The sequence below is a fragment of the Pradoshia sp. D12 genome (assembly GCF_008935075.1).
In the GTDB taxonomy this organism is placed as follows: domain Bacteria; phylum Bacillota; class Bacilli; order Bacillales; family Pradoshiaceae; genus Pradoshia.
On record NZ_CP044545.1, the window covers coordinates 856,543 to 971,885 of the forward strand.

The following is a 115,343-nucleotide window of genomic DNA, read 5'->3' on the forward strand; positions in this document are numbered from 1 at the left end:
GGTTATGGGGATTCCTACGGAGATAGGGCCGTTTATTACAACGGGGCTGTTTTCTCTATCAGGTAAAATGAGAGCAGCTATGGATTTTATCCTGCCGCGTTCTAAAGAGCCAGGCGATCAGCCATTAGGGAAATTTTTAAGGCGCCGTCTTGGGGATGAGATAGTGGAGAATCTGGTTGAGCCTCTTCTTTCAGGAATTTATGCAGGCGATCTCGACAAGTTAAGCACAATGTCCACGTTTCCTGATATGCTAAAATTGGAGAAGAAATACAGAAGCATTGTATTGGGTACAAAAAAGAACCGTCCTAAAAAACCAGTATCACAAGACAATAAATCAGCAGGAGATAGCAAAATTGGTATGTTCCGAACCTTTAATAAAGGGCTGCAATCATTGACGGATGCCATTGAAGCAAAGCTTCCAGCAAATCAAATCCTTAAAGGGACGAGAGTTGATGGGATTATTAAAACAGGTGAAGGATATATGCTGACATTAAATAATGGGGATCGGTTACCTGTCATTTCAGCTATATTGGCTACTCCCCATCAGGCTGTTCCGCAAATGCTGCCGGATTATGGGATGTTTGAGCCGTTTAAGGTAATACCTTCCACATCGGTTGCAACGGTATCAATGGCATTTGATGCAAGCGCGATTAAAGAGGATATTGATGGAACAGGATTCCTTGTATCAAGAAACAGTGATTATACGATTACGGCTTGTACATGGACTCATAAAAAATGGCCGCATACTACGCCTCATGGCAAGGTTTTACTGCGCTGTTATGTAGGAAGAGCCGGTGATGAGGTAGTCGTAGACTTATCAGACGGTGAAATTGAACAAATTGTATTGGATGATTTAAACAGAATCATGCAAATTACTGAAAAACCGGATTTCACCATCGTCACTCGTTGGAATGAAGGGATGCCTCAGTACGAAGTCGGTCATTTAGATCGTTTAAAAATGATTAAAGAAAGAATGGACAAGGAGCTTCCGGGAATTTATCTGGCCGGAGCATCCTATCATGGTATTGGAATGCCTGACTGTATTGATCAGGGGATTGCTGCCATGAATCAGGTCCTTACATTTATTAAAGAAAAAAATCTATAACTTTACAAAATAAACAAATCCGATTAATTCCTCTTATTATGGAGAAGAATTAATCGGATTTTTTATATCTTTTTATTGGGCTCTGTTCGTAGATATTGTTTGCCAATTAAACTTACTTCTTATTTAACTATCGGGGGAAGGATTAGCTGGATAGCTAGCTAATTGCAGGAATTTGCCTATAAGGAAACGAATTACCTATCTATTATAAATAATAAGTGAGGAATATTTATGCTGTTTCAAAATGGTAATCTAAAGGTTCGAAGATTAGAAAAAAAGGATAAATATCTATTGGTAAAATGGCTATCACACCCAACGGTTCTCGAATTTTATGAGGGTAGAGACAACCCATTTAATTTAGAAAAAGTTGAAAAAGCTTTTTATCCACCTGAAGATAGTGAAGTGAGATGTATTGTGGAAATCGAGATACCGAAATTGGATATATTCAATTTTACCAATTGGATGATGACACAAAAAATGACTATGGATTTTTTCAAGAAAATGTTTTTGGTACTGACCAATTTATTGGGGAAATAGATTATTGGAATAAAGGGATTGGAACATTACTTGTATCATCTATGGTTTATTTTTTAACTGAAGAAAAAGGAGCTGAAAGAGTAGTGATGGCCCCTCAATTAAGAAATACAAGGGCTATCAGATGCTATGAAAAATGTGGATTTAAAAAGGTTAAAATACTGACTAAGAATGAATTGCACGAAGGGGAATTTCAGGACTGTTGGTTAATGGAGTACCATAAATAATTTTCCCCTTCAACTATGTGGGGTATTAACCCAAGACGGATTAACGCCCTTTTTATAATACGAAGGACAGTTTAGTTCAAAGGGGATTTTATTAATATCAGTGAATACATTAGATAATTCTATAGTGGTTAATTAAAATAGAGATAACGCAGGCGATTGCAAATAAGGTGTCGCACCCTAGGAGTTAGTTTTACTCTAACTTTTCGGATATGGCACCAAAATAGTCTCTTTTTATTAAGCTATTAGTAATAACCTCTACGAACAGCATTTTGTTTTATAAAAAAGAATCAGCTGAAAAATATTTAATTCTCTTTCAATGCTGCATCCTCAAGATCATGTGAAGATTGTATTAATTTTGTTAAATAGATATTACCTGCCGTTTCACCGATTATTAATAGTATGATAAAAAATATAAAGGCCAGCATCCAGGTTATCATATTCAATCACTCCTTAGCTTCTGAAGTACTATATATGAGTCCTATTACAGCTTTATACCCACATTCAGAAGGAGGCAATCACCTTGAATAATAAAATTGGAGATATGACGATGATTCAATCCCTAGCGGCAACGGGGGAGAACAGATAGCTGTGTAAAAACATAGGCTATCTATTATTTAGAAGGGATTGCATTTTAGAACCTAGTTATTTCTTATCTAAATACAATGAAGACAGTCTAATAACGAAGAAACGCTCAAATGATGTGAACCACCGTTTGAGCGTTTCTTTATAAAGACTGTTTTCATAGAGATTGCTGTTATTGTTACTATTAATCTGAGATGTAAAGGAAGGGCTATACTTGTTATCAACAAACGCTACATCCATGATAGGAATAAAAGATATAGAATTATTTCATTAATGTTTCCCCTGTTAAAATTTTATATAGGTCTGTTGAATCTTGCTTTGATAATTTTATATATTTATCGCTATCGGTAACTATCTCTATATTTTCATTATTAGAGCTAATCCATAGTAGATAGGATGCTAATTTTTCGGAGCTATCTTTATTATTCTTGGAGCGTTTTTAGGACTTATTACAATAGCAAATGGAATTCTTATAGTGTTGATTGGAATTATAAGATGGATTATTGTCTTTTTTCAAAGGGGAGATTAACAATTCTTTCTTCTATAGAACCGAAATTCGAATTGATAAAGGGTTTAAAGTAGAAGCAGACCATTGTTTAGCTATATGTTGAAAAGTTAACATCAATAAAGGATTTCTTACTATAGGAACTCTTATCAAGTGAATTTATAAATGAATGATTTATTTATGTTTTCTTTAAAAATAACCTAAAAAATAACCAGCCATATATAATTGGCTGGTTTTTTGCAAATCGCAAAATAGAGGGAATTTAAAAAATCAGGGACTGTATGAATACAGTCGATATGAGCACCCCAGGATTAAAGGGGATTGCTGCTAACATTATTTAAAGACTATTCAGATACATGACGCAGGCATTTATCACAGACGATTCCGTAGCATTCGTGCTGTTCTTCAATGTTTTCACCGCATTCTGAACATTTCTTAGGGGGCAAATTTCTGAAGAATTCCATAACGTTTCGTACCATGTTTAAAACCTCCGTTTTTTTAATTGATTTATAACAGATAGTCCATTTTCGAATCTGTTATATAACTGCTTGATAATGTCATTGTATTATAACAGATATGGAAAGTCAACGCTGTTTTAAGACAATTTTGAAAAAGATGAAAAAATAGGCTAATTGTTATATATTGAGTGTGAAGCTATATTAGATTTTGCGAAGTCATAACCATGAAATTGGTTATAATTGCATGCAATTAATGGAAAAGGACAGATTATGAGAAAGAACGATAGGAATTTTATAGCTTATAGATTTCGTTACAGCCATTTGCCAACAAACAATATAAAGTTAGATTGATTTTTAATGGGGGGATAAAATGCGTTTAACAGTTATCGGGTTTTGGGGCGGCTATCCTGGGAAGAAAGAAGCCAGTTCGGGTTATCTGATTGAGCATGAAGGATTTAAATTGCTGCTTGATTGTGGAAGCGGAGTATTATCTCAGTTACAGGAATACATAAGACCAGGCGATTTGGACGCCGTTCTTTTATCACATTTTCATACAGATCATATTGCAGATATAGGGGTCCTGCAGCATGCATTATTAATCGATCAAATGGTAGGAATTGAAAAAGAGCCATTGCCTATATATGCTCATACGGAAGATAAAGCTACAGCTGTTACTCTGACATATAAAAGCCAGACTGTATGGGAACCTATTGTGGAAGGGAAATCTGTTCAAATTGGTCCTTTCCATGTTAAGGCACTTAAGACGAAGCATTCCGTTCCATGCTATGCTTATGTTATTGAAGCAGGGGGCAAAAGATTGGCTTATACGGCAGATACAGCCTATTTTCCTGAACTCGTGTCTTTTTTCAGGGATGCGAATGTTTTACTATGCGAGTGCAATTTTTATGAGGGCATGGATATGGCTGAAAGGGCCGGTCATTTAACCAGCATTCAAGCCGGAGAAATAGCCAGGGATGCAGCAGTTCAAACCTTAATCTTGACCCATTTGCCGCACTTCGGGAATCAGAATGATCTGGTAAAGCAAGCCGCAAAAGTCTATAAGGGTGAGATTGATTTAGCCAAGACTGGTTTACAAATTTATATTTAATTTTAGGGGGATTGAGTAATGCTATTTTTAGATAATAGAGGAATAACAGATCCACGTATTAATTTGGCAATTGAGGAGTATGCATTAAAACATTTGGATATTGATGAATCATATTTATTATTTTATATTAATCAGCCATCCATTATTATTGGAAAGAACCAAAATACAATTGAGGAAATCAACAGTGATTATGTAGAAGAGAACGATATTATTGTTGTCCGCAGACTTTCCGGCGGCGGTGCGGTTTACCATGATCTCGGTAATTTGAACTATAGCTTTATCACTAAAGATGATGGTGAAAGCTTCCATAATTATAAGAAGTTCACTGAACCTGTGGTGGAAGCATTGAAGGAACTAGGCGTAAATGCTGAATTAAGTGGTCGTAATGATTTAGTAGTTGGAGAACGCAAAATTTCAGGAAATGCTCAATTTGCCACTAAGGGAAGAATGTTCAGCCATGGAACATTAATGCTTTCCAGTGAAATTGAAAATGTGGTTTCGGCCTTAAAGGTGAAAGAAGATAAAATTAAATCAAAAGGAATAAAATCCATTCGCTCAAGAGTTGCCAATATTTCCGAGTTCCTGTCTGAACCATTGACTATGGAAGAATTCCGCCAAAAGCTACTTGAACATATTTTTGGTGGAATGGAGAATGTACAAGAATATCAATGGACTGATGAAGACTGGAAAAAAATTATGGAAATCTCTGAAGAACGTTATCAACAATGGGATTGGAATTATGGAAAATCACCTAAGTTTAATATTCAGCATTCTCATCGTTTCCCAGTTGGACAAATAGATGTTCGCTTAGAGGTAGCTAAAGGTAAAATTGAGGAATGCAAAATATTTGGTGACTTCTTTGGAGTGGGTGATGTAGAAGAAATCCAAAAACGATTAGTTGGTGTTAGATTTTCAAAATCTGAACTAGAAAATGCATTGAAAGATGTGAATATCAGTCATTATTTTGGAAATATCACAAAAGAGGATTTTGTTAATCTTTTATATTAAATAAAAAGTGAAAATACTTTCTATCAAAAAGCTTCTAATGGGTTAAATCCGTTTGAAGCTTTTTATTTATACAAATAACTATATCAATAAAAATACGATATTTTTGTGAAAACATAAAGGTTATAGGTAAATTATCCTGTTTATGAATATTGTGAATGTAGGGATTGCTTAATCTATGATTTCGATTAAATAGTTGCTTATACCTAGTTCTTTTTCTATAATAAAAATTGGGTGTATTTAGAATATTTTAACAAAACTTACACCTTTCTAACAGGGGAGGGAATAATATGAATTTATCAACCCAACTTCTAGAAACGGCAGAAAAGTTTAAAACAAAACCAGCTTATATTTTTATGGATCAGGAAACGAGTTATGCTGAATTGAATGCAGCTGTTACACGGTTTGCTGATGGTCTTCAGAGTTTAGGGGTAAACAAAGGAGATAATGTTGCTCTATTATTGGGTAATTCACCGCATTTCATAATTGGTTTATATGGATTAATGAGATTGGGTGCAACGGCTATCCCGATTAATCCAACGTATACACCAGATGAAATAGCCTACATATTGAAAAATGGTGATGTAAAAGCAGTAATCACATTGGATTTGCTGATTCCTATGTTTGATAAGATGAGAAAGATACTGCCAGATATTAATCATGTGATTGTTTGTCCGTCCGGTACAGGACCAGATGAATTGCCTCAGAACCTATCTATCAGCGACAAAATGAAACCGTTTACAGATATACTCAAAATTGCTACCGGACAATTTTCTGCCCCGAAAGTGGAGGAAGATGACACCGCCCTTATTTTGTACACCTCAGGGACGACCGGTAAACCAAAGGGTGCTATGCTTACGCATAAAAATCTCTATAGTAATGCCCGGGATGTAGCAGATTACTTACAGATCAATGAAGATGACCGTGTTATTACGGTGCTGCCAATGTTCCATGTATTTTGTTTAACGGTTTCTTTAAATGCGCCACTAATAAATGGAGGTACATTAATCATCCTGCCTAAATTCAGTCCACAAGAAGTGTTCAGAGTGGCCGAGAAATATGAAGTAACCCTTTTCGCAGGTGTGCCTACTATGTTCAATTATCTATTGCAATATCCCGAGGCTAATCAAGATAGCTTTAAAACTCTCAGGTTCTGTATTTCCGGAGGTTCAGCTATGCCGGTTGCGTTATTAACAAATTTCGAGAAGAAATTTAATGTTATTGTGTCAGAGGGATATGGTCTTTCAGAAGCATCTCCAGTTACCTGTTTTAACCCAATTGATCGCCCTAGAAAGCCTGGCTCTATTGGAAAATCCATCATTCATGTTGAGAATAAAGTCGTAAATGAATTGGGTGAAGAGGTTCCAGCGGGTGAAGTTGGGGAATTGATTGTTAAAGGTCCAAATGTCATGAAGGGCTATTATAAAATGCCAGAAGAAACTGCAGCTACCATTAAGGATGGTTGGTTATATACTGGTGACTTAGCTCGTGCAGATGATGAAGAATATTTTTATATTGTTGATCGGAAAAAAGACATGGTTATTGTCGGTGGCTTTAATGTTTATCCTAGGGAAGTTGAAGAAGTTTTATTTGCACACCCCGAAGTATCGGAGGTAGCTGTAATAGGGGCTCCGGATCCGAATCTTGGAGAAGTCATCCGATGTTTTGTAGTATCCAAAAGCCTAGATTTAACGGAAGAGCAATTAATCAACTATTGCCATGAGCATTTAGCAAAATATAAAGTACCTACATCGATTGAATTTATGGAGGAGCTTCCTAAAAATACGACAGGTAAGATTTTACGCAGAGCTTTAAGAAATACTGTGCTGCAGCAAACAAAATAGAAAAACGAACTTTGGACCCGCAGTGATGCGGGAATTTTTTTTGCTTAATCCGTATTTATCTATCATTTTTATGGGTCTTATCCTGCTAAAACTAATCAACCTACTCACCCAGCTAAAAAACAGCATATTATAGTTTAAGTTTCAATTTTTACAGATATGCCACTGCTTTGTTGTCTGAATATTCTATATTATTTATTGCAATTCTAAAATTTTCAGGCTATAATTTAACGAATAAAAGCATAAAAGCGATAAAGGGTGGGGGAGCATATCATGAAATGGAAAAGTTTATTGGCAAGTATAGCTGTAATATCAACCATTGCACTTGCAGGCTGTGGTTCGGATGAAAAATCGTCCGGCGAAGGTGAGAAAAATGGAGAAGGAAAACAGTATACAGTAGGGATTTCTCAATTTGTTGAACATCCATCGCTTGATGAGGCCACAAAGGGCTTTAAAAAGGCTCTTGAGGATTCTGGGTTGTCCATTAAATATGATGAACAGAATGCTCAGGGGGAGTTAAATAATAATCAAACGATTGCTACTAATTTAGTGAGTGAAAAAGTCGATTTAATCTTTGCTAATGCTACTCCAAGTGCTCAAACTGCAGCCAATGTTACAAAGGATATACCGATTGTATTTACATCTGTTACAGATCCAGTAGGGGCAAAATTGGTATCCAGCATGGAAGCACCGGATAAAAATGTGACGGGAACAACAGATACTCACCCTGAAGCGATCCCTAATACAGTGAAGTTGATAAAAGAAATGGGCTATACGAAAATAGGAACGATTTATAATGCCGGTGAGCAAAATTCGGAGGTTCAGGTCAAAACTGTTGAAGATGAAGCAAAGAAAAATGGAGTGTCTGTTGAAAAGGTTTCTGTTGCAAACACTTCTGAAGTAAAGCAAGCTGCAGATTCTTTGGTGGGTAGAGTAGATGCTATTTATATCATTACAGATAATACAGTTGTATCCGCACTCGAGTCTGTGATCCAGGTTGCAGAAAAAGAAAGTATTCCTTTATTTGTTGGAGAATTGGATTCAGTCAAAAGAGGTGGCTTTGCAGCATATGGCTTCAATTATTATGATATCGGCTATCAGGCGGGGGAACAAGCTGTGCAATTACTGAAGGGTGAAAAAGAGGTGAAGGACTTGCCTGTTGAAGCACCGAATGATTTGAAATTAGTTATTAATAAATCAGCCGCTGAAAAAATGAAGATAGATCTTACTAAAATTAAAGAGGAAGCTGAATTTCTGGAATAAGGTTCTTCAGCCGTAATTAATCCAAACAGAAAGGAAGGTTAATACGTGTTTGCATCTGTTTTTGGTTCGGTGGAAGCCGGCATTATTTATAGCATTATGGCCTTAGGTGTTTACTTATCATTTCGAATTCTTAACTTTCCTGATATGACAGTGGACGGAAGCTTTGTAACAGGGGCGGCCGTCGCTTCCATTTTAATTACAGGCGGAACAAGTCCTATCCTTGCTACATTTTCGGCGATATTTGTAGGGTTCTTTGTAGGAATAATTACGGGGTTACTGCACACAAAAGGGAAGATTAATCCACTGTTATCGGGAATTTTAATGATGATTGCCTTATATTCTATTAATCTAAGAATTCTAGGTAAGCCAAATGTATCCTTATTATCAGAGGATACAATTTTTACTCAGCTTGGTACATGGTGGGCGAGTCTTGGAATTGATAACTGGATTGCATCACTTTTCACAAACATTGGATTAGAAGGCTATATTCCGCATACATGGTCCATTGTATTGCCGATGATTTTATTTGTTATCGTAGGCAAGATGTTACTGGATGCATTTTTGAAAACAGAAATAGGCCTTGCCATTCGAGGAACTGGAGATAATGAGCAAATGGTGCGCAGCTTTTCGGTTCATACAGATATGACGAAAATGCTGGGACTTGGAATCGCCAATGCGCTGGTCGCTTTATCAGGAGCTTTTGTCGCACAGTATATTGGGTCTGCTGATGTCGGAATGGGGATTGGAATGATCGTCATTGGGCTTGCATCCGTTATTATCGGGGAAGCAGTCTTCGGTTCTAAATCCATTGCCAGAGCGACCTTAGCGGTTATTGGCGGAGCGATTTTATATCGATTGGTTGTAGCCTTTGCGCTTAAAGTGGAGTTTCTTGAAGCGGGAGATATGAAACTAATTACGGCTGTAATTGTTATTATTGCTTTGCTTATTCCAAAATGGATAGACAGTACGAAAAAATCCCGGAAAAGACGCAATCGAATGAAAGAATTGAATGCAGAAACGGTTAAACCTAGTATAAATGAGAATGGAGGAGAGCAGCTTGCTGCAACTAAGTCAGATATTAAAAGTGTTTAATGAAGGCTCTCCTGATGAAAAAATGGCATTAAATCAGATTAATCTTGAATTGAAGCAAGGGGATTTTGTGACGGTAATTGGAAGTAATGGAGCGGGTAAATCCACACTTATGAATTTAATTTCAGGGAAAATCCTGCCCGATTCAGGAAAAATCATCCTTAACGGAACCGATTTGACGTATGCGGGGGAACACCGCCGTGCCCGAAAAATAGGAAGGGTCTTTCAGGATCCGCTGGCAGGTACTGCTCCGACGATGACAATCGAAGAAAACCTGGCCATTGCCTATGCAAGAACAAAAAGAGCAGGGCTCAGTTTCGGAGTTACAAATAAGCGCAGACTGTTTTTTAAAGAAAAACTAGAGGAGCTTCATTTAGGTTTGGAGAACCGATTATCTGCGAAGGTCGGCTTGTTATCAGGAGGGGAAAGACAGGCGCTATCCTTATTAATGGCTACTTTTACAGAGCCGGATATACTCCTCCTTGATGAGCATACTGCAGCACTCGATCCATCACGGGCTCAGCTTATAACCGAGCTTACGAAAAAAATCGTAAAAGAACATAAATTGACAACCTTAATGGTAACCCACAATATGCAGCAGGCCCTTGATTTGGGCAATCGATTAATCATGATGGATAGCGGTGAAATTATTTATGAAGCAGATCAAAACTCTAAACAAACGTTAACCATTGATCAGTTATTGAATGAATTCCAAAAACTAAAACGGAATACGCAAATTTCTGATAGGAGCTTGTTGGGATAATAGATGTATAGGAGTAAACAAACAGAAACAGCAAGCATTATGCTTGCTGTTTCCATCTATTTTAGCCAACCTTTCTTGTTGGAACAAATGTTTCTTTGTATGTATCTTCCCACAAATCAATTCGGCTCTGGATATGGATTTCATCGCGCATGCTTTCATGATGCTTTTCGATTTTTTTGGTGATTCTCTCTCTCCAGAAGCTTTTGAAATTTGGTTGAATCGTCATAGAATGCTCTACACATACATGGTTATTGTTTTCGTGGAATACGACTAAAACCTGGCAATCTTTATAGGAATGGCCCATTTTAGAGAAAACTTCATCTAAGTGATTAACTGAAATTATTTTTTGTAAACGTTCTTGTTCGTCTGGATCAGGATGATGCAGAGTGTTTGGACAAATATGTGCTACTTTGCCAACTTCATCAATAACTACTCGTACATATCCTAATGTTTTTTCATTACCTTGCATAAGTATCCCTACTTTCATCTTCATCATAAATCCATTATATGAGGGATGAATGTAATTCTACAATATTCAAAAAATTCCAATACAAAAGATAAGTTCGATAAGACAGACTTTTGGTATAACCATTAAAAGAATAAGTAAAATACGTAAATCTCTTACAGAAGCTTGGTAGATAAGAGTAAAAACCCTTGAATTATTAGGAATAGCTTATTTTATCTTGACGTAAGAGACTAAGAAAGGAGTATGTCATGGAGGTGCAGGTTGCCGAGCGCAGTGTATCGGATTTTAAGGAGGGGATTCAGGCAGGAATCAGTATTGCGATAGGATATTTTCCAATCGCGCTAACATTTGGTCTGCTTGCCAAATCATCGGGACTAACATTTGGGGAAGCCTTAGCTATGAGTATATTGGTATATGCAGGTGCTTCTCAGTACACAGCATTAAATTTGCTGTCACTCGGTACAGGTGTAATTGGTATTATTGTCGCTACATTTATTTTAAATATACGGCATTTATTAATGGCGACATCCATTCAGTTAAAATCTGTGAATGATCCTTTATGGAAAAAGATTATTTATTCATTTGGTATTACAGATGAAACGTTTTCGGTCGCATCCTTTAAAAAGGGGAAAATAACAGCGGGCTATATGTTCGGCCTTGGAGGAATTGCTTATGTAAGCTGGGTTCTCTGTACGGGAGTTGGTTATTTGTTCGGAGCCAGTTTGCCCCATGCCTTACAGGAAAGTATGAGTATTGCCCTCTATGCGATGTTTATTGCTCTGTTAATGCCAGCATTGGCGAAAAGCCGTAAAATCCTCCTCCTTGCTGGTATGGGAGCAATCTTTAACACAATATTATCTGTAACGGGTCTTTTATCCACCGGCTGGTCAATTATTGTGGCAACGCTTTTATCAGCCTTTCTGGTTGAATGGATGTATACGTTGATTGGCAAAAGGAGGACAAGTGAATGACGGCATCTAGTTTTATACTTATATTAGGGATGGCCCTCGTTACATACATACCAAGAATGCTGCCTTTTGTTTTGTTTAAAGAAATGAAGCTCTCTCCATTTTGGGAAGGTTTTTTACAAAACATCCCCTATGCAACGCTGGGTGCATTGATTTTTCCTGGTGTGCTTTTTATACAGGAAAACATTTGGATAGGATTAATCGGTGGGATGTCAGCTATCATTCTTTCTTTGCTTGGAGCCAATGTCATGCTTGTAGTGGTGGGATCGATTAGTATTTTAACAGTCTTGTCTATCTTTTTATAATTTTATTCGCGTACCTAAAAGGGGGACTCTCTCTCCCCTTTTTTTCTTTATTTTCAATTATTAGTTTGTCAGATTAAGATTTATTCCAGTATATGTATGGTTGGGTTTTTATTGTTAAATTATGGGTTTTTAATTATGATTAATCACAATACCTAGTATAAATATCAAATTGCTTTAGGGAAGGGAAAATACATGACTTTTTTGCATGGGAAAATAGCTTTAGTAACAGGTGCGAGTGGTTCAAGGGATATTGGGACGGCCATTTGCAGAAAACTAGCTTCACAGGGAGCTGATATATTTTTTACATACTGGAAAGCAGAACAAGAATGGCCTGAAATCTTTTTTAATGAAATACAAACTAACGGAGTCCGTTGCAAAAGCATGGAAATTGACCTGTCAGATGCAAATGCAGCCTCCGAAACAATTAAGCGTATTTCAGAGGAATTAGGTGTACCTTCCATATTGATTAATAATGCAGCCCATTCAACAAGAGATGGGTATCTAAATCTGGACGCTAAAACTTTGGATGACCATTATGCCGTTAATATGAGGACTACTTTTCTGTTATGTACAGAATTTGCTCGATGTTTTAAGAATGCTGGATATAAATCAGGCAGAATTATTAATATGACATCAGGTCAGGACTTGGGTGCGATGCCTGACGAATTAGCTTATGCAGCCACAAAAGGAGCTATTTCAGCGTTCACTCGGTCATTGTCCGCTGAACTGGCATCATTAGGAATTACAGTCAATGCTGTAAACCCTGGTCCTACTGATTCAACATGGATGACAGATGAGATTCGGGAACATCTTTTACCTAAGTTTCCAATGGGACGTATAGGTGTACCTGAAGATGTAGCCCGTATGATTGGCTTCCTTGCTTCTCAAGAAGGAGAGTGGATAACCGGTCAGATTATACATTCAGAGGGAGGATTTATACGAGGTTGAAAAGAAATAGTAGATTCATATTGGAGATATAGATGAAAATAAATAAACAGGAATACCATTCAAATAGCTTAATCTTATTAAGTTTTAAAAAGAGAAAGGGGCTCAATTATACATATGTATAAGAATCATGAGTTAATTATTCGGCCAATCAGAGAAGAAGATTTATATTCTTTATGGGAATTAGTTTATAAAGAAGAATCTCCTGAATGGAAAAAGTGGGATGCCCCCTATTTTGAACATAAGTCTATATCCTATGATGATTACTTGAAGAAAAGGGATAAGATTATCAATCAAGATTACTACTGGGGAATAGAAGTAGATGGAAAAATAATTGGTACAGTCAGTTATTACTGGGAGCATGAGCCGTCAAAGTGGCTAGAAATGGGCATTGGTATATATAATCCTCAATATTGGAATGGGGGATATGGTACGAGAGCTTTAAAATTATGGATTGACCATTTATTTAAAACGATGCCTTTAGTTCGTGTAGGGTACACAACCTGGTCTGGTAATCAGCGAATGATCAAAGTTGGAGAAAAATTAGGTATGCAAATGGAAGCAAGGTTAAGAAAATGCCGTTTCTATGATAACGAATATTACGATTCAATTAGAATGGGCTTATTGCGAGAAGAATGGGAAACTATTAAATAAAATCAAGAGCTGTCAACCAGTTCTTTTTTGTTTTCGATAAAGCTTTGGTTTTTGGAAGGTATTTCATATCTCAATGTAGAATCAAATAATTGAGAAATTTGTCGAATCAGAGGTGAGTCAATGGGTGGATTTAATAAAATAAGTCCAATTGAAGCCGGGCAACGGTTTATTAAAATTTATTTTCCAAACTGTCAGGGTGCTCTATTGGCAGGGAGCGTTGTTCGGGGTGAAGCAACTGAAACATCTGACTTGGATATCGTTATTTTCGATAAAAATATCAGTTCATCCTATCGAGAGTCATTAGTTGAATTTGGATGGCCTATTGAAATGTTCGTATATAATTTAACCTCTTATAAACTGTTTGTTGAAAGTGACTGTGAAAGGGCAAGACCTTCACTGTCAAGAATGATTTCTGAAGGGATAATCTTAAAAGATTGCGGAATAATCGATTCGATTAAAAAAGAGGCTAAAGAAATACTGGCTAAAGGTCCAGAAGAATGGACAGCCGAAATAATCAATACGAAGCGTTATTTTATTACGGATGCACTCGATGATTTCAAAGGCTGTACGAATCGGGCAGAGGAACTCTTTATAGCCAATACACTTGCTGAATTGGTAAGTGAATTTATCTTAAGAGCAAACCGTCAATGGATTGGCACATCAAAATGGGTAGTTCGTTCTCTCAAGCAATATGATGAATTATTTGCAAACCAATTTGTAGAAGCATTTGATTGTTTTTATAAGACAGGAGAAAAGGATCAAGTAATCCATTTAGTTGAAAATATATTAGAACCTTTTGGAGGGGAGTTATTCCATGGCTTTTTACTGGGGGAAAAATAAAGGAAGTCGGAATTACTAAAGAATAGAGTAGAACAGGCAAATTGCAAGATAAAATGACTAAATATTCAGAAATAAGAGGTGGATTATGGATCCGTTCACGATTAAAGAAATTAAATCAGTAAATGAAATAGTTGAAGCATTCCCTGTGATGAAGCAGCTGCGTATTCATCTCGATGAAAACTCCTATCTTGAACTCGTCTTGGATGCACAAGAAAGCGATAGATACAAAATGTTTGCTTTGGTTGATGCGGGTGAAATAGTTGCGGTAATTGGTTTTAAAACGATGATCACTCTTTATTATGGACGATTTGTTTGGGTATGTGATTTGGTTACGGATATAAATAAACGTTCCAAAGGATATGGTGAACAATTACTTACATATGTTCATCAATGGGCTAAGGAAAACAATTATGAAACGATATCCTTATCATCAGGATTGCAGCGTAAAGATACCCATCGTTTTTATGAAGAGCGGATGAACTATGACAAAGTAAGTTATGTATTTAAGAAGTCTTTAAATTAGAGATGTTCTATATATCTAGACCAGTATTAAGGGGAGGTGGTAATCATGATAGAACTAAAGTATTTTGAACGCTCTGATTTTAAACAGCTTATCAATTGGATTGATTCGCCTGCATTTTTACTTCAATGGGGTGGCCCTGGGTTTAACTATCCCTTGAATGATACTCAATTAGAAAAGTACATGGAGAATGCCAATCATGCTAACTCAGAAGCTCTGATTTATAAAGTGGTTGATCAAGAAACAGGCAACGTTATTGGACATATCTCTTTGGGGAGAATTGATAGAAAAAACGAATCTGCAAGAGTTGGAAAAGTCCTAATCGGTGATAAAAACACAAGAGGTAAAGGGATCGGTCAGCAAATGATTAAAGAAATACTTAAAATCGCATTTGAAGAACTTCACTTACATAGGGTTAGTCTTGGAGTATTTGACTTTAATGACTCTGCCATTGATTGTTACGAAAAGGCAGGATTTGTAAAAGAGGGTTTACATAGAGATGCAAGTAAAAATGGCGATGAATACTGGAGTTTATGGGAAATGAGTATTTTAGAAAATGAATGGCTGGAGATTAAAAACGTATAGTAGAAGAGATAGTTTATACTTTAGATGAATACAAAATGGCAATTTGTGGTGTAATCGGTAATGAGATTGTAATTAAATCTATTAGAAAATGACCAACCAGCTGTTCATTCATAAGTTGAGGAATGAACAGTCAAAAAAGTCATACCTCGTCTTAGCTGAAGATGATTTTTAATAATCCTATTTTTGTAGACGGAGGTATTTTCAAAATGAAACAAAGTTTACTCGGAGCTGTTTGTTTATCCTTGGCCGCCAGTTTGTGGGGCGGTATGTACGTAGTGAGCAAATATGTTTTGGATTTTATTCCGCCATTGACGCTAGTATGGCTAAGGTATGTAGTTGCATTTGTTGTTTTGTACGCTATTTTAAAGACCATTCAAGTCAAAAGTAAAACTCGTGAAACGATACAGATGAAAGATTGGCTGCTGCTGGGGTGGATTGGGTTTATAGGTTACTTTGTATCAATTGCTTTTCAATTCATTGGTACTAAATTATCCGATGCCCATACGGGATCTTTAATAACATCAGCTACACCAGCTTTTATGGTTGTTTTTGCAACGCTTATTCTGAAGGAAAAGCTAACGGGCAGAAAAGTTATCTCGGTCATACTCGCATCAATCGGAGTCACCATTGTTATTGGATGGGATACAAAGGCTGGAGATTATTTTTTAGGTAGCATGATATTAGTGGGAGCTGCCATTACCTGGGCTTTATTATCCGTCTATGTAAAAATTGCCTCTGCGCGTTTTACGTCATTAACAATCACTACCTATGCGGTCATGTTTGCGCTTGTGTTTACAACACCTGTAATGATATGGGAACTTCAATCAAATGCTGCTGACTATGATAGTGCTTTAGTTATCATGGGGGTTATCTATCTGGGGGTAGTTTCAACTGCGGGAGCGTTTTTCCTTTGGAACAAAGGATTAGAAATGATGGATGCAGGAATCGGCTCATTATTTTTCTTTTTTCAGCCACTGGTTGGTTCTTTCTTAGGGTGGCTCATACTAAATGAAAAGTTGGGCATTAATTTCTTTGTAGGTGCCATTTTAATTATTGCTGGTGTTGTAATAGTTACTTTTCAAAAGGAAAAACAGGTGTAAATTCTTTCAAGAGGGCAAGTTATCTTGCTTTCTTTTTTACAGCTAAGGTGAATAAAAATAATGAGGAGTGAAAGATAGAATGTCATTTGAAATATATAGTATGGCACAAGAACAAGCAGAAACAATTGCTTTCACCTGGCATTATGATAGTGAATATTCTTTTTATGATTTGGAAGCGGATAAAGATGATTTAGAGGAATTTTTAGATGTTGATAAACGAGGTAACTCTATGTTCGCTGTATCAAAAGATGAAGAATTAATAGCTTTCTTGAGTATTCACAGAATTGACGATAACACGGTTGATATCGGTTTAGGGATGAGGCCTGATTTAACTGGAAAAGGGATGGGATTAGAATTTTTAAAGGAAGGTATGGAGTTTATTAAATTTGAAGCGAACCCTCAAAAAATCACCTTATCAGTTGCTACATTTAATCAAAGAGCAATTAATGTATATAGAAAAGTTGGATTTAAAGATGTTGAGATTTTTATGCAAGATACAAATGGCAGCACTTTCGAGTTTTTAAAGATGGAATACATATGTTAAATTTTGTTGTTTTATATTGAGAAACGAGTATCGTAAAGAGCGTTGTCTTTGAGCTTTCAGATAGAGTTAAGGTCGAGGGGGAGGAGATTTTTATTATAAAACGTATCATTGAACATTTTGGATTGCAGGTAATATCAATGAATGAAGTTGAAGACTCCTTTAGTTCAAATGTCTATAAATGTAAGTTGCTTAGGGGTGCAACGGTTTTTATTAAAATTCCGTATACAAAATTAAAGTTTCAGCGGGAATTGGAAGCTTATGAGCTTTTAAAAGGAAGAATTGCGATTCCTGATATGCTAAATTGTTGGTTTGGAGATGAGAAGTATCCCGGTGCTTTTTTGCTTTCCGAATTAAAAGGTCAAACGCTAACAGCTGAGGCTTCAGCGGGAGCTATGTATGAAGTTGGAGCTATTCATGCTTCGATACATTCTATTCAGCTATCTCCCAAGAAAGAGTTGACTGCCATACAAAATGAATTCCCGAATTGGTCCGACTTTCTTGAATCAAAATTCTATAGTTTTGCTGTGGATGTAAGAGATGTATTGGATGAACATTTATATGAACAGGCTATAGAAAAGTTTGAAATCATGAAACGGCAACTCCCTGCCCCAGACGGACCAAGCTTAGTACATATGGATTTTCGCCCCGCCAATATTATAGTGGACGACAATCAAGTCTCAGGAATCATCGATTTTGAATCCGTACGATTTGGTTCAACAGAAATCGATTTCACTAAAATTTATCGTGATATTTTAAGCTGCGATCATACCCTCTACCAGGCATATAAAGAGGGCTATAAAAGTATCCGACCTTTAATTGATTTAGATATTGTATTGCCCTTTTATCGATTTACAGATGCCTTCAATAGCATTGGGTGGTGTAAGAAGCGTGGAATGGAAAAAAACGCTGCATTTCTTGTAGAAAATTTAGCGATTTTGAAAAAACTTTTACCATCAAATAGAAGTGAAGGTAAGTAATAAAAAGCTGCCCTATGGACAGCTTTGCTTTTACCGAAGTACATCTCCCTCATTATTAAAAAACGTAGAGCCAGTAGAGGTATGTCCATTAATCCATTCCTGTGAGATTTTAGATACATTAGCCCAATTAGGGATTTTTGCATTATGCTCTGCGATCCAGCTTAAGCAATATTGGGGATCGATATTTTCTTCATAGCATTGGGTTAAAAAAGTCTGGATATTGGTTTCTGTACAATTTTCAAAGGAGCCGCAGGTATGAGATAAAATTTGCTCCATTTTTATTTGAATAGAATCCTTGCTAGAGTTAGTCATCCAATTGCTCCTTTCATTTGGCTGATATCATTAGATCACTCATCATTCGTCTTGATATTTGAACCGTGACGGCTATTTACAGTGGGTATATGTTTTAAGGGAGTATCACCGTTTTTTGATGTCGTTTCCTGATTTCGTACCCGGAATTTAGATTGATCTTGATTATTCTTCATTTACTCTCACCTCCATTGTCTAACATTTGAAGAAATACAGAAAAATATTCAATTTCAAGCGCAAAATGTTAAGATACCTCACCAGAAATGAGAATGCTACACCTAATTTGAAAATAAATATTAGATAGTAAAAACACAATTAGTAGATAAAGGGCTATAAAATAAGCGGATTAAAATAATAATGCGTTAGTAAAGGGACTGATTAAATGGATGTGAAATTAAAGGAACAATTAAAGGAATTAGAAGAAAGCCATATTGGATTTGAAGTTCGTAAAAGTCGGGACAAGCTGGATAACATACTGGCAGACGATTTCTTTGAGATTGGCAGTTCAGGGTTTATGTTTGATAAAAAAGCCTGTCTGGAAGATGGAGTGGTTTTAACTGAGATGTCACTCTATAACTATAATATTTATCCGTTAGCGCAAGATGTTGTTTTATCTACTTATTTCATTGTTGATAGCACTCGTAATCGTAATACCTATCGAAGTTCAATATGGAAATTGATTGGTGGCAGATGGCAATTATATTTTCATCAAGGAACTATCTCTCCTTTACAATTAAGTGAGGTTCTTAAAAACCCTAATCCGAATTAGGATAGTTGCTTCTCAATAGAATAACTTAGTTTTCTCTTTAAACCTAAAAGGATTTTTAAAAACTTGATTGGAGGTAAATTGTGAGGTACTGTAATAAGCCGTTTCATTAACACTGTATTCTATGCTTCTCTACAAGAGCTCCTCCTTATATAGGTAGTAGATAATCTAATCATTGAATATAAGGAGGATAACTAAATGGAGAATGGACAATTAATTGATATTAAAGGGAAAAAGATATATGTGGAAATCAGCCATAAAAAATGTGATAAAGCGATTTTATATTTACACGGAGGCCCCGGAGAAGGCTGCTTCGATTTCACCTATCACCAAAAGACTCGTTTAGGAGATAAATTCAAACTAATAGCATCTGATCAAAGAGGGGTATGCAGGTCTGAAGGCATAAGTATTGGAGAAACATTTTGTCTTGATGACTTGGTTGACGATTGTGAGGGGCTTCGGCAATTACTTAGAATAAAGAAATGGTCTATAATAGGGCATTCTTTTGGAGGTTACCTGGCAGTACTTTATGCATCACGGTATCCTAACTCCGTAGAAAAAGTAATTTTTGAAGGACCAACATTTGATTTTAGACTAACAGCTAAAGCACTTCTTAAAAAAACGGCTAGTTTATTTGAAAAATATAAGATGGTCGAGCATGAATTGAAGTGTATAAAACTTTATAATGACGCCACTCTTTCAGCACGAGAACTGGTAGAGGGGTATATGGAGATTGGTGAACTTCTAGAAGAAAATAGGATGGAAATATATACTCATAATTTTAATAATCCAACTGATACAGGCGTATATTCAGATGGTCAGTGGGATAACTTCTATAATAAATCAGCAATCCATTTCGACCGCTTAAGAGATGAAGGAAAGATATTTGAGTCAGTTTTTCCTTTGTTGAAAAAAATCAATATCCCCTGTCTCTTAATTTTAGGAGAGCATGATGCTGTGACCTGCCCGATTCAAGTTCAAACGTATATAACCGAGGTTAAACAAGGTGAAATATATACGGTGAAATATAGCGGGCATACACCTCATTATGAAGCTGCAGATGAATTCTGTGATGTGGTAACAGACTATCTAACAAAATAAGATGTAATGAAAAGGCTGCTAAATTGAAGGTGAACCCAAAAGTTGACTTTTGACTCTAACTTTTAGGGCGTACATCAATTGCAGTCTTTTTATCATGCGTTTTGTTGCATATACAACAAAATATACTATAATAAAAGTAATAGCATAATTTAAGTGCTTAAAGTAATGGAGATGTATTTATGAAGGAAATTCTACGGGAAATAGGCATGATTGCCAGGGTTTTAGATTCGATTAGTAATATAGAATTTAAGGAATATGACCTTACTAAAGGGCAATATTTGTACCTGGTCCGCATTTGTGAGAATCCTGGTATCATTCAAGAGAAGTTAGCTGAGATGATAAAAGTGGATCGAACCACGGCTGCACGAGCTATAAAAAAACTTGAACTGAATGGTTTTATTGAAAAGAAAGCTGATCATCAAAACAAAAAAATAAAAAAGCTCTTTCCAACGGAAAAAGGGGCAAAGGTTTACCCATTTATAAAACGAGAGAATGATTATTCTAATAAAGTAGCATTAGCTGGATTATCTGAAACAGAGATAGATATTATTTTTGATCTCCTTCAAAGAGTTAGAAAAAATATTGAAGTAGATTGGGAATTTGTGAAAAAAGGAAATAAGAGAACGTATTGATTACATAAAGGAGACATCCATAAAATGAATGTAAATATACAAAAGTGCAATCATGAAGATATACAGATCCTCCAAGAAATTAGTATTCAGACATTCACTGATACATTTAAGGATCAGAATTCGCCTGAAAATTTAAAGGCCTATTTAGAAAGGGCATTTAATCGCGAACAGTTAGAGACGGAATTATCCAATGCTTCCTCTGAATTTTATTTCATCTATTTCTGTGAAGAACTCGCAGGCTATTTAAAGGTCAATTTCAATGATGCTCAAACTGAAAGAATAGCTGATGAGGCACTAGAAATTGAGCGGATTTATATAAAGTCAAAATTTAAAAGAAGCGGATTGGGCAACTATCTGATGGATAAGGCAGAGGAAATAGCCATTGGACAAAAGAAGAAGCTTATGTGGCTGGGCGTTTGGGAAAAGAATGAGATTGCTCTTAATTTTTATAAAAAAAGAGGATTTGTTCAAATAGGAGCTCACTCCTTCTATATGGGTGATGAAGAACAAGTCGACTTTATCATGAGTAAATCATTGATATAACTATTTATAGATCCTTTCATGATTAAAAACGATGAAGTGGAGTGTTGTGTGATGGTGAAATTTATTGTCGATACTGAATTTTGGGATGTTTTCCCGGATGCTCAAATTAATATGTTAATTGTTAGAAATATTAATAATCGAGGTTCGGAAGAAAACCATGATGATTTCTCTGAACTACTTAACAGAGCGGCTAAGGAGGCTACTCAGTTTCTGACAGAAGATACATTTAGCCAAAATCAAGTTGTTGATGAATGGCGTAAAGCATTTGGTAAATTTAAAACGAAAAAGGGTACTCGTTCATCGATTGAAGCATTGCTAAAGAGAGCCAATCAAGGTAGAGAGTTTACACCAATTAATCCTTTGGTGGACATCTATAATAGTGTTTCTCTAAAATATGCTGTTCCCTGTGGCGGAGAAGATTTAAATTGTATCACTGGGGACTTACGTCTTGGGAAAGCAAAAGGAGGAGAACCATTCTTGCCACTTGGTGCTGATCAAGATTCCCCTGCTTTACCGGAGGAAATCATCTATTATGATCAGGACGGAGCTATTTGCAGATGCTTAAACTGGAGAGAAGCTCAAAGAACGATGCTAACTGATGACACAACGGATGCTGTCCTATTCATTGAATCCATTAACAAAGAACAAGCTGAACGTGCTAATCTAGCCATGAATGAATTGAAGCAATTGATTGATTCGTATTTCAACACTATAAGTACGGATATGATATTGACGGCAAAAGATTCAGCTTTTGAATTTTAATATTTTTACATATCTTGAATCATATCTTTTTAACTCTTCTTTGTTCTTTTCATAGACGAACTTAAGGAGGAATATCACGATGTTCATACCTGAGTGCTTTACTATCGATGACAAAGAAACCATTTATGATTTTATTGAAAAATACAGCTTCGCTACTCTTTTTTCACAGCATAACGGCGAACCATATGCTACGCATTTACCCCTAATATTAGATAAAGATCAATTTGCCTTATATGGCCATATGGCGCGTGCAAACAAACAGTGGGAAGAAGCAGGAAAACAGCAGGTCCTTGCTGTTTTCCATGGCCCTCATTGTTATATTTCTCCTATTTATTATGAAACTATTAAATCAGTACCTACTTGGGATTATGTTTCTATTCATGTATATGGCAGAATGGAGATTGTGAGTGAAAAGAATGTCATCCATCACACCTTAAATAGCCTGGTTAATAAGTATGAAAAGGCAGATAGCTCATACCATTATCTAGACTTAGATTCCAGTATAATCGAAGGTATGATAAGAGAGCTTGTCGCCTTTAAGATTATTATTACCAAAATAGAAGCACAGGCAAAGCTGAGTCAAAATCATCCTGTGGAGAGACAAGAGTTAATTATTAAACATTTGGAAAACAATCCGGATCAAAATGATAAACAAATCGCAGCTTTAATAAAGAGAAATTTAATTAACAATTGACTGAAGGTAATAGTGGGAAAATTTGATTTTCTTAGAGAGCATTTGTCCATATGGATTAATGCTTTTTATTTGGACAAAAGATTTCTCTTATTAATAATGGATTTGATAGGATCTTTAATTTTTGGTTCTAATATAAGCTACAATAATTGCTGATAGGAACAAGGAAATACTAGGAAATATGATGTTCCATTCTGAAAATGAAATATCAGGATATTGATAATAGTATTTAGAATGCCAAACTTCAAAGATCAGGTTGGCTATTAAAGTCACTAGCGGGCCAATAAAAATTTTATTGGTTATGGCTGAGACTAATACGCCTAATCCAATCACAATGGTTGGGACAATAACTAGCTGCAATAAAAAAGGATCCATAGTGTCAAGAAAACTCATATTTATATTCTCCTCAAGACAACGGTGTATATGAATCTCATAAACGCTAAGAATAGATTGTATTAGGTAAAGAGATACAAATATACAATAGAATTATAAATAAATGAAAATCGTTACAATAAGTGAGGTTAAAAAGTATGCAAGAGAGCCAAAGAAAACATAGGAAGGATTAAACTTACTTTGAGTTCCTTCTGGTCGTAGGCCAGTACTGCCTTGAATTTGAACATCAAGACTGCGACTTGTGTAGCCGCCAGTTGAAGTAAAAAAATAAATAATTATTGTAGAAAAGAAGCCAACAAACACACTGTAATCAAAGAAAGAAGCATCAAGCGATGAGGTTAATGCAAAGTTAATAATTCCAATGATTAAAAAGGTACCTATAAAAATAATATATTTTCTGATTATATTCACCTCCATAATTTAATTATATATTATTTGGGAAATTATGTTACTTCATACTTTCTACAGTATGTAAACAAATAGTAATAATATGAAGTTTAAGGCTGAATGATTCAATTTTGTTGCTTGAGGTTAATATAGGTTCAAATAGATGGCTAGAGACACTAATTCAACACTTAGGAGTGTGTTGAGTTAGTGTCTTTTTGTTTGTTTGCAGGAAGGATTTTTATGTGATTTATATATCTAATGGTCCAGGTTAATACAAGAAGGATATTGCGTGTAATTGAAGAATTATTTAATCATCACACATTTGAAGGATAATGATATGAAAGAAATTAATACCGAAAAAATCCATCCATTAATACGGAATCTTCTTTCCTATGCGACATCAGAATTTAGGATTGACGAGGAATACAATAAATATTTAAAATCTCCAAATCGAAAATTATTTGGTTTAGAATGCAATGGGAAATATGTTGGGTGCATAGGATTTGAAATGATTAGTCCAAAAGAATGTGTCATTTCACATATTGCTGTATTTCCGGAACAAAGAGAAAAAGGGATTGGCAGAAAAATGATAAATTTCCTGTCCAATCAATTCTGTCTTATCTCTGCTGAAACGGATAAGGATGGGGTGGATTTTTATCGTAAATATGGCTTCATGATAACAAGTTTAGGAGAAAAATATCCGGGTGTGGAACGATTTCAATGTGAATTTAGAAATGAAAGTATTTGTTAAACTTGCTTGGTATGAATCTAAGAGAGATTGATAATTTTTTTGAAATGAACGAAAAGGAACCGCAATGTTCCCATAAGTTACAATTGAAGAGGAGTTTATGATGGAAACACTATCAGACCGTTTATTGCTGAGACCATATAATAATCATGATTTAGATTTTCTTGAATCACTTTTAACGAATCCTAATATTGTGCGATATATAGGAAACGGACAAATAAGAGATCAAGAAGGAATTCAAAAATTTTTGAATTGGATTATTGATACATATGCCATTAATCCTAATTATGGATTGAAGCTCATTTTAGAAAAAGAAAGCAACAACAGAATAGGTCATGCAGGATTGGTACCCCAATTGATAGATGGAAAAAAAGAGATTGAAATTGGTTACTGGATTTCACAGGAATATTGGGGTAGGGGATTTGCAACTGAAGCAGCCAGAGGGGTAATGGAATATGGGAAGAATAAGCTGAAGCTTGAAAAAATGATTGCCCTTATTCAAAAAGACAACACTGCCTCTCAAAAAGTTGCTCAAAAGATTGGTATGCGAATAGAAAAAGAACTACTATTAAATGGAAAAGATGTTTTTGTGTACTATTGCTAATTTTCTTTTTTGGTCTGAAGCCGATGCAGATTTTATTGTGGATGATTTATCTGAAATTCCTGTGATTATTAAAAAGATGAACAATGTGTATTGTTGATTCAACATGAATTTAGTGCATAGGTTAATAAATGAAGATATATTAGTTTAACGATATGTAGTTAACTACTATCAGGTTCTGATTAAAGATAGAGAACAATGGTGAGACACGCTATATTGATACCAGACTAAATCAGGCGCTCACTGTGCTAAAACTTTATACATAAGCGAATAATGGAGGACTGCTTTTTGCGGAAGATAATTTTTATATTTATCATCTATGCCACTTATATTAGTTTAGGGTTACCCGATCCCCTTTTAGGGATAGCTTGGCCTGAGATGGTGGGAGAATTTAATGTAGCACATAGTGCGGCAGGCTTAATCTCAATGACTATTGCAATTTGTACTGTTATTTCTAGCTTGTCGACTATGCGAATTAATAAAAAAATCGGAACGGGAAGACTAGTTCTAGGTAGTGTATTGCTTACTGTGATTGGATTGATAGGGTTTGCGTTTACACAAAATTTCTTATTATTAATTGTCTGTGCATTACCTTTAGGTTTTGGAGCTGGCGCTATTGACACCTCTGTAAATGACTACGTGGCTGCTAACTTCAAAGCACATCATATGAATTGGTTACATGCTTTTTGGGGAGTAGGAGCAACTCTCGGCCCAGTTATTATGGGTGTCGTTTTAAATAATCAATTTTCCTGGAGAAACGGTTATTTTATTATTGGCGGTATTCAAATTGTATTAGCTATTATTCTCTTCCTATCTATTCCTCTCTGGAAGACAAATCAACAAAAGGGATCCGAAAAGTCTGAAGAGAGTCCCGTGTCCAATGGCTCGGTTTTGAAAGAAAAGGGAGTTGTTTTTGCGCTATTATCTTTTGTATTTTATGTTGGTTTAGAAGGTACAATATTTTTGTGGGGAAGTAGTTATTTAATAGAAATGAAGTCATTATCAGTAGCTACTGCTAGTTTCATAATATCAGTATTCTTTGCAAGTTTAACCATGGGAAGGTTTATTTCTGGTTTTATTACGTTTTGGCTATCTAATCAGAAATTGTTACTGTTTAGCGAAATTGCACTACTCATAGGAATTATTACGGTTGCTTTTGGAACAGGCAGCGTTTTGTACGGTGGATTCATATTAATTGGTCTTGGATGTGCGGCAATTTTTCCAACCATGATACATGAAACTCCAAGAAGGTTTGGGAAAAGGAGTGCAAGTGCAATTATTGGGCTTCAAGTAGCTTTTGGCTCTGTTGGGGTAACCATTTTACCTCCGTTAGTAGGAATCCTGTTTCAGAATTATACAATGAATCTATTTCCGGTCGTTTTAGTAATTTTTGCTCTTACGTTACTTGGGGCAACCATTATTATTGAAAAGAGGAAAAGAGCAACTGAGTTTGATACTTTATCTAAACAGTTGTAAAAAACTCTGGGGTGTATGAGTGCTTACTGATCTGAACATTAAGGAGAATCTTTACAACCTTGCGGGGTTATCATTTCTTTTGATTTACTTACAGAAAGTCCAAGCAACTTTTACCTTTTAAAGAATTATAAAGAAACAGGATTAATCATCATGACAAACACAGATATAGGTGTCCGCCAGCTGAAAGGAATTATTGGAGAAGTATTTCATTCATTCAATTTCAAGCTCTGAAGGAGATACCCAAAATAGGCACAGATTTCATCTTTAAATGAATGAAATCCGTGCCTATTTTTATTGCCGGGCCAATTTCTAGTTAGTAAAATGAGCCAGTTTAGCGAAAGAAGGATTACTTCTTATCGTTATAGAATAAAGGACATAGAGAAAATAATACTAAACGAGGTGTTTGGCTTGGTAGGAGTTTTAGAATTGGTTCTAGATGTAAAAGCGACACTGGGAGAAGGTCCATGCTGGGATAGGCAAAGACAATTGTTATATTGGATTGATATTTTAGAAAAAAAGATATACATCTTTAATCCAAATACAAATGAAAACCACGGAATTCAGTTAGAACAATATATTGGGGCAATAGTACCTCGAAATATAGACGAAGCAGTAGTGGCATTAGAAAATGGTTTTTATTTTTTGAATTACTCCACGGAAAAAGTAACCCTGATAAATGAACCGGAGAGTCACTTGATTAATAATCGGTTTAATGATGGAAAATGTGATGCTTATGGACGCTTTTGGGCAGGTACAATGGACAAATCTTATATTAGAGAACAAGGTTCCCTTTATTGCTTAGATACAAATAGAAAAGTAGAGAAGAAGCTGAGTAAGATTGGCTTATCCAATGGCATGGCATGGTCACCTGATAATAAATTTATGTATCACATAGATACTCTATCTAAAAAGGTTAGTTGTTTTAATTTTAATCTTGTTACGGGTGATATTGAAAATCCCGTGGAAATTATCAGTTTCAAAGAAGAAGAAGGAATGCCTGATGGTATGACTATAGATGAAGAAGGAATGTTGTGGATTGCCCATTGGGGTGGTTCAAAAGTATCTAGGTGGAACCCTAAAACAGGTGAACAGATAGGCTCCATAGAGGTCCCAGCACTAAATGTTACATCTTGTACTTTCGGAGGGAAAGATTTAAATGAATTATATATAACTACAGCAAAATCGGGACTTAGTGAAGAACAACTTAAGAATTACCCATTATCAGGAGGACTTTTCAGGATCAAAATGGATGTAAAGGGAAGTCCATCTTATTCGTTTAAAGGGTAATAAACCTGATTGTTGAAAGAACATCTCTAGGCTGTTTTTTTATAAATATAAAAAGGGTGAGAATCGATGATAGGATTCTAACCCTTTTTAATTTGCATAATAATATTTATCCTTTGTATAAGTTTACTTTACTTTTATAAAAGTGTAGTTTATTATATATTTATGGTAAAAAAAGGAAGGTGTTGACCTTGAAAGAAAAAATGGAGGATTACGTTGAAAATAAAGTATATGAGCATCGAGTTTTAAAAAGATTGTCCCAAAAAGAGCTGGCTGACGCTGTGGGAGTATCCAAACAAACCATATATGTGATGGAGAAGAATAATTACTCTCCTTCCCTTGTTTTAGCTTTTCGAATTGCTGAGTTCTTTAACGTAGATATTAACCATATTTTTACTTATGTGAAAGGGTGCGATCAAAATGAAAAGTGAGGAAATATCAAATACAACTTTTTATCCATTAAAAACTTGGGCGGAAGCATCAACTGGTAATTGGAATATGCTTATTGGCATCGGTATTTTATTGCTTATAGTCGGAGTAATTCTGTTGTACGTATTTTATAGAAAAATAGGTAAGGCTGACGAAAGAACAAATCAAATACACTTAAAAAGTACCTTCATTATGTTAAGCGTAGTAATTTTATGTGACGTAATTTTCCCGAAAGAATATATGTGGCAAATTTTCTTCTTATTTAAATATTCTCTTGCATTCATTGCTTCAGGAATATTTCTAGCTGTTCAATATAAAAAGGATTTTTTAAACTAAGTAGGAAACAGAAGATCATTTAATTCATACAAATTTAAAAAACGGGATATTACAATACTATCCAGAGCTGTGAACAGCTCTATTTTTTATGCAGCAAAAAGGGGATGTTTTGTAATAATATGTATATAACAGATATAATCATAGTATTGTATATTTGCAAGCTTCATTTATAAAGTTGAAATGGGGATTAACTAATGATTTGGAAACAAAATAGAAATTGCAACCATACTTCATATAAATTTGAAGCTGATTTTATGAGTGACCCAATTTGGTGTAATGATTGTGGAGTAAATTTGGAGATAGATAATTTCCCTATATCAGATAAATTACAGGAAGAACTATTGGAATGGATATCGGAATATGGCAATTGGATTGAGTTAGAAACCGACCTATTAAAGGAAAATGGAGTAAAGCTAGAGGAATGGCACAATGAAAAAGGATTGCGGCTGTTCCAGGAAGTGAAGAAACAATTACGCGGAAAATATCCAATCGTATTTGTCCCATCTAGTTCAGCACAACAATATAACGAGTTAGAAAATGGTTGAAGCAGTTAAAAGTTGAAGACCAAGACTGCTACTGAGTAGTAATTATGGAGGCTAATGGGACAGATTCTCTATTAGCGAAATAATAAGTTTTTATGGATAAAAGTATTTAAACAAATGAAGTCTTTCTAGAAATAACAAAGGACATAATCTATTATCCTAATAGGTTATGTCCTTAATTTATATATCTATTTTAAATTTGGTGATGATAAATTAAAGCTAACTGTAAGGACAGTAGATATTTTAAGGTTTAACAGATTTTACTTTCTTTGGCAATGATATAAATGAATATGAACTTCATTGATAACCATTATCATTTATGATAATATTATTCAGAAATAATTTTGTTAATCTTTATCACTTCTAATTAGAAAGGAGAAGGAAGTGAAAAAATATATTTGGCTAAATCCTGTTGTTTTAAAAATGTATGAACAGGAAGAATTATATTCTACCTTAGAATGCTTAGATTTTCAGGTTGTTACTTGTGAGGAAAATCACTTGATGACTGTGAAAAATAAATACAAAGAGCGATACGAAGGATGTAATCAGCTCCTTTGTGATAATAGATGTCCTAAAGCAATTTCCTATGTAAAAACTCATTATGATCAAATTGGCCAGGAGTACGCTACTATCCAACCAATCTTAATTCATTGTGCTGAAGAACTGGCTAATAGATATAAAGATGATGATGCAGAACTATATATCATCACTCCTTGTACAGATTTAAAAGACCTAGGAACTAGCTTGGCATTGAAAAATACGATATTTCAAACATGGACTGAATTTTGCAGAGATCACCAAATCAAGCTTAATAGTAAACCAACTGAAAACAGTCCGATTCCACCAGGCTTTTTTGATAATATCCCTAATGTAGTCAGCCTTGCATCGAAGGATGATATTGATTGCTTTTTCCAGAGTACTCCTAAGCAAGAAAAACAATTAATAGAAATGTTATATTGCCAAGGTGGCTGCCATAATGGAGATGGAGTTAGGATAACAAATGAATAATCTTATAAAAAGATTGATACCGATTGCTTGTATTTTAATCGCATGGTATTTATGCAGCTATTTCGAAGTTTGGAGTGCCTATATTCTGCCTAGTCCAATGCAAGTATGGAATACCTTTGTATCAATGGTACAAAACGGAGAATTATTTATTCATATCTTTGCAAGTTTATATAGAGTACTAGTCGGCTTTTCGATTGCCTTTGTATTCGCCTTTTTTCTAGGCATCATTGCTGGTTTAAAGCCTGCCCTTTCTCCTTATTACAATCATATTGTGGAGTTCTTCAGAAATGTACCTCCACTTAGCCTGATTCCCTTGCTAATTTTATGGGTTGGTATCGGAGAAGAATCCAAAACAATCATAATCATTTTAGCTTCCTTTTTTCCAATGTTTTTAAATATAAAAAAGGGCTTTGGTTCTTGTGATTATAAGCTTTTGGAGGTCGGAAAAGTTTTAGGATTAAATCCAAGGCAACGTTTTCTGAAAATAATTCTTCCGTCTGCTGTCCCAGATATTCTTTTAGGAATGAAGGTTGGCCTGGGATATAGCTGGAGAGCTATTATTGGTGCTGAAATGATTGCCGCTGCAAGCGGTTTGGGGTACTTCATATTGGATGCGCAGACGATGTCTCGCTCTGATAAAGTGATTGTGGGAATTCTGGTGATCGGCCTCCTGGGAGTCATCTGCGATAAAATTTTCTCGTTCTTTAGCAAGAAATTCACTCGTATTGGAGGTATAGACAATAGCTGGGATTAAAATAAATCAACTTTATAAAAGTTTTATGGTAGATGGAAAAAAGCATGATGTTTTAAAAAATGTTAATGTCGAATTCCCTCAGAATAGCATCAGTGTCATTCTCGGAAAAAGCGGATGTGGGAAGACGACACTCCTGCGCATATTAGCCAATCTGGAGCAATGCGATGCAGGAGAAGTGTCCATTAATAGCAATGAAAAAATTAGCTTTGTATTTCAAGAACCCCGTTTGATGCCATGGTTACCCGTATCTAAGAACATTACATTCGGTTTAGAAAAACAAAAGATTAATGATGTGGAAATAGAAGAGTTAATGAATTTGATAGGATTAAAAAAGTTTGAAAAAGCCTATCCACACCAATTATCCGGAGGCATGCAACAAAGAGTCGCATTAGCAAGAGCATTAGCCTATGACCCATCCTTTATCTTAATGGATGAACCATTTGCTGCACTCGATTATTTCACACGTGAGGCAATGCAGAAAGAATTAATAAGAATTAACCAACTAAAAAAGAAAAGTATAATCTTTGTTACCCATAGTATCGAAGAAGCCATAGCAATAGGACAAAATATCTTTGTAGTTAATGAAGGAAGGATTCATGCTCAATTTAACTTAGAGCAATATGAATATCCAAGAGATGTATTATCGCCTTCTCTAATAGAAATAAAGAAAAACATCATAGAAAAACTAGCGTGAGAGTGGGACATAAAATGAAAAAATGGTTATTATCTTTACTTGCTTTACTGAGCATATCAGTTATCGTTGCTTGTGGAAAAGATACCGATTCTGATAAGAACAGTACAAAAAATAACGAGGAGAACACGTATACTGTTGATAAGGTGCAGACAACTTATGTGCAATCTCCTTTAAATATTCCTTCTATTGTAGAAAAGGAAAAAGGATTGTTGGCCAATTCTTTTGCGGAAGAAGGGATTGAATTCGGCTATTCCAATTTAACAACCGGCCCTGAACAAACTCAGGCTTTGGCTTCAGGTGATATCCAATTCCTGAATGCAGTCGGTGCCACATCTGTCATTTTATCTGCATCGAATGGAGCGGATATCAAAATTATGAGCATGTATAGCCGTTCTCCTGAGGCTTTCATGTTATTTACAAACCTGAAAGATATTAAATCACCTGAAGATCTAGCAGGGAAAAAAGTTGCTGGTCCAAAGGGAACAATTTTACATGAACTGCTTATCAATTATTTAGCAACTGAAGGCTTAACAGAAAAGGATATTGAATTTGTTCAAATGGATATACCTTCTGCACAAGCAGCGTTAGTAGCAGAGGAAGTCGACTTTGCGTTACTAGCTGGCCCTACCGCATATAATATGATTCAAGATGGGTACCAGGTGGTTACAAATGGTGAAGGGCTGGTCGATGGAACAATTGTAGTTGCAACTAGTGAAGATTTCTACTCGAAGAATCCTGGCTTAGTAAAGAAATTTTTACAAGTACAAGAAGAGACACTGCAATATATCGATGAAAATTATGAGGAAGTCATGGAAATTACAGCAAAGGAAACCGAACTACCTCTAGATGGTGTAAAAGAAATGTATGAAATGTATGACTTCAATATGGAAATCAAACCATCAGATATCGAGAGTATGGAAAAAACAGTGAAATTCATGAAAGAGAATAATATGATCGAAAATGATATAGATATTGAGTCCTTAATTTTAGATGTAGAATAATAGTAAAAAGCATGTTTCTGTATCAAGAAGCATGCTTTTTTTGATTAAAAGATATGGCAATACTAAACGGCCTCAATTTGATAGTGTAGAGGTGTTTTATTGTAAAATATAAAGGTAAAATCAAAAAAGATTCTTTTTTAAAGAACTATTTGCAAGATCATTAATAGAATATTGGCTCAAGACATCTTTTATTTTATGTTGTGCTTCTAGTAGAATATCTAAAATATTTTTGTCCATTTCATCGATTTCTTTATCCATTTTAGTCGGATGTGCGTCTTTCACAATGGCAACATACACATCATAAAGAGTTGTCTTTTCGGGATTAACAACCAGCTTATAACCACCGTAGCGCCCTTCAAAACCTTCAACCATTTTTTCCTGCATTAATTTAGCTAATACCTTCCTAATAAAGCTCGATTCAACATTTAGTTTTTCAGTTAAAGTGCTGCTAGTTACAAGCTTTTTTTCGTTTGCAAGTATTGCTAAGGACTTAATGGCAACGATGAAGTTCGTTTTACCTAAGTAGCTTAATTGTAAGAGGTCTTCCATACATTCACGTCCAATCTGTTACTATTTTAGCAATGAATTGTTTGAAATTAAAGATAAAATGATTGACCTTAAATGGATGGATTGTTAAGTTTTAAGTGTGATAAAAAATCACATTTAATCGAATGGAGGGATTTTGATGGGACGTTTAGATAATAAAGTAGCAATTATCACGGGTGCTGCGTCAGGTATGGGGTTAACTGCAGTTCAATTATTCATAAGTGAAGGCGCAAAGGTTGTAGCAACAGATATCGCATTTGATAAGTTAGAAGAAGTAACTGCTGTAATAGAAGGCGATATACTATGTGCTCGTTTAGATGTCACTTCTGATGAAGATTGGAAAACTGTAATGGAACAAACAAAAGAGGCATTTGGTAAAATTGATATTTTAATTAATAATGCCGGTGTATCGTTTCATAAAACACTTTTGGAAGAAACATTAGATGGATGGAATCGTACTATTAACTTAAATTTAACCTCCGTGTTCCTAGGAATGCAATCCGTTATTCCTTATATGCAGGAAAATAGCGGTGGATCAATCGTCAATTGTGTATCTTTAGCAGCGATTATTGGAAGCGCTGACAATGGTGCAGCTGCGTATGCTGCAGCAAAAGGTGGTGTCCGTGCCCTATCAAAACATGCAGCTATCAACTTTGCTAAAGATAATATCCGAGTAAATTCTATTTATCCAGGAGCCATTTTAACAGGTGCTGCCGAGCGTCATGGTGTGACATCCCGAGAAGTATTGGGGAAAGCATTTGAAGGTACAATACCATTACCACCATTCGCAGGTGAAGCGATTGATATTGCTAACGGTTATTTATATTTAGCCTCTGATGAATCCAAATTTGTTACTGGTGAAGAATTAATCATTGATGGTGGATGGAGTTCTAAATAGTTTTATTTACCTTACTGAATTTACGGGGTAAAAACGGTAAATAAAAAGAGATATTTTACATTACTGGTGCTTTGACTTTGAATATGTATAATGAACCAAATGTTGCGTTGATTCAAAAGGATTAACGCTTTTTTCTGTTGAACCTCTTATGTGGTGTAGAAACAGTTAGCTGAAGAAGGATTTCTTAAACCTAATAGAGAATTTACTTGTTTAGAGTGACTTTTTGGAAGAGTATGCTCGTGATAAAGGGGGAAATATGATGCGTTTCACTGTCACAGGTCATGAGTTGAATACGGTACATGATATGAAAAAAATAACTTTATTATTAACTCAAGCAACCTTAGATGAGCTACATAAAGAAGAAAATAAAAAAATCCAAATAACGACTTCTCATTGTTTAATCATTGCCGACAAAATCAATACAAAAGAACCTATTATGGGTGAGATGTCTTTATTGGAACAATCAATCCTTGAAGCAGAAGATGATATACACAGCATTATTAATGAAGGCAATACTACCAATTTATCTGGAATGATATTGCTTAGAAATGTAAAAATAATTCCATTTTCAGCACCTGATAACTTCATTGAATTAGAATCCTATGCACTTTATACGGATCATATTATGGGCTTTAGTCTTACTGATTGATATGTATAGGTGAGAGTGATACTCCGAGCAGTCCGCTTCATATGATGTGACCAGCTCTTTTTTTCTAATTCTATAAACTGGGCAAGAAGGCCATGGAACGAATTATAGAGAATATTGAATGTAGGATTTACTGCTTAGAAATGAGGTTAATAGGATGCCATATTGCAAAGTCTGCCAGGCAGAAATATATTATGAAGACATAGGTGAAGGTAAACCCATTTTAATGTTACACGGGTATTCCCTCGATCATCGATTAATGAAAGGGTGTATGGAACCCATATTTACTGATAGAAATGGGTATCGCCGTATTTATTTTGACCTTCCTGGCATGGGTTTGACGAAAAACTATGATGACATTACAAATGCTGATGATATGCTGAATACCGTTCAAGATTTTATTCAAGCCATCCTGCCTGACCAAGAATATATCATTGCAGGTGAGTCCTATGGGGGATATATAGCAAGAGGAGTTATTCAAAATCAATATGATAGTTTATTAGGTGCTGCTTTTATCTGTCCGGTTATCTTCCCCTATTTAGAAAACAGAAGAGTGGAGAAACATCAAATATTTAAGACGGATGAAGAATTTTTAGCCACATTAACAACGGAAGATGTAGAGAATTTCAGCAAAAATAATGTCATACTTGATGAATACACATGGTTGAGGTATAAACGAGAGATTGTAAGCGGCAGTAAACTAGGTGATGAAAAATTTTTGATGGCGTACATAGACCAATATGGATTTTCCTTCGAGATTGACCAAACAAATTTTATTAAGCCAAGCGTTTTCCTGCTGAGCAGACAAGATTCGTCTGTTGGCTATCAGGACGCACTCGAATTAATTAAAAAGTATCCTAGAGCAACTTTCGCTATTTTGGATAAAGCAGGCCATAATTTACAAATTGAACAGCCCGAAATTTTTAACGTTCTAATAAATGAATGGTTGGATCGAATTGAAGGATTATGATAGATTATTAAATAATACAAAAAACAGGTACTTTCTCTTTTCTAGAAAGTACCTGTATTATTATTGTTTTTTATACTTGAATATAATAACTTCTTTTCGAATGATCAGATATAACAAAATTAATGACCAGCCCCAACAGGAAAAAAATAAAGGAACCCATGATATAAACAGGGCGAATATCAAATAGTTCGGCAGATAATCCAATTAAGGCTGTACATATGATGATTAAAACTGCCTCTAGCATCCCTAAGACACTGGAGAATCTGCCCATAATATCTACAGGCACATTGTTTTGGTAGAAGGTTAAAAAGCCTGTATTTGCAAATGATAAAGAAAATGTTAAAACGAAAAATCCTATTGAAGCCCATATAAAATCGTTTGAAAAGGCAAAGATTAGATAACCAATCGGAGTGAAGAACGCTCCAAGTCCCATTAGTACATTTATTTTCAATTGATTCGCAAAGATTGTATTTACTAGTGAACCCCCAATGATTCCTGCACCGGCAATACTAACAAGAAATCCATAGGTACTTTCGGATAAAAAGAGAACTTTGGTTGCAAATGCAGCCTCTAATGAATCTAAGGCAGACATACATACAGACATTCCGCTAAACAGAATATATATTAATGTTATATGTTTATTTGTTTTATTGAATTGAAGGATGATTCTCCAATCATTCACCATTAATGAAGGTTTAATTTTTTCATATATACGATCTTCACTCCCAAATTCTACATTTGGAAGAAACAAAATAATGATTACTGAAAAGAACAAAGCGAAAGAATTTATTTGGATTGCTAAATTAGGAGAACCAATGATAAAAAGGAAGCCCGCTATGGAAGGCCCTAGTATAAAACCACAGGAATTAATAAAATTTCGCATGGCATTAAATCGTTGTCGATTTGTTTTTGGAATTAATTTTGTCATGTAGACCATTGAGGTTGGTTCAAAAATAGACCTGGCAATATTGATGATAAATACAATGAAGTAAATAAATGGAAGTGAATCTAAAAACGGTAAGATAAAAATAAAAATGGCTCTTATAATATCTAGATAAATCATGAGCTTTCTTTTATTGAACCGATCAATTAAAGTCCCAGACCAGAAATTTGTACATAAGGATGCAATAGGCAATAGGATATATAGGATAGAAACGGCTAAGGGTGATTCTGTCTTATCCAAAATAATTAAATTTAATGCAATCAAATAAATCCATGCACCAACATTCGATACTCCAATTCCAAGTAAGAGTAAAAGGGGGTATTTCCACTTCATTTAATCCACTCCCAGACATTGATTTTTAGGCCAATAAAAAAGTCTCACCTCCAAGGTTAACAACCTTGGGGACGAGACTTTTGGAATTTAGTAGTTCGCGGTGCCACCCCAGTTTATTCCTGTGTCGCCACAGAAATCTTTTCGAGTACGCAGGACAAGGCCTGGTTATACTCTATCTCTTTAACGGGAGAAACCGACGCATAATCAATATCAGATGAAATATCCTATACGAAGCTCCGAGACTTGGTTCGGCGGGCTATTACATCCTCCATTCTCAGCTACTGGAGTTCTCTGTTATGCTTAAGCGCGCTTACTCTTCTTTTCATCGCTTTTTCCTTATTATGGATTTATAACATTATATATTGTTTTGGATAATATGGAAATACTAAAATAAAAATAAAAATGGGGATGTACTTCCTGATTTATAATTTTGTATTTACTAAGATTGAAATAGTATTTTTTTCAGTCACCACTTTGGCAGTCATTACAGTTAGAAAAATATATATTATTTGCCTTATAATAAATGTAAAGGGTCATAGCATAACTTCCTTGTTGAGGATTAGTTGTTCAACTTATTTAGTGGTATCAATAGATATATCAACAACGTCCTTGTATTATGGTGTTATGTGACCGGATTGTAGTGGAAGAATAAGTTTATTACTATCCTACCATTTAAATAGAATGTAAGAGCTGTCCTCTTATTAGCCATACTTCCCTGGCTTTCGGGACAGCTCCTTTTTACTAGGAAAAATAGTATAGATTAACCAGCGTTATAGAAGTTTTGATACGTTACAATTGATTGTGGATGAAGAGAGGCTTATGGCTTAAACAACATCTATAAACATCTATAATGAGCATGAATAAAGGAGACTTTTTGATGATTCCTATCAATATAAAAAATACGAGCTTGATCTTAGAGGGCGGAACATTCCGCATGGTATATACAGCGGGTGTCTTAGACGGTTTTTTAGAGAAAGAGATGATGTTTCCTTACATATTGGGAATCTCTGCGGGCGCTATTAGTGCTTGTTCCTATATTTCTGAGCAAAAAAACAGGACGATTCGCTTTATATCTACTTACCGGAATGATAAGCGCTATGTCGGAGTGCGCAATTTTCTAACGGAGCGAAGTCTGTTTGGGCTGACGTTTGCCTATGATACGGTTCCTAATCAGTTGGATTTCTTTGATTGGGAGACATATCAAAACTATCAAGGTCAAGTTTTGTTTGGCGTGACAAATGCCTATACCGGACAGGTAGAATACATGGATGGTAAAACAATGGACAAAGGGGCTACAATTTTGCGGGCCACATGTGCTATTCCAGTCCTGTTTCCTGAAATTAAAATAAATAATGTTCCTTATTATGATGGAGGATTAGCTGATTCGGTACCAATCCAAAAGGCGATAGCAGATGGCTATGAAAAGCATGTCATCATCTTGACCAGGCCGCGGGGCTACAGGAAGAAGCTCGACAGTCAGACAAAATGGGCAGTGAAGCTATTGCGTAAGAAATATCCGCAACTGGTTCAAGCCATGGAGAACCGTGCACATCATTATAATCAAACCATGGATTTGATAGAAAAGCTGGAGCAAGAAGGGAAAGCATTCGTTTATCGACCGCCGTTTGAACTTAAGAGTTTTGAAAAAAACACAGAGATTATGTGGAAATCACATAATAAAGGGTTAGAACAATTTCATGACCGAAATCAGGAATTACTAGATTTTCTTGGAGCTGATTATGCAGGCTGCAAAGCTGAAGCTTCTCTCTTGGAAATATAGGTTTCTCTAATTGTGCGAGGGATAGTATTTCCGCATAAGAACAAGACTGTCAATGGACAGTCTTTTCTTATACTCTTAGAGTGGATGGAGAAGGTTGATTGGTTTGATAATTAAAAAAGCTGTCTTTTTTTGCCTACACCTTTATATACAAATCTTCTGGAATCAGCTACATCTTTTCAGCATTCTTAACAATTTTCTTGTAAACTTCTTCTCGGTCAAAATCCTTTTCTCCCATTCCAAATACTTCAATGACACGGTTTTTTTCATTAATAAGATAAGTGGCATTTGTGTGGATTAGGAATCCTGAACCGGGGTCTTTATATTGGAAACGGAATGCATCTGCGAGCTTTCTTGTATCCTCTGCATCTCCACGCAATACATACCATCCGTCTGCAGCAGTTGTTTTAAAGGTCTCACCGTACTCTTTCATAATCGGGAGTGTATCCCGAGCTGGATCAATTGTGACTGTCAGGAATTCGACTTTATCGCCAAACAGACCGTCTTTCACAAGCCGATCGCGTATATCGACCATTTGATAGGTTGTATTTGGACAGACATCAGGACAGTTTGTATACATAAATTCCAATAGGCGTATTTTTTGTGGAATTTCCTTGAATGAATAATCCGTACCGGTAGTGGATTCCATTGTAACTTCATTAGGAAACTCCATTTGTGACTGCCTATAACCAGTGAAGTAGTATATACCAGCACCGATACTTAAAATTAATAAGATAGTAAAACCTATATATAACTTTTTCATATCGTTTAACAGTTCCCCTCTGTTTGTTATTCCTCCCCTATTTTACCATTATATAGATAGTGGTTATGGTAAAGTTGTTGGAAACTTGTGAGAAATGAGTGTCTATTTTGTGTCGTATGGAGAAAGAATGAATTAAGGTTCTAACTTGTACAAATGCCGGTAAACTATATAGATGGAATGTTTGAGGAGGGGTATATTTGCGGAGAAAATGGATTTTAATCATATTAGGCCTTTTTCTAATTTATGCATTGGCGATATATGTTTATCTTTTTCATGGTGCCAATACAGCTATTCCTGAATCGATGAGGGGAACCAATGCAGATCCCTCTACGTTTATGAATAAGGAATTGTTAGAAAAGAGTGAAACGTATTCTAAAATACGAAACTTTTTCTTTTTTATCAGTACACCGCTTGAGTGGCTATTCTATGCGATTGTTCTGATATCTGGATTGTCCAAAGGGCTAGAGAAATGGGGGAAGCAATCCTGGAAAAGACGTTCCGTTCAAATTAGCGCCTATGTCTTTTGGCTTTCACTCCTTTTATTTATTGTCTTCCTGCCGCTTTCATACATTCGATATAAAATATCGCTTGCCTATGGCATATCCTCTCAGGTTTTTTCCTCCTGGATGAAGGATAATTTTATTGAGTTTTGGGTGGATCTAGGAATGACTTTAATTGTTGTTCTTGTCTTGTATTGGCTCATTCGGAAAAGTCCCGCTCGCTGGTGGCTGTATAGCTGGCTTTTATGCATTCCATTCACGATATTCGTCATGTTTATTCAGCCGGTTGTCATCGATCCGCTTTACAATGATTTTTACCCGCTGAAAGATAAAGTATTGGAAGAACAAATCCTTGATTTGGCAGCAAAAGCCAATATTCCGGCTGAGCATGTGTATGAAGTAAATATGTCAGAGAAAACCAATTCTTTAAATGCTTATGTAACAGGGGTTGGCTCAAATTCCAGAATTGTACTCTGGGACACCACATTGAACAGCCTAGAGGATGATGAGATTTTATTTATCATGGCTCATGAAATGGCTCATTATGTGGAAAAACATATATACCTCGGTATTGCCGGGTATTTGGTTCTCATGTTGGTTGGTTTATGGCTGACAGATAAATGGATGAAAAGAGCCATACGGAACAGAGGGGAATTGTATCACTTAGAATCCATGAGTGATATTCGGTCATTGCCGCTCTTTTTACTGATTACGTCCATTCTGTTGTTCGCAGCAAGTCCCGTTACAAATTATGTATCCCGTGTGCAGGAAACAAGAGCAGACACCTATGCATTAAACATGACCGATAATCCTGAAGCAGCTATTTCCTCCTTTCAGAAACTTTCTGAAAAGGGGCTAAGCCAAGTGAATCCGCCTTTACTGATTAAAATATTCCGGAACAGTCATCCAACCATGCTTGAACGGATTGAAATGGCAGAGAAGTATAAAAAATAAAAAGTTATAATGAATAAAATGAAGAGCCCTTCGTTAGACGGAGTGGCTCTGTTTTTGCTATCGTGCAATAAAGGAATTTAAGCAATGAAGGTGGAATAAATAGAGGAAATACATAAAAGGAGAGGGAATATGCGAAAACAATTAAAACAAAATGAATATGCTCCTTATTATCAACCATATGTAGAATTAGTTCCGGAAGGTGATTTGATCCAAATTTTATCCGAACAAATAAAACAGACGATTGCCAATCTGGAAAAAACAACTGATACTCAGGCGGAATTCCGTTATGCCGAAGGAAAATGGAGTATCAAGGAAGTTATTGGGCATATGATTGATACAGAGAGAATCATGGCATACAGGCTTCTTGCAATCGCGCGAGGAGAACGCAGAAACTTGCCAGGTTTTAATGAAGAAGAATATGTTCAGCAAGCATCCTTTACAAAACAAACAGTAGAAGAGCTCCTACAAAACTTTTCTATCGTCCGTCAGTCAACGATTATATTATTAAAAAGTCTCCGCAGTGAAGAGTGGCTGCGCCGAGGCACAGCTAATGATTGCGATATAACGGTTCGGGCTCTGGCTGTTATCATTGCCGGGCATGAATTACATCATCGCAGTATCATCAGTGAACGATATATGAACGCTGACTCAATTCCAAATCAATAACCATATGAGCTGGATTTTCAGCTCTTTTTGTAATTTAAAATACATAGATAAAGGGATGAACGATGATGCCGATTCGAAATTCTGCTAAAGCCATTATTATTCAGGATGATCAATTACTTGCGATAAAAAAAGAAGATCAGGAAGGTGTCTATTATATATTGCCTGGTGGCGGGCAAGAGCATGGAGAAACCTTTCATCAAGCGTTAATAAGAGAATGTATAGAAGAAATAGGACAGGAGGTTGAAATTGGTGATTTAATCCTGATTCGTGAATATATCGGACAAAATCATGAACATGCTGCTTTTGATATGGAAACCCATCAAATTGAATATATGTTTTTATGTACGATTAAAGGAAGGAATACAGTGATTCAAAATGGACTAAATCCTGATGAGGGACAAATCGGAGTAGAATGGCTGCCGTTAAGTGATTTATTAGCATACAGACTCTATCCTCAAGCAATGAGAAAACAGGTAATCAACTATCACAAAGGTGATAAGGTTCCCGTCTATTTAGGAGACATAAATTAAAGATTTGTATATTCTTTTTGGGGCGTCAAAGGTGAGGGATGATTGAATGAAGATTAAATTGGATGATTTAAGAGGAACTGAAGTGGCTGCTTTAATTAGTAGCCATCTTTACAGTATGGCCGAGCATTCTCCACCTGAGAGTATACATGCTTTAAATCTGGAAGAGTTGAAAAAAACAAATATCACGGTTTGGAGTGTCTGGGAGAATGAGGAGTTAGTTGGCTGTGGGGCCCTGAAAGAACTTGATATGACTCATGGAGAGATTAAATCGATGAAAACTTCACTGAATCATTTAAGAAAAGGGGTAGCTAGAAAGCTGCTAGAGGACATTATCAATATAGCGAAGGAACGTAACTATAAGAAACTAAGTCTGGAAACCGGATCAATGGCTGCCTTTAAACCAGCCCAAAGGCTTTAGAGAGTGTTGGATTTCAATATTGTAAGCCGTTTGCAGATTACAAAGAGAACCCGAACAGTGTGTTTATGACAATAGAATTATACTAACTATAGTAATAGAGGGATAGGTATGTTGAAAATACCAAAAATCGTAGAAACTATTTTGAATGAATACGAAGGATTATTCAATGAATATCTGCCAAATGAGTTGGAGGGCTTGTATTTACATGGCTCCATTGCACTGGATGCCTTTGAAAAAGGTAAAAGTGATATCGATTTTATTTCTGTCACAAGTCGGCATTTCACAGAAGATGAAGCTGGTATTCTCTCAAAGATTCATAGAATGATCGCTCAAAAATATAAGACTCCAGAGATGGACGGTGTCTATATTACTTGGGGAGACTTAGGGAAAGTGAACAATAATCATCAAAATCATTTTTATTATAATAGCGGAAATTTAAGCTTTGGCCCCTATTTTAATTTCAATCCTGTGACATGGACACTTTTTGCTAAAAAAGGAATTACTGTTCTTGGGCCTGCTTCCTCGGATTTTGAACTGGAATTCCGCTCGAAACAATTACAATCCTATGTATTCGCGAATATGAATACATACTGGGGCGATCGAGTTCAGTGGTTGGAATCCTCATTCGATGAATTGCTGAACATGCCTGCTCACGATATACGGGAGGAAATAGAATGGACAGTTCTTGGGCTGCTTTGTCAATACTATACGTTAGCGGAAGACGATATCATTTCCAAGACAGGGGCAGGGAGATATGGTTTAAGCCATATGCCAAAAGAGTATCATCAGATTATTAATGAAGCTGTTCTTGCTCGCACAACTGATAAGGAGACTTTATATAGTTCAAACAAGGAACGTTTGGATTCGACCCTAACATTTTCAAAGTATTTGATTAAATACTGTCAACGTTTTCATTTTATTTAGGGAAATACCGTGATTAAAGAGTGAAAACAAGAAAATCACAGGGCGGGATTAAATGATCCTCGCTCTGTGATTTTGTTTATACACCGTATTTATTCGTTACAAGTTGTTTGAATTAATTCCCAAAGTTTTTCTCCAATTCAATTAGCTCGGCGGAAAGTTTCATAAATGCTTCTTTGTCCTTATTGTCCAAGGCATGATCGATTTCTTCTTTCAGTTTCCTATGTGCATGGGTTAGTTGAGCTTCGTAAATCATCATATCCATCAGTAGATCTTCCATGGTCCCCTGGTCAACAGTCACATCAACAGCTTTTACGATATCTGTATTTGCTTTTTCGTGATTCATGGATATCCCCCCGTTGCTTTTTTTTATTATAAGTCAGATGAAAAGAAAAATCAACTAAATATTTAAATTATTCAGAAAATTTACTTTGGTAGTTTGAAATAGTTATTTATCATATACCCAGAATATAAAATGAATTAACCGTAACAATCATGGGGGTTCTGGGTTAAAATTGAAATTTTGGTGAATAAACCAATTATTTTAAAATATTATGTTATATTGAAATTGTAGTTTAATTGCAGGATTTATAAGGAGGAAGCTATGGAAAAGAACGTGATTACCAGGAGAGAGGATTACGAAATAAGTCCATTTACATTTGCTGTTGTTCCAGTAGAATACGGATCGAAAACGTATTCTAAAGTGATTGAATTTGATGAAGAAATTTTAGTACCTTTTAGGCCATCGGAAGTAGTAAAATCCAGCTGTGATTATTTTGGGGCTGATTATCCTGGGAGGTGCCAGTCGACGAAAAAGCTCCTCGGTATCTCGCATAAAGTGCCGATATCGTTAGAAGCGGCTAATCGATTATTCTTTTTTCCTACTACATCTCCTGCAAAAGAATCATGTATTTGGCTTTCTTATGAACACATTGTATCCAGAGTTAAGATTGACGCGACTAAAACCCAAATTAATTTTCATAATAAGCAATCTATCGTTGTTCCAGTTTCATATAGTATCATTGAAAACCAGATGCTCAGAACTGCAATGCTGAAGTCGAAGCTGCTTCAAACCTTAGCAGAGACGGAGCGAAAGACACATTATTTATATAACGCCATGCAAGTTAATGATAGGAATTCGGATTTCCAAGCAAAGCATGGTTTAATGCATTCATCAAATAGTTATAAGGAAGGTCGATGAAACTTATTGCTGTTAATTTTTCAGTTGGTCAGTCCACTGCTTCAAAAAATAATACTCCAGTAATTCCTGTACTTTATTTCGAATACGGGGATTGAAATAATTATGGTATTCCTCATAGCCTTTATACAGAAATAAAAAGGAGGTGAATGATTCGTCTCTTTTTGTTTCTTCCACTTTGAGTTGATGTGTCCTCATATAGTGGCTTGCTTGCTTCAATTCTGCTTGGACCTGTTTCATGGTTTCATCAATTAATAATATGTATGGTTGTTTTAATTTAAGGGGCGATGCTTTTACCACTTGAAGGTCTCGGGCAAGTACGGTGAGGACCATGGGTAGATAGATCGCTTTTTCCATTATATTGCGCTCTTCTGTAGGGATGCGGGTCATGTAAATCGCGTCCTTTCAATGTCTGTAAAAAAAAAACGAACGTATGTTCCTATATAGAATAATCGCTTTTCACATTTTTGACAAGTTTATTTTCTAACTAATTCTCTCCTTACAGCAATCTGATATAATAGGGGTAAGGATTGTTTCAATCTAATGTATATGGGGATATTTATATAGTATGGACTGAATTTGTTATTTGTTTGTGAGGAGAGACTATGGATCTTAATTGGTTAACAGAATGGCTAACATTGGAGCATTTAGCCGAATTAATAAGTGATTATAGAAACTTAGGTCCCATTCCGGGATTGTTGCTCCCGTTTGTTGAAGCGTTCCTTCCTTTTTTGCCTTTGTTTGTTTTTGTGACGGCTAATGCCAATGCTTTTGGCTTATGGATTGGATTTCTTCTCTCCTGGACAGGTGCTGTCGCTGGTGCGATGGTTGTGTTTTATTTGTCCAGAAAATATGGAAAGAAAAAAGCCCTTTCATTTTTACATAGACATTCGGCTGTGCAAAAAGCGATGCTCTGGATCAATCATCATGGATTTGGCCCGTTGTTTATCTTGCTTTGTTTCCCATTCACTCCTTCCGCGATCGTAAATATAGTTTGCGGATTATCTGACATTAGTCCAAAACAATATATGCTTGCTGTCTTTGCAGGGAAATTGGTCATGATCTTTACTATTAGTTATATTGGCCATGACATTATGTCTTTAATTCGCGAACCAGTAAAAAGTATTATTGTTGGTATCGTCATTTTCCTTTTATGGCTAGTAGGCAAACAAGTAGAAATCCGTTTGAATCGGGTGGAACAGAAGGACCATTCGTAGAATGGAAGGATATCTGTGAAGAGTGAAAAAAGCAGTTGTTAATAGTTGACTGAAAGTTTATAATTATAACTAAATTATTCCATTAAAGGAGGTGTAGAGATGAATCGTTCTGTGAAGGTATGTTTGCAATGGCTTGAAAACTTGTCATTGATCCGTGCCATTTTTCATGTGCAATTTCGCCAAGGGGGTAGTCTGCCCTTTTCAGGAAATTTCATATGAAAAAGAACGATAATAAGTCTCTATACCCTTGATAAAATAGGAATTCAAAAGCCATGGGGAAGTCTTATATCGACTTTCCTATGGCTTTTTTTCATGTACAGGGTATGAGCATGAGAGGGGTTCATACACATGATTGTATGCAGTGTACAGCAAATTGAAAAAAACTATGGCGGAACAAAGCTATTTGAAAATATTACGTTTGAGATCAAGGAAGGAGAACGAGTTGGATTCGTCGGTCGGAATGGCTGTGGGAAATCAACAATTCTAAAAATGATAGCAGGCGTCGAAACAATTGATGAGGGGGCTATTCACATTAAAAAGGGTGCAGCAATAGGCTTGCTGTCACAAATCCCTGACTTTACTGACGGCATCACGGTATATGAATGCTTGCAATCTGCTTTTGGCCATATGATTGAGCTGAAGGAGAGACTGGATAAATTAGAACATAGTATGGCTACTGAGACCAATGATAGCTCATTGGCTCGCAGTATAGAACAGTATGGAGAAGTTCAGGAGCAGTTTGAACGGCTTGGTGGCTATGAGATGGATAGCACGATTATGAAGATAGCCAATGGGCTGATGCTCGATTTGATGCTCGATAAACGTTTTGTTTCCTTAAGCGGAGGTGAGAAAACAAAAGTTTGTTTAGGAGTGCTGCTTCTGCAAAAGCCAGATCTCCTATTGTTGGATGAACCAACCAATCACCTGGATATTGGTGCAGTTGAATGGCTTGAAGGATTCCTCGAAGACTATGATGGGACAGTTCTGATTGTCTCGCATGATCGATTTTTCCTGGATCGAACAGTTAAGAGGATTTTAGATTTGGACGATGGAGAGGTATTCGTATACGAAGGAAACTACTCTGAATTCGTGCAAGCAAAAGAAAAGCGGCTTTTGGAAGAATTTAATCAATATAAGGAACAGCAGAAGAAAATCAAAAAAATGAAGGAAGCGATAAAACGATTGCGGGAATGGGCCAATCAGGCGAATCCACCGAGTGAAGGATTGCATAAACGTGCCCGCAATATGGAACGTGCCTTAGAGAGAATGGAGAAAATTAAACGGCCCATTTTAGAAAGACGTAAAATGGATCTAGACTTCGACCAATCTGAGCGAAGCGGTAAAGATGTCCTGCAGCTTCATGGAATTACGAAGCGATTTGGTACGCAAACACTGTTTGAGAATATGAACCTGCTTGTTCAATACGGTGAACGAATTGCGATTGTTGGTGCTAACGGCACCGGGAAATCAACCATTCTTAAACTGGTTCTGAATGAGTTTACACCTGACGTTGGAGAGGTCAAACTGGGCAGCAATGTGAAGATTGGATACTTGTCTCAACAGCTATTTCAAGAAGGAAAAGACATGACCGTTTTGGAGGCCTTCCGCCAAGAGGTCCATGTTACAGAAGGGGAAGCCCGTCATATTCTGGCCCGGTTCCTTTTCTATGGTTTTCAAGTCTTTCAAAAGGTAGAAAAATTAAGCGGGGGTGAGCGTATGAGATTACGACTCGCTCAGCTAATGTACCAGGATATTAATTTATTGATACTGGATGAACCAACGAATCATTTGGATATTGATTCGAGAGAAGTGCTGGAAGAAGCATTAAGTGAATTTTCGGGGACCATTATTGTGGTCAGCCATGATCGATACTTGCTGAATAAGCTATTTCAAAAAACATATTGGCTACAAAATCGAATATTACAGGTTTATTTAGGAAATTACTCTTGGGCGAGAGAGCATATGCTTGCAGATATGTTACAAGTAAAGCAAGCAAGTCAATTGGTGACTCAGAGTCAGAGTAATGTGAAGCTTGTACACCATGTAATTTCGAATGAGACTTACGAATCACTGGAGAAAAAAATTGATAAAGTGGAACATCGCTTATCAGAAATCATTCGTGATATGGAGAAGGAGACAGCGGTAGAAGCACTTCAACTACTATATGTAAAAAAGAAAGAAGCAGAAGAAGTACGTGAAGACCTTTATGAAGAATTGGATAGGTTGGATTGTGGAGAGTAGATCACCTAAAATAAATCAAATAAAGGCTGAAGAGACGGCAAGCTAATGATTGCCGTCTTTTTCTTGCTTTTGAAAAAGAAATTGTGCAGGGAAAAAGTGGAATTTGTCGAATGAGATTGTTGTAGGCGAAGTGATTGATATTTTTATTTTTGGCTCTTTTCGTATAGATTGTTGCTTTTAGGTACAAAAAGGAATTATTTTCTTTTTATGGTATATTATAATATAAATGAAATAGGTGAGTAAATAATAGGAGGTTGAGAATTATGAGGGAAAAATGTATTAAATGCGAGTCGGCAATGGTTGAAGCTAAATTAGATAGCTACCCAATCAGGGTTTATAAATCAACAGAGAAGGCGAACTCAAAAACTATGAGTGAGGTCTCTCCTTGCTATGTTTGTTCTAACTGTGGCTTTATAGAACTTTACGCTTTAAATCCTGAAAAATTGAGTTAAAGCCAGCTTTAACTGAATAAGAAATACAGTCGTTCCGACATAGGAATGGCTGTTTTTTAATACCTCATTCAGGGATACTGAATATTACAAGTGCAATAGGTTTATTCCTTCACGTTCGGTACAGAAACTTAATAAAAATTGAAGTTACATTATCCCTCTTAATGTATTTACAGTTGTTTTATCAGATTTCTGACAGGCAGAAATAAGCATTTGATTGACTCGTTCATCAAGTGCTATTTTTTTGCCAATTTCAAGCCATCGGAACCAATAGAGATAGTTGTCCAGATATTTCGTTGCAACACCTTGAAAACGTTCCATCCAAATTTTTAGGCGATTATGAAAGTTATTGACGTGCTGAATGTGGTATATGCCTTTCTTTACACGCTGTTTTTGTCGCTCATTGACCGTTTCGTGCTGTAATCCCTTTACCTTTGCAAACTTTTTATAATTGGTTGCGGTATCTGTACATAACAAAGCAGACGGGTGAATATACTCACCTATCACAGCGTCAATTTCTTCGGCTTTTACACGCCCTGTTCCTGCTTTACGAGCAATTACACTACCATTACGGTCTTGTGCAACAACAACAGCAATTTTAAGGTTAGAAACCCCTCTTTTTTCGTCTTTTTCTCCACGCTTCTTGGGTTTTCTATGGGTGATTTCGTTACCTTTCATAGACTCACGAAAGAAGGTTTCGTCACTCTCAACGATACCTTGCAATTGATTAAATCCAAGACTTCCTAATGCGTTCAAGATTTTATGTCTCCAATAGAATGCAGTAGAGATGTGTATATGAAGTTTTTCAGCGATTTTTGGTAGGGTGTATCCTTCTACCATTAGTTCAATGTATTTCACCCATTTTTCGGGGTAGCGAGAGCCTGAAAATGGCGTATTCGTCATATCATTGAAAGATTTTCCGCAATCATTACATAGATAGCGTTGTCTTGAACGATATTTACCGTTTCGTTTAACCGATGTGCTACCACAATGAACACAACCCAAACCAGACGCAAATCGGGCTTCACGAATGCTTTTAAGTAGTCTCGTAATTTTATCTGGTTCATCTGGAAACAAGTCCTGCTTCATAGCGTTAAACAACGCCATTTGCTCTGATTTAGTTAATTCGCTGAAGTCTTCATACACATCTGTCCACATATCCGAACGCCTCCCTAAACCCCATTATAACCTTTAAAAGTATGGGCAAGAAAGCAACAATCTATACGAAAACAGCCTTATTTTTTAACACATATAGACAGAAAAAAGTCGAATTGTTTCGGAGAAAGGTGTGAAAATGGTGATTGTGAAAAGATTCTTATATCGAGAGTTTTTATTGATTATGCTGTTTCTGCTTGTTCTAATCTCTAATGTTTGTTTATATCGTACAGCGTTTGGAGTTGAAATTTTACAATACAATCCAAATGGTGCAGTGGTAGGCTCCATAATTGATTTGGCATTGGTTTTGCCGGTTTTATTTATGGCATGGAAGAGAAGCTGGGGATGGAAAAATATGATTTTATTGGCGGCCAGCGGTCTCGTTTTAGTCCGCTTCCTAATTCCAATGGAATATTTGGCGCCATTTGAATCAATCACTTGGGTCGGCTTTCTGATTGAGGGTTTATTAGTATGTTTTGAAGTGCTGCTCATCGTCTCATTGTTCAAATATATGCCGTACATTATCCGTGCTGTTAAAAATAGTCCACTATTCATTCTCGAATGCCGTTGAGCAAAAAATGAAAAAAACGCCTGTTATTATTCAAATGATTTGTTCAGAAATGCTGATTCTTTATTATGCTTTTGCAAGCTGGAACAAAAAGATGAAGCTGAGCGAAAATCAATATACCTTGCATCAAAAATCAAGCTATATTGCTTTCCAAGTGATGTTGATTCACGCGATTGTTTTTGAAACAGCAGCAATTCATTGGTGGCTGCATGAAAAATATTTTCTATTGTCCATGATCTTACTCCTTCTAAATTTATACTCGGTCATTCTATTTGTGGCAGATATACAGGCTGTCCGTTTGAATCCCTTAAAGATTACGGAGGACCATATGTATATATCTCTTGGATTAATGAAACGTATGGAAATAAAGTGGACAGATATTGAATCCATAATTGATGAACAAGAACAACTTAAGCAAAAGGTTACTGAAAAGACGATTGAATTCATTTACCGAGATTTAGAAGAAGTTTATCCAAATGTTATTTTAAAATTAAAACACCCCGTTCAAGCCACTCTCATAATGGGCATAAAGAAAGAATATGAACAAGTTGCGATTCGAGTGGATGAACCAGAAAGATTCAAGGTTATTCTGAGAGAAAAGGTCACATTAGATAGGGATACTAATCATTAGGAGTAACGATAAAAAAGGCATTGGGGGATATCATGATTCACATAGAGCATGGGCAGCCCATACAAATCCGCAAATATAGTGAGCAAGACTTTGTTTCTGTAAATAAGCTGAATGCGGAAGAACAATGGACAAACTTGGTTGCGGGGAAAGATAAAACAAAGCAAGCCTGGAACAATTCTAATATAGCATTTGTTGTACTTTCAAAAGAGGAAGTTATCGGATATATAAGGGGCTTTACTGATAAACATGTCACTCTCTATATTTGCGAACTTTTAATCGACAAAAGATACCGGGGGCTAGGGATTGGTCAGTATCTGCTAAAGTTTGTACATGGATTGTATCCCTCTACGAGAATAGAGATGCTGGCAAGCAGTGAATCTCAATCCTTTTATAACCAAATTGGTTACAGACCTTTTTATGGATTTAGAAAAACATTTGGTGAGTAATTTTAGTCATCTGTTTTCGTTTTTTTGAAAAGTTTAAAGTAAGGATAGCGCCTAATAAGAAACAAATATAAAGTGAGATATCCCAACGTATGTAAGTAACAGTAGATACTTCTAAAGTCGTACATCATTTAAAACTTAAAATGGTCTAAAGTATTTCATTAAATGACAACCCTTTTATCCATATATCGCTAATTAATAGTGGCTTAGAATTCAATAAAGAAACTAACCAAAACAATGATCACAATCCAGATGGTCATTGTTTTATTTTTGCAGTGAAAGTTTTCCACTTGCCGATTGTCATTTTCATATTAGTGCCTATTTTGACTTCTCCTCTTTCTCTCGTTTCCTGTGATATAACAAAAACGAATCTTCTATTCACCATTGAAATAAACCATTTTTTACAATGCTGGGATATAGAGTCAATTGAGGAGAAAACGCCATTAATTATGATAAAATAGAGAGATAGATATAAAGGGGGGAGGCACATTTAATGTCTTTGCAATTTTATATTGGAAAAACAGGTACAGGTAAGACAGAGACTATTTTAAATGACATTAGGACCAAGCTGGAGAGTGATCCGGAAGGTTCTTCGATTATATATATTGTTCCAGATCAGATGACTTTTCAGGCTGAGCTGGAATTAATTAATACGCCTAATCTGGGCGGGATGATACGTGCTCAAGTGTTTAGCTTCAGCCGTCTGGCATGGAAGGTTTTGCAGGAAACAGGCGGTATGGGCAGACGGCATTTAAATAATGTCGGTGTCAACATGGTGATTCGCAAAATCATGGAGGAAAATAAGGACGAGTTAAAGACCTTTCAACGTTCCAGTGATAAGCAGGGCTTTATTACCCAGCTGAGTGATTTACTGAAGGAATGTAAGCGATATTGCCTGACTCCTGAGGAAATGCTAAACCAATCAGATGGAAAGGTATCACCGATTTTACGATCAAAGCTTGATGATCTATCCCTTTTATACAATGGATTTGAGCGTGAATTAGAGGGTCAGTACGTGGATTCAGAGGATTACTTTACTTTATTAGTAGAAAAGATGCCTGAATCAGCTTACCTTCGCGATGCTGAAATTTATATAGATGGATTTTACAGCTTTACAGCCCAGGAATACGGCATTATGGCAGCTCTAATGCAACACTGTAGGAATGTGACGGTTTCGTTGACATTAGATCAGCCCTTTAAAGAATGGGCGCCTGATCCACTTCATTTATTCAGGATGACAGGGGAAACTTATTTTGATCTATACCAGATTGCGCTCCAAAACGGAGTAAAGGTGGAGGAGGATCGTTTATTTAAGGAACCGCATCGATTTATTCAAAATGAATCCATGCAGCATTTGGATAAATGGTTTGCCAACAGACCGGCACCAGTTTATGATCAGGAGCCGAATTTTGAATTTTGCCCAGCTGGTAACAGAAGGGCTGAGGTGGAAGGAATCGCACGTAAGATTCTAAAGAGTGTTAGGGAAGGATATCGATACAGAGATATCTTTGTGTTAATGAGAAATAGCCAGGAATATGCTGAAGTGGTGGAAACCGTCTTTATGGACTATGGTATTCCTGTCTTTATCGATCAAAAGAGACCTATGCTTAATCACCCTTTGATCGAGCTTATTCGTTCTACACTTGAAGCCTTAACGAATAATTGGCGTTATGAACCGATGTTCCGTGCTATAAAAACAGACCTTTTGTTTGATAAGAATGCCTATATACCAAAAGAGCGTGAGAGTGCTGCTCTGCTAGAAAATTATGTATTATCCAGAGGCTATTATGGTGACCGTTGGAGTAAGAAGCAGGGCTGGAAGTATAAAAGAAATCGCGGTCTTGAACTGGTTGCCAGTGTCCAGACAGATGAAGAATTGAAAATGGAATTGTTGCTGAATGAAACGAAGGAACAAGTGGCAGAGCCCATCCGTCGACTTGCAAATCGTTTTAAAAAAGCAACATCCGGAACGGATTATGCTCAGGCTTTATATATGTATTTAGATGAGCTTAACATACCGGAAAAGCTTGAAAAAATGGCTCGAAGCGATGAGCAGGAAGGCCGACTCATCCATGCAACCGAGCACGACCAGGCATGGAATGGTGTCATGGATTTGTTGGATCAATTTGTAGAAATTGTTGGGGACAGGCCGGTTACGTTAAAGAATTTTGGTGCAATCCTAGAAAGCGGGATTGAAACACTGAACTTCTCCTTAATTCCACCTTCCCTTGACCAAGTAGTCGTGACCAATATGGATTTATCACGTCCTCAAAATGTAAAGATTGCTTTCATAGCAGGCCTAAATGAAGGGGTGATTCCTTCAAAAGTAAGTGAAGGGGGAATCCTTTCAGATACGGATCGAGAAACACTGAAGTCTACCGGAATAAAGATGGCACCGACATCAAGTACCAAATTATTAGATGAAGAGTTTGCTGCATACAAGGCATTCCTGCTTGCATCCGACTATGTATATTTTTCTTATCCACTGGCTGATGACGAAGGAAAGCAATTATTGGCTTCCTCTTATATGAAACGAGTGAAGGATTTATTTGGTTCGGTGAAAGAAACTTTCTTTGTGCATGATCCGGCTGAAATGAGTGATGAGCTGCAACTGGAGTATGTGGTTCAGACGAGAGCAACGCTGTCATTCCTGGCAAGCCAGCTTCAACAGAAAAAAAGGAATTATCCGGTATCGCCTGTTTGGTGGGATGTATATAACGAATATGTTAAAGACGGTCCGATGAAGGATCAGGCGGCCTTTGTTCTTTCAGCGCTTTCGTATCAAAATAAAGCGAAGAAAATCCCTGACCAAAAAGCGGTTGAATTGTATGGAGATACAATCCAGGGAAGTGTGTCAAGAATGGAGCTATTCAATAGCTGCCCATTTGCGCATTTTTCCTCACACGGCTTAAAGCTTAGGGAACGGGATATCTACCGTTTAGAAGCTCCTGATATCGGAGAAATGTTCCATGGTGCTCTGCAATGGATGACGGAACAAATTATCGAACGTGGGACAAGCTGGGGAGCTTTATCACGGGAGCAATGTATCCAATTAGCCAGAACGGCTGTAGAGGTAATGGCACCGAAACTGCAGAATGAAATCTTATTATCTTCCAATCGATTCCATTATTTAAAAAGGAAACTGGAACAAATTGTGGCGAGAGCCTCAATCACTTTAAGCGGACAAGCGAAAAACAGCCAATTTTCACCGATTGGGCTAGAGCTTGGATTTGGCCGGAGAGGTTCTTTGCCGCCTCTGACCTTTGAGCTTAAAAATGGAACAAAGATGGAACTGGCTGGGCGAATTGATCGGATTGATCAGGCGAAGACAGATGATGGAACCTATTTGAGAATCATTGATTATAAATCGAGCTCGAAGGATTTAAACTTCACGGAAATCTATTATGGAATCGCCTTGCAAATGCTGACTTACCTCGATATCGTGGTCACACACTCACCACTGTTGGTTGGGGAACAGGCTAAGCCTGCAGGTGTCCTGTATTTCCATGTTCACAATCCATTAATTAAAAACAATGGAGTTTATACGTTAGACCAGATTGAACGTGAAGTCTTTAAAAGCTTTAAGATGAAGGGATTGCTTTTAGGGGATGACCAGGTTGTTAAAATGATGGACAGTGATTTGGAAAATGGGGAATCCCTGATTGTACCTGCTGGATTTAAGAAGGATGGGCATTTTACGGCGGCTTCACGAATCGCAAGTGAAGGAGAGTTCTCTCTTTTAAGCCGGCATGTGAAGAGAATGTATGCCGATACGGGTAATGCAATTACGAGCGGTGTAGCTGATATCAAACCTTATCGTTTGCAAAATAAATTACCATGTACCTTCTGTAATTATAAAACAGTTTGCCAGTTTGATCCTTCTCTTGAGAGCAACGAGTACAGAGTATTTAAACCGGCTAAAAAAGAAGAAATCTTTGAGGCTATACGGGAGGAGGAAGAAGATGATGAATAACCGTAAACAAATTCCCGTAAAACCGGCAGATGCCTTATGGACAGATGACCAATGGAAAGCTATCACTGCGGATGGAAATGATATTCTAGTAGCGGCTGCGGCCGGAAGTGGTAAAACAGCTGTACTGGTTGAGAGGATTATCAGGAAGATTATTTCAGAGGATAACCCTCTTGATGTGGATCGTTTATTGATAGCCACCTTTACCAATGCTTCAGCTGCTGAAATGCGCCACCGTATTGCGGAGGCGCTGGAGAAGGAAATTAAAAAGAATCCGGACTCCAGACATTTACGTAAGCAGCTCAGCTTGCTGAATAAGGCGAATATCTCAACCCTTCATTCCTTCTGCTTGGATGTAGTCCGGAGTCATTATTATTTGCTGGACATTGATCCTGGATTCCGAATTGGGGACTCAACGGAAATCGAATTAATTAAAGATGAAATTCTTGAAGAAGTATTGGAAACACAGTATGGAATATCTGATAATGAGCCGTTTTTCAGGCTTATCGATGCATTTACGGATGACCGCAGTGATCGTACGATTCTCGAAATTATCCGAGTGCTTGATGATTTTTCAAGATCAAATCCCAATCCTAAAGAATGGCTGGAAAGCCTTGCGGATATGTATGAGATAGGGGAACATACCAGGATTGAGGATCTGCCATTTTATCCAGTCTTGAAATTTGATATCATGATGCGCCTCGCTGCAGCTAAAGAAATGATCCATGAAGGCTATCAATTAACCTTGCTACCTGATGGTCCAGCTGCCCTGGGTGAAACATTTAAATTAGATGAAGAGCTTATTAACAAGTTATCCGAGTCGCTTGAAGCAGATTGGCAGTCGATGGCAGATGCATTTTCAGCGGTTAGCTTTGCAAAAGCAAAAACGATTCGCAAGGGAACCTGTGATGAAGACTTGGCAAAGCAAGCCAAGAAAATGAGAGATGATGTTAAGAAATTGCTGAATGGAATTACGAGCGATTTATTCTTCCGGAAAGCAGATAGTTTTTTAAAGGATATATCAGATATGAAGCCGTATGTAGTGACGCTTGCCGGGTTGGTCACAGCGTTCCAAAAACGATTCCTGGCAGAAAAGCTTGAACGCGGGATTGTTGATTTTTCCGACTTGGAGCATATGGCGTTAGAAATTCTTGGGACTTATGAGTATGGAACATTAAAGCCAACAGATGTTGCGTTGGAGTACCGTGATAAATTCAAAGAGGTACTTGTCGATGAATATCAGGATACTAATATGGTGCAGGAAACAATCCTTCAGCTTGTTACACAGGACGGTGAGTCAACCGGCAATATGTTTATGGTTGGGGATGTTAAGCAATCTATCTATCGATTCCGCCTGGCTGAGCCTAATCTTTTCATGGGGAAATACAGCAGATTTTTAACAGAGCCGACAGATACCGGAATGAAGATTGATTTGAATAAAAATTTCCGCAGCCGAAGTGAAGTATTGGCAGGTACGAACTTTTTATTTAAACAATTGATGGGAAAAACGGTTGGTGAAATAGAATATGATGAACCCGCTGAATTGAAAAAAGGAGCAGCCTATCCTGAGGATGAAGAGTACCCGGTGGAACTTTATTTGATTGATAAATCGGCAGAAGGAGCTGGTTACGGATCTGAGGATGATGACGAGGCAGACGAAGATCTTGAAACGGTACTGTTAGAAGCTAGGCAAATGGCTGAATTAATTAAACAAATGATTAATGAACGCCGTAAAGTGTATGATGCCAAAACGAAAACATACCGAAACATTACCTATCGGGATATTGTCATCTTGCTGCGTTCCATGCCATGGGCTCCTCAAATTATGGATGAATTCAGAGCGCAGGGTATCCCGGTTTATGCCGATCTCTCAACAGGATACTTTGAGGCGACAGAAGTAGCTATTATGATCTCTCTCCTGCAAATTATTGATAATCCATATCAGGATATTCCGCTTGCATCCGTGCTGCGTTCTCCTATTGTGGGGCTGGATGAAGAAAACTTGTCAGATATCCGGATTACCCTGCCAAAGGGGCAATTCTATGATGCGTTAAAGGCCTATTGCCAGTATGGTTCATTTGAAAAATACGGGACTGTCTATTTAAAAGTGAAGCGATTCTTTGATTATCTTCACGAATGGAGAAACCAGGCACGTGAGGGGGCACTATCCAGTTTAATTTGGCAGCTCTACCGGGACACGGGCTATTACGATTTTGTTGGCGGTATGCCTGGCGGCAAACAAAGGCAGGCCAATTTATTGGCACTATATAACCGGGCCAGACAATATGAGGAAAGTTCATTCAGAGGAATATTCCGCTTTCTCCGTTTTATCGATCGGATGAGAGAAAGGGGCAGTGATTTGGGTGCGGCACGTGCCCTCGGTGAACAGGAAGATGTTGTCCGGATTATGACCATTCATAAGAGTAAGGGACTGGAATTCCCTGTCGTGATTTTGGGCGGTTTGTCTAAGAAGTTTAATCAGATGGATCTAAAGCGTTCCTATTTAGTGGATAAGGATCTGGGCCTTGCATTTCGATATGTGAATCCGGAGTTAAGGATAACCTATCCATCCTTACCGCAGATTGCTTTTAAAAAGAAGCAGCTCCTTGAAAATATTGCGGAAGAGATGCGCGTTCTGTATGTTGCGTTAACCCGTGCAAAAGAGAAGCTGTACTTAATCGGAACACTCTCGGATGCTGAAAAATCGTTTAAGAAGTGGTCTGCCTACGAGAATAAAGAAGGCTGGCTTCTACCTGATTATACAAGGGCAAATGCCACTTCCTATATGGATTGGATTGGTCCGTCTCTAGTGAGGCATCGTATCTTTAAAGAAGGGGCAATCGCCAGTGATTCACTTGCTGAGATTGCTAGTCATCCATCAGAATGGCAGGTACATGTCCGGAAATCGAATACGTTGCAATCAGTTACAGAGGAAGAAAACATGGAAAGTAAACGATTATTTAAATCAATTGAACAAATGGAACCAATTGAGGTAGAGTCTGAGTTTAAAGAACGGGTCAGGGACCAAATGGAATGGGATTATCGATTTAAAAGCTCGACAACTGGGCGTTCTAAGCAGTCTGTGTCCGAATTGAAACGATTAAATGAATCAAAGGATGAATATAGTGCAACTGATTTGGTTCGGGCGACCTTTAAACGGATGAATTTAAAGAGACCGGCTTTTATGCAGCAAAAAACAATGTCACCTGCTGAAAAGGGAACGATGATGCATTTAGTAATGCAGCATTTGGACTTTACAAAGCCAGTCACGGAAGAGTCTGTTCAGACGTTACTGGGGTATTTGGTGATGAAGGAATACGCTACGAAGGAACAAGTCAGTGAGATAAGAACTGACCAGATTTTGAGCTTTTTTGAAAGTGAATTGGGTCAACGCTTGCAGCAAGCAAATAAAATACGCAAGGAAATTCCATTTACAATGGCACTTCCTGCACATGAAGCGTATCAGGATTGGCAGGATGGCGACGAGAACATTCTTGTTCAGGGGATAGTGGATTGCCTATTTGAAGATGAGAATGGGCTTGTACTGCTTGACTATAAAACAGACGCGATAACAGATCGATTTAAAAATGGATTTGAAGAAGCTGAGCCTGTATTAAAAGAAAGATATGAAAAGCAGATTCAGCTATATACAAGAGCGATTGAACAAATCCTGAAAAGAGAAGTTTCAGAAAGATATCTGATGTTCTTTGACGGTACACACGTATTGAAGCTTTAACTGCTGAAGGCGGCACATTTGGACGGGAAACCGTGCAGTTGTGTCGTCTTTTTTTATATTTTCTCTTTCGATACTGTCTAATTTGGGAAAATAAATGGCCAACAGGAATCGCTATATCATTTATTATTGGACCGATACGATAAATTTTTTCAAGTTAGAAGCTACTTCTTCTAGTTCGCCGGTTTCGTGATACCAAATATAAATTTTATCATCCAGGTTTGTATCTACAATCTTATAGCATAATTTGTCCCCTGTACCATCCTCGCCAATAGATATGAGATTTTTATCCATTTCTTCGTCTCGCATATCTTTATTTTGTCTTACAATATCATCCCATGTTCTTTTTAAATTTCTAGGATCTTTAATTGGGAAAAGGATCCATTCATCAATCTGTGCTTGGTTAGATAGTTTAAAGAGATCTTTATACTGTTTGGGGAAATTTCATCTAAGTGTTCTTCTGCTAATTTTATATCTAAATCTGTAACTCCAGGTTTTTTTGTATCAAGCAAATCGACAATATCATTCATTTAATACATAACCTCCCTTTTAATCTTATATAAAGATTCTTGATATATTTTTAAAATCCTTCTTCAGTGGACCTAAAGAAATCCTATTAGCATTTATGCCAATAGGATTTATCTTAGAAGTATCAGTGATCTGGTTTAAGGCTGTAGAAAGTCTTTTTTCTTATAGGCTGGATTCGGATATTTATAGAATCCTTCCCCTGTTTTCATACCCAATTTGCCTTTGTTAATAAATTCTGTTTTGACTAAATCTGCAATGTCCTTGAATGGATTTTGCTCTGGATTTGGATGCTTTGCTGCTTTAGTACTGACGATGTTATAAACTGTTTCCAAACCGACTACATCAATAATCGCAAATGGTCCAAGAGGTGCACCTGTAGCAATCATCCATGTTTTATCGATTGTATATGGATCCGCTACTCCATTTCCCCATAGATTTTGGGCTGCATCCAGTAATGGAACGAGTAAGCTGTTTAGAATATAGCCAGGTTGCTCTTTTTTTATATGGAGCGGAACCATTCCAATTGCGGCTGCGAATTGCAATACATCTTCAACCACTTGGTCATCAGTTTGAGGATGTGGCATGACTTCTCCAGTATTATTCATCCAAACGCGGTTTGCGAAGTGCAGGGCCAGGAATTTCTCCGGACGTCCGGTATATTCGGCAAAATCACTAGGAAGCATCGTAGAAGAGTTTGTTGCAAACACCGTATGTTCAGGTGCAACTTTACTCAACTCAGTGTAAAAGTTAATTTTGATTTCTTTTAACTCTGGAATAGCTTCGATGACCAAGTCGGCATTAGCTGTTGCGATTTTTAAGTCTGTTGCATATTGAATACGTGATTGAGCAGACCGGGCTGCTTCCTGTTCATTTTTAAAATAGGCAATGTAGGTATCTTCTAAATCGGTGATACGATTCTTTGCTTGTTCAATGGCGCTCTCATTAATATCATAAATGGTGACATTAAAGCCTTTAAAGGCTGTTTGAAAAGCGATTTGACTCCCTAAAACCCCACTGCCTGCAACTGTCACATTTTTATAATTCATGAATAAGTTCCCCCAATCTGTAAATTGGATATTAAGTTCTTACCAGTAAATATCCATACCCTTCAAGGAAAATATACTACTATATTGTTAAAAATAAAAATAGTAAGACTTTAGACTTGTTCAAGTGAAATAAAACGATATAGATAGGAGTAAAACAGGAATGGATGTCACTTAATAATGGAAATATAAATGAATACGATCATTGTGCTAATTTAGGAAAAGGTATGAAAAGGAGGGGATTATATGAGTAAAGCAAGGAGCGGTGTATGTGAACTCTGTCTACGAAATGATGTCGAACGGACGATTCACCATTTAATTCCACGCGAATATGGTGGGGGCCCCAATGATACCTCCAAGCTATGCATTCCATGCCATAAACAGATACATGCTCTTTATCCAAATTTGGATTTGGCTGTCAGACTTAATACGATTGAGAAACTGAGAGATGATCCTGAAATCAAGAAATATTTAAAGTGGATTGTAAAGCAGCCGGCAGGTAAATTACCGCGTATAAAAAAATCCGGCTATAAGGCCGGAAAAAGGTGATTGATTAATTATTCGCAGAGATGGGCTGATCAACCCCATTTATACCAATAACGGAGTTTCCGCTAAGTCCATTTGTATCAAAAATAATTCCACCGGTAATTCCAGAACCTGATCCATTCACACTTTTAGTTGCATATTTTGGGGAGATAACCAGAGAGTCGCCGAATTGAATAATTCCGCTTCCTGCATTAAGGACTTGAACGGAACCTACAAGAGCAGGCATTAAGTTTCCTCCCTTCTTTCATTTTTGGGCCGATTAAGAAGCTGTCTTACATTCATGACTCTAGTTTCGGATCGGATAAACCGGCCGTTTCCTACCTGTAATAAAGAGGAAGCAGAGATGGCCTGTGTTCGGATGCAATCAACAAAAAGGTATGGATTAACATTCTCAAAATTGATATGGACCATTTCTTCAATTGGTTCAAAGTCAGGAACTGTGTAAAATACTTTGTAATCTCCGAAATCACCTTCCTGTCCGTAAAAAATTTCCTGTTCCCGCTGATAGGCAAGGACATTGTCAACTGAGTAACTATATTGAAGTTCTCCTATATCAAATGTAGATCCCCTTGATAAAATGGATACATGAATATGATCGACTATCGATGTTCTTTCCCACATGGCATGGTCCTCTTTAACGATTAACAATAGGCTGCAAGGGTCCAAATTCTAATGCGTTTAATGGCGTGTCAGAGGCAGCAAATAGCTGCATGGTTTCTGTATCGCCGACTTTAATAGCAGAGGCGCTCGATACAGATATCAACTTTATACAGCCAACCTTAATTTGTTCGTTTACGACATGGAAATTCATCACATTGCTCACTGCTCCTTCATTGAATCAGGATAAACCTCTATAAATCTGATGATGGCGTTTTCGATATCTGTTTTGAGTACTTCTAATATTTGCTCCCGAATTGCCGGGATTTTTTGCTCAGTCCGGTTATGAGGTGGCGTTTGGTCCAAATAATGATGAATGCGCTGAGGAAGCTGCCGGGCTAGATCCTCCATGATAAAGGAGCGCATGGTTTCATCCGCTTTTTGTTCGCAGATATGTTCGGCTCTTTTAAAGATTTCATCCTTCTGATTATTTAGGTCAAGTAAAACCTCGCTCGTTAGTTGATGGACAAATTCATCCCTGGATGGAAAGAGAAATGGACCGGGAGGAGTGTGATTATTGATGGCCAACTCATCGATTTTTTCTAAATCTGATGGGGTTAGCCCAATATTTAAGGTACCCTCCAATCTTTCCACTTTCAGTTGGTCAAATTTATATTCTATCCGATCGACTCGAATCGGTGCCTGATGTTTTGCCTCTGTTAATTCTTCTTTTAATCTCTTTACGTCTTCTTCCAGTTTGCGGATAGCCTGCTGTTGATATTCCAGCGTATTTTGTAAGTAGTGTAGGAATTGGGTTAAATCCTGCTGCACATGACTCATCCTTTCCTATTCTGGACTTGAACCTGCGGAGAATCTTCTTCAGTCTCAAAAAGGGGATGGTGCGCTTCCGGAGCAGGTGCCTCAAAGCCACCGGAATTGGTCATGAGTGACTTGGACTTGATGATACCGGCACTGCCGATTTGCAGGACGGATGCATTGGCGATTGCGTTAATTTTAATGGTATTAATCATAATCGTTTGCTTAACAAAGATGTTCAATTTTTTTCACCTCTATAACGTAAATGCAATTGGTTGATCGACAACATCTGCATCAAACGTATTCGTAGCACTGTAAGGATTGTTTACAGCCACATAATCACCCGTATTAAATGAACCCGCTCCGGAAAATGTTTTAGCATTAGAGTAGGGAGTGACCTTGTAAATATCCCCCACATTAAATACACCGCTGCTCCCTACACTGAGAATTTGGACAACACCTACAATACCTGGCACATTTAACACCTTCCTTGGGTATACCTATATCTACCATCTTAACGTTCTTTAACAGTATATGAGGAATGGGCTGAAAGGTGAGGGAACCTCTGTGCTTCAGAAAAAACAGATAATTATGTAGGGGATTTTAGCAGAAACTGCTAAACTGGTTTTATAAGAAATTTTTAGGAGAGATGGGGTGTTCTATTGCAATCCATAACGGATAAACAAAGGATACATGTGGTTGATTTTCTGCGTGGGATTTCAATTGTAGGAATTTTATTGGTCAATATGCTCGATTTTCATTCGCCTTTTTTGTATCTTGAATTAGATTATTGGGATAACAATCTAGATCTCTATACATATGCACTCATTGATATTTTGGCACAGGGGAATTTTTATCCGCTTTTTGCCTTTTTGTTTGGGTTCGGTACGATTATTTTAATGACTAGGGCAGAACAAAAGGGGATATCGTTTCCTGTTTTATTTACAAGGCGGATGATCTTTTTACTATTGCTGGGCATAATTCATGCATTTTTAATTTGGCATGGTGATATTTTAATCACATATGCCGTCTGTGGATTACTTTTGCTGCTTGTTTATCGATTAAAGGGTAAAACATTGCTTCGTTTATCAGTATGGTTATATACCATTCCTTATGGAATATTTGGGCTGCTCATTCTACTGCTCGAATTATTGACCCCAACATCTGGATTGTTAAATACCGATTTTTCAAAAATAAATAAAGCCATTGAAATCTATTCAAGCGGGACGTTCACTGAGATTTTTTCACTGAGATTTAATGACTGGGCTGCTGTCAATGGACCGGCAAATATGTTTTTTTTATTTTTATCCGTTTTTCCATGTATTTTGGCAGGAATGGCATTTGCCAAATTGGAATGGCTCACCAATCTGAAGGTTCATCAGAAAAAGTTACAGATCATGTTCCTTGTATCATTGCCTATAGGACTGCTTTTGAAAATGTATCCGTATCTGTCGAGCCAAAATTATGCTACTGAATTTTGGCAGGATATTTTTGGTGGGCCCCTCCTGACACTGGCCATTATAACAGGGATTACTCTTATTTATGAGCAATCTCCAAAGGTTAGAAAAATGGCTGTTCCTTTTGTCAGACTGGGAAGAATGTCGCTTACAAATTACCTTATGCACTCCATTCTATGTACGCTGATCTTTTATTCATATGGACTAGGGCTATATGGCGAAGTGGGAGCTTTTATGGGTACTTTATTAGCTGTATTGATTATCCTGTTTCAAATGGTATATACAAAATATTGGTTACGCTCTTTTAGAATGGGACCAATTGAATATGGCTGGAGAATCGTTACTTACTGGGACAAAGCATCATTCAAGCGGGAAAAGGTATATGATACATTTTAATAAAGGTGGAACGCAGTTTAATAAGAGTATAGCTTAAAAGGATAGAGATACGTAATTTATCATTTTAGTAGCAGGGAAGAGCTGCATAAATGGTTTTAAACCAATATGAAAGGAATGTGGGAAGGATGAAATTTTCAACCGTCAATGATAATGGACAAGCAGTAGCAGGACTGATTGATCAGGATTTATTTTATTCTTTAGAAGTAATTAGGCAATCCAGTGAGGTACTGAAAGGATTGCCAACTTCTTTACAGGCTTTGATTGAAGAATCTGAAACATGGCTGCCAAAGCTTCAGGGATGGGTACAAGCTGCAGAGAAAACAGAAGGTAAATCAATCGACTCTTTAATATGGCTGGCTCCTCTTCCGCGTCCGCACAAAAATATTTTTTGTGTAGGTAAAAATTACGCTGCACATGCTACTGAATTTGATGGCGGGGTTCCACCGGAGGATATGATTGTATTTACGAAGGCTCCAACCGCAGTCAATGCCCATAAACAAGTTGTGCCTCTTCATACAGAAGTAACGAATGAGCTGGACTATGAAGGGGAATTGGCTATTGTAATTGGCAAAAAGGGAACCTCTATTTCCCGTGAAAAAGCTTATGATCATGTTTTTGGATATACCATCTTAAACGATATTACAGCAAGAGATTTGCAATCAAAGCATCAGCAATATTTCCTGGGAAAAAGCCTGGATGGTACGTGTCCAATGGGTCCATGGATTGTTTCAAAAGATCATGTGCCACATCCGTATGATCTGGAAATTAAAACAAAAGTAAACGGGGAAACAAGGCAGCATGCCAGAACGTCATTATTTTTGTTTCCAATTGACGAAATCATCGCTACTATTTCGAAGGGAATTACGCTGGAGCCTGGCGACATTATTGCGACCGGTACACCGGCAGGAGTAGGAAAAGGGTTTAAACCACCGCGTTATTTAAAAGACGGGGATGTGATTGAAATAACTATAGAATCGGTTGGGACTTTAAAATCTATCATTTCTAAATAAATTGTAAATACATAATGTTCGTAGAATACAACCTAGTATGCTACTATTATGTTGAATATTGCTGAAAGTGGGGGGATTTTATGAGCGGGTCTACTTATGAACATATTTTTATGTGGGTATTATCTATTGTTGTGTTCTTAGTATCTTTAAAAATGACAGGTAAAAATTTAAAAATAATGATGATGATTAATAGGGTACTATACATATTAATTATTGCAACAGGTATCATGATGTTAATGAATGTTTCCAATATTAGTGGTGAATACATCGCCAAGACGATTATTGGTGTTTGGGTAATCGCTGCAATGGAAATGACAAACGTGAAGCGATCAAAAGGAAAGAATCACAAATCTTTCTTCATCCAGTTTTGGATTGCGTTTGTTTTAGTGTTATTGCTAGGCTTTAGATTACCTATTGGTATTCAATTATTCGGATAAGCAGTGGCTCAGTCGATAGAGACTGGGCTTTTTTTATTTAATCTAATTCCTAATTTATTATAATAAAAGGTTTTTTCATTTTACTTCTAGAATTAATTTAAATTCAGAAGGGAGATGAAGTTCTTGAGATTTACGGAACGTACCTTGAGAATTTTTAAATATGCAGAAATAGAAGCCAAAAGGACAACTAATATCATTTATCCAGTTCATTTAGTATTAGGAATGTTGCTTGAAAGGACAGGTGTCTGTGCTGAGCTATCTATTAAGAATCCAGAACTTCGGGAGCTATTAGTTAAGCGGATTAAAGAAGTGTACTCGAATACTTACGAACATGGAATCAGTTATGAGCCCTTTAAAATGAACATTTCTTTATCGACTAATCAGGTGTTAATACATGCAAGTAACCGAATGAAACGCTTTAACCAGATTTATTTAAATGAAGGACATCTTTCTGATGCAATATTTAAAAGTAAGGATTTTTCAACCTATTCCATATTGGATGGCTTAGATGTTTCCAGCATACTTGGAATAATGTCTTCCCCGAGAGATATGGCTGTTCCTCTGAAGGATTATGAATTCCTAAGTATTTTAACAAGTAATATAAATTATCGGAAAGCGGAGCCAAATGATGCCGCATCGTTAAAAGTCTTTGTGGAAAGTGAATTTGGAGCTAGGTGGCTAGACTCAATTGAAAATGGGTTTTTAAAAGATAATATTCCTATTTTCATCGCTTTAGACGATAACCAAATTATTGGATTCGCTTGCTTTGATGTAGTAAGAAAAAGGAAGGGATTGTTCGGTCCGATGGGTACTACTCTATCAAATCGAGTCCAAGGAATAGGATTCATTCTCCTTCATCATTGTTTAAGAGAGATGCAGGAAATAGGCTATGAATATGCAATCATCGGGCAGGCTGGACCACTGGAATTTTATGAAAAAGCGTGCAATGCTGTCGTGATTCCAAGGAATTAGTGACTGTGATTTTGAACTTACAGATACTTACAGAGGGAAGGGGTTAAACCTATATTTGTAAGGTGAAAACCCTTATAGTATTCAATCTTACTATTTAGACCAATGGTTATATTTTGATTGTTTTATAAAATAACGCTCGGTTCGTTTTGTTATAATGAAGTTTATAAAATAATAATTTTCTCTATAGGGATATCATCCCGTGGATTAAATAATGTGAACTAGCAGCAGGTGATAATATGATTTTGGAATGTATAGTGGAAAATGAAAAAGATGCCATTAAAGCAGAGCAGCTTGGATTTAACCGTTTGGAATTAGTGTCTGCCATGTCGGAAGGCGGACTAACCCCAAGTTATGGAACAATAAAACGTGTAATCGAAAATGTGAAGATACCTGTTCAGGTGATGCTGCGACCGCATAGCTATTCTTTTGAATATGATGAGTTCGATTGGATGTCGATGAAAGAAGAGCTTCAAGCCTTTTCAGATTTGGGTGTACAAGGGATTGTATTTGGCTGCTTGAGGAATGGGAAAATCGACCAGGATCTACTGGAGAAAGTGATAAAGGAAGTACCGCATTTTGATATTACGTTCCATAGGGCGTTCGATGAACTAAAGTCTTATGTAGAGGGACTCGAAGTGCTTTGTCAGTACTCCCAGCATGTAAAGCGGATTCTAACTTCCGGCGGTGAAAGAAGAGCCTATGAAGGCAGGGAAACACTACAGCAGCTGATTACTTTAACAGATGTATGGTCGGGTCCTGAGATATTAATCGGCGGTGGCCTGGTTAAGGAGCATATTCAGGAATTGCATTCATTCCTGAATGCAAAGGAATACCATTTTGGGTCAGGGGTCCGAAAAGACCGTTCTTTTGCCAATGGGTTCGACACCGAAAAAATAGAGTACTTACTCGAGTTATTTGGAAGAAAGTGATGGGAGAAAAGACCGGTTTTAAATGGAAAACTTACGATTAAATTCGCTTGAAGGTGAGATAAACAAGAAAAATTACCTGAGAATTAACAATACAGATTTAAGTGCAGAACAAGTTGCCCAAAAGATAAAAAAACACTTCAAATTATAAAGTGTTCTTTTCATCAAATGGTAGTTTCATATCTATTTAATAGGATAGAAGCATTTTGCTATGTTAGTGAAGTGTGTGAATATCATGTAGCATAGCGGTGTTCATATTAATTTTCTTACCAAAACAATGAGTAATGTTAATTGAGCTAGTTGTTCAGATGGATCATACTTGATGCTGCCGCCAAATGTGCGGCATTTTTTATTTATTAGAATATAAAACGCATCCATACATACAGCATATTTTATTACTAAATATACTTTTTTGACAGCGAGAGGAGAAACAGTGATGCATAGAATTAAAATCGAAACAATCACGTTTTGGATAGTTACACTGTTAATGGGGGCTGCAACGATAATAATGTTCATAGAAGGTGACAGTACGAAAGGATTTATGGGTATTTTAACTTGTATGAGCTTAGTAGTCTTAGGAGGTTGGCAATGGAAAGCAAAAAAGCCGCTTGACGGGCCGCTTATGATGATGACGTATATATTTATTTTCATTTCAGTTGGAATTGGTACATTTGGCGGAGGGTACGCGATTAAGCACTTTGATGATTTCCTTCATGTTACCTCCGGGATTTGGCTTGGGTATGCAGCATTGGTACTAACTAGGCAGATAATTGGTGAGGAGCTTACACAAAAATTGCCGAAAGCGTTTCTGGCTAGTCTCATGGTTATCTTTGCGCTTTGTCTAGCTGGTGCATGGGAGCTGCTCGAGTTTGCGGGCGATCAATTATTTCATTTTACCGCTCAAGGGCGAGATCATAAGGATACGATGTTTGATATGATGGATGGATTGATTGGTGGGATTATTAGCGCAGTTTTTTACCTTATCATCAGAAAATAATAAATGAAGTCGGCCGCATGATTGTGGCCGGCATTTTTACTATTTTGGAATACTCGCTTGAGTTCATTAGATACGTTGATTTAAGAAGGATTAACACTAATTATGTTGAAATTATAATATTGAGGTTCGGTAATAGAAGAAGGATATTGTCTTTAGTTTTTAGAATTAAAACCTTTTATTTTGACAGGGGAATCATATGAAAAAAATCATGCTTATTGGTTCTGGAGGTTCAGGGAAATCAACTTTAGCAAGACAACTAGGTGAAAAGTTGAATATAAATGTCTATCATCTTGATTCATTATTTTGGAAACCTAAATGGGTAGGCGTTCCTAAAGAGGAACAAATACAGGTTCAATATGAGTTAGTAACAAAAGAATATTGGATTATTGATGGTAATTACAGTAGCACGATGGATATAAGGATAAATGCAGCCGATACGATAATCTTTCTTGATATACCGAGAACAATCTGCATTTACAGAGCATTTAAAAGAATGTTCCAATATCAAAATAAAACAAGACCAGATATGGGAGAAGGCTGTGAGGAGAGATTTTCTTTCGAGTTTTTAAAATGGATCTGGGAATATCCAAAAAAGCAAAAAACCAAAACGGTATCTGTAAGTGCAGTAATTAAGATGATAATGAATAGCTTATATGTAAAAGTTGGATGGATGGGATGGTGTCTATTCTCTTTCCGCAGCATAGAAAACTTTTTTATTGATATTGGTTAAATTGTTCAAAGTAGATTTTAAACAAGAATATGCTTACGGTTAATGAAAGAAAATTTCCTGACTTATGATGTGGGAGGATACTGATGAGTATGGAGACTGAGTATTTAAGGATTATTAAGGAACGATTTAAAAGTGTTAAAAGTCTTGGAGATAAAGCAGTTTCACAATTATCAGAAGAAGATATACATTGGGCTTTAAATGAGGAATCCAATAGTGTAGCTGTTATCGTACAGCATTTAAGCGGCAATATGGTATCTAGATGGACCGATTTCTTGAATTCGGATGGAGAGAAGCCTAATCGGAATCGGGAACAGGAATTTATAACTCATCTTTTAACAAAGGATGAAATGATCGGTATTTTAGAAGACGGATGGAATACTCTCTTTAAAGCATTACATAATTTAGGCGGTGAAGATTTATTAAAGAAAGTATATATACGTGCGGAAAGCCATTTGGTAATAGACGCTATTGAGAGACAATTAGCTCATTATGCGTATCACATTGGACAAATCGTCTATATAGGTAAACAAATAAAGAGTAAAGAGTGGGAAAGTCTTAGTATACCAAAAGGCCAATCAGAAGCTTATTTGCAGCAAATGCTGAAAAAACATCAATCCTGAAATAGGGTATCCTCCTAATAAAACCCCTCTAAAAAGTAATTTGCCTATAGCAGACAGCCTGTCACTTGAAGTAAACAGTATATAACCTAAAGTGCTCACGAGCTGAAAGTACTTTAGGTTATCACGATTTAAAATGGATTGGAGATGTGTGAAAATGAAATGAGCTGCCAGTGTCCTTAATCCTTGTTCTTTACTAATTTTTCAATGATCATTCGTTTTCCAGTATTTAGGGTAAATTCAAAGCGGTTTTGTTCTTTGTTGTGCTCGTTAAAATGGTGGTGGACAGAGCAGATATAATCACCATTATCAAAAATGAAAAAGTTCGTGCCTGATGACTGGGCTGTAGATGAAAAGGATAATTGGTTATAGCCATAGATACAGTCATAAGCAGAGAAATCCATGCTGTTTAACGTCGTGATGAATTGAAAGAAAGCATCATCCCTTAATTCCTCCAGTAATCGTTCCAAAGAGTATTGTAAATTTTTTTTAATACGAACCTGGTCTTCATCTTTTATAAAAATAAGCTCTTTGCCCGATAAAAGCTTCCCGTCTTCTACTAATGTCCCTTTTCTCCAACGATTATTACGATAAATGGATATCTCATTATTCATATATTCCTCAAGTGGGTATGCCTCATCTGTTTCTTCATCGAAGAAGACCCATTGATCATTGATGTTTTCAAAGATTCCTTCTGTATATGCTCGCAGCTGTTTACTTAATAGTTGATTTCTAAGTTGATTTTTCATTTGTGCGCCTCCAAGTGCAGATAAAAGAGTCTATGTAGAACTCAAATTACTGCATATCCGTTTTGTAATGATAAAATTTATGGCACTGTTTTCTATTTCTTAACATAAGCATCTTCTTTTATAACCCCACCCCTTAAAGTTGGACAATTAACAACTTTGTGTAAGATGCATATCATGTTAGCAGGAATGGGCCATTTGCTTGTTTGAAAGGATGATGCATTTTGTGCGGTATTACTGGCTGGGTTGAATTTAATCGATCTATTGATCAAGAGAAAGAGATTCTCATTAAAATGACAAATACACTCTCAAAACGTGGACCGGATGACACGAATATTTGGGATAGCCAACATGTCGGTTTGGGACATAAAAGGCTCATTGTGGTGGATCCGCTCTGTGGAAAACAACCTATGATCCGTGAAAAAAATGGGAATCAATTTGTACTATGCTACAATGGTGAACTTTACAATACTGAGGATATTCGAAAAGAACTACTATTAAAAGGATATTCATTTACTGGCCATTCGGACACCGAAGTTCTGTTAACTGCCTATATAGAATGGCAAGAAAAATGCGTGGATTTTTTTAATGGGATATTTGCCTTTGCGATTTGGGATGAAGCCAAACAACAATTATTTGTGGCAAGGGATCGATTAGGGGTGAAACCTTTTTTTTATTCCCTGAAAAATGGCCAATTTTTGTTTGGTTCTGAAATAAAAGCTATTATGGCTCACCCGGCAGTCAAGCCGGTTTTGACAAGAGAAGGACTTGCAGAAATATTCGGACTTGGTCCATCTCGATCACCTGGTTCAGGGGTTTTTAAAAATATTCACGAACTCCGCCCAGGACATACCTTAACCTTTAATAGAGAAGGACTTAAAATTAACCGATATTGGAATGTGAAGAGTGAAACACATCAGGAGAGTCTGGATGAAACCGTAGAAAAGGTCCGTTTTCTAGTGACGGATGCTGTAAAAAGACAATTGGTTTCAGATGTTCCGTTATGTACATTCCTATCAGGCGGACTTGATTCAAGTGCCATTACAGCAATCGCAGCCAAGCAATATCAGATGGATGGGAAACCTGCTCTTAATACGTATTCGATTGATTATGAGGATAATGCTGCCCATTTTCAAGCGAATGAATTCCAGCCCAATGCGGATGGACATTGGATTGAACTAATGAATCAGGAATTTGGTACGAAACATCACTATTGTGTCATCAGTCAGGAAGAACTGATAAATAATTTGGGAGAGGCCGTAATTGTAAAAGATTTACCGGGAATGGCAGATATCGATTCTTCCTTGCTTTGGTTTTGCAGAAAAATCAAAGAGGACTATGTCGTCGGTCTTTCTGGAGAATGTGCGGATGAGATTTTTGGAGGCTATCCATGGTTTCATAATCCTGAACAATTATCAAACGATACTTTTCCATGGATGCGCTCTATCCATGAACGAAATCAATTACTTAGACAAGAATGGAGAAAAAAGCTATCTCTTGAAGAGTATGTAAAGCATAAATATCAAGAAAGCCTACAGGAGACACCTTTGCTTTCGGGAGAATCCGACTTGGAAACAAAAAGAAGGCAGTTATTTTATTTGAATATGACCTGGTTTATGACCAATCTATTGGATCGTAAAGACCGAATGAGTATGGGAGCAAGTTTAGAGGTACGTGTTCCATTTGCAGATCATCGTCTAGTGGAATATGCTTGGAATATACCGTGGGATATGAAAATGGCCGGTAACCGGGAAAAGGGAATTCTAAGGAAAGCCTTGAAGGGGATCCTGCCAGAAGATGTTTTATACAGAAAGAAAAGCCCATATCCGAAAACGCATAATCCTCTTTATACAAAGCTTGTGAAGGATTGGCTTGAGGAATTATTAGAGGATGGGGATTCCCCCCTATTCGAATTCTTCGATAAAGATCAGCTGAAAGCCCTTGTTGATACTGGAGGATCTTCATTTAAAAAGCCATGGTTTGGGCAATTGATGTCCGGTCCGCAATTACTTGCTTATTTGATTCAAGTACATTTATGGTTTAAGCATTACAATATTACTTTGGAGGATTCATAAGTAAAACTAAGGCTGCCTATATCATGGCAGCCTTTTCTCGTGCAAAATACGGTATAACTGAAGAATCTCGTTATGTAATTTATATTTTACATTATGGAATATATATGTTACTTTAACATCGAGGTGTATTATGGAAAATTTAGTAAAAGTTGCTCGTGTAAGAGTAGGTTTGACGCAACAGCAATTGGCTGAAGCTGTTGGTATTACAAGGCAAACGGTTAGTCTTATTGAGAAAGGGAAATACAACCCATCATTAAAGCTATGCTTGCAAATTTGCTATACAGTAAATACAAAATTAGATGAAATCTTTTGGATTGAAAAGGAGGATATTGAATGAAAAAGATTACAGATGAGAGGCTTATCTTCAAAAATTTACAAAATATTAAAATAGCTTATACCATACAAACACTTGGTATTCTATGTATACTTGGATACGATTTTTTTCAGGGCGGCCTTGAACAAATGCGTTCAAATCCTTTTTGGTTTTTATTTATATTAACTTCTGTTGTGTCTGCTTATTTATCAATGAGTGTAAGTATCGAACATGAGAAAGAAAACATTAATCCTAAAAAATCATTTATGATAAGTTTAACAGTATTGACAGCTATTGTAGTCATTTCTGCCTCTCTCATTTCAATTACACCTGGCTATGGATGGGGGGAAGGTCTGCTTGTAGGAGGTGTTATTTTTATCTGTGGTCTTACACCTTTGTATTATGTTTACCGGTTAAGAATGAAATAAGGAAATAATTTTGTAGATGAATAAGTATATAGAGATATGGTTTAGCAGCTTTATAAGGTCTAAGAAAAAAGTGATTCTACATAAAAAAACATGAGACGGAGGTAGTATATTGATCGATTTCTCTTTTTGCTTCAGTCAAACCGAAAGTGAGAAGATAATTAATCGCTTTGGGCTGGATTTTTATAAGAAAGTCTTGTTAGATCTTGTATATTATGCTGACAAGTGGGATTTAACAGCTATGCAATTCATTCCGTCTTATTCCGCAAAGGTAGTGTTTAAATGTCAGTCTAAAAAATATGGTGATGTGGTCCTGAAACTAGGTGATCCTTCTTTAGGAGAGATTGTTACAGAATATCATACATTATGTCAATATCATGCGCAGGGATTTTGTGGAGTAATTGAAGCGGACATTGAAAATGGTGTCATTCTTGAAGCCTGTATACAGCCTGGAACATCTTTGAGAGAAGAGAATTCACTTGGAAAAAGATTATCTGTTTTTTGTCACCTTTACAAAGGACTTCATATCTTCCCATCTAAATCTGTGGTTTATCCTAGTTATATGCAATGGCTCGATCGAATAACAAATTACATGAGCAAACAAAAAGATTGTAGAGAGCTATATTTATGTATGAAAAAAGCGAGAAATATTTATTTAACGATTTCAACTATGTATTCTGAAAAGGCGTTGCTTCATGGTGATTTACATCATGACAATATCCTTCTTGGTATGGATGGAGAATATATAATTATTGATCCTAAAGGTGTCATCGGTGACCCAGTGTTTGATGTTCCGCGTTTTATATTAAATGAATTTGATAATGAAAAAGATAGGAAAACGTATAAGAAAATAAACTATATCATTGGAGTTTTAGAAAAAGAGCTTACTATCCCAGATTCTATTATAAGACAATGCCTATATGTCGAAACTCTTATGAGCGTGTGTTGGTGTATAGAGGATGGTGGAGAATATTCAAGTGTTAAGAAAGATATTATATTAGCAGAAGCTGTGTTGAATAGCTGCTCTTTAAATCTCTGAACTAAATAGAAAGTTATTGGAGGATTAATCCATTATACTAGAAGAAAAACAGAATGAAACAATATATATAAAGCCGGAAACCTTCAGAGTAAATTTAGTCTCCAAGGCTCCCGGCCATTATATTACTTGAATATATGGTTAATGACTTCATCCATAGACATTGTACTATCCACTTCAAATACGCCAGGTTTCAGTTTGTTTTCCAACTTCCTGCTTTCGATCGTTTTCGTAAAGCTAGAAGCGTCTTTAATGATTTTTCCTTTAACCAACGCTTGAGCAACATCAATACTAGTCATTCCGCTAGCTACATTGATTACTGTTTTGTAGACAACTTGTTGATCCTGCTGATTAGAGTTTTCTTTTGCAGTTTGCTCTGCTTTTTGCAGTTCAGTGGAGTATTCGTCCTCTGTTTTTATAACATATCCCAAAGAAGATAGCTCATTTTTCATTTCATCTTCTGTCATTTCTTTAGTAACGGTATTTTTTGGAGATTCTGCAGCTTGAGTAACCGTTTCTTCCTCAGAGGAGGAAAAATATACGGCGCCGCATACACCTGCTGCCACAATGATCCCAGCAGCAAAGCTACTTAGAACTTTAGGCGTCATTGGCTACTTTCCTCCTTCTTTGGCTAGGGCCTTCGTATGGAGCAAGCAATTCTACTACTTCTTCCTCCGTAAGTTTGTGCATAGAGGCAATACTTTTAGTGGAATAGCCGCGCTTATATAAGTCTAGCATTTTCACCATAGCTTGGCGTTCTTCAGAGTGATGAGTCATGATACCAGCTTCCTGAGCAGTAACCTCTGCATTTAATTCTAGTCTATTGATTTGCTCCTGCAGTTTGTTCGTTTCATCGAGCATGACTGCATAATAACTTTCTAACTGCCTTTTTTCCTCTTTCGTTTGCTTCTTCATTTTCATAAATGCAATAAGAAGTAAAACGACAGCTGTACTAAATAAGATAATTAAAGCTATATTCATTTGTTTATATCCTCCTATAAAAATCCTCTATTTATTATACATATAAAAATAGCATTTACGACAGAAATTGCCCAAAAGAAAAAAATTTGTAATCTTCTTTTCAAAAAAAGTGCTCTTTAACAAGCGATATGGATGACTGTTATACATAACTTGTTATTTTATTGGTAATATAGTAAATATTTAGGTGTGAGTTAAAGCAGGTAAGTTATAGATAAGTTTCATTTAATAGGAGGAAGGCAATGGTTAGATTGGAAGAAATGAAATCAGATGAGTTTCAAAATTATCAAGTTATGCAATTAAAAACTATGCAAATGAACACGTAAAGGCTGGTAATTGGAAGGAGGCAGAAGCAATTGATCAGGCTGCTGCAGAATTTAAAAGGTTATTACCTGATGGAAAAGATACCGCTAATCATCACCTATTCTCTATTCGTGAGGAAGAGAGAGAAGTAGGTATGATTTGGCTTGCTCAGCTTTCAACGATTAATATTTGGAAGGATAATCAAGGACTTGGTTATGGAAAAGAGGCAATGTAAGAAATTAAAATCTTCGCCCAAAATCAGGGTCTTAACTATATAGGGCTTCACGTCTTTGGTCACAATAAGTGGGCACGAGATTTATATGAGAAATTAGGATATATAGAAACGGATATTATCATGAGGAAAAAATTAAGATAAAAACAGTCCTTAAGTGGATTATTTGTATCTATGGTAAGTTTTATGGAGATAATTGCTGAAGAATGGAAAGCATTTTGTTGAAAAAAGCCGCCCAAAAACAGGCGGCTTTATAGATACTTTATTTAGAAACAGAAAGAATCGTATATCCGTCTTCAGAAAGTGTAAGCTGACCTTTATCATTCCATTGACTTTTAGAATCCATGTAAAGTGGCTTAGCACTCTTCCATTCTTTCAAAGAAATAGACTTTGATTGTTTGCCAAGATTAATGCACACATAGGCAAGAGATTCAGAGCTTTCTCTTTTATACATAACTACATCAGGATCATGAGCTACAAAGAGAAGATCACCTTCATTGGCGAGGACCTTATGATCTTTACGTAAGTTAATTAAGGATTGCACATGCTTACGAAGCTCGAGGTCTTGATTTTTGTCCTCCCAAGGCATACATTTACGGCAGCCCGGATCATCTTCACCATCTAGTCCAATTTCATCGCCATAATAAATGCATGGCGTTCCCGTAAAGGTAAGTAATATCGTGAAAATTTGTTTGATTTTATCAAGATTACCTTCACATTCTGTTAAAATCCTAGGTGTGTCATGGCTTCCGATTAAATTGAAGGCCGCCATATTCACAATATGTGGATACATATGATAAACCTTCGTCATTTTTTCAGCAAACTGTGTAGGTGTGATGGTGTTTTTGGCGAAAATTTCCAAGATTGCAGTTAAGAATGGATAGTTCATTACAGCATCAAATTGGTCTCCACGCAGCCACGGCATGGAATCATGCCAAATTTCGCCGAGTATGTATGCATCCTCTTTTTCAGATCTGACTGCTTTACGGAAATCACGCCAGAAATCAAAATCTACTTCATTGGCTACATCTAGTCTCCAGCCATCAATATTGCATTCACGGATCCAATACTTAGCCACATTTAGCAAGTATTCTTTTACTTCTGGATTCTTTGTATTTAATTTTGGCATTGTTTCTACAAAACCAAAGGCATCATAGTTGAGATTTTCTTCAACCATTGGAAGGCTGCGCGTATGGAACCAATCCTTATACTTGGAATCTTCTCCTTTTTCTAATACATCCTGGAATGGCTTGAAATGATAGCCGCTATGATTAAATACCGCATCAAGCATGACCCTTATACCGCGCTTGTGGCTTTCTTCAACGAGTCGTTTTAATGTTTCCTTCGTTCCAAATTGTGGGTCAAGCTCCATATAATCAATGGTGTCATATTTATGGTTGGAATAAGCATGAAATACAGGGGTGAAATAAATTCCAGTAATGCCTAAATCCTTGAGATAATCTAAATGATCGATGACCCCTGCCAAGTCACCGCCAAAGAAATTGGTTGGTGTCGGTGCGGCACTTCCCCATGGCAAAGTACCTTTAGGATTTAATTTTGCATCCCCGTTTGCAAACCGTTCGGGGAAGATTTGGTACCAAACAGTATCTTTAACCCACTCTGGTGCGCTGAATACTTCTGTATGATGAAGATATGGTAAAGCAAAGAGAAGGCCGACTTTAGGAAGTTCCTCGTAAAAACCTTTTTCAGAATAATAGGCTGTTTTAGCATTCTTATCTGTTAAACGGAAAGTATAGCGAGCTCGGCGGTGGGGAAGATCAATGGTAGAACGCCAATAATCATACAGTTCATCACTGCCGGTATAGTCCATATTTTTTGCTTTGTAAATCCATTCACTGCCCTGAAAATCATAGGGATCACCATATAGTAACTCCATCTTTTCAATATCATCTTTTTTACTCATGATCATAATCGTAATGGAGTTTAATGATGAACTATACATAAATTGATCTCTTGCAAAGTGAATAACAGATGCTTTTTCCATGTAACCTTTCTCCTCTCAATATACAAGTGAATATTAATGCAAACGCTTGCGCCTTCTATTCATTAACTATATCAGTTAATGATAAATTTTCAATATCGAAAATTTCAGATAATAACAATGTGTTTTTACCCATAAAACGATGTAAAATAACTTAATAAATAATTCACAATTTTATTATTGTTAAATTTTGATAAATAAGTATAATAAAGGTGTTGAGTCTGCAATCGTTTTCATTAGAAAATTAATACAAAAATTATTATATTTGAACATCAAGTGCATTCTTATGTGCAAACGTTTGTTTACTTAGCGATATTATAAGAGGAGGGGTTGACCCATGAAAAAAGCATACTCCATGTTAATGGTGCTCATGCTCGTAATTGGCGTACTGGCTGCTTGTGGACCAGACAGAGAGAAAGAAACAGGCAGTAAGGAAGATACGAATACGGATAAACCTGAAAAACTAGTCATTTGGGAAGATACAGATAAAGGACCTGGCTTAGAGCCGGCTATAAAAGCATTTGAAAAAGAGCATGGAATTAAAGTTGAATATAAAGAAATGGGTATGGCAGATAAGATTCGTGAACAAATCAGATTGGATGGACCAGCTGGAAAAGGTCCGGATGTTATCACATTGCCGCATGATCAAATTGGTCAATTAGCTATTGAAGGTGTATTAGCTGAACTAAAAGTAGACCAAAGTGTAATCGATACTTTTACAGAATCTTCTGTTCAGGCACAAACCTATGATGGTAAATTATATGGCTTGCCAAAAGCTACTGAAACACCAGTCTTTATTTATAACAAGAAACTTATGGAAAAACCGCCTGCAACAATGGATGAATTATATACATTTGCAAAAGAGAACACAAAAGGCAAAACATATGGATTTACAGCTAAATGGGATGATTTTTATCATGCATATGGTGTAATTGGCGGTATGGGTGGTTATGTGTTTGGAGAAAAAGATGGATCTCTAAACCGTGATGATTTAGGACTAAATAATGAAGGTGCAATTGAAGGCGCTGAATTTATTGCTAAATGGTATAAAGAAGGCCTGTTCCCTAAAGGGATTATTGGAGAAAGCGGCGGTTCAGCACAGGATGGTTTATTTAATGAAGGAAAACTGGCTTCCGTACAAAATGGACCTTGGGCTTTCCAAGGATATAAAGATGCAGGTATAGATATTGGAGCAACTGCATTGCCGACACTTCCAAATGGAGAACACATGAAAACCTTCATGGGTGTTAAAGGATGGCACGTGTCAGCTTACTCTAAAAATACAGATTGGGCTACTAAATTGGTTGAACACTTAACTAATTATGATAGCGCGAAAGTTCGTTATGAAAAAACACAGGAGATTCCTCCGGTTAAAAAATTGATTGAAGATCCAATTATTGCTGACAATGAATTTTCTAAAGCAGTAGCAGAGCAATCCCAATATGCGATTCCAATGCCTAATATACCAGAAATGGGAGAAGTTTGGTCCCCGATGGCAGCGGCTTTAGAGACAATCGCAACTGGTAAAGCAGATGCTAAATCTGCAATGGATGAGGCAGCGAAGACAATCAAAACAAATATTGATACCAACCATAAAAAATAATGCTAGGTAAGGGTTAGGCGGTATCCAATTATTCTGGATATGGCCTATCCTTTTATAACAAGGTATTGGTTATATTGCATTTTAGTGAAAACTCGGGAAGAGACTTTCTCTTTGTTCATCTTCCCTTTAGAAAGTTTGTTTCTGGGCTTTCACAGAATATAGCCAATTCTTTTCGTAGAAAGGGGAAAAACCCACGATGGATATAATTCCTGCTCAAACAAAAACCAACTATGCTAAAAAGGCTGCTTTATTTTCGATTATTCCAGGGTTTGGACAGTTTTTTAATAAACAATACATAAAAGGAATTATCTTTCTTATTTTGACAGCCTCTTTTTTTATTGCTTTTGCAGATATGTTAAATATTGGATTTTGGGGATTGGTCACTTTAGGTGAAATTCCGAAGCTTGATCATTCTGTTATTTTATTGATAGACGGCATTCTAACGTTAATTGTAACGATTATTGGTTTAGGTATTTACGCTTTTAATATTTACGATGCTTATAACAATGGTAAAAAGAGAGACCAAGAGATTGCATTAAATTCTATACGCGAGCAATATCAAAATTTAATTGATAATGGATTCCCCTATCTAATTGTTTCTCCGGGATTTTTGTTATTAATTTTCGTTGTTATATTTCCGATTATCTTCTCTTTCCTTTTGGCATTCACAAACTATGATTTGTATCATTCCCCGCCTGCAAATCTGGTCGATTGGATTGGATTTCAGAACTTTATTGATATTTTTAAAATAGAAATATGGAGAACCACATTCTTTAAAGTGTTTGGCTGGACTATTGTATGGACATTTACAGCAACGACTTTACAAATTGCACTCGGAGTCTTTCTGGCAGTATTGGTTAATCAGAAAGATTTAAAGGGCAAGGCTATCATTAGAACCGTCCTGATTTTGCCTTGGGCCGTTCCTGCCTTTGTATCCATCCTTGTATTTTCAGGTATGTTTAATGAATCATTTGGTATTATCAATACGACGATTCTTCCGGCTCTTGGATTACCTCCAGTGGATTGGATGACGGAAGCAAACTGGACAAGACTTGCTTTAATTCTCATACAGGGCTGGTTAGGATTTCCGTTTATTTTTGCCATGACAACAGGAGTCCTTCAATCTATACCGGAGGATTTATATGAAGCGGCCACGATAGATGGGGCTAGCTTGATGCAGAAATTCAGAAAAATTACTTTACCGCTCGTTTTGTTTGCCACTGCGCCTATACTAATCACACAGTATACGTTTAATTTTAATAACTTTAATTTAATCTTTTTATTTAATAACGGAGGCCCTGCCATACCGGGTCAAAATGCGTGGGGTACGGATATATTAATTTCGTGGATTTATAGATTGACAATGACATCGGCTCAATATGGAAAAGCTGCCGCAGTTACGATGATTCTTTCACTAATTGTCATGTCTGTAGCATTATGGCAATTCAAACGGACTAAGTCTTTCCAAGAGGAGGATATGATGTAATGAAGAGTTCAAAAAAGAATAAAATGATCCGCTTAACCTTATCTTATATAGTCATAGCCATCATGTTTGCCATTGTCATCTATCCAATTCTTTGGATTATAGGCTCATCCTTTAATCCGGGGAACAGTTTGTCCGGTTCAACGATGTTTCCCAAAAATCCAACGCTCGACCATTATAAAGAGCTATTTGATATGAAAAACAGTGATTATCTGATTTGGTACTTTAACTCTCTTAAAATTAGTATTATGACAATGATTTTAACGGTTATTACGGTTTCTTTTACAGCCTATGCGTTTTCACGATATCGGTTTGTTGGGAGAAAAAATGGATTAATGACCTTTTTGATTTTACAAATGATCCCGAACTTTGCAGCCTTGATTGCCATTTATGTATTGGCCGTTCGGACAGGATTGCTGGATACACATATCGGCTTAATTTTACTGTATGTGGGTGGACAAATTCCGATGAATACGTGGTTGATGAAGGGGTATCTTGATACCATTCCACGTGAACTCGATGAAAGTGCGAAGATGGATGGAGCTGGTCATTTACGTATCTTCTTCCAAATCGTCCTGCCTTTGGCAAAACCAATCATAGCGGTTGTAGCGTTATTCGCTTTTGTTGCTCCTTTCGGAGATTTTATTTTAGCGAAAATATTAATTAGCTCAAGTGATCAGTATACGATTGCAGTTGGTTTATATGAACTGGTTGGTAAGAAATTTGGAGCAGAATTCACCAAGTTTGCAGCAGGTTCGGTTTTAATTGCTATTCCAATTGCTACCCTTTTCCTATTCTTCCAAAAATACTTTGTTTCCGGATTGACGGCTGGCGGTACAAAGGGATAAGGTTATTTTGATGGGAGAAATAAGGGGGAAATTAGTATGTTAAAAAAAGTAATGGCCATTCTGCTGGCGCCGTTTATCTTACTTTCGACAATTCCAGTATCTGCGGAGGAAATAGAGGGAAGAGATTGGCAGGATGAGTCCATCTACTTCATCATGGTGGACAGATTTTATAATGGTAATACGAAAAACGATCATAGTGTGGACCTTGATAATCTTAATACATACCAAGGCGGGGATTTTGCCGGTATTATGCAAAAGTTAGATTATTTGCAGGAAATGGGCTTTACCACTATTGCACTGAATTCAATCGTTGAAAACACAGAATCAGGCTATCATGGAGATTGGGCTCTGGATTATAGAAAGATCAATGCGAATTATGGAACATTAAAGGAATTTAAACAGTTAGTGCAAGAAGCTCATAAACGTAATATGAAAGTGATCGTTGACTTTAATGCGAATCATGTCGGACCTAATCATCCATGGCTTAAGGATTCGGCAAAAGAAGATTGGTTTCATGAAAGAAAAGATGTGACCTCTGCAAGTAACCAGGAAGGGAAGCAGGCTGGATGGATAGATGGATTACCAGATTTAGCACAGGAAAATCCTGAAGTATCTGCTTACTTGCTGGATGCTGCGAAGTGGTGGATTACAGAAACCAATATTGACGGCTATCGCTTGAATGATTTGGAGTATGTTTCTGTTGATTTTTGGAGTAATTTCAGTAAAGAAATGAAATCGGTTAAAAATGATTTCTTTCTACTTGGTAATGGTACTATAGAAAATACATCTGATTTGGTTGGCCTTCAGGAATCAGGCATTGATGGTGTACTAGATAAACAACAAATGGAAGCGTTGAGAGAGGTATTTGCTAAACCGGATCAGAAGATGAATTCATTATTCACTATCTGGAATGAACGAATGCAAACGATGAGTCAGCCACATCAGTTGGGAGTTATGGTTGATACAGAAGATATACCTAGATTCACTAAGTCAATGCAGGATCATAATCAATTCCCTGGAACGAGATGGGAATTACTAATGACCCATATGTATACCATGCCTGGTATCCCAATGGTTTATTACGGATCCGAAATAGCCATGAATGGTAATGAGATACCTGATAATCGCCGTATGATGGATTTCAGAACAGATAAGGATTTAATTGAATATATTGGTAAAATAGCTGCACTGCGTAAAGAATATCCTGCTTTAAGGAAAGGAACTCTTGAACTTTTGAACGAGCAGGATGGAATGGCCGTCTACAAAAGAGAGTATGAAGACCAAATAATGATAGTTGCGATTAATAATAGCTCGAAAACAAAAACCATTCAACTTGATGCAGCTAATCTTCCAGCAAGTGAAGAGTTACGTGGCAGGCTTAATGCAGATATGGTCAGAAAAAGTAATGATACCTATTCAATTACTTTGGATCGTGAAACATCAGAAGTCTATTTGGCAGCAGAAAAAAGCGGCGTAAATTATGTATTCATTGCTGTAATCGTTTTAGTTAATATCTTGTTCTTTGGGTTCCTTTATTTGGCACGAAGAAAAGGCAAACGGCAAAACAATCATAATTGAACGAAAATGGAGGGATGTTATTTCTCTCCTTTTTTTTAATAATAATCATAGACTAGCATAAGTGAGGATGAAAGTGCTTGAATAAGAAATGGTGGAAGGAAGCAGTTTGTTATCAAATATATCCAAAGAGTTTTAAAGATTCCAATGGAGATGGGATTGGAGATTTACGAGGGGTAATTAATAAACTTGATTATTTAACCGAACTGGGGATAGATGTTATCTGGATTTGCCCTATTTATCAATCCCCCAATGCGGATAATGGTTATGATATCAGTGATTACCAAGCAATCATGGACGAGTTTGGAACGATGAAGGATTTTGACGAATTACTGGAGAAAGTTCATAAACGGGGTATGAAATTAATAATGGATCTGGTTGTTAACCATACAAGTGATGAGCACCCGTGGTTTTTAGAATCCAAAACATCAGTAGATTCACCTAAAAGAGATTGGTACATATGGAATGATGGAAGCCCTAGTGGCCCACCGAATAATTGGGAGAGTATTTTCTCCGGCAGTGCATGGGAATATGATGTGGAAAGTGGGCAATATTATTTGCATGTATTTGCAACAAAACAGCCTGATTTGAATTGGGAGAACAAGGATATGAGAGAGGCCGTTTATAATATGGTCAATTGGTGGTTAGATAAAGGGATTGACGGATTCCGTATTGACGCTATTAGCCATATAAAAAAGAAGGCTGGTTTTCCAGATGCAGCAGGATTAGATGATAACGGGATAAAAGGTTTCAAGATGTATACGGACCAGGATGGGATTCATGATTTCCTTCAAGAATTAAAGATGAAAACATACTCAAACTATGACATTATGACGGTGGGAGAAGCAAGTGGGGTAAGAGCCGAAGATGCAGACCCCTGGGTAGAAGAGCAAAAAGGTGCTTTTGATATGGTATTTCAATTCGAGCATTTGAGCCTATGGGAAAAAGAAACTGAAGTTGATCTCGACCTTGTATCATTAAAAAGAATCCTGTCAAAATGGCAAACTGTATTACATGGTAAAGGCTGGAATGCGTTGTTCATTGAAAATCATGATAAACCACGTATTGTATCCGTACTGGGAAATGATCAGGAGTATTGGCAAGAAAGCGCTAAGATGCTAGGAACTATGTATTTCTTCATGCAGGGTACCCCTTTTATTTATCAAGGGCAGGAAATTGGCATGACAAATGTAGCCTTTCCTTCTATTAATGATTACGATGATATTAGCATGAAGAATTACTATCAGTTAGAAACTGCCAAAGGAAGAGACTATCTTGAAATTATGAAGGTAATATGGAAAAACGGACGTGATAATTCCAGAACACCAATGCAATGGGATGATTCGTTAAACGGTGGTTTTACATTAGGAATACCTTGGATGAAGGTGAATCCAAATTACCAGGAGATTAATGTAAAGCATCAGCGTCAGGATTCCAATTCGATTCTTTCCTTTTATAAAAAAATGATTCGCTTGCGCAAGCAGTATGATTGTCTTGTTTATGGTGAATATAAGCTTTACCTTGAAGATGATCCTAATGTGTACATGTACTCCAGATTTACAGATGAACAAACCGCTTTAGTAATCTGTAATTTCAATAAAGATAGTGAAGCTATTACTTTACCGGTGTTCAATGGGTTGACAGGGGAGCTAATCCTTAGTAATTATAATAATCATAGTGAAGAAACAGACGAACAGGGTAATATCTATTTATCACCATATGAATCAAGAGTCTATCTCTTCAAACAGATCGCTGAATAGGAAATGGGGAACAATCGTATGGCGATAACGATAAAAGACGTAGCGAAATTGGCAAATGTGGCACCTTCGACAGTTTCCAGAGTAATTGCCAACAATCCAAGAATAAGCGAGAAGACAAAAAGAAAAGTAAGAGAAGCAATGGAAGAACTCGGCTATCATCCAAATTTTATAGCGAGAAGCTTGGCAAACAAGTCAAGTGAGGTTTTAGGAATCGTTATGCCCAAGTCTGGAGATGGATCTTTTTTAAATCCATTTTTCTCTACGGTTATGAAGGGTTTAAGCCAGGCTGCGCATGAAGACTTGTATGGCTTACATATTACTACGGGGATATCGGATGAAGGAATATTTAATGAAGTTGAAAAAATGGTACATGGCGGCAGAGTGGACGGAGTTATTTTGCTTTACTCTAAAGTTGACGATACCGTATTGAACTATCTATATAAAATAAATTTCCCATTTGTTGTTATTGGAAAACCACCAATGCATGACAGCAGTATTACGTATGTGGATAACGATAATTTTCAGGCCGGCAAGGATGTAGCCGATTATTTACTTGCGAACGGGCATAAGGATATCGCCTTTATTGGAGGGAGTGCCCATCTGGTCGTCACGATTGAACGGATGAGAGGGTACGAGGAAGCATTGAAGGAAGCTGGAATACCTATTTTAAAAGAATATGCGATTCATGAAGATTTCATGCTTGAAGGCGGTAAAGAAGCAGTCAAGCAATTAATGAATCTTGAAAAACCTCCTTCAGCATTGATAGTTGCTGATGATTTTATGGCACTTGGTGTACTGAACATGCTTGATGAAATGGATATCAGTGTTCCAGAGGATATCTCAGTAGTAAGCTTTAATAATGTCTTAATTTCTCAATTGTCAAAGCCTCCTCTTTCCTCTGTGGATATCAATATAGAGAAATTGGGGTATCAGGCAGTCAAATTGCTGATTTCCAAAATAAAGAACCCTCAGGGACCAACAATGCGTATGATTATTCCGCATCAATTCATTATTCGATCATCTGTTACAAAAAAATAAGGTACTTTTATAAAGAAACGGTGAAGACATCTTAAAGGTGTCTTCACCGTTTTCTATCTTTATCCATTATCCATTAACGACACTGCCGCCATTTACATGCAAGGTTTGTCCAGAAACATAGGACGAGTCATCACTTGCCAGGTAAACATAAGTAGGAGCCAATTCATCAGGCTGCCCAATACGGCCAAGCGGTGTATTTTGACCCCAGCTTTCTTCAATTTGCTCAGCAGAGAAGGATGCGGGAATTAACGGTGTCCAAATAGGGCCCGGTGCAACGGCATTCACATAGATTCCCTTAGGAGCAACACTATTGGAAAGGGCACGGGTAAAGGATACGATCGCTCCCTTTGTAGATGAGTAATCAATTAACAATGGATTACCCTGGTAGGCTGTTACACTGGCAGAATTGATAATCTTGCCGCCCTTCGGAAGATGTTTCATGGCTGCTTTTGCCATATAAAAATATCCGAATATATTGGTTCGGAATGTGCGTTCCAATTGTTCTGACGTTATGTCAGTAAATTCTTTTTGAACATGCTGTTCTGCAGCGTTATTGACAAGAATATCGAGTTTACCGAATGTTTCAACGGTCTTTTCTACAGCATTTATGCAAACATCTTCATATCCAACATCGCCTGTGATTAACAGGCATTTTCGGCCTTCCGCTTCTACAAGCTCTTTTGTTTTTTCGGCATCTTCTTGTTCTCTATCGACATAAAGAATAGCTACATCGGCGCCTTCTTTGGCAAAGTAGACTGCAACTGATCGGCCAATTCCGCTGTCACCGCCAGTAATAATAGCCACTTTATCTTTTAATTTCCCACTGCCTTTATAGGAAGAAGTAACGGTAATAGGTTCGGGATCCATTTTATACTGCAATCCCGGTTGTACTTCTTGCTCTTGTCCTGGCGCATTATTAAATCTTTCACTCATAACTGAATACCTCCTATATTTTTCATCTATGTGTATACTTTTCCACTGTTTGTTGAAACAAAACATTTTTCGTCATGAAGGTCGCTGAATAAGATTATATAGTCGGCGTCAAGTGAGGGGCGATAAACTATATAGAAAGAAAATCAAAAAGGGTAACACCCTCAATTGAGAGTGTTACCCTGTCTTTGTGTATATGATCTAGAATCGTTAATTACCCATTCACAACAGAGCCGCCATTGACATGAAGGACCTGTCCGCTGACATAGCTGGAATCATCACTTGCCAAATAAACATAAGTTGGGGCTAATTCGGATGGTTGTCCAGCACGTCCAAGTGGAACGTTTTTACCAAATTCAGCCACTTTATCAGCCTCGAATGTAGCAGGAATTAATGGTGTCCAAATTGGTCCCGGTGCTACTGCATTCACGCGGATTCCTTTGCTGGCAATACTATTGGAAAGCGCACGTGTAAAGGATACAATGGCACCTTTCGTTGAAGAATAATCAATCAATTGTGCATTACCTTGATAGGCTGTTACAGAAGTTGTATTAATGATGGAGCTTCCTTTAGATAAGTGAGGAAGGACAGCTTTTGTTAAATAGAATTGTGAAAAGATATTGGTTCTAAATGTTTTTTCTAATTGTTCATCACTGATATCCAACAGGCTCTCCTGAGGATGCTGTTCAGCTGCGTTATTGACTAAGATATCAATTTTGCCGAATTCACTTTTAACTTTTTCGGCGACTTCGCGGCAAAAAGCACTGTCACCTATATCTCCAGCCAATAGCATGCATTGTACGCCTTCGTTTTCCACTAAATCTTTTGCTTTATTCGCATCCTCGTGTTCATTCAAATACACAATCGCAACATTGGCGCCTTCTTTAGCATAATAGTGGGCAACAGATCGGCCAATCCCACTGTCTCCGCCTGTGATAATCGCTACTTTTCCTTTTAATTTATCGCTGCCTTTATAATTTTCATCGACTTCTTTTGGTTCAGGATGCATTTCGTTTGTTACACCAGGTTGAGTATCCTGTTCTTGGGCTGGAAATCCATCTTTACCGATTTTTATATCTTCATTCATTTCACAACATCCTTTCCAATTAATGTTTCCCTATTGTTATTCCTCATTTATGGAAAAAGAAACATGGAAATAGGATTAAAGTTAAGGATGTTTTATTACTTACAAAAAAAGCACTGGAAAATAAGGTGTATGTAAAAAAATGTGATGATTTGCTGATTTTAATGTCGTTTTGTTAATGCTCAAAACAATAGGATCCAAGTAGTGATAGTGAAGAAATTCAGGATTTTTTAACCGAATTAAAAATAAACCCTTTGAGAAGGTTGGGCTATTAAGGGTAATGCTCACTGGATGGACTGAAAATTTTAAAGCATTAGAGAATAAGAGTTTTATTCCTGGGCTTCAGTGGGCATCACTGCACAAATAGTTCCCTATATTAAACCTGAAAAATAGAAAAAAGCCATCGTGTAGCCGATGGCTTTTTAGATGCAATTCAATATGCCTCTATAAGTAGCTCTTCAAACCTATGTAACTACTAGCGGAAGTTTATAAATTGAACTTCGATAGAGAGATCTGCGTCTCGAATGGCTGCAATAACTTGCTGAAGATCATCCTTGCTTTTTCCGGTCACACGGATTTGATCGTCCTGTATTTGGGATTTAACTTTGTTACCCACATTTTTAACAATTAAATTAATTTTCTTTGCGTTGTCTTTGTCTATACCTTGAACCAATTTAGCACGTTGGCGAACTGTGCCGCCTGAAGCGCCTTCCATTTTTCCGTAATCAAGGTTCTTAACGGGAACGCCCCGTTTAATGAGCTTGCTCATTAAAACATCCTTTAATTGCCCCATTTTGTAATCATCGTCAGAAACAAGCACGAGTTCCTCATTTTCCAGCTTAATATCACTTTTGCTACCTTTAAAATCATAACGTGTTTTTACTTCCTTCATTGCCATCGTTACAGCATTTGTTACTTCGGATAAGTCAATTTTTGAAACCACATCAAATGAGCTTTCTTTAGCCATACTATCCCTCCGTTTTTTAACTTTATTATAAAAAAAGCACTATATAAGTTCAATTACAAGTAAAAAAGAGGATTTTTTATTGAAATCCTCTTTATACACAGTTAATATGTTGAAATGGAGATTTTACTTATAAGTGATCAGTCTTTTTTGAAAAAGATTTTTTTCCGGCTTTTCGGTTTTTCTCTTCCTGAATATTTTTAATTTCATTTTTAGCTTGGTTATCTCTGGCTTTTTTATCATTATCTGAAGTATGATATCCCATGTGTGCTTGCCCCTTTGCAATTTATTTACTACGCATATGTGTAGTATGCTGCAAGTAGGGGAAAATATGTATACATCAGAATGTATTTCAGGATAGTTTATTTAAGAAAAATATCGCAATGGTACCTGGACCGGCATGAGCGCCAACAGTTGCACCGACTGATGAAATATATACTGATTTTGGTTGGAAATTTTCTTCAATTAATTGCTTGAATTCCATAGCTTTTTCGATATCATCGCCATGACTGATTCCAATTATTTGTTTATCTAATTGGTCTCCTCGTTCTTTCATTACATCGATGACGGCTTGCATCAGTTTTTTGCGGCCGCGGAATTTATCCAGTGGAACCAGTTTGCCATCTTCAACATTTAGCAGTGGCTTGATATTTAATAAACCGCCGAAAAAAGCAGATGTTTTGGAAATTCGGCCACCTCGAGCCAGGTATTCCAAATTGTCTACCGTAAATAAATGTTCCATATGGGAGGCTGAAAACTGTGCTGTTTCTTTCAGTTCTTCAAGACTGGCTCCTTTAGCGGCTTTGCGTACGGCTTCCATGACGACTAGGCCATAGCCTAAAGACGCGCATTTACTGTCGACAATTTCTAATTGAAGATCCGGGTACTCAGCTTTAACTTCGTCTCTCATCATAACAGCTGTTTGATAGGTACCGCTTAATTCGGAAGAAAATGCGACATAAAGTCCGGGTTGTTTATTTTTTGCCAGCTCTTCGAATTTTTCGTAAAAACTTTGTGGAGACACCTGTGATGTTTTGGGTGCTTTTCCTTCGCGCATGGCATCGTAGACTACTTTTGGTTTGATTGTAACTTGATCATCATATTCATTGTCATCAAGATGTACTTTTAATGGAAAAAGAATGATGTTGTTATCCTGGAAGTATTCTAATGGCAAATCGCTTGCACTATCAGCCAAAATTTGTACACTCATATAGACACCTACTTTTTTAAAATTTACTTAGTTTAATTATAAGTCTATTATCTTTTATAGAAAACAAAAATTGTTCACATATCTATCTATCATGGGGAATTTATTTTCAGTTGTCAACTTAAGGAGGAGCTAAATTTGGTTTGGAATGAAACAAAAAAAATACTGGCTGTTGTGGTTGGAGCTTTATTAAATGCAATCGCAATGAATTATTTCTTGATACCTGCAAACGTGTTTGCGAGTGGGTTCACGGGTACAGCCCAAATTATATCAGCAGCATTGGACATGTTTACGAATATTAATTTATCTACAGGTATATTATTACTTGCTCTTAATATTCCGATTGCTATTCTTGCATGGTTTAAGGTTGGAAGGTCTTTCACAGTGTACAGCTTTTTAGCTGTTGTATTAATGTCATTATTCTTAGAAATATTACCGGTACAATCCTATTCAGATGATATTATCCTAAATGCTGTTTTCGGCGGTGTAATTGGAGCGGCCGGTGTGGGAATCACACTGCGATTCGGTGCTTCCACTGGTGGTATGGATATCGTGGCAATGATTCTTTCTAGAATCAATGATAAGCCAATCGGCATTTACTTTTTAATGCTGAATGGAGCTATTGTAGCCATTGCGGGGCTTATGTATTCAGAAGAACAGGCACTTTATACATTAATTTCATTATATGTTTCTACGAGAGTAATTGATGCTATTCATACAAGACATATAAAAGTTACAGCTATGATTGTAACAAGACATGCAGATGAATTGAAGCAGGCGATTCATTCCAAGCTGGTACGCGGAATAACAATGATTCCTGCTGTTGGAGCCTTTACGGGCGAAGATAAAAATATGCTAATGATTGTGATAAGCCGTTATGAGCTATATGATTTACAGAGTGTTATTCAGGAAGTAGACCCACATGCATTTACAAATATCGTTCAATCTACCGGAGTTATCGGTTCTTTCCGGAAAGATTGACAAGGAATAAACCCTTTCCGTGTGCTTTAGAGCGAACGGAAAGGGTTTATTTTTGAATGTAGGATAAGAATGAAGATGCATAGAGAACTAACTATCCTCAATATAAAAAGCGCTTACAATAAATGCTTTTTTTTGCGAAAAACATTTATCTTATAAAAAAGCGAAGGTAAAGTAATTTAAATTATTTTGAAATGGTGTTAAGAAAACATGGCCAAGGGCTGTTCATTATAAATTATTACCTTTGATTATTAAATCGACTGGTGGATAAGTATATAAAAATACGAAAAGGCTTACATTCATTATTTAGAATCAATATAAACTGAAATACCCTAAAATAAATAAATTTTACCAAAATACAAATTTTGACAATTTAAACCCTTTTCTAATTCTAGGTTCTATACTACAATCAACAATAAGTTCTCTTTTGAGAACAAAAAAAGAAATGTATGGAGGTTGGGATGGAAGATACAGTAAGTTTTAAGGATATTTTAAGTGTATTAAAGAGACGGTTAGTACTTATTATTTTGATGACGTTAATAGCGGCTCTGGCCAGTGGCATTATTTCCTATCTCTTTTTATCTCCTTCGTATGAATCATCCACACAAATTCTTGTCAACGACACTATGAACACGAACGAACAACAAAATCAGGATAAGAAAACAAAAAAAGAGGACGCCAAAACTGATAGCAATGAAACTAATTTAATCGACCCTAATCAAGTCCGTGCGAATATTGAATTGATTCATACATACAGTATGTTGATCAAGAGCCAGGCTATTCTAGCAGATGTAATTAGTGAGCTCAGCCTTGACAGAAGCATCGATAAATTAAATGAGCAAGTCACAGTAAACACGACTCAAAATTCTCAAGTTGTTGAAATAGTCGTCAAGGATCAGGACCCTGTTCTGGCAGCGAAAATGGCCGATAGTATTGCGACAGTATTCCAGCAAGAGGTTACTACATTAATGAATATTGATAATATTCATATTCTCGCGAATGCAAATGTTGAAGAGCCTTATGGGATATTTAATCCAGATATGATTAGAAATGTACTGATTGGTTTTTCATTAGGCTTATTTTGTGCTATTGGGGTAGCTTTCTTGTTGGAGTACCTCGACCCTACAATCAGAGATGAAAAAGATATCCTTTATGAATTAGGTATACCGGTTATCGGAAATATCCCGGAAATTAAAGTTAGCAGCAAAAGCATGGAAAGGCAGATGGAGGACAGCCGGGTGAAAATAGGAGGACGTACATTTGAGTCGTAATAGAAATAAAGACTTGCTGGTGAGCAAGGAAAGAGCGAAATATGCACAAATTTATAAACAATCGATTGTGAGTGAGCAGTACAGATTGCTGCGCTCAAGCATAACGTTTTCTCGAATTGGTAAAGACATCCAGACTCTGCTTGTCACATCTCCAAACCACGGGGACGGCAAAACGACCACCGCCGCAAATCTGGGTATCGTGCTGGCCCAGCATGATAAAAAAGTCATCGTCATTGATGCTGATTTAAGAAGACCGAAGATTCATAAATTATTTGACCTTAAACAATCTGATGGCTTAACAGCTATTCTTGCTGGCAAAGCGACTGTGGATGAAGCTATATGCATTTCAGATATACCAAATCTCCATATCATCCAGAGCGGTCCCGTAACCAAAACATCGTACGAGCTCTTAACAGCAAATCGAATAGAGGACATTATCTCGATTCTAAGCCAGCAATATGACACCATAATATTTGATACTTCACCTATCTTGTATACCGCTGAAACGCAAATACTTGCTAATCTTTGTGAAGCTTCCATGCTGGTCGTGAAAAGCGGTCAGACATTAAAAGAAGATGCAAGAAAGGCAGTAAATGTTTTACAAGATTCCAAAGCGGAATTATTGGGAGCTTCATTAAATGGAAATCCAATAAAACCAAAGGCTTATCAATATAACTGATTATTAAGGAGTGGTTAAATGCAGGTTATCCTTTTATCTGGAGGATCGGGGCAAAGATTATGGCCTTTATCTAATGATTCACGTTCAAAGCAATTTCTGAAAGTATTGGAAGGGCATGATAAGACAAACGAATCAATGTCTCAGAGAGTATGGCGACAAATGGATGAAGTAGGACTAATGAAGTCGGCAGTTATTGCGACGAGTAAGAAACAAGTGGATATCCTGAAAAATCAGCTCGGCTCAAACGTTCCCCTTATTATTGAGCCAGAGCGGCGGGATACTTTTCCGGCAATTGCTCTTGCTGCCTCCTACCTATATTCGATCAAAGGAATCAGCCTAGATGAAGTAGTTTCCGTTTTGCCCATTGATTCTTACGTGGAAAATGATTTCTATGAATCTGTGAAAAAATTGGAGGATACGCTAAACACAACAGATTGCAGTATTGCTTTAATGGGAGTGGAACCAAGCTATCCTTCTACTAGTTTTGGCTACATCGTTCCAGAAAAGAAAAATGATGGGCTAGTTCTTGTTAGCCATTTTGTAGAAAAGCCGACAGAAGAGTATGCACAAAGATTGATAAAGGAAGAGGCATTATGGAATTGTGGTGTATTTGCATTTAAGTTAGGTTTTATGATTTCGATTTTAGAAGAAATGAATTTGCCTATAGAGTACGAACAGCTACAAAATGTCTATGAACTCCTGCCTAGTATTAGTTTTGATTTTGAAGTTGTCGAGAAAACGAAGAATATTGTCGCTCTCCCCTATAAAGGAATATGGAGGGACCTGGGGATTTGGAGCACCTTAACTGAGCAAATGATCGAGACTGTTCAAGGCTTAGGTGTTATTTGCCCAAAATCTCATAATACCCATATCATCAATGAGCTGGACATTCCAGTTGCGGTTCTTGGTATGCCAGATGCGGTGGTTGTCGCGAGCCCCGATGGCATCTTAGTTGCCAATAAAGGTTTGAGTCATGATCTTAAGAAATTCATATTTCATTTTAATCAAAGGCCGATGTATGAAGAGAGACGATGGGGGTCGTATAAAGTCCTTGATCAAACCGTCTATGATAATGGGACAGAAGTGCTCACAAAAAGAATAACCATTCATGCCGGCAGCAATTTAAGCTATCAGGAGCATAATAAGAGAAAGGAAGTTTGGACTATTCTCAAAGGTGAGGGTTCTTTGGTACTGAATGAATATATATACGATGTGAAGCCGGGAAGCGTAATTGAAATTCCAGCTGGCACAAGACATGCATTGAAAGCTATTTCCGACTTGGAATTAATTGAAGTTCAAAAAGGTAGTTCGCTGACGGAGGAAGATGTGCATAGAATTAGCATGGAATGGGATGAAATTCTTCCTATGATTAGCTCAGTGACTCTTTAGTACATTTATAGTTCGTTATTAAGAACAAAGAGAGCTATATAGAAACGTAATAGAAGGACTGAATATTCAAGCCAAAAGTAAAAGTAAGCATATTCATGGGAAAAAGAGTGAATGAAATTCTTTCTCTGATTAATTCAATCACTCTTTAGTATACCTATAAAATTCGTTATTGAGAACAAAAGGGGCTGGAATGGAAAAATAATTAAAGGACTGGAACAACTCAAACCAAAAGTAAAAGCCACCATATATCAGGGGAAAAAGGAGTGAATTCATTGATTTCTTCTAAGGCAGGGACTGCACAGGAAGCGTTCGCAGAACCGAATGAGCTTGATAACAAGAAATTATATCTAGTATCTAAAAGATACTTAGACATTATTCTAGCTGTAGTGGGTCTTCTGCTGTTAATTCCTGTATTTTTTATTGTAGCCGTCTTGATAAAAATTGAAGATCCTAAGGCTTCTGTGTTCTTTAAACAAATACGTGTAGGCAAGGATGGAAAAACATTCTGTATGTATAAGTTCAGATCTATGGTGATGAACGCAGAGCAACTGATAGAGACACTGCTCAATCAAAATGAGTCCAGTGGGGCTATTTTTAAAATGAAAGAGGATCCTAGGGTTACAAAAATAGGACGTTTTATTCGCAAGACGAGTATTGATGAATTGCCACAACTGTGGAATGTTTTGAAAGGAGAGATGAGTTTGGTCGGTCCCAGGCCGCCATTGCCGAGAGAGGTAGAAAGTTACTCTGACTATCATAAACAGCGTTTGTCCGTTATTCCCGGCTGTACAGGATTATGGCAGGTTACTGGTAGAAGCAGTGTCGGCTTTGAAAAAATGGTTGAGCTGGACCTTTATTATATTCGTAAGCGCCATTTCTTTTATGATATAAAAATCATTTGCAAAACGTTTATCGTAATGTTCTTTCCTAATAATGCTTATTAGGAAAGAACAATAAGAAAGAAGTGATAGTCATAAATAATATTTATGTTTTATATCGACTTATTCTAAATCGTACGGTGGGAGTTACTGATGATTAAAGAATCAATGTTGTTATCAATTAATCGATTTGCCAAATCAATTGTCCAAGTTTTTTTAACTATTCTTATAGCCAGATTACTGACCTTAACAGAAATGGGCCTTTATCAGCAAATCTTTTTGATTGCAGTAATGGTAGGTGCTTTTATTCCGTTTGAGATGCATACAACGTTCAGTTATTTCTTTAACAAAACGGATAATGAACGTGAAAAATCATTAGTGATAACCAATACGTTCTGGGTTTTGTTCATTCTTGGTGTACTGATGATTTTCGGCCTGTATACTCTATACAATATTGAGTTTTTATTAAAGGATAGCCCATTGCGCAAATATGAGATTTGGATTGGATTTTGGAGCTTTGCAACCATAATGGGCTGTTATTTAGAAAATTTGTTTGTTTCTATTAAGAGGGCTAAAATTTATAGCTTTATTAATTTATCTTATTATTTTGCCTATTTCCTGATTATTGGCTATACATTATATGCGACAAAGGAGCTACTCTTAACAATTAAACTGATTGCCCTGTTTGAAATCGTTAGAGTCATCATTTTGCATCTGTTTTTCCATAAGATTCATGGCATGTCTTTAAAAGGAGATCTGCCATTATTAAAACAGCAGCTTAAATATACAGCGGCAGTTGGAGCAGTAACAGCCATCGATGTGATTACACAGACAAGTGATAAAGTCATCATTTGGTTATTCTACTCAATAGAATTGTTTGCAATTTATTCAATATCATCAAAAGAGATTCCTTTCATGTCTATTATTACTGTAGCTGTTATAACAGCGATGCTACCAAGACTAGGTCGTTTATACAGCATACAAAGGCGGAAGCTAGAAGCCTTAAATCTCTGGTCAGAATCAAGCCGATTACTATCATTAGTCATGTTCCCTATTTTTTGGATTCTATTTTTCTATCATAAAGAGTTTATCGATCTTTTATACTCTGATACTTATTTAAGCGGATCCATCATCTTTTTAATATATTTAATGAAATTCCCGCTTCGCTTTACAGTTTTTTACACGCCTTTACTTATATCCGGTAATCAAAAGCTAGTTTTAAAAAACGCGCTTATCACGGTTATTTGCAATATCGTTCTAGGACTAGCATTGATGGGGTTATTTGGGTACATCGGGGTAGCTATAGCTTCTGTTATCTCATGTTTTATTAGTATTTACCTGCAGCAAAGAGATGTATGCAAAGTATTTGAAATTCGGCAAAGGGAGCTTCTACCCTACAGGTCAATTTTGATGACATTTGGAACCTCAGGTTTCACCGCAGGAGTGGTCTATTTAATTATCTCCTTTTTGCCTGGTCATCAATTTATCCATTTTTTTTCTGGCGGCATAATCACCATGCTGTTATGCATAGGGATCGCGCTAGTGAGAAAAGAAGTATCTATTCCCTTCTTATTCAATAAACCGATTGTTTTAAAGGTTAGGAGATAAAAAACTTAATAGGGAGTGTTGTAAATGAAAGGAATTATCCTTGCTGGAGGTACCGGATCGCGGCTTTATCCTTTAACAAAGGTCACCAATAAAAATCTGCTTCCAATCGGAAAATATCCAATGATTTATCATTCAGTTTATAAACTGAAGGAGTCCGGAATTGAAGAAATATTAATTGTAACGGGCAGAGAACATATGGGGGATGTAGTTGATTTGCTTGGCAGCGGCTTTGAATTTGGAGTTGAATTTTCTTATAAGGTGCAGGAAAAGGCCGGCGGTATAGCAGAGGCTCTTGGACTTGCTCGCGATTTCACTGAAAGTGAGAAAATGGTCGTCATTCTTGGAGACAATATTTTCACAGATACAATTCGACCTTATGTGCAGCATTTTGCGCAACAGGAGAGTGGCGCGAAAATTTTAATTAAAGAGGTTGAGGATCCAAAACGTTTCGGTGTTCCGGTTATATATGACGGCAGAATCATCGCGATAGAAGAAAAACCAATGGTACCAAAATCGAACTATGCAGTGACGGGCATTTATATGTACGATTCGACCGTTTATAGGATAATTGACCAGCTTACCCCATCAGCGCGAGGTGAAATGGAAATTACAGATGTCAATAATCACTATATTAAGGAGGGTTTACTGAAATTTGATGTGCTGAGAGGGCGGTGGACAGATGCTGGTACACATTCTTCTTATGCACAGGCTAATATAATGGCTCAAAATATGGATTTCAGCAATTTATTTGAAAAAGAAGCAGTGCTCATGAAATAAAATTCAGCAATCATAGATAGATTCATTGAGTTTATAATGAGCAGATAAATGGACTGAAAATAGGGGTTAAGGAGACTGATCCAAATGAAAAAGTCCCATTTGGGCAATGTTGCAATGGATATCTTTAATATAAAGGAAGGCTTATGTGTGATAGAATCCCGTCTCATAAACAAAAAGAAAGCAGCAATCTATTTCTTAAATGCCCATTGTTATAATATCGCGCAAAGGGACAATGATTACAGGGAAATCATCAATAGAGCTGACTTTTTGCTGAATGACGGCTTTGGGATTAGATTAGGAGCTAAGTTGTTCGGTATCCAGCTTAAGGAAAATTTGAATGGAACTGATTTTATCCCAATGCTGTTGCAATTAGCGAGCGAAAAAGAGTACAGTGTGTTTTTGCTTGGAGCAGGTCCTGGCGTTGCTGAACTAGCTAAACAAAATATACAGGCAGTAATGCCGAATATTAAGATTGTTGGACATCGGAGTGGATATTTTAGTGATGAAGAGAATCAAGAAGTTATTCAGCAGATTAACGATGTATCGCCAGATATCTTAATTGTTGGCAGAGGAGTGCCTATCCAAGAAAAATGGATTGACCGGAATAAAGATGCACTTGATGCTAGAGTCATACTTGGCGTTGGCGCTTATATTGATTTTGCATCAGGTCGGATCCCGCGTGCTCCTAAGCTTATAAGGACCTTGAAGATGGAATGGGTGTTCCGTCTTATGTTAGAACCGAGACGCATGTGGAGGAGATATTTGATTGGCAATTTCCAGTTTTTTTATTACACCGTCAAAAATAAGTTGTTAGTTAATCAGGAAGCGGAGATCCAACGCTAATAGAGGAAGGAATATGGTGCGTATGAAGCCAAAGGTTTGTACGATAATTGTGAATTTTAATGGTACGCAAGATACGATTGCTTGTTTGAAATCACTGAACAATATAACATATGCCAATCATGAAGTAGTTGTCGTAGATAATGCTTCAAAAGAGAATGCTAGTTTAAAAGAATTTATAGAAGAGTCCAGGTTCCATTTTCTTGAACTGGGTGGGAATCACGGATTCGCCGCTGGGAATAACAAAGGGATTCACTATGCGCTTAGCCATATTGCTGATATTGACTACTTTCTCTTACTAAACAATGATACAGAAGTTGATCCCTATTTTCTTGAACCGCTTGTAGCTGAATGTGAGAAGGATAAAGAAGTTGGTGCTTGTTGTTCCCATATCAATTACCACAGTAAACGCAATAAAACATGGTATGGGGGCGGAGATATAAAGTGGTTAACAGGACGAGTACTGCATAAAACATTGGAGAGGAATGGAAAAATAGCTAGTGATGAGAATTTTCTAACTGGTTGTGTGTTTTTATTTCCGGTGGACATTCTTGATAAAGTTGGGTACTTGAATGAAGATTATTTTCTTTATTATGAGGATGCAGCCTATAGTCTTGAAATAAGAAAGGCTGGATATAAATTACGATATGTCCCTGATTCACTTGTTTTTCACAAAATCTCAGCAACTACCGGCTATCGTTCACCTCTCTCCAATTATTACGGAACAAGAAATAATTTGCTGTTTATGTCCATTTATGCCAACAAGTTAAATTTTCTTCTATTTTTAATGTTCTTTATCGGCAAAAATTTTGTTAAATACTGTTGGTATATTTTAAGGGGCAAACAATTTAAAAAGGTTGCGTTTGCCATCCAAAAAGCATTCTCCGATTTTGCTGCGTCAGCAAGCGGAAAACGTGAATATCCTTTTATGTAATAAATAAAGGAGGAGCTCATTATCAAATTTTTATATGGTCTGATCCCCCATTCGCTGAAAAGGGGATTGAGAGTCTATATATTTAAGAAGAATAATAAGTCAGTATTTATTGGTCCTTATGTTGAAATAGATCCGGCAACAACAAAGGTCGGAAAAAATTGCGCAATAAATTTATACACAAGTATTTCGAAGACAACTATTGGTGATTACACCTATTTTTCTGCTAACTGTAGTATCATGCATGCCAATATAGGTTCCTTTTGTTCGATAGGTCCAGACAGTAAAATCGGTCTCGGCAGTCATCCGACTGACTTCATATCGACATCTCCCATTTTTTATTCCACCTCAAAAGTGGTTAATAATATCAATTGGGTAGATCGGGATTACCATGTGGAATTTAAGAAAGTGAATATTAGAGATAACGTCTGGATTGGGGCAAATGTCTTTATTATGAATGATATCGAGATAGGTGAAGGAGCGATTTGTGCCGCAGGTTCTGTCATTACAAAGGATGTTCCACCTTATTCCATAGTGGGAGGAATACCTGCAAAAGTATTAAAATATCGCTTTGATGCCAATACGATTGAACAGTTGCTAGAGTTACGATTATACCAAAGAAGTGAAGAATGGCTTAAGGAAAATTTATGCGGTGCCATTACACCGGAAGAATTGCTAAATAAGGAAGTCACTAAGACGAAATCAATAATTTAAGAATACAAAGATTTGACTGAATTTATTAAATGGCAATCCACTAAAAGGGAGTAGACTAAATGATGCCCATACTTATACAAGTTCGTTTGACTTCACTATTGAAGGATACGAAATTTTGGTTAGTTATCTTGATTGTTATGAGTGCTCTTTTTTTTCTAGCTGTCCAAATCAAGCCCCCTGATAAGACAGATGGATTGCCAGAATCATCAGTTGATGAGGTGGCCAAGTCAATCGACCTTCAAGAGGAGATCGACCAGGTGAGTGCCAATGGGGGAGGGATTGTTAACGTGCCTAAAGGCGTTTACGAAGTCGATACAAAAATTATTTTAAAGTCAAATGTCCACTTAAAAGGTGAAGGGATAGGAAAAACCATTCTTAAGCTAAATCTAGAAAAGAGTAAAGGTACACCGGATGATTCTTCTATTCTCGTATCAGAATCGAATGCTCAAAATATTAAAATCAGTGCTTTAACATTTAATGGGGAGAAGGAAAAACGGGAAAAGCAAATTAATGACGGATATTCTCATACAGTTGTTTTGCAATTTGTGGATGGCTTTGATATTAGCGAGGTTGAAGTTGTTCGTTCTCCTAGTGCCTCTATCATGCTCTTTAATACGAAAAACGGAAAGGTCAGAGATTCAAGAATCATTGATGGGGGCTCAAATGGAATAATCGGGTTGCAGAGTACGGAAAATGTCCAAATCATGAATAATATCATCAACCACACCGATCATCAAAATGGTATATTCATCAGTTATCAGGAAGGAAAGTCCAGTCATAATATCACCATTGAGGGAAATAAGGTCGATGATGCCGGTGATTTTGGGATTGAAGTCGGGCATCTTGTTGAAGACGGCCATGAGCAGCATGAAAATATTGTTGTTCGAAATAATGAAGTGACTGGCTCACGGAATTCAGGGATTGCCTTTCGCACAGTCAGCGATGGGGTAATTGAAAACAATACAATTAAAGGCTATGGAAAAACAGGCGGATACGGTGGAGATGGCATCTTTGTAGAAGGCTGGAAGAATAAGTCCGTAAATGTCAAAGTTTTGAATAATAGGGTTGAGCAAACATATAACACTGGTGATGCCAATGCTATTTACGTGACAGGAATGGACAATACAATCATTGAAAATAATGAAATCATCGCCAGCAGAGGGAAAGGTTTATTCATTCAAGCATCCAAGATTGGAAAGCAGACAGGAGATTTTCCAGATGGAATCAGGCAATTCAATGACATTACTGTTCAGGGTAATCGGATTGCTGATGGGCGTAAGGAAGGAATCCACATCCAAGGTTATAAGGCGCACGGAATCAGCATTTCTGATAACGAAATCAGCCATAACCAGTCGACGGGACTCTTCATTGCAAATTTAAACGTAATGAGCTCTGGTCTTGAAGTAAGAAAAAATCAAATAAGTGAAAATGGGCTGGCTGGGATTGAAATGTATAGCCAGGAGGATTTTCTCCTTGAAGGGAATTATTTAAAAAATAATGGAAAAAAATCCGAGGAACTGAAGAACCGATCTGCAGTCGTTCTCTCTCATGTTGGAAATGGCAATCTTAATCAAAATACATATGAAGATGACCAAAAATTGCCGACGCAGAAATATTATTTACAGATAGCAGAAGCTACAGCAACAGTCAGTCAAGAAAATATGGACTTCATTGGTACTAATCCAAGATTAAGAAATAGTACGGCCCATTACTTAGAATAGTCATTGGAAATCATAACGGTGGAGTTCCTAAAAGGAGGGGGATCGGTGAACAGCTTGCTCATGAACACCAATAATCGGCAGTTTATTCAAATAGCAATGGCGGTCATTCTTGCGATGGTCGTTGGAGTCTTTGCTGCCTTACCGCTTGTCTATTTACCTATCATCATATTGATTATAGCGGTCATTTTTTTCTTTCCATTATCAGTTGAGAGAATTTTCACCTTCATTGCCCTGTCCATTTTTATTGACCGATCGTTTATTACCTTTCAGGGATCATATATACGGATCTTTCAAATATTGTTTCTAGCATTATTTTTAAAGTTTGCGATTGAATATTTGCTCTCTAGACGGGAAATTGTACATGCCCCCTTATTTATCCTGATTAATTTATGGGTCTTCAGCTATTTTTTTAGTATTGGCCATTTAATCAGTGTGGGGGATTTCTGGGAATCTGTCGTTGGGCAACTATTTTTGAACCTATTCTATTTTATTTCTGTGCAATGCATCTATAGTAAAGGACTTTCTTACTTTGACAAGATTTTGAAATACACCATTATTTCGGGTGTTATTGTAACTTTTGTCGGAATCCTGCAATGGATTGGATTCTTTTTTGGATTTGAATTTGGGCTCAGCCATTATGAAGAGATAGGAATTCCTAGACCTTCATCATTTGCCCATGAACCTGACTGGTATGGCTTATTTGCCGGATATTCCGCTGTCTGGTTTGTCGTGATGTATTTAAGAAAGGATTCCCGTTTATTTTCACAGCTCTTTATTTTGATTGGCATGTTTATGTGTTTTGTAGGTGTATTTATCAGTATGGCCAGAGCAAGCATTCTATCCTTAATTGTAGCAATACTCTTTATTTTAATTATCACAAAAAATATGAGAGCGATTAAACTGCTTGCCAGTTCAGCCATTATTATGATTGTGGGGGCGATGGTACTCTTCATCATAAACCAGGACATTTTCATGAAGGTATATGATCGCTTCAATCCAAGCACAAGTCTTGAAACCGACCAGGGAGCAGCAGACAGCCGGTTTGCATCAATCCAGCTGATGCTTGATTATATCCCGAAGCATCCGCTAGTCGGCAATGGCAGCGGCGGAATGTCGGAATTATCAATGAGAGATGATATTAGGCAGGAGTATATTTATGGAGGGGAATTAAACGCTGGGAAAGGGAATGCCAATATTTTTTTAACCGTATTGTTTGATACGGGTATCATTGGTCTGATTATTTTCCTGCTGATTCTTGGAAGGGCCGCCTGGATGATTCTGTCTGTTTATCATAAATCTAATTTCATACCTCTTGGCTTTTTAGCAGCTAGTATTTTTATCTTAGTTGATTTCAATTTCAATAATGGATTTAGAATGGGATTCGTGTGGTTTCATGCTGCTTTAATTGCAAGCTATTTCCTTCTCATAAGAAAAGAAAAGAGAAGACTTAATACCATACCGGGGGGAGAATTGGATAGATGATGAAACAAAGAGTGGGCATTATCGGAAGCGGGTTTATTGGGAAAGGTTTAGTAAATGCACTACATTTATTTAATGATATAGAAGTGACAAAGGTATTAACAAGAAGTAGGGTAGATACTCGAGGAGATTACCGATATCCTGATTTACTGACCCATTCAGTCGATGAGGTGATTGAGCATTCAGATGTAATTGTTGAGTGTACAGGGGATGTTTTGTTTGGCACCGATATGATTGCTAAGGTGATGGAAGCAGGAATTCCTGTCGTGACAATGAATACGGAGCTGCAAGTTACAACAGGCTCCTATTTTGCCAAACGAGGTTACATTACAGAAGCAGAAGGAGACCAGCCTGGTTGTTTGGCGGCTTTAAGAGAAAATGTTCTTCAGATGGGATTTGAACCAATGGTTTTTGGCAATATAAAAGGATTTTTAAATCCTAATCCTTCACCCAAGGATATGCTTTATTGGTCGAATAGAAATAAAATCAGCTTAGAGATGGTTACCTCGTTTACTGATGGAACGAAAGTGGAGTTTGAACAAACACTTGTGGCAAATGGGCTTAATACAAAGTTTTTGCCATCAGGGATAATGGGAATAAGCGCGGAAGATTTACAGGAGGGGGCTAATGCACTCGCATTAGAAGCCGATCAATTAGGATATCCAATCAGCGATTATGTTCTGTCGTCAAAGGCTCCTGCTGGGGTATTTATTACGGCTAAGCATTTGGATATGCAGGGGCAGCGTAATGCACTTCAATATATGAAGCTAGGGGATGGTCCTTATTATACGATTATCCAGCCTTTTCATTTATGCCATCTTGAAGTGGTCAAAACAATAAGAAGGGTTTTTGAAAAGAAAGAAGTATTATTAAATAATAGCTGTTTTCCATCCTATAGCATGGGATCGATTGCTAAGAAGAAGCTGAATATTGGAACTGTCATCAATAGAGGCATTGGAAGTTTTGAAGTGAGAGGGAAAGCGTTAAAGATTGAAGATGAGCCTAACCATATACCAATTGGACTCTTAGATTCGGTAAGGATTATAAAACCTGTAGAAGAAGGGGAAATACTGACCTTCTCACATGTTGAAATAGACGATAGTCTGGCCTATAGGGCATGGATGGAAATAAAAGAACAGTCCATATTATTGCAGGAAATTTAATGAATATATGAGAGGATGTGAATCATCATGAGAGTTCTCCATGTCATCAGACAATACAAACCAGTTATTGGCGGTATGGAAAATTATGTGGAAAACTTGGCCGTCCACCTAAAAGAAAGAGGGATTTATTCGGAAGTATTAACGTTAAATGCAGATTTTTCAAATGGTGAAAAATTTTCCGATTCTGCCATTATAAATGGGATTAAAATCAAGAGAATTCCTTATTTCGGTTCGCGGAGATATCCTATTGCGTTATCTGCTGTCAACTATATCTCTGAATTTGATTTAATTCATATCCATGGGGTTGATTTCCTGCTCGATTACTTAGCTGGATTAAAACCATTTCATAAAAAAACGATGATTCTCTCTACACATGGCGGGTTCTTTCACACGAAGAAGTTTTACCTTTATAAAAAGCTTCACTTCCATACTGTAACGAAGTATAGTTTGAAGAATATGAAATGGATTGTCGCTGTCAGTGAAAATGATTATAAATCATTTCGACCAATCTGTCCTGAGAGGCTAGATTTGATTGAATGCGGAATAAACTTTGACCATTATCATACGATTGCAGAGGAAAATGGGTACCCGAATCGGTTTATCTTTGTTGGAAGATTCTCGAAGAACAAACGAATAGACAAGCTTCTGCTTTTGATTAAGAAGCTGAAGGTAGAATTCCCAGATGTGCACCTATCCATTGTGGGAAGGGATTATGATAACTTAAAGGGAGAGTTAGAGAAACTTATCGATGAATATGAAATTGGAAATCATGTGGCTATTTGTGAGGCATTATCTGAAGAGGAACTCCTCGAGGAAATGGCCAAGGCGTCCTATTTTATATCCGCTTCCGAATATGAAGGTTTTGGGTTATCTTCATTAGAGGCGATGGCAGCGGGAAGGGTAGCATTGCTGAACAATATCCCCTCCTTTGAAAAAATGATTCAGGATGGCAAGAATGGCTATTTGTTGTCTTTCGATGATGTCGATTCTGTTGAACAAAAGGTTAAGGAAGTTTTATTCAACAAAGATATGGAAAAAGTCAGGCGGGCAGGAGTAGAGAAGGCTAGGCAAAATTCTTGGGGAGCAGTAGTGGAAAGGTTCATTGATTTGTATGAATCTATTCATAAAGAGGCAAATGATACCCATTCAAAATTGGCAAGCAAGTGAAATAAAGAGAGGGCGCAAGGAGTGTACCTTGGTGCCCTCTCTTTTTATTATTGAATGCTGTTTTCTAGGGAGTCAAGCACATCTTGCATTTGATGGAGTTGCGCCTGCTCAGCCAGTGTTGAATTCGCAAATGCAGAAGATAGCTCATTGCGTGCTTTAGTGATTAGTTCCTGTTGATTAGAGCTTTCTATCTGTGCCAATTCCACAGCTTTTTGAGCCCGACTAAATAATTCATTGCGCATTTACAGTCCTCCACAGGTAGAAGAATCTTGATTCTCTTCAGCCTCAGCCATCGTTAAACGATATGGGAATCGCTCACTATGTTTAGACACAGCCGTTTTACCTTGTTGAACAAAGCGCTTTGATTTATTTCTTTTTCCCATGGAAGTACCTCCTGCATTCAAGGTGTGACTCGAAAGGAAGAGTCATATCTATCATAACCAGACGGAGATTATGTTAGTCACGCAGATTTTATATTAAATTTCTCTTCAAGGAAGACTGCAATTCCATCTTCCTCATTTGATAATGTAATGTGATTAGCAACATTTTTCAGCTGTTCAATACCATTTCCCATGGCTACGCCGGTTCCTACATAATCAAGCATTTCTAGATCATTATCTTCATCGCCAAATGCGATAATATTTTTTCTGGAAATTCCTAAATCTTTTGATACCAAATCAACACCAACTGCTTTGCTCATTCCATTTCTAACGATTTCGATGACATGCCATGGATCTGCCCAGCGTCTGTGATCAATGACTTCAGCATGGACATCCGAAAGGTGTTTCCTGATTCCGGCGACATCATTTTCATCGGAATGAATAAGCATCGAAGTAGGGGAAGCCTGTAGAAATTGGCGTAGATCACCTGTAGTTATATTGCTGCTGCCGTGATGCAAAATATCAATTAATTTTTCATCATGGTAATGGAAATACACATCATCCTTTACCTCGGCAATAATATTGTGTAAACGATAATCGTCCATAGCTTCCACAATGTCTTTTGCCACTTTTATATCTAGCGGCGAATGATGCATGCCCCAGCCTGTATGGAGGGGATGGTGAATAAAAGCTCCATTAAAATTCACAATCGGGGTTTTAAATTGCATTTCACGATAATAAGGTTCACTGGATCGGTATGGTCTCCCAGTAGCAATCATCACTTCATGACCATTATTTTGTAATGTTTGCAATACTTTTTTAGTACGTGGAGAAATGGTTTTATCATCTTTCAATAATGTTCCATCTAGATCAAGTACAATTAAATGTTTATCTGACATATGGCTCTCCTTCTAAAATTATAAGTTGAATTAATTCCATTTAGATTCCTATTTTATATATCATAACAAGTATAGCCGTTTAATGGTATCGTTTGGTTTGTAAAAAAATATATAGAGAAGGGGAATAATAATGATACAAGTAGAGAAAGTATATGTTGAACATATTCCAATGCTTATAGTAGGTAAGCAGGATATGAATAATGTACCTCTCCCCGGATTTATTTTTCTTCACGGTTTTACCAGTGCAAAAGAGCATAATCTGCACTATGCTTATCTTCTGGCGGAAAAGGGGTTTAGAGTATTTTTGCCTGAAGCATACTTGCACGGTGAACGAGAGGAACGGGACATGAAGAAGGATTTATCGAGTTCATTTTGGAAAATTGTTATTTCCTCTATAAAAGAATTGCATATGATCAAAAAATATATTACAGAGCATGGATTAGCGATTTATGATTGTATTGGTCTTGGCGGTACATCTATGGGTGCAATCACGACACTTGGCGCACTAACTCAATATGATTGGATTCGTGTGGGAGTCAGTCTGATGGGAAACCCGGAATATAAAGAGTTTGCGCAGTATCAAGTGGAGGAATTTGAAAAACAGGGGATTGATTTAGGGTTTACGGAGGAAGAGAAATTGAAAGTATTCAGTACTCTTGAAGAACTTGATTTATCCTTGCAGCCCGATAAACTAAATAATCGCCCTCTTTTCTTCTGGCATGGGGAAAAGGATCCTATTGTACCGATTGCAGGTGGCCGTGCGTTTGTTGAAAACCTCCAGGAAAAAGTAGATTCTGGCAGAATTACTTACATATCTGATAAGACGGCCGGTCATGCTGTTACTAGAAGTGGATTACTGCAGGCCGTTAACTGGATAGAAGAGAATCTTGTATAAGGATTAAGAATGGTCAGATTAAGTGAAATTTGGTAGGATTGAAACAAGAACGTTGAGGAAGGAGATTTAACATGGATCAAGATATGAAAGATAGCCTTATGAGTGCATTGGAAGAAGTTTTGGACCCTGAATTGGGAATTGATATAGTAAACCTAGGCCTAGTCTATAATGTCGATATGACCGACGAAGGCGATGTGACAGTAACGATGACCTTAACCGCGATGGGCTGTCCATTGGCAGGTACCATTGTCGATCAAGTACGTTATGCATTAAAGGAATTGCCTGAAGTGAAAAACGTAGAAGTAGACATTGTTTGGACACCGGCATGGACAAAGGATCGTATGTCACGTTATGCGAAAATTGCCTTGGGTATACAATAATAAAGATTGAATATATTTGGAGAGCTGAGTTTAAGGCTCTCTTTTTTATGAAAAAAATATCTTTAAGATATTCAAATATCAACTGGGTTAATAGAATCGGTTGGTCCTATTGGAATTGGTTTTTATTTCTGATAAAGTTAAAATAATCAAATTATTTGCAGGGGGACTCTTGTTACGAGTTGAGAAGGTTAAAACCTGACCCTTTGAACCTGTCAGTTAATACTGGCGCAGGGAGCATGAAGTACATAAGTCTACTCGATATGTGCGAAAAGCTCTTTTAAGATGTATAGAAGAGCTTTTTTGTTTCCAATTAAATAGTTGATTGCGGGGGGACTCAAATTGCGAGTTGAGAAGGTTAAAACCTGACCCTTTGAACCTGTACAGTTAATACTGACGTAGGGAGCGATAACATCACTTTGTTGATGCGAGACCCTTTTTTAGTATAGGAAATACCTGGTGCAGATGGAGTGGCTGTTGTTTCTGCTATTGCTTTAAGTGATTATCCACTTCAAGCGGTCGAATCGTTTAAGCAGCAGTTTGTATGTTAAGTATCATGAAATGAATTAGGGTTTATGGGAAGGATAAAAGTGAAAGAGTGAGAATCTCTTCCGCTATTATTCTTGATAGGAGGCATAACAAACATGCGTGAATATGACCTAGTCCAATTAAATGAAGAACAGGTAAGGCAATTAAATGAGTACCAGGAAAAACTCAGCGAGCAATTAGGCCAAGATATTATTCTGATTGCTTATCATGATGAGGAGGAAAGCATTTAATTCCTGTAAAAAGGCGATCAGCTATATAGCAATGAATCGCCTTTTTACATATTAGAAAAAAGATTTGGTGAATTGATCAAGAATATAGGAAGATTATAGATAGATGGTTTACAGTTAATATAGGTATTTATGAATCCTAAAACCATGCACAGAAGAGAAGGATAGAAGAAGGGATAGAGAAGAGTGATAGGGAATATTCGCATATGTACGGAAATTACCGAAAAACACTGGCGGTTGTTAATGGAGGCAGATCCTTCAAGACAGCAAATCGAAAAATATAGCGATACAGGCTATACCTTTGAACTTCTTAGTGATGATGATATAGCAGGAATTATTATTGTAACTCCAAAAACAACGGAACGAGTAGAAATTATGAATCTATCCGTAGATGAAAAATGGCGGGGCAGAGGATATGCGAAGGCACTGATTGAGTATGCTTGTTCGTTTTCAGCTGCCAAAGGGTATCGCATCGCAGAAATAGGTACTGGAAATTCCAGTATCTATCAACTTGCACTCTATCAAAAGGTTGGTTTTAGAATTATGGGTATCGATCATGATTATTTTAGTAGGAATTATCCTGAGCCAATCTATGAAAATGGTATGTTATGCCGGGACATGATTCGTTTAGAAAGAAAACTTCAATTAAATAAGTAGTAGGTAGTAGCGCATATCATTTTGGGAAGTGATTTCATATTTGCAGTTTATCTATAAAATGAAGAATTAGAGACTGGGCATATGAATGTGACGGCCAGTCTCCATAAAAGATGTATATTATTTAGCCGAAGCTAAGACCCTACTAAATTTCTCTTTCCAGCTTTCTGATAAAGCATCGACGGAAAGGATACTTTGGATGGCCTCTCTATTGCTGGAGTCATGATGCATAATTTGATTGGCATATGCAATCGTAATGCTCTGTGGGGCTCGATCGATAATTTCAATGACAGAACCTTTAGTAAGGATACCCTCCTCCAAAACTCGTAAATAATAGCCCGAATAGCCACTTGCTCTAATCCAAAAAGGTAATTGGTCTATATTATGCCGAGCGGCAATTTTATAACAGGGTTCCCGTGGTTGGGTAACTTGAAATAGGCAGCCATCTGCCTTAAGAATGTCGCCAATCCTAACCTTATCCTCCGTTAATCCAAATATAGTTAAATTTTCTCCAAAATCCCCTGCTTTAAATAATTGTCCGATTTTCTCTGACCAGTAAGGGTAATGTTCTGAGGGATATACACATATTGCTTTATCAGGACCTCCGTGATGATTAAGGTCACTTTGTTTATCACCTTCTAAGTTGGTCTTTGAAACATGTATGGGATGGTGGACTTCATCTTTATAGATAGCAGATTGTACAATTTTACTCTTATAATGCAGAGATGCAGGTTTTCCTACACGTATTGACTCGATTGTTCCGCTGATCAAGCTAATCCCCTCTCTCATCTTTATTTCTTTGGCTCTGTTAAATTTTAATGTTGATTTTTTCAATAAAGTTAGGGAAACTCACTCGAATAAAAGTTTCCCTATGTTTTCAAATGTTTAAAATCTATTCTTTTATTGCATTGGCTCCAATTTTCCATTTCATAAAAAGATTTATGTCGTGTATAGCGTCAATTATTCTCCAATTGTATTCTTGATTATCTCGGAGTTCTTTCAACACTATTGGTTTAACTATATGTTTTTCCAACATACCTTTTGTTCTTGCGATGTAGGCAAAACCTAAAATCGCATTCGCCCTTATTAGAGGATTCTCGTGTTCAGATAACTTGGCACATAAATCCTGTGCATACTTCCAATTTATATGATACTCTCCGACAGAAAGAGGAAGAGGAATAAGTTCATAGATTCTGTTCCTATCTAAAATTTCATTTAATTGTTGGTTTGATAAATCCTCAAGCGGTTTGTAAACCTTTTTTTCAGTCAAAGAATCGTCACCTGATTTCGTAAGTTATATGGTTATTTCACGCTAAATTTGGCTAACCGTAAACTGTCATATGTGTCCGTCATTTCAAATACAAATGAAGTTAATAAAAATTCTTTAATATGCTGTTTAGTGCTTTCGTTGCTACGACTATCGACAAACAAAAACCAGGAAAGGTAATTATCCAGATACTTTGTAGCCACACCTTTAAAGCGGCCTATCCACTGTTTTAGACGAGAATGAAGACCGTTGACATTTTGGATGTGATACAAACCCTTGATAACGTGTTTGCCACCGTCTGATTTAATACGGTAATGCTCTAAACCTTTTTCTTTCGCATAGGTTTTGTAAGCCCTCCAAGCATCGGTTACAATCACGTTGTCTTTGGAAAGTTTAGAACCAATTAAGGCATCGACTTTCAGTTTTATAATACGCCCCATACAAGCAACTTTGGAGACCGTTGCTTTTGTTCGGTCTCTGGCAACGAGGACACAAACCTGTTCGTGGCTGATTCCTCTCTGCTTGGATTTCCCGCCACGTTTGCGTGGTTTGCGTTCAATAATGCTACGTTGTCCTTTTTGAGAGTATAGGAAATAGGTCTCGTCCATTTCAACGATTCCCTCAAAGTGGTCAAAATCCATTTGTTTTAAGGCGTTTAATAGTTTGTGTCTCCAATAAAAAAGAGTAACCCAAGTGACCCCTACGATTTCAGCAGATTTTCGCAGAGAATAGCCTTTGAACATACAATCAACAAATGTAATCCATTCGTTAGCCTTTCGAGTGCGGTACAAGACGGTGTTGGTTGTGTCAGTAAAGGTTTTGCTACAACATTTACATTGATACCGTTGCCGTCCCTTATATTTTCCGAACCGAACAACGTGTTCCGATGAACAATGAGGACACTCGAATCCTTCCTTGAAGCGAGTTTCCCTCATTTCATCAATTAATCGACCACCAGCAGAGGAAGAAGGGTCAACATAGCGTTTAACCCATTGATAGACTTGTTCTTTTTGGGTGTGTGGTAATTTGTCAATATACTTTAACAAGTTGCTAAACGCTTTGCCCACCTTGACAACCTCCCCGAATATTCGTTCTTATATTGATTATATCAAGGATTCGGACAGGTATCAAAAATCAACATTTACATTTAACAGAGCCATTTCTTTAATAATAGCAAAAATAAAGACAGTCTATTCCGCATAGACGCAACTTATTACAAAATTAAAAATAGTGCCATACCCTTAGGGAAAAGTATACCTGGCAAACTAATAATAAGGAAATTCCATTATTTGTTTTTCAATGAAGAGAATGGTAGGATAGCTATGTGAACATGCTAATGTTTAGTAGAGATAGATTGAGATGGGAGAGAATAATATGTTTTCAAATATTGGAGTACCTGGGCTTATTCTTATATTAGTTCTCGCATTAATGATATTTGGGCCATCAAAGCTTCCTGAAATAGGAAGGGCATTTGGGAAAACATTAAAAGAGTTTAAAAATGCTACAAAAGATATAATAGAAGATGATGATGAAGTTAAAAAGAACAATAAGGTCAATATTGAGAAAACGCCAAATCCTTAATGTTTCATAAAAATTAAAAAGTACTATGATAAACCACCCTTTATTTTGCAGGCAGGGGTGGTTTTTAGTTTCTTCCTAGAGTAGTGCCCAAAGATGCAGCAATATATAGAGTACACGGTAATGAGGATATAGTAGTAAAAGACAATCTTTTTATATAACTATGTATAAAGGAAACTCCATTTTGAATCTTTTTTCAAAATGTTTTTATTTTTTTTGTTAAATGAATAGCTTTTAAAGCGACGAATAAATAATTAGGTCATTATTTAACCTGTCTGGCAGTGAATAACAGCATTTGTAGACTATAAAATGAAAGGTAAGGGGTAATTGTTTGAAAAATTTATGGAAAAGTAATCAAGGTCATAATACTACCTTTGACATAGTTTAATGATGATGAAGTTATATATTTTGAACTATATACATTAGGCAGATGACTATTTTTCTGAAAATAAATAAAAATACATTTGATTTTATAAATATACATACTATAATAGATAGATATTACAGAATATACAATCAATGGATGGGGTGGAAACATGAATGTATCTGTTGTAGGGGCTACAGGATATAGTGGAATGGAATTAATACGTTTACTTTCGAGTCATCCAACATTCCATTTAACGGCTGTATATTCATCTTCGAGTGCAGGTAATCGACTTGATCATGAAAATAGACAGCATTTTGGACTGATTCCCCATGTTTTAAGTGAAGTGGATCCAGGGCTAATTGCTAAACAAAGTGAACTTGTATTTTTGGCAATGCCCAGTGGCGTATCAAAGGAACTTGTTCCGGAACTGTATAAGAAAGGCTTGAAAATTATAGATTTATCCGGAGATCATAGGTTGAAAAGCGGAGAATTATATGAAAAGTGGTATAAAGGATCACCGCCATCAAACGATTTATTACAAAATAGTGTGTATGGACTATCTGAATGGAATCGGGCAGCAATCCGTGAGAGCCGTTTAATCGCAAATCCTGGCTGTTACCCGACAGCTACTTTGTTAGGATTGGTTCCGCTTTTATCAAATGAATTAATTGAATCATCTGACATTATTATTGATGCTAAATCAGGTGTTTCAGGAGCAGGTAAAAAGAGTAATGATTCGAAACATTATGCCCATGTAAATGATAACCTATCAATCTATAAAGTACATCAACATCAGCATATACCTGAAATAGAGCAACAATTATCAGAATGGGACTCTGAGCTGGCGCCTATTATGTTTACTACTCATCTCATTCCTATGACACGTGGAATAATGGTGACGATGCATGCAAAGGTAAAGCCTGAAGTAACAGCTGAACATATTCATAATGCTTTTCTAACAGCTTACCAAAATGAATTCTTTATTCGTTATAGGGGTGAAAATAGCTTTTCATCGACAAAGGAAGTGTATGGCTCCAATTTTTGCGATATAGGTTTCAGAATGGATGAGAGGACAGGAAGAGTCACCGTCGTTTCTGTAATTGATAATCTCGTCAAAGGAGCAGCAGGCCAAGCGATTCACAACGCAAATATTATGATGGGACTTGAAGAAACAGAAGGTTTACGTTTTTATCCAGTCTATCCTTAAGGAACAAAGGGAGTGGAGATAATCTATGAAGGTGCTAATGAATGGGGACATTAAGGCAGTAAAAGGAGGTATTCTTATACCAAAAGGGTATCAGGCAGAAGGAATCCACGCAGGCTTACGCTACGCGCGTAATGATCTAGCTATTTTATATTCGACTGTTCCAGCGAATGCAGCAGCCGTATATACGTTAAACACTTACCAGGCAGCTCCAATCCTTGTTACTAAGGAAAGTTTGAAAATAGATGGAAAACTGCAGGCAGTCGTAGTAAATAGTGCGTGCGCTAACGCTTGTACCGGAGAACGTGGATTGAAGGATGCCTATTGTATGCGATCACATGTAGCGGATAAATTACACATACCTCCGTC

At 36.9% G+C, this 115,343-nt stretch carries 126 protein-coding genes, 4 pseudogenes, 2 riboswitches and 1 other annotated feature (2 of these 133 only partly in view); of the genes and pseudogenes, 94 read left to right on the top strand and 36 right to left on the bottom strand.

Annotated elements, in window-relative coordinates; genetic code table 11:
• Together hemY and F7984_RS04185 are read left to right on the top strand one after the other, a co-directional pair.
• On the top strand, positions 1-1,105 hold the 3' portion of the coding sequence (gene hemY / locus F7984_RS04180; RefSeq protein WP_140461129.1) for a protoporphyrinogen oxidase. It extends 329 nt beyond the left edge of the window; only the last 1,105 of its 1,434 coding nucleotides appear in the window; the start codon falls outside the window, past its left edge; the stop codon is at positions 1,103-1,105.
• 228 nt (positions 1,106-1,333) lie between these two features.
• Positions 1,334-1,863, top strand: a pseudogene (locus F7984_RS04185) (GNAT family N-acetyltransferase).
• Between the two features lie 302 nt (positions 1,864-2,165).
• Here F7984_RS04185 and F7984_RS19480 read toward each other — a convergent pair.
• Positions 2,166-2,300: a hypothetical protein gene (locus tag F7984_RS19480; RefSeq protein ID WP_257468976.1), complete on the bottom strand. Its 135-nt coding sequence runs from the start codon at positions 2,298-2,300 to the stop codon at positions 2,166-2,168.
• Positions 2,301-3,294: 994 nt separating this feature from the next.
• Positions 3,295-3,429 carry a protein YhfH gene (yhfH, locus tag F7984_RS04190; RefSeq protein ID WP_077247967.1) on the bottom strand — a complete coding sequence of 45 codons (135 nt, stop codon included), beginning with the start codon at positions 3,427-3,429 and terminating at the stop codon, positions 3,295-3,297.
• Positions 3,430-3,778: 349 nt separating this feature from the next.
• Between yhfH and F7984_RS04195 the strand changes: the two genes are divergently transcribed.
• The 6 genes from F7984_RS04195 (at position 3,779) to F7984_RS04220 (ending at position 10,477) form a co-directional block, all read left to right on the top strand.
• On the top strand, positions 3,779-4,516 hold the full coding sequence (locus F7984_RS04195) for an MBL fold metallo-hydrolase (protein WP_066101825.1): 738 nt from the start codon (positions 3,779-3,781) through the stop codon (positions 4,514-4,516).
• A gap of 18 nt (positions 4,517-4,534) precedes the next feature.
• The gene (locus F7984_RS04200; protein ID WP_066101822.1) at positions 4,535-5,524 is read left to right on the top strand and encodes a lipoate--protein ligase; all 990 of its coding nucleotides are present in this window, start codon (positions 4,535-4,537) and stop codon (positions 5,522-5,524) included.
• A 287-nt stretch (positions 5,525-5,811) separates the two neighbouring features.
• A complete protein-coding gene (locus F7984_RS04205) occupies positions 5,812-7,365 on the top strand; it encodes a fatty acid--CoA ligase family protein (RefSeq protein WP_140461130.1) in 1,554 nt (517 codons plus the stop codon).
• 270 nt (positions 7,366-7,635) lie between these two features.
• Entirely contained in the window at positions 7,636-8,625 is a 990-nt protein-coding gene (locus tag F7984_RS04210) for an ABC transporter substrate-binding protein (protein ID WP_066101818.1), read from the top strand.
• Between the two features lie 45 nt (positions 8,626-8,670).
• A complete protein-coding gene (locus tag F7984_RS04215) occupies positions 8,671-9,717 on the top strand; it encodes an ABC transporter permease (protein ID WP_140461131.1) in 1,047 nt (348 codons plus the stop codon).
• Positions 9,683-10,477 (top strand): ABC transporter ATP-binding protein, encoded by a 795-nt coding sequence (locus tag F7984_RS04220; protein ID WP_066101815.1) that lies wholly within the window; start codon positions 9,683-9,685, stop codon positions 10,475-10,477. The genes F7984_RS04215 and F7984_RS04220 overlap by 35 nt, the downstream gene beginning before the upstream one ends.
• A gap of 61 nt (positions 10,478-10,538) precedes the next feature.
• On the opposite strand, the gene F7984_RS04225 is transcribed toward F7984_RS04220, so the two are convergent.
• Complete coding sequence (locus F7984_RS04225; protein ID WP_192796831.1) at positions 10,539-10,973, bottom strand: hypothetical protein; 435 nt, start codon at positions 10,971-10,973, stop codon at positions 10,539-10,541.
• 218 nt (positions 10,974-11,191) lie between these two features.
• Between F7984_RS04225 and F7984_RS04230 the strand changes: the two genes are divergently transcribed.
• The 10 genes from F7984_RS04230 (at position 11,192) to F7984_RS04275 (ending at position 18,381) form a co-directional block, all read left to right on the top strand.
• Entirely contained in the window at positions 11,192-11,914 is a 723-nt protein-coding gene (locus F7984_RS04230) for an AzlC family ABC transporter permease (protein ID WP_066101810.1), read from the top strand.
• Entirely contained in the window at positions 11,911-12,216 is a 306-nt protein-coding gene (locus F7984_RS04235) for an AzlD domain-containing protein (RefSeq protein ID WP_066101807.1), read from the top strand. The genes F7984_RS04230 and F7984_RS04235 overlap by 4 nt, the downstream gene beginning before the upstream one ends.
• A 192-nt stretch (positions 12,217-12,408) precedes the next feature.
• Positions 12,409-13,164 carry an SDR family oxidoreductase gene (locus tag F7984_RS04240; protein WP_066101804.1) on the top strand — a complete coding sequence of 252 codons (756 nt, stop codon included), beginning with the start codon at positions 12,409-12,411 and terminating at the stop codon, positions 13,162-13,164.
• 114 nt (positions 13,165-13,278) lie between these two features.
• Positions 13,279-13,815, top strand: a complete 537-nt coding sequence (locus tag F7984_RS04245; RefSeq protein WP_066101801.1) for a GNAT family N-acetyltransferase — start codon at positions 13,279-13,281, stop codon at positions 13,813-13,815.
• Between the two features lie 120 nt (positions 13,816-13,935).
• Complete coding sequence (locus F7984_RS04250) at positions 13,936-14,655, top strand: nucleotidyltransferase domain-containing protein (RefSeq protein ID WP_140461132.1); 720 nt, start codon at positions 13,936-13,938, stop codon at positions 14,653-14,655.
• Between the two features lie 85 nt (positions 14,656-14,740).
• Positions 14,741-15,178 (top strand): GNAT family N-acetyltransferase, encoded by a 438-nt coding sequence (locus F7984_RS04255; RefSeq protein WP_140461133.1) that lies wholly within the window; start codon positions 14,741-14,743, stop codon positions 15,176-15,178.
• Positions 15,179-15,223: 45 nt separating this feature from the next.
• Positions 15,224-15,760 carry a GNAT family N-acetyltransferase gene (locus tag F7984_RS04260; protein WP_066101794.1) on the top strand — a complete coding sequence of 179 codons (537 nt, stop codon included), beginning with the start codon at positions 15,224-15,226 and terminating at the stop codon, positions 15,758-15,760.
• Between the two features lie 206 nt (positions 15,761-15,966).
• Positions 15,967-16,860, top strand: a complete 894-nt coding sequence (locus tag F7984_RS04265) for a DMT family transporter (protein WP_066101791.1) — start codon at positions 15,967-15,969, stop codon at positions 16,858-16,860.
• 100 nt (positions 16,861-16,960) lie between these two features.
• Positions 16,961-17,404, top strand: a complete 444-nt coding sequence (locus F7984_RS04270) for a GNAT family N-acetyltransferase (RefSeq protein WP_413242779.1) — start codon at positions 16,961-16,963, stop codon at positions 17,402-17,404.
• A 137-nt stretch (positions 17,405-17,541) separates the two neighbouring features.
• On the top strand, positions 17,542-18,381 hold the full coding sequence (locus tag F7984_RS04275; protein WP_225983655.1) for a phosphotransferase family protein: 840 nt from the start codon (positions 17,542-17,544) through the stop codon (positions 18,379-18,381).
• Positions 18,382-18,411: 30 nt separating this feature from the next.
• Here the strand turns inward: F7984_RS04275 and F7984_RS04280 are convergent, their stop codons facing one another.
• The gene (locus F7984_RS04280) at positions 18,412-18,657 is read right to left on the bottom strand and encodes a hypothetical protein (protein WP_225983656.1); all 246 of its coding nucleotides are present in this window, start codon (positions 18,655-18,657) and stop codon (positions 18,412-18,414) included.
• A 71-nt stretch (positions 18,658-18,728) separates the two neighbouring features.
• On the bottom strand, positions 18,729-18,866 hold the full coding sequence (locus F7984_RS18900; protein WP_180349926.1) for a hypothetical protein: 138 nt from the start codon (positions 18,864-18,866) through the stop codon (positions 18,729-18,731).
• A 206-nt stretch (positions 18,867-19,072) separates the two neighbouring features.
• On the opposite strand from F7984_RS18900, the gene F7984_RS04285 reads away from it, so the two are divergent.
• The 6 genes from F7984_RS04285 to F7984_RS04310 all read left to right on the top strand — a co-directional run bounded on the left by F7984_RS04285 (position 19,073) and on the right by F7984_RS04310 (position 23,188).
• On the top strand, positions 19,073-19,459 hold the full coding sequence (locus tag F7984_RS04285; RefSeq protein WP_140461135.1) for a nuclear transport factor 2 family protein: 387 nt from the start codon (positions 19,073-19,075) through the stop codon (positions 19,457-19,459).
• A 195-nt stretch (positions 19,460-19,654) separates the two neighbouring features.
• Positions 19,655-20,557 carry an alpha/beta fold hydrolase gene (locus F7984_RS04290; RefSeq protein ID WP_140461136.1) on the top strand — a complete coding sequence of 301 codons (903 nt, stop codon included), beginning with the start codon at positions 19,655-19,657 and terminating at the stop codon, positions 20,555-20,557.
• A 179-nt stretch (positions 20,558-20,736) separates the two neighbouring features.
• The gene (locus tag F7984_RS04295) at positions 20,737-21,189 is read left to right on the top strand and encodes a MarR family winged helix-turn-helix transcriptional regulator (protein ID WP_140461137.1); all 453 of its coding nucleotides are present in this window, start codon (positions 20,737-20,739) and stop codon (positions 21,187-21,189) included.
• A gap of 24 nt (positions 21,190-21,213) precedes the next feature.
• Positions 21,214-21,732: a spermidine/spermine N(1)-acetyltransferase gene (locus F7984_RS04300; RefSeq protein WP_066101763.1), complete on the top strand. Its 519-nt coding sequence runs from the start codon at positions 21,214-21,216 to the stop codon at positions 21,730-21,732.
• Positions 21,733-21,783: 51 nt separating this feature from the next.
• A complete protein-coding gene (locus F7984_RS04305) occupies positions 21,784-22,494 on the top strand; it encodes a B3/B4 domain-containing protein (protein WP_066101760.1) in 711 nt (236 codons plus the stop codon).
• 79 nt (positions 22,495-22,573) lie between these two features.
• Positions 22,574-23,188: an FMN-binding negative transcriptional regulator gene (locus F7984_RS04310; RefSeq protein ID WP_066101757.1), complete on the top strand. Its 615-nt coding sequence runs from the start codon at positions 22,574-22,576 to the stop codon at positions 23,186-23,188.
• A gap of 114 nt (positions 23,189-23,302) precedes the next feature.
• Here the strand turns inward: F7984_RS04310 and F7984_RS04315 are convergent, their stop codons facing one another.
• Both F7984_RS04315 and F7984_RS04320 read right to left on the bottom strand, forming a co-directional pair.
• The gene (locus tag F7984_RS04315; protein ID WP_066101756.1) at positions 23,303-23,578 is read right to left on the bottom strand and encodes a hypothetical protein; all 276 of its coding nucleotides are present in this window, start codon (positions 23,576-23,578) and stop codon (positions 23,303-23,305) included.
• Between the two features lie 93 nt (positions 23,579-23,671).
• Positions 23,672-23,995, bottom strand: coding sequence for a hypothetical protein (locus F7984_RS04320; RefSeq protein ID WP_066101753.1), 324 nt, complete (start codon positions 23,993-23,995; stop codon positions 23,672-23,674).
• A gap of 265 nt (positions 23,996-24,260) precedes the next feature.
• On the opposite strand from F7984_RS04320, the gene F7984_RS04325 reads away from it, so the two are divergent.
• The 11 genes from F7984_RS04325 to F7984_RS04375 all read left to right on the top strand — a co-directional run bounded on the left by F7984_RS04325 (position 24,261) and on the right by F7984_RS04375 (position 32,838).
• A complete protein-coding gene (locus tag F7984_RS04325; RefSeq protein WP_318839203.1) occupies positions 24,261-24,716 on the top strand; it encodes a GNAT family N-acetyltransferase in 456 nt (151 codons plus the stop codon).
• A 97-nt stretch (positions 24,717-24,813) separates the two neighbouring features.
• Positions 24,814-25,317: a GNAT family N-acetyltransferase gene (locus F7984_RS04330; RefSeq protein WP_066101750.1), complete on the top strand. Its 504-nt coding sequence runs from the start codon at positions 24,814-24,816 to the stop codon at positions 25,315-25,317.
• Between the two features lie 285 nt (positions 25,318-25,602).
• On the top strand, positions 25,603-26,790 hold the full coding sequence (locus F7984_RS04335; protein WP_225983657.1) for an MFS transporter: 1,188 nt from the start codon (positions 25,603-25,605) through the stop codon (positions 26,788-26,790).
• A gap of 408 nt (positions 26,791-27,198) precedes the next feature.
• Positions 27,199-28,077: an SMP-30/gluconolactonase/LRE family protein gene (locus tag F7984_RS04340; protein WP_066101746.1), complete on the top strand. Its 879-nt coding sequence runs from the start codon at positions 27,199-27,201 to the stop codon at positions 28,075-28,077.
• Positions 28,078-28,265: 188 nt separating this feature from the next.
• The gene (locus F7984_RS04345) at positions 28,266-28,505 is read left to right on the top strand and encodes a helix-turn-helix transcriptional regulator (RefSeq protein ID WP_077247964.1); all 240 of its coding nucleotides are present in this window, start codon (positions 28,266-28,268) and stop codon (positions 28,503-28,505) included.
• Positions 28,495-28,839, top strand: coding sequence for a DUF2178 domain-containing protein (locus tag F7984_RS04350; protein ID WP_066101743.1), 345 nt, complete (start codon positions 28,495-28,497; stop codon positions 28,837-28,839). Before F7984_RS04345 ends, F7984_RS04350 begins: the two co-directional genes overlap by 11 nt.
• Positions 28,840-29,033: 194 nt before the next feature.
• A complete protein-coding gene (locus tag F7984_RS04355) occupies positions 29,034-29,384 on the top strand; it encodes a hypothetical protein (protein WP_066101738.1) in 351 nt (116 codons plus the stop codon).
• 381 nt (positions 29,385-29,765) lie between these two features.
• Positions 29,766-30,389, top strand: coding sequence for a hypothetical protein (locus F7984_RS04360; protein WP_066101735.1), 624 nt, complete (start codon positions 29,766-29,768; stop codon positions 30,387-30,389).
• The gene (locus F7984_RS04365) at positions 30,382-31,143 is read left to right on the top strand and encodes an ABC transporter permease (protein ID WP_066101732.1); all 762 of its coding nucleotides are present in this window, start codon (positions 30,382-30,384) and stop codon (positions 31,141-31,143) included. The genes F7984_RS04360 and F7984_RS04365 overlap by 8 nt, the downstream gene beginning before the upstream one ends.
• 25 nt (positions 31,144-31,168) lie before the next feature.
• Entirely contained in the window at positions 31,169-31,837 is a 669-nt protein-coding gene (locus F7984_RS04370; RefSeq protein WP_175354225.1) for an ABC transporter ATP-binding protein, read from the top strand.
• A 14-nt stretch (positions 31,838-31,851) separates the two neighbouring features.
• A complete protein-coding gene (locus F7984_RS04375; RefSeq protein ID WP_066101726.1) occupies positions 31,852-32,838 on the top strand; it encodes an ABC transporter substrate-binding protein in 987 nt (328 codons plus the stop codon).
• Between the two features lie 120 nt (positions 32,839-32,958).
• Here the strand turns inward: F7984_RS04375 and F7984_RS04380 are convergent, their stop codons facing one another.
• On the bottom strand, positions 32,959-33,387 hold the full coding sequence (locus F7984_RS04380; RefSeq protein WP_066101725.1) for an RrF2 family transcriptional regulator: 429 nt from the start codon (positions 33,385-33,387) through the stop codon (positions 32,959-32,961).
• A 136-nt stretch (positions 33,388-33,523) separates the two neighbouring features.
• Here F7984_RS04380 and F7984_RS04385 point away from each other — a divergent pair, with 136 nt between their 5' ends.
• The 3 genes from F7984_RS04385 to F7984_RS04395 all read left to right on the top strand — a co-directional run bounded on the left by F7984_RS04385 (position 33,524) and on the right by F7984_RS04395 (position 35,898).
• Positions 33,524-34,282 carry an SDR family NAD(P)-dependent oxidoreductase gene (locus F7984_RS04385; RefSeq protein ID WP_140461138.1) on the top strand — a complete coding sequence of 253 codons (759 nt, stop codon included), beginning with the start codon at positions 33,524-33,526 and terminating at the stop codon, positions 34,280-34,282.
• 259 nt (positions 34,283-34,541) lie between these two features.
• On the top strand, positions 34,542-34,931 hold the full coding sequence (locus F7984_RS04390; protein WP_066101721.1) for a hypothetical protein: 390 nt from the start codon (positions 34,542-34,544) through the stop codon (positions 34,929-34,931).
• A gap of 154 nt (positions 34,932-35,085) precedes the next feature.
• A complete protein-coding gene (locus F7984_RS04395) occupies positions 35,086-35,898 on the top strand; it encodes an alpha/beta fold hydrolase (RefSeq protein ID WP_066101718.1) in 813 nt (270 codons plus the stop codon).
• A gap of 70 nt (positions 35,899-35,968) precedes the next feature.
• Here the strand turns inward: F7984_RS04395 and F7984_RS04400 are convergent, their stop codons facing one another.
• Positions 35,969-37,174 carry an MFS transporter gene (locus F7984_RS04400; protein ID WP_066101712.1) on the bottom strand — a complete coding sequence of 402 codons (1,206 nt, stop codon included), beginning with the start codon at positions 37,172-37,174 and terminating at the stop codon, positions 35,969-35,971.
• A gap of 64 nt (positions 37,175-37,238) precedes the next feature.
• Positions 37,239-37,509, bottom strand: a binding site (T-box leader).
• A gap of 515 nt (positions 37,510-38,024) precedes the next feature.
• Between F7984_RS04400 and F7984_RS04405 the strand changes: the two genes are divergently transcribed.
• Entirely contained in the window at positions 38,025-38,954 is a 930-nt protein-coding gene (locus F7984_RS04405) for a patatin-like phospholipase family protein (protein WP_225983658.1), read from the top strand.
• A gap of 166 nt (positions 38,955-39,120) precedes the next feature.
• Here the strand turns inward: F7984_RS04405 and F7984_RS04410 are convergent, their stop codons facing one another.
• Complete coding sequence (locus F7984_RS04410; protein WP_139891472.1) at positions 39,121-39,714, bottom strand: SCO family protein; 594 nt, start codon at positions 39,712-39,714, stop codon at positions 39,121-39,123.
• A 197-nt stretch (positions 39,715-39,911) separates the two neighbouring features.
• Between F7984_RS04410 and F7984_RS04415 the strand changes: the two genes are divergently transcribed.
• From F7984_RS04415 to F7984_RS04435, 5 genes and pseudogenes are all read left to right on the top strand, one after another.
• Positions 39,912-41,168 carry a M48 family metallopeptidase gene (locus F7984_RS04415; RefSeq protein WP_066101703.1) on the top strand — a complete coding sequence of 419 codons (1,257 nt, stop codon included), beginning with the start codon at positions 39,912-39,914 and terminating at the stop codon, positions 41,166-41,168.
• Between the two features lie 129 nt (positions 41,169-41,297).
• Complete coding sequence (locus F7984_RS04420; protein ID WP_066101702.1) at positions 41,298-41,834, top strand: DinB family protein; 537 nt, start codon at positions 41,298-41,300, stop codon at positions 41,832-41,834.
• Positions 41,835-41,899: 65 nt separating this feature from the next.
• Positions 41,900-42,364, top strand: coding sequence for an NUDIX domain-containing protein (locus tag F7984_RS04425; protein ID WP_308810514.1), 465 nt, complete (start codon positions 41,900-41,902; stop codon positions 42,362-42,364).
• 46 nt (positions 42,365-42,410) lie between these two features.
• Positions 42,411-42,868 (top strand): annotated as a pseudogene (locus F7984_RS04430) (GNAT family N-acetyltransferase).
• 22 nt (positions 42,869-42,890) lie between these two features.
• Positions 42,891-43,706 (top strand): aminoglycoside adenylyltransferase domain-containing protein, encoded by an 816-nt coding sequence (locus F7984_RS04435; RefSeq protein ID WP_140461140.1) that lies wholly within the window; start codon positions 42,891-42,893, stop codon positions 43,704-43,706.
• A gap of 112 nt (positions 43,707-43,818) precedes the next feature.
• On the opposite strand, the gene F7984_RS04440 is transcribed toward F7984_RS04435, so the two are convergent.
• Positions 43,819-44,049 carry an IDEAL domain-containing protein gene (locus F7984_RS04440; RefSeq protein WP_066101689.1) on the bottom strand — a complete coding sequence of 77 codons (231 nt, stop codon included), beginning with the start codon at positions 44,047-44,049 and terminating at the stop codon, positions 43,819-43,821.
• A gap of 258 nt (positions 44,050-44,307) precedes the next feature.
• On the opposite strand from F7984_RS04440, the gene F7984_RS04445 reads away from it, so the two are divergent.
• Complete coding sequence (locus F7984_RS04445; protein ID WP_140461141.1) at positions 44,308-44,904, top strand: competence protein ComK; 597 nt, start codon at positions 44,308-44,310, stop codon at positions 44,902-44,904.
• A gap of 12 nt (positions 44,905-44,916) precedes the next feature.
• Here F7984_RS04445 and F7984_RS04450 read toward each other — a convergent pair whose 3' ends face one another.
• On the bottom strand, positions 44,917-45,291 hold the full coding sequence (locus F7984_RS04450) for a YhjD family protein (protein ID WP_066101681.1): 375 nt from the start codon (positions 45,289-45,291) through the stop codon (positions 44,917-44,919).
• Positions 45,292-45,506: 215 nt separating this feature from the next.
• Here F7984_RS04450 and F7984_RS04455 point away from each other — a divergent pair, with 215 nt between their 5' ends.
• The 3 genes from F7984_RS04455 (at position 45,507) to abc-f (ending at position 48,359) form a co-directional block, all read left to right on the top strand.
• Positions 45,507-46,118, top strand: coding sequence for a TVP38/TMEM64 family protein (locus tag F7984_RS04455; protein WP_066101678.1), 612 nt, complete (start codon positions 45,507-45,509; stop codon positions 46,116-46,118).
• 99 nt (positions 46,119-46,217) lie between these two features.
• Positions 46,218-46,337: an RAxF-45 family protein gene (locus F7984_RS19675; protein ID WP_368072416.1), complete on the top strand. Its 120-nt coding sequence runs from the start codon at positions 46,218-46,220 to the stop codon at positions 46,335-46,337.
• Between the two features lie 129 nt (positions 46,338-46,466).
• Positions 46,467-48,359: a ribosomal protection-like ABC-F family protein gene (gene abc-f, locus F7984_RS04460; RefSeq protein ID WP_066101673.1), complete on the top strand. Its 1,893-nt coding sequence runs from the start codon at positions 46,467-46,469 to the stop codon at positions 48,357-48,359.
• A 596-nt stretch (positions 48,360-48,955) separates the two neighbouring features.
• Here abc-f and F7984_RS04465 read toward each other — a convergent pair.
• Positions 48,956-49,966: an IS1595 family transposase gene (locus tag F7984_RS04465; protein WP_066101667.1), complete on the bottom strand. Its 1,011-nt coding sequence runs from the start codon at positions 49,964-49,966 to the stop codon at positions 48,956-48,958.
• Positions 49,967-50,105: 139 nt separating this feature from the next.
• Between F7984_RS04465 and F7984_RS19275 the strand changes: the two genes are divergently transcribed.
• The 5 genes from F7984_RS19275 to addA all read left to right on the top strand — a co-directional run bounded on the left by F7984_RS19275 (position 50,106) and on the right by addA (position 59,311).
• Positions 50,106-50,534: a hypothetical protein gene (locus F7984_RS19275; protein ID WP_225983659.1), complete on the top strand. Its 429-nt coding sequence runs from the start codon at positions 50,106-50,108 to the stop codon at positions 50,532-50,534.
• Positions 50,491-51,162 (top strand): hypothetical protein, encoded by a 672-nt coding sequence (locus tag F7984_RS19280; protein ID WP_225983660.1) that lies wholly within the window; start codon positions 50,491-50,493, stop codon positions 51,160-51,162. Before F7984_RS19275 ends, F7984_RS19280 begins: the two co-directional genes overlap by 44 nt.
• 32 nt (positions 51,163-51,194) lie before the next feature.
• On the top strand, positions 51,195-51,608 hold the full coding sequence (locus tag F7984_RS04475; RefSeq protein ID WP_066101664.1) for a GNAT family N-acetyltransferase: 414 nt from the start codon (positions 51,195-51,197) through the stop codon (positions 51,606-51,608).
• A 490-nt stretch (positions 51,609-52,098) separates the two neighbouring features.
• Positions 52,099-55,578 (top strand): helicase-exonuclease AddAB subunit AddB, encoded by a 3,480-nt coding sequence (gene addB / locus F7984_RS04480; RefSeq protein ID WP_066101660.1) that lies wholly within the window; start codon positions 52,099-52,101, stop codon positions 55,576-55,578.
• The gene (gene addA, locus F7984_RS04485; protein WP_066102393.1) at positions 55,571-59,311 is read left to right on the top strand and encodes a helicase-exonuclease AddAB subunit AddA; all 3,741 of its coding nucleotides are present in this window, start codon (positions 55,571-55,573) and stop codon (positions 59,309-59,311) included. The genes addB and addA overlap by 8 nt, the downstream gene beginning before the upstream one ends.
• Positions 59,312-59,434: 123 nt before the next feature.
• Here addA and F7984_RS04490 read toward each other — a convergent pair.
• Positions 59,435-59,838: pseudogene (locus F7984_RS04490) on the bottom strand (SMI1/KNR4 family protein).
• Between the two features lie 135 nt (positions 59,839-59,973).
• On the bottom strand, positions 59,974-60,882 hold the full coding sequence (locus F7984_RS04495) for a 3-hydroxyacyl-CoA dehydrogenase (RefSeq protein ID WP_066101657.1): 909 nt from the start codon (positions 60,880-60,882) through the stop codon (positions 59,974-59,976).
• Between the two features lie 243 nt (positions 60,883-61,125).
• On the opposite strand from F7984_RS04495, the gene F7984_RS04500 reads away from it, so the two are divergent.
• On the top strand, positions 61,126-61,428 hold the full coding sequence (locus tag F7984_RS04500; protein ID WP_066101654.1) for an HNH endonuclease signature motif containing protein: 303 nt from the start codon (positions 61,126-61,128) through the stop codon (positions 61,426-61,428).
• A gap of 4 nt (positions 61,429-61,432) precedes the next feature.
• Here the strand turns inward: F7984_RS04500 and F7984_RS04505 are convergent, their stop codons facing one another.
• From F7984_RS04505 to F7984_RS04530, 6 genes are read right to left on the bottom strand one after another with little or no spacing between them, the layout of a single operon-like run.
• Entirely contained in the window at positions 61,433-61,651 is a 219-nt protein-coding gene (locus F7984_RS04505) for a spore germination protein (RefSeq protein ID WP_066101652.1), read from the bottom strand.
• The gene (locus tag F7984_RS04510) at positions 61,651-62,046 is read right to left on the bottom strand and encodes a spore germination protein GerPE (RefSeq protein WP_066101649.1); all 396 of its coding nucleotides are present in this window, start codon (positions 62,044-62,046) and stop codon (positions 61,651-61,653) included. The genes F7984_RS04505 and F7984_RS04510 overlap by 1 nt, the downstream gene beginning before the upstream one ends.
• A gap of 13 nt (positions 62,047-62,059) precedes the next feature.
• A complete protein-coding gene (locus F7984_RS04515; RefSeq protein ID WP_066101647.1) occupies positions 62,060-62,239 on the bottom strand; it encodes a hypothetical protein in 180 nt (59 codons plus the stop codon).
• A 5-nt stretch (positions 62,240-62,244) separates the two neighbouring features.
• Positions 62,245-62,853 carry a spore germination protein GerPC gene (gene gerPC, locus F7984_RS04520; protein ID WP_066101644.1) on the bottom strand — a complete coding sequence of 203 codons (609 nt, stop codon included), beginning with the start codon at positions 62,851-62,853 and terminating at the stop codon, positions 62,245-62,247.
• A gap of 5 nt (positions 62,854-62,858) precedes the next feature.
• Positions 62,859-63,080: a spore germination protein GerPB gene (locus F7984_RS04525; protein WP_066101641.1), complete on the bottom strand. Its 222-nt coding sequence runs from the start codon at positions 63,078-63,080 to the stop codon at positions 62,859-62,861.
• 12 nt (positions 63,081-63,092) lie between these two features.
• Complete coding sequence (locus tag F7984_RS04530; RefSeq protein WP_066101638.1) at positions 63,093-63,314, bottom strand: spore germination protein; 222 nt, start codon at positions 63,312-63,314, stop codon at positions 63,093-63,095.
• Between the two features lie 186 nt (positions 63,315-63,500).
• Here F7984_RS04530 and F7984_RS04535 point away from each other — a divergent pair, with 186 nt between their 5' ends.
• The 8 genes from F7984_RS04535 (at position 63,501) to F7984_RS04575 (ending at position 70,383) form a co-directional block, all read left to right on the top strand.
• Positions 63,501-64,691: a DUF418 domain-containing protein gene (locus F7984_RS04535; protein WP_066101635.1), complete on the top strand. Its 1,191-nt coding sequence runs from the start codon at positions 63,501-63,503 to the stop codon at positions 64,689-64,691.
• A 125-nt stretch (positions 64,692-64,816) separates the two neighbouring features.
• The gene (locus tag F7984_RS04540) at positions 64,817-65,701 is read left to right on the top strand and encodes a fumarylacetoacetate hydrolase family protein (protein ID WP_066102390.1); all 885 of its coding nucleotides are present in this window, start codon (positions 64,817-64,819) and stop codon (positions 65,699-65,701) included.
• 80 nt (positions 65,702-65,781) lie between these two features.
• The gene (locus tag F7984_RS04545) at positions 65,782-66,138 is read left to right on the top strand and encodes a YisL family protein (protein ID WP_066101632.1); all 357 of its coding nucleotides are present in this window, start codon (positions 65,782-65,784) and stop codon (positions 66,136-66,138) included.
• 123 nt (positions 66,139-66,261) lie between these two features.
• A complete protein-coding gene (locus F7984_RS04550) occupies positions 66,262-67,110 on the top strand; it encodes a GNAT family N-acetyltransferase (RefSeq protein WP_175354224.1) in 849 nt (282 codons plus the stop codon).
• A 236-nt stretch (positions 67,111-67,346) separates the two neighbouring features.
• Complete coding sequence (locus F7984_RS04555) at positions 67,347-68,039, top strand: copper homeostasis protein CutC (protein ID WP_140461142.1); 693 nt, start codon at positions 67,347-67,349, stop codon at positions 68,037-68,039.
• 433 nt (positions 68,040-68,472) lie between these two features.
• A complete protein-coding gene (locus F7984_RS04565) occupies positions 68,473-69,033 on the top strand; it encodes a DUF2238 domain-containing protein (RefSeq protein WP_140461143.1) in 561 nt (186 codons plus the stop codon).
• 196 nt (positions 69,034-69,229) lie between these two features.
• The gene (locus F7984_RS04570) at positions 69,230-69,763 is read left to right on the top strand and encodes a DNA topology modulation protein (RefSeq protein WP_140461144.1); all 534 of its coding nucleotides are present in this window, start codon (positions 69,230-69,232) and stop codon (positions 69,761-69,763) included.
• Positions 69,764-69,846: 83 nt separating this feature from the next.
• Complete coding sequence (locus F7984_RS04575; protein ID WP_140461145.1) at positions 69,847-70,383, top strand: DUF1572 family protein; 537 nt, start codon at positions 69,847-69,849, stop codon at positions 70,381-70,383.
• Between the two features lie 176 nt (positions 70,384-70,559).
• Here F7984_RS04575 and F7984_RS04580 read toward each other — a convergent pair whose 3' ends face one another.
• Positions 70,560-71,129: a DUF2777 family protein gene (locus tag F7984_RS04580; protein ID WP_066101611.1), complete on the bottom strand. Its 570-nt coding sequence runs from the start codon at positions 71,127-71,129 to the stop codon at positions 70,560-70,562.
• Positions 71,130-71,350: 221 nt separating this feature from the next.
• Between F7984_RS04580 and asnB the strand changes: the two genes are divergently transcribed.
• From asnB to F7984_RS04600, 4 genes are all read left to right on the top strand, one after another.
• Positions 71,351-73,201 carry an asparagine synthase (glutamine-hydrolyzing) gene (gene asnB, locus F7984_RS04585; protein ID WP_140461146.1) on the top strand — a complete coding sequence of 617 codons (1,851 nt, stop codon included), beginning with the start codon at positions 71,351-71,353 and terminating at the stop codon, positions 73,199-73,201.
• Between the two features lie 130 nt (positions 73,202-73,331).
• Positions 73,332-73,538, top strand: a complete 207-nt coding sequence (locus F7984_RS04590; RefSeq protein WP_066101605.1) for a helix-turn-helix transcriptional regulator — start codon at positions 73,332-73,334, stop codon at positions 73,536-73,538.
• Positions 73,535-73,942 carry a hypothetical protein gene (locus tag F7984_RS04595; protein ID WP_066101603.1) on the top strand — a complete coding sequence of 136 codons (408 nt, stop codon included), beginning with the start codon at positions 73,535-73,537 and terminating at the stop codon, positions 73,940-73,942. The genes F7984_RS04590 and F7984_RS04595 overlap by 4 nt, the downstream gene beginning before the upstream one ends.
• A 109-nt stretch (positions 73,943-74,051) precedes the next feature.
• Positions 74,052-74,978, top strand: a complete 927-nt coding sequence (locus F7984_RS04600; RefSeq protein ID WP_225983661.1) for an aminoglycoside phosphotransferase family protein — start codon at positions 74,052-74,054, stop codon at positions 74,976-74,978.
• Positions 74,979-75,100: 122 nt separating this feature from the next.
• On the opposite strand, the gene F7984_RS04605 is transcribed toward F7984_RS04600, so the two are convergent.
• The 3 genes from F7984_RS04605 to F7984_RS04620 all read right to left on the bottom strand — a co-directional run bounded on the left by F7984_RS04605 (position 75,101) and on the right by F7984_RS04620 (position 78,493).
• Complete coding sequence (locus tag F7984_RS04605; protein WP_140461147.1) at positions 75,101-75,583, bottom strand: endolytic transglycosylase MltG; 483 nt, start codon at positions 75,581-75,583, stop codon at positions 75,101-75,103.
• Entirely contained in the window at positions 75,573-75,956 is a 384-nt protein-coding gene (locus F7984_RS04610) for a hypothetical protein (RefSeq protein ID WP_066101598.1), read from the bottom strand. Before F7984_RS04610 ends, F7984_RS04605 begins: the two co-directional genes overlap by 11 nt.
• 794 nt (positions 75,957-76,750) lie before the next feature.
• Entirely contained in the window at positions 76,751-78,493 is a 1,743-nt protein-coding gene (locus tag F7984_RS04620) for a glycoside hydrolase family 13 protein (protein ID WP_066101596.1), read from the bottom strand.
• Positions 78,494-78,827: 334 nt separating this feature from the next.
• On the opposite strand from F7984_RS04620, the gene F7984_RS04625 reads away from it, so the two are divergent.
• From F7984_RS04625 to F7984_RS04650, 6 genes are all read left to right on the top strand, one after another.
• Positions 78,828-80,093: an extracellular solute-binding protein gene (locus tag F7984_RS04625; protein ID WP_066101595.1), complete on the top strand. Its 1,266-nt coding sequence runs from the start codon at positions 78,828-78,830 to the stop codon at positions 80,091-80,093.
• Between the two features lie 196 nt (positions 80,094-80,289).
• Positions 80,290-81,579 carry a carbohydrate ABC transporter permease gene (locus F7984_RS04630; RefSeq protein WP_066101593.1) on the top strand — a complete coding sequence of 430 codons (1,290 nt, stop codon included), beginning with the start codon at positions 80,290-80,292 and terminating at the stop codon, positions 81,577-81,579.
• Positions 81,579-82,424, top strand: a complete 846-nt coding sequence (locus F7984_RS04635; RefSeq protein WP_066101590.1) for a sugar ABC transporter permease — start codon at positions 81,579-81,581, stop codon at positions 82,422-82,424. Before F7984_RS04630 ends, F7984_RS04635 begins: the two co-directional genes overlap by 1 nt.
• Positions 82,425-82,460: 36 nt before the next feature.
• The gene (locus tag F7984_RS04640; RefSeq protein ID WP_139891449.1) at positions 82,461-84,002 is read left to right on the top strand and encodes an alpha-amylase family glycosyl hydrolase; all 1,542 of its coding nucleotides are present in this window, start codon (positions 82,461-82,463) and stop codon (positions 84,000-84,002) included.
• 77 nt (positions 84,003-84,079) lie between these two features.
• Entirely contained in the window at positions 84,080-85,759 is a 1,680-nt protein-coding gene (locus tag F7984_RS04645; protein ID WP_140461148.1) for a glycoside hydrolase family 13 protein, read from the top strand.
• A gap of 18 nt (positions 85,760-85,777) precedes the next feature.
• A complete protein-coding gene (locus tag F7984_RS04650; RefSeq protein WP_066101581.1) occupies positions 85,778-86,797 on the top strand; it encodes a LacI family DNA-binding transcriptional regulator in 1,020 nt (339 codons plus the stop codon).
• Between the two features lie 66 nt (positions 86,798-86,863).
• Here the strand turns inward: F7984_RS04650 and F7984_RS04655 are convergent, their stop codons facing one another.
• Complete coding sequence (locus F7984_RS04655; protein WP_139891448.1) at positions 86,864-87,730, bottom strand: SDR family oxidoreductase; 867 nt, start codon at positions 87,728-87,730, stop codon at positions 86,864-86,866.
• A 211-nt stretch (positions 87,731-87,941) separates the two neighbouring features.
• Complete coding sequence (locus tag F7984_RS04660; protein ID WP_066101576.1) at positions 87,942-88,814, bottom strand: SDR family oxidoreductase; 873 nt, start codon at positions 88,812-88,814, stop codon at positions 87,942-87,944.
• A 209-nt stretch (positions 88,815-89,023) separates the two neighbouring features.
• Between F7984_RS04660 and F7984_RS19290 the strand changes: the two are divergent.
• A pseudogene (locus F7984_RS19290) lies at positions 89,024-89,204 on the top strand (hypothetical protein); the annotation flags it as partial.
• 82 nt (positions 89,205-89,286) lie between these two features.
• On the opposite strand, the gene F7984_RS04670 reads toward F7984_RS19290, so the two are convergent.
• The 3 genes from F7984_RS04670 to F7984_RS04680 form a co-directional block, all read right to left on the bottom strand.
• Positions 89,287-89,778, bottom strand: a complete 492-nt coding sequence (locus tag F7984_RS04670; RefSeq protein ID WP_140461149.1) for a YajQ family cyclic di-GMP-binding protein — start codon at positions 89,776-89,778, stop codon at positions 89,287-89,289.
• 127 nt (positions 89,779-89,905) lie between these two features.
• Positions 89,906-90,040 (bottom strand): DUF3941 domain-containing protein, encoded by a 135-nt coding sequence (locus F7984_RS04675; protein ID WP_077247962.1) that lies wholly within the window; start codon positions 90,038-90,040, stop codon positions 89,906-89,908.
• Positions 90,041-90,127: 87 nt separating this feature from the next.
• Complete coding sequence (locus tag F7984_RS04680; protein WP_139891446.1) at positions 90,128-90,985, bottom strand: DegV family protein; 858 nt, start codon at positions 90,983-90,985, stop codon at positions 90,128-90,130.
• A gap of 135 nt (positions 90,986-91,120) precedes the next feature.
• On the opposite strand from F7984_RS04680, the gene F7984_RS04685 reads away from it, so the two are divergent.
• The 14 genes from F7984_RS04685 to F7984_RS04750 all read left to right on the top strand — a co-directional run bounded on the left by F7984_RS04685 (position 91,121) and on the right by F7984_RS04750 (position 106,577).
• On the top strand, positions 91,121-91,963 hold the full coding sequence (locus F7984_RS04685; protein ID WP_066101567.1) for a YitT family protein: 843 nt from the start codon (positions 91,121-91,123) through the stop codon (positions 91,961-91,963).
• A 458-nt stretch (positions 91,964-92,421) separates the two neighbouring features.
• Positions 92,422-93,231 (top strand): YveK family protein, encoded by an 810-nt coding sequence (locus F7984_RS04690; RefSeq protein WP_066101564.1) that lies wholly within the window; start codon positions 92,422-92,424, stop codon positions 93,229-93,231.
• A complete protein-coding gene (locus F7984_RS04695; protein WP_077247960.1) occupies positions 93,221-93,910 on the top strand; it encodes a CpsD/CapB family tyrosine-protein kinase in 690 nt (229 codons plus the stop codon). Before F7984_RS04690 ends, F7984_RS04695 begins: the two co-directional genes overlap by 11 nt.
• Positions 93,911-93,928: 18 nt before the next feature.
• Positions 93,929-95,299, top strand: coding sequence for a sugar phosphate nucleotidyltransferase (locus F7984_RS04700; protein ID WP_139891445.1), 1,371 nt, complete (start codon positions 93,929-93,931; stop codon positions 95,297-95,299).
• A 272-nt stretch (positions 95,300-95,571) separates the two neighbouring features.
• The gene (locus tag F7984_RS04705) at positions 95,572-96,243 is read left to right on the top strand and encodes a sugar transferase (RefSeq protein ID WP_066102381.1); all 672 of its coding nucleotides are present in this window, start codon (positions 95,572-95,574) and stop codon (positions 96,241-96,243) included.
• Between the two features lie 87 nt (positions 96,244-96,330).
• Positions 96,331-97,785: an oligosaccharide flippase family protein gene (locus tag F7984_RS04710; RefSeq protein ID WP_066101556.1), complete on the top strand. Its 1,455-nt coding sequence runs from the start codon at positions 96,331-96,333 to the stop codon at positions 97,783-97,785.
• A 24-nt stretch (positions 97,786-97,809) separates the two neighbouring features.
• Positions 97,810-98,562 (top strand): sugar phosphate nucleotidyltransferase, encoded by a 753-nt coding sequence (locus tag F7984_RS04715; RefSeq protein ID WP_140461150.1) that lies wholly within the window; start codon positions 97,810-97,812, stop codon positions 98,560-98,562.
• An 84-nt stretch (positions 98,563-98,646) separates the two neighbouring features.
• A complete protein-coding gene (locus F7984_RS04720) occupies positions 98,647-99,405 on the top strand; it encodes a WecB/TagA/CpsF family glycosyltransferase (protein WP_140461151.1) in 759 nt (252 codons plus the stop codon).
• 13 nt (positions 99,406-99,418) lie between these two features.
• Entirely contained in the window at positions 99,419-100,336 is a 918-nt protein-coding gene (locus F7984_RS04725) for a glycosyltransferase family 2 protein (RefSeq protein WP_066101547.1), read from the top strand.
• A 66-nt stretch (positions 100,337-100,402) separates the two neighbouring features.
• Entirely contained in the window at positions 100,403-101,047 is a 645-nt protein-coding gene (locus F7984_RS04730) for a CatB-related O-acetyltransferase (RefSeq protein WP_066101544.1), read from the top strand.
• Positions 101,048-101,106: 59 nt separating this feature from the next.
• Positions 101,107-102,768: a right-handed parallel beta-helix repeat-containing protein gene (locus F7984_RS04735; protein ID WP_140461152.1), complete on the top strand. Its 1,662-nt coding sequence runs from the start codon at positions 101,107-101,109 to the stop codon at positions 102,766-102,768.
• A gap of 45 nt (positions 102,769-102,813) precedes the next feature.
• Positions 102,814-104,250, top strand: a complete 1,437-nt coding sequence (locus F7984_RS04740; RefSeq protein WP_066101539.1) for an O-antigen ligase family protein — start codon at positions 102,814-102,816, stop codon at positions 104,248-104,250.
• Positions 104,247-105,410: an NAD(P)-dependent oxidoreductase gene (locus F7984_RS04745; RefSeq protein WP_066101538.1), complete on the top strand. Its 1,164-nt coding sequence runs from the start codon at positions 104,247-104,249 to the stop codon at positions 105,408-105,410. The genes F7984_RS04740 and F7984_RS04745 overlap by 4 nt, the downstream gene beginning before the upstream one ends.
• Positions 105,411-105,437: 27 nt before the next feature.
• Positions 105,438-106,577, top strand: a complete 1,140-nt coding sequence (locus F7984_RS04750; protein WP_140461153.1) for a glycosyltransferase family 4 protein — start codon at positions 105,438-105,440, stop codon at positions 106,575-106,577.
• Positions 106,578-106,624: 47 nt separating this feature from the next.
• On the opposite strand, the gene F7984_RS04755 is transcribed toward F7984_RS04750, so the two are convergent.
• The 3 genes from F7984_RS04755 to F7984_RS04765 form a co-directional block, all read right to left on the bottom strand.
• Positions 106,625-106,819 (bottom strand): DUF3813 domain-containing protein, encoded by a 195-nt coding sequence (locus F7984_RS04755; RefSeq protein ID WP_066101532.1) that lies wholly within the window; start codon positions 106,817-106,819, stop codon positions 106,625-106,627.
• On the bottom strand, positions 106,820-106,960 hold the full coding sequence (locus F7984_RS04760) for a competence protein (protein WP_066101530.1): 141 nt from the start codon (positions 106,958-106,960) through the stop codon (positions 106,820-106,822).
• Positions 106,961-107,037: 77 nt separating this feature from the next.
• Positions 107,038-107,856 carry a Cof-type HAD-IIB family hydrolase gene (locus tag F7984_RS04765; protein ID WP_066101526.1) on the bottom strand — a complete coding sequence of 273 codons (819 nt, stop codon included), beginning with the start codon at positions 107,854-107,856 and terminating at the stop codon, positions 107,038-107,040.
• 130 nt (positions 107,857-107,986) lie between these two features.
• On the opposite strand from F7984_RS04765, the gene F7984_RS04770 reads away from it, so the two are divergent.
• The 4 genes from F7984_RS04770 to F7984_RS04780 all read left to right on the top strand — a co-directional run bounded on the left by F7984_RS04770 (position 107,987) and on the right by F7984_RS04780 (position 110,561).
• Positions 107,987-108,751, top strand: coding sequence for a prolyl oligopeptidase family serine peptidase (locus F7984_RS04770; protein ID WP_066101523.1), 765 nt, complete (start codon positions 107,987-107,989; stop codon positions 108,749-108,751).
• Positions 108,752-108,822: 71 nt separating this feature from the next.
• Positions 108,823-109,131 (top strand): metal-sulfur cluster assembly factor, encoded by a 309-nt coding sequence (locus F7984_RS04775; RefSeq protein ID WP_066101520.1) that lies wholly within the window; start codon positions 108,823-108,825, stop codon positions 109,129-109,131.
• 149 nt (positions 109,132-109,280) lie between these two features.
• Positions 109,281-109,382: riboswitch (TPP riboswitch) on the top strand.
• Positions 109,383-109,447: 65 nt separating this feature from the next.
• A riboswitch (TPP riboswitch) is annotated at positions 109,448-109,550 on the top strand.
• 222 nt (positions 109,551-109,772) lie between these two features.
• Positions 109,773-109,907, top strand: a complete 135-nt coding sequence (locus tag F7984_RS19485) for a hypothetical protein (protein ID WP_257468970.1) — start codon at positions 109,773-109,775, stop codon at positions 109,905-109,907.
• Between the two features lie 240 nt (positions 109,908-110,147).
• Positions 110,148-110,561, top strand: a complete 414-nt coding sequence (locus F7984_RS04780) for a GNAT family N-acetyltransferase (protein WP_066101514.1) — start codon at positions 110,148-110,150, stop codon at positions 110,559-110,561.
• A gap of 117 nt (positions 110,562-110,678) precedes the next feature.
• Here the strand turns inward: F7984_RS04780 and F7984_RS04785 are convergent, their stop codons facing one another.
• From F7984_RS04785 to F7984_RS04795, 3 genes are all read right to left on the bottom strand, one after another.
• Positions 110,679-111,329, bottom strand: coding sequence for an MOSC domain-containing protein (locus F7984_RS04785; protein ID WP_225983662.1), 651 nt, complete (start codon positions 111,327-111,329; stop codon positions 110,679-110,681).
• A gap of 121 nt (positions 111,330-111,450) precedes the next feature.
• Entirely contained in the window at positions 111,451-111,828 is a 378-nt protein-coding gene (locus F7984_RS04790) for a hypothetical protein (protein ID WP_066107136.1), read from the bottom strand.
• Between the two features lie 32 nt (positions 111,829-111,860).
• The gene (locus F7984_RS04795) at positions 111,861-112,892 is read right to left on the bottom strand and encodes an IS1595 family transposase (protein ID WP_066107131.1); all 1,032 of its coding nucleotides are present in this window, start codon (positions 112,890-112,892) and stop codon (positions 111,861-111,863) included.
• Positions 112,893-113,199: 307 nt separating this feature from the next.
• Here F7984_RS04795 and F7984_RS04800 point away from each other — a divergent pair, with 307 nt between their 5' ends.
• From F7984_RS04800 to argJ, 3 genes are all read left to right on the top strand, one after another.
• Positions 113,200-113,406 carry a twin-arginine translocase TatA/TatE family subunit gene (locus tag F7984_RS04800; RefSeq protein ID WP_066101510.1) on the top strand — a complete coding sequence of 69 codons (207 nt, stop codon included), beginning with the start codon at positions 113,200-113,202 and terminating at the stop codon, positions 113,404-113,406.
• Between the two features lie 533 nt (positions 113,407-113,939).
• Positions 113,940-114,977 carry an N-acetyl-gamma-glutamyl-phosphate reductase gene (gene argC / locus F7984_RS04805; RefSeq protein ID WP_066101507.1) on the top strand — a complete coding sequence of 346 codons (1,038 nt, stop codon included), beginning with the start codon at positions 113,940-113,942 and terminating at the stop codon, positions 114,975-114,977.
• A gap of 25 nt (positions 114,978-115,002) precedes the next feature.
• Positions 115,003-115,343 carry the 5' end (the start) of a bifunctional ornithine acetyltransferase/N-acetylglutamate synthase gene (argJ, locus tag F7984_RS04810; protein WP_140461154.1) on the top strand. The gene runs 886 nt beyond the window's last position, so 341 of the gene's 1,227 nt are visible here — the first part of the coding sequence; the start codon lies at positions 115,003-115,005; its stop codon lies beyond the right edge, outside the window.

Bases quoted from the DNA above. Each gene is read 5' to 3' on its own strand.
- F7984_RS04445 (WP_140461141.1), top strand. From the start codon at position 44,308: ATGGAAAAGAACGTGATTACCAGGAGAGAGGATTACGAAATAAGTCCA.
- F7984_RS04700 (WP_139891445.1), top strand. From the start codon at position 93,929: ATGCAGGTTATCCTTTTATCTGGAGGATCGGGGCAAAGATTATGGCCT.
- F7984_RS04300 (WP_066101763.1), top strand. From the start codon at position 21,214: ATGAATGTAAATATACAAAAGTGCAATCATGAAGATATACAGATCCTC.
- F7984_RS04565 (WP_140461143.1), top strand. From the start codon at position 68,473: ATGCATAGAATTAAAATCGAAACAATCACGTTTTGGATAGTTACACTG.
- F7984_RS04475 (WP_066101664.1), top strand. From the start codon at position 51,195: ATGATTCACATAGAGCATGGGCAGCCCATACAAATCCGCAAATATAGT.
- F7984_RS04195 (WP_066101825.1), top strand. From the start codon at position 3,779: ATGCGTTTAACAGTTATCGGGTTTTGGGGCGGCTATCCTGGGAAGAAA.
- F7984_RS04255 (WP_140461133.1), top strand. From the start codon at position 14,741: ATGGATCCGTTCACGATTAAAGAAATTAAATCAGTAAATGAAATAGTT.
- F7984_RS04400 (WP_066101712.1), bottom strand. From the start codon at position 37,174: ATGAAGTGGAAATACCCCCTTTTACTCTTACTTGGAATTGGAGTATCG.
- F7984_RS04265 (WP_066101791.1), top strand. From the start codon at position 15,967: ATGAAACAAAGTTTACTCGGAGCTGTTTGTTTATCCTTGGCCGCCAGT.
- F7984_RS04385 (WP_140461138.1), top strand. From the start codon at position 33,524: ATGGGACGTTTAGATAATAAAGTAGCAATTATCACGGGTGCTGCGTCA.
- F7984_RS04760 (WP_066101530.1), bottom strand. From the start codon at position 106,960: ATGGGAAAAAGAAATAAATCAAAGCGCTTTGTTCAACAAGGTAAAACG.
- F7984_RS04725 (WP_066101547.1), top strand. From the start codon at position 99,419: ATGGTGCGTATGAAGCCAAAGGTTTGTACGATAATTGTGAATTTTAAT.
- F7984_RS04290 (WP_140461136.1), top strand. From the start codon at position 19,655: ATGGAGAATGGACAATTAATTGATATTAAAGGGAAAAAGATATATGTG.
- F7984_RS04625 (WP_066101595.1), top strand. From the start codon at position 78,828: ATGAAAAAAGCATACTCCATGTTAATGGTGCTCATGCTCGTAATTGGC.
- F7984_RS04315 (WP_066101756.1), bottom strand. From the start codon at position 23,578: ATGAGTTTTCTTGACACTATGGATCCTTTTTTATTGCAGCTAGTTATT.
- F7984_RS04710 (WP_066101556.1), top strand. From the start codon at position 96,331: ATGATTAAAGAATCAATGTTGTTATCAATTAATCGATTTGCCAAATCA.
- F7984_RS04450 (WP_066101681.1), bottom strand. From the start codon at position 45,291: ATGACCCGCATCCCTACAGAAGAGCGCAATATAATGGAAAAAGCGATC.
- F7984_RS04680 (WP_139891446.1), bottom strand. From the start codon at position 90,985: ATGAGTGTACAAATTTTGGCTGATAGTGCAAGCGATTTGCCATTAGAA.
- F7984_RS19485 (WP_257468970.1), top strand. From the start codon at position 109,773: ATGCGTGAATATGACCTAGTCCAATTAAATGAAGAACAGGTAAGGCAA.
- F7984_RS04650 (WP_066101581.1), top strand. From the start codon at position 85,778: ATGGCGATAACGATAAAAGACGTAGCGAAATTGGCAAATGTGGCACCT.
- F7984_RS04390 (WP_066101721.1), top strand. From the start codon at position 34,542: ATGCGTTTCACTGTCACAGGTCATGAGTTGAATACGGTACATGATATG.
- addB (WP_066101660.1), top strand. From the start codon at position 52,099: ATGTCTTTGCAATTTTATATTGGAAAAACAGGTACAGGTAAGACAGAG.
- F7984_RS04420 (WP_066101702.1), top strand. From the start codon at position 41,298: ATGCGAAAACAATTAAAACAAAATGAATATGCTCCTTATTATCAACCA.
- F7984_RS04630 (WP_066101593.1), top strand. From the start codon at position 80,290: ATGGATATAATTCCTGCTCAAACAAAAACCAACTATGCTAAAAAGGCT.
- F7984_RS04380 (WP_066101725.1), bottom strand. From the start codon at position 33,387: ATGGAAGACCTCTTACAATTAAGCTACTTAGGTAAAACGAACTTCATC.
- F7984_RS19675 (WP_368072416.1), top strand. From the start codon at position 46,218: ATGAATCGTTCTGTGAAGGTATGTTTGCAATGGCTTGAAAACTTGTCA.
- F7984_RS04370 (WP_175354225.1), top strand. From the start codon at position 31,169: ATGGTAGATGGAAAAAAGCATGATGTTTTAAAAAATGTTAATGTCGAA.
- F7984_RS04675 (WP_077247962.1), bottom strand. From the start codon at position 90,040: ATGGGATATCATACTTCAGATAATGATAAAAAAGCCAGAGATAACCAA.
- argC (WP_066101507.1), top strand. From the start codon at position 113,940: ATGAATGTATCTGTTGTAGGGGCTACAGGATATAGTGGAATGGAATTA.
- F7984_RS04660 (WP_066101576.1), bottom strand. From the start codon at position 88,814: ATGAATGAAGATATAAAAATCGGTAAAGATGGATTTCCAGCCCAAGAA.
- F7984_RS04545 (WP_066101632.1), top strand. From the start codon at position 65,782: ATGAGCGGGTCTACTTATGAACATATTTTTATGTGGGTATTATCTATT.
- F7984_RS04465 (WP_066101667.1), bottom strand. From the start codon at position 49,966: ATGTGGACAGATGTGTATGAAGACTTCAGCGAATTAACTAAATCAGAG.
- F7984_RS04205 (WP_140461130.1), top strand. From the start codon at position 5,812: ATGAATTTATCAACCCAACTTCTAGAAACGGCAGAAAAGTTTAAAACA.
- F7984_RS04620 (WP_066101596.1), bottom strand. From the start codon at position 78,493: ATGGAAAAAGCATCTGTTATTCACTTTGCAAGAGATCAATTTATGTAT.
- F7984_RS04770 (WP_066101523.1), top strand. From the start codon at position 107,987: ATGATACAAGTAGAGAAAGTATATGTTGAACATATTCCAATGCTTATA.
- F7984_RS04330 (WP_066101750.1), top strand. From the start codon at position 24,814: ATGATGGAAACACTATCAGACCGTTTATTGCTGAGACCATATAATAAT.
- F7984_RS04230 (WP_066101810.1), top strand. From the start codon at position 11,192: ATGGAGGTGCAGGTTGCCGAGCGCAGTGTATCGGATTTTAAGGAGGGG.
- abc-f (WP_066101673.1), top strand. From the start codon at position 46,467: ATGATTGTATGCAGTGTACAGCAAATTGAAAAAAACTATGGCGGAACA.
- F7984_RS19480 (WP_257468976.1), bottom strand. From the start codon at position 2,300: ATGATAACCTGGATGCTGGCCTTTATATTTTTTATCATACTATTAATA.
- yhfH (WP_077247967.1), bottom strand. From the start codon at position 3,429: ATGGTACGAAACGTTATGGAATTCTTCAGAAATTTGCCCCCTAAGAAA.
- F7984_RS04670 (WP_140461149.1), bottom strand. From the start codon at position 89,778: ATGGCTAAAGAAAGCTCATTTGATGTGGTTTCAAAAATTGACTTATCC.
- F7984_RS04540 (WP_066102390.1), top strand. From the start codon at position 64,817: ATGAAATTTTCAACCGTCAATGATAATGGACAAGCAGTAGCAGGACTG.
- F7984_RS04260 (WP_066101794.1), top strand. From the start codon at position 15,224: ATGATAGAACTAAAGTATTTTGAACGCTCTGATTTTAAACAGCTTATC.
- F7984_RS04605 (WP_140461147.1), bottom strand. From the start codon at position 75,583: ATGACGCCTAAAGTTCTAAGTAGCTTTGCTGCTGGGATCATTGTGGCA.
- F7984_RS04500 (WP_066101654.1), top strand. From the start codon at position 61,126: ATGAGTAAAGCAAGGAGCGGTGTATGTGAACTCTGTCTACGAAATGAT.
- F7984_RS04245 (WP_066101801.1), top strand. From the start codon at position 13,279: ATGTATAAGAATCATGAGTTAATTATTCGGCCAATCAGAGAAGAAGAT.
- F7984_RS04495 (WP_066101657.1), bottom strand. From the start codon at position 60,882: ATGAATTATAAAAATGTGACAGTTGCAGGCAGTGGGGTTTTAGGGAGT.
- F7984_RS04375 (WP_066101726.1), top strand. From the start codon at position 31,852: ATGAAAAAATGGTTATTATCTTTACTTGCTTTACTGAGCATATCAGTT.
- F7984_RS04595 (WP_066101603.1), top strand. From the start codon at position 73,535: ATGAAAAAGATTACAGATGAGAGGCTTATCTTCAAAAATTTACAAAAT.
- F7984_RS04580 (WP_066101611.1), bottom strand. From the start codon at position 71,129: ATGAAAAATCAACTTAGAAATCAACTATTAAGTAAACAGCTGCGAGCA.
- F7984_RS04640 (WP_139891449.1), top strand. From the start codon at position 82,461: ATGTTAAAAAAAGTAATGGCCATTCTGCTGGCGCCGTTTATCTTACTT.
- F7984_RS18900 (WP_180349926.1), bottom strand. From the start codon at position 18,866: ATGAAGAATAATCAAGATCAATCTAAATTCCGGGTACGAAATCAGGAA.
- F7984_RS04210 (WP_066101818.1), top strand. From the start codon at position 7,636: ATGAAATGGAAAAGTTTATTGGCAAGTATAGCTGTAATATCAACCATT.
- F7984_RS04715 (WP_140461150.1), top strand. From the start codon at position 97,810: ATGAAAGGAATTATCCTTGCTGGAGGTACCGGATCGCGGCTTTATCCT.
- F7984_RS04555 (WP_140461142.1), top strand. From the start codon at position 67,347: ATGATTTTGGAATGTATAGTGGAAAATGAAAAAGATGCCATTAAAGCA.
- F7984_RS04455 (WP_066101678.1), top strand. From the start codon at position 45,507: ATGGATCTTAATTGGTTAACAGAATGGCTAACATTGGAGCATTTAGCC.
- F7984_RS04505 (WP_066101652.1), bottom strand. From the start codon at position 61,651: ATGCCTGCTCTTGTAGGTTCCGTTCAAGTCCTTAATGCAGGAAGCGGA.
- F7984_RS04510 (WP_066101649.1), bottom strand. From the start codon at position 62,046: ATGTGGGAAAGAACATCGATAGTCGATCATATTCATGTATCCATTTTA.
- F7984_RS04275 (WP_225983655.1), top strand. From the start codon at position 17,542: ATGAATGAAGTTGAAGACTCCTTTAGTTCAAATGTCTATAAATGTAAG.
- F7984_RS04575 (WP_140461145.1), top strand. From the start codon at position 69,847: ATGAGTATGGAGACTGAGTATTTAAGGATTATTAAGGAACGATTTAAA.
- F7984_RS04395 (WP_066101718.1), top strand. From the start codon at position 35,086: ATGCCATATTGCAAAGTCTGCCAGGCAGAAATATATTATGAAGACATA.
- F7984_RS04610 (WP_066101598.1), bottom strand. From the start codon at position 75,956: ATGAATATAGCTTTAATTATCTTATTTAGTACAGCTGTCGTTTTACTT.
- F7984_RS04440 (WP_066101689.1), bottom strand. From the start codon at position 44,049: ATGAATCACGAAAAAGCAAATACAGATATCGTAAAAGCTGTTGATGTG.
- F7984_RS04295 (WP_140461137.1), top strand. From the start codon at position 20,737: ATGAAGGAAATTCTACGGGAAATAGGCATGATTGCCAGGGTTTTAGAT.
- F7984_RS04590 (WP_066101605.1), top strand. From the start codon at position 73,332: ATGGAAAATTTAGTAAAAGTTGCTCGTGTAAGAGTAGGTTTGACGCAA.
- F7984_RS04435 (WP_140461140.1), top strand. From the start codon at position 42,891: ATGTTGAAAATACCAAAAATCGTAGAAACTATTTTGAATGAATACGAA.
- F7984_RS04350 (WP_066101743.1), top strand. From the start codon at position 28,495: ATGAAAAGTGAGGAAATATCAAATACAACTTTTTATCCATTAAAAACT.
- F7984_RS04270 (WP_413242779.1), top strand. From the start codon at position 16,961: ATGGCACAAGAACAAGCAGAAACAATTGCTTTCACCTGGCATTATGAT.
- F7984_RS04250 (WP_140461132.1), top strand. From the start codon at position 13,936: ATGGGTGGATTTAATAAAATAAGTCCAATTGAAGCCGGGCAACGGTTT.
- F7984_RS04775 (WP_066101520.1), top strand. From the start codon at position 108,823: ATGGATCAAGATATGAAAGATAGCCTTATGAGTGCATTGGAAGAAGTT.
- F7984_RS04355 (WP_066101738.1), top strand. From the start codon at position 29,034: ATGATTTGGAAACAAAATAGAAATTGCAACCATACTTCATATAAATTT.
- F7984_RS04410 (WP_139891472.1), bottom strand. From the start codon at position 39,714: ATGAAAAAGTTATATATAGGTTTTACTATCTTATTAATTTTAAGTATC.
- F7984_RS04225 (WP_192796831.1), bottom strand. From the start codon at position 10,973: ATGATGAAGATGAAAGTAGGGATACTTATGCAAGGTAATGAAAAAACA.
- F7984_RS04750 (WP_140461153.1), top strand. From the start codon at position 105,438: ATGAGAGTTCTCCATGTCATCAGACAATACAAACCAGTTATTGGCGGT.
- F7984_RS04780 (WP_066101514.1), top strand. From the start codon at position 110,148: ATGGAGGCAGATCCTTCAAGACAGCAAATCGAAAAATATAGCGATACA.
- F7984_RS04200 (WP_066101822.1), top strand. From the start codon at position 4,535: ATGCTATTTTTAGATAATAGAGGAATAACAGATCCACGTATTAATTTG.
- F7984_RS04405 (WP_225983658.1), top strand. From the start codon at position 38,025: ATGAGCATGAATAAAGGAGACTTTTTGATGATTCCTATCAATATAAAA.
- F7984_RS04720 (WP_140461151.1), top strand. From the start codon at position 98,647: ATGAAAAAGTCCCATTTGGGCAATGTTGCAATGGATATCTTTAATATA.
- F7984_RS04655 (WP_139891448.1), bottom strand. From the start codon at position 87,730: ATGAGTGAAAGATTTAATAATGCGCCAGGACAAGAGCAAGAAGTACAA.
- F7984_RS04690 (WP_066101564.1), top strand. From the start codon at position 92,422: ATGGAAGATACAGTAAGTTTTAAGGATATTTTAAGTGTATTAAAGAGA.
- F7984_RS04765 (WP_066101526.1), bottom strand. From the start codon at position 107,856: ATGTCAGATAAACATTTAATTGTACTTGATCTAGATGGAACATTATTG.
- F7984_RS04735 (WP_140461152.1), top strand. From the start codon at position 101,107: ATGATGCCCATACTTATACAAGTTCGTTTGACTTCACTATTGAAGGAT.
- F7984_RS04755 (WP_066101532.1), bottom strand. From the start codon at position 106,819: ATGCGCAATGAATTATTTAGTCGGGCTCAAAAAGCTGTGGAATTGGCA.
- F7984_RS04285 (WP_140461135.1), top strand. From the start codon at position 19,073: ATGGATGTGAAATTAAAGGAACAATTAAAGGAATTAGAAGAAAGCCAT.
- F7984_RS04365 (WP_066101732.1), top strand. From the start codon at position 30,382: ATGAATAATCTTATAAAAAGATTGATACCGATTGCTTGTATTTTAATC.
- F7984_RS04235 (WP_066101807.1), top strand. From the start codon at position 11,911: ATGACGGCATCTAGTTTTATACTTATATTAGGGATGGCCCTCGTTACA.
- F7984_RS04240 (WP_066101804.1), top strand. From the start codon at position 12,409: ATGACTTTTTTGCATGGGAAAATAGCTTTAGTAACAGGTGCGAGTGGT.
- F7984_RS04320 (WP_066101753.1), bottom strand. From the start codon at position 23,995: ATGGAGGTGAATATAATCAGAAAATATATTATTTTTATAGGTACCTTT.
- addA (WP_066102393.1), top strand. From the start codon at position 55,571: ATGAATAACCGTAAACAAATTCCCGTAAAACCGGCAGATGCCTTATGG.
- F7984_RS04570 (WP_140461144.1), top strand. From the start codon at position 69,230: ATGAAAAAAATCATGCTTATTGGTTCTGGAGGTTCAGGGAAATCAACT.
- F7984_RS04800 (WP_066101510.1), top strand. From the start codon at position 113,200: ATGTTTTCAAATATTGGAGTACCTGGGCTTATTCTTATATTAGTTCTC.
- F7984_RS04310 (WP_066101757.1), top strand. From the start codon at position 22,574: ATGTTCATACCTGAGTGCTTTACTATCGATGACAAAGAAACCATTTAT.
- F7984_RS04305 (WP_066101760.1), top strand. From the start codon at position 21,784: ATGGTGAAATTTATTGTCGATACTGAATTTTGGGATGTTTTCCCGGAT.
- F7984_RS04425 (WP_308810514.1), top strand. From the start codon at position 41,900: ATGCCGATTCGAAATTCTGCTAAAGCCATTATTATTCAGGATGATCAA.
- F7984_RS04635 (WP_066101590.1), top strand. From the start codon at position 81,579: ATGAAGAGTTCAAAAAAGAATAAAATGATCCGCTTAACCTTATCTTAT.
- F7984_RS04280 (WP_225983656.1), bottom strand. From the start codon at position 18,657: ATGGAGCAAATTTTATCTCATACCTGCGGCTCCTTTGAAAATTGTACA.
- F7984_RS04745 (WP_066101538.1), top strand. From the start codon at position 104,247: ATGATGAAACAAAGAGTGGGCATTATCGGAAGCGGGTTTATTGGGAAA.